This window comes from Pseudomonas sp. GW821-FHT02A11 (assembly GCF_059421985.1).
Genome location: NZ_JBWKWB010000001.1, coordinates 123,783 through 236,561 on the forward strand (window position 1 = coordinate 123,783; position 112,779 = coordinate 236,561).

General features: G+C 61.0%; 109 protein-coding genes, 2 pseudogenes and 1 riboswitch (1 of these 112 cut by a window edge). Of the genes and pseudogenes, 53 read left to right on the plus strand and 58 right to left on the minus strand.

What is annotated here, in order from left to right; translation table 11 throughout:
* Positions 1-97: 97 nt before the first annotated feature.
* From AC07V9_RS00575 to AC07V9_RS00650, 16 genes are all read right to left on the minus strand, one after another.
* Positions 98-826, minus strand: coding sequence for an adenosylcobinamide-GDP ribazoletransferase (locus AC07V9_RS00575; RefSeq protein ID WP_495013756.1), 729 nt, complete (start codon positions 824-826; stop codon positions 98-100).
* Positions 827-1,399, minus strand: coding sequence for an alpha-ribazole phosphatase family protein (gene cobC / locus AC07V9_RS00580; RefSeq protein ID WP_495013757.1), 573 nt, complete (start codon positions 1,397-1,399; stop codon positions 827-829).
* Complete coding sequence (gene cobT / locus AC07V9_RS00585; RefSeq protein ID WP_495013758.1) at positions 1,396-2,448, minus strand: nicotinate-nucleotide--dimethylbenzimidazole phosphoribosyltransferase; 1,053 nt, start codon at positions 2,446-2,448, stop codon at positions 1,396-1,398. Before cobT ends, cobC begins: the two co-directional genes overlap by 4 nt.
* Complete coding sequence (cobU, locus tag AC07V9_RS00590) at positions 2,445-2,966, minus strand: bifunctional adenosylcobinamide kinase/adenosylcobinamide-phosphate guanylyltransferase (RefSeq protein WP_495013759.1); 522 nt, start codon at positions 2,964-2,966, stop codon at positions 2,445-2,447. Before cobU ends, cobT begins: the two co-directional genes overlap by 4 nt.
* Positions 2,966-4,444: a cobyric acid synthase gene (locus tag AC07V9_RS00595; RefSeq protein WP_495013760.1), complete on the minus strand. Its 1,479-nt coding sequence runs from the start codon at positions 4,442-4,444 to the stop codon at positions 2,966-2,968. The genes cobU and AC07V9_RS00595 overlap by 1 nt, the downstream gene beginning before the upstream one ends.
* Positions 4,441-5,445 (minus strand): threonine-phosphate decarboxylase CobD, encoded by a 1,005-nt coding sequence (gene cobD, locus AC07V9_RS00600; protein ID WP_495013761.1) that lies wholly within the window; start codon positions 5,443-5,445, stop codon positions 4,441-4,443. The genes AC07V9_RS00595 and cobD overlap by 4 nt, the downstream gene beginning before the upstream one ends.
* The gene (gene cbiB, locus AC07V9_RS00605; RefSeq protein ID WP_495013762.1) at positions 5,438-6,346 is read right to left on the minus strand and encodes an adenosylcobinamide-phosphate synthase CbiB; all 909 of its coding nucleotides are present in this window, start codon (positions 6,344-6,346) and stop codon (positions 5,438-5,440) included. The genes cobD and cbiB overlap by 8 nt, the downstream gene beginning before the upstream one ends.
* Positions 6,343-6,990: a 5,6-dimethylbenzimidazole synthase gene (gene bluB / locus AC07V9_RS00610; protein ID WP_495013763.1), complete on the minus strand. Its 648-nt coding sequence runs from the start codon at positions 6,988-6,990 to the stop codon at positions 6,343-6,345. The genes cbiB and bluB overlap by 4 nt, the downstream gene beginning before the upstream one ends.
* Positions 6,991-7,180: 190 nt before the next feature.
* Entirely contained in the window at positions 7,181-8,479 is a 1,299-nt protein-coding gene (locus AC07V9_RS00615) for a cobyrinic acid a,c-diamide synthase CobB (RefSeq protein ID WP_495013764.1), read from the minus strand.
* Positions 8,480-8,488: 9 nt separating this feature from the next.
* Complete coding sequence (gene cobO, locus AC07V9_RS00620) at positions 8,489-9,100, minus strand: cob(I)yrinic acid a,c-diamide adenosyltransferase (RefSeq protein WP_495013765.1); 612 nt, start codon at positions 9,098-9,100, stop codon at positions 8,489-8,491.
* A 106-nt stretch (positions 9,101-9,206) separates the two neighbouring features.
* Positions 9,207-9,404, minus strand: a riboswitch (cobalamin riboswitch).
* Between the two features lie 236 nt (positions 9,405-9,640).
* Entirely contained in the window at positions 9,641-10,180 is a 540-nt protein-coding gene (locus AC07V9_RS00625; protein ID WP_495013766.1) for a C40 family peptidase, read from the minus strand.
* Between the two features lie 90 nt (positions 10,181-10,270).
* Positions 10,271-10,957: a C40 family peptidase gene (locus AC07V9_RS00630; protein WP_495013767.1), complete on the minus strand. Its 687-nt coding sequence runs from the start codon at positions 10,955-10,957 to the stop codon at positions 10,271-10,273.
* A 66-nt stretch (positions 10,958-11,023) separates the two neighbouring features.
* On the minus strand, positions 11,024-11,806 hold the full coding sequence (locus AC07V9_RS00635) for an NAD-dependent deacylase (protein WP_495013768.1): 783 nt from the start codon (positions 11,804-11,806) through the stop codon (positions 11,024-11,026).
* Positions 11,800-12,504, minus strand: coding sequence for a DnaA regulatory inactivator Hda (gene hda / locus AC07V9_RS00640; protein ID WP_108237280.1), 705 nt, complete (start codon positions 12,502-12,504; stop codon positions 11,800-11,802). The genes AC07V9_RS00635 and hda overlap by 7 nt, the downstream gene beginning before the upstream one ends.
* 309 nt (positions 12,505-12,813) lie before the next feature.
* The gene (locus tag AC07V9_RS00645) at positions 12,814-13,887 is read right to left on the minus strand and encodes an AI-2E family transporter (protein WP_495013769.1); all 1,074 of its coding nucleotides are present in this window, start codon (positions 13,885-13,887) and stop codon (positions 12,814-12,816) included.
* 43 nt (positions 13,888-13,930) lie between these two features.
* Positions 13,931-14,998 carry a DUF2066 domain-containing protein gene (locus AC07V9_RS00650; RefSeq protein ID WP_495013770.1) on the minus strand — a complete coding sequence of 356 codons (1,068 nt, stop codon included), beginning with the start codon at positions 14,996-14,998 and terminating at the stop codon, positions 13,931-13,933.
* Positions 14,999-15,310: 312 nt separating this feature from the next.
* Here AC07V9_RS00650 and purM point away from each other — a divergent pair, with 312 nt between their 5' ends.
* From purM to AC07V9_RS00680, 6 genes are all read left to right on the plus strand, one after another.
* Positions 15,311-16,369, plus strand: coding sequence for a phosphoribosylformylglycinamidine cyclo-ligase (gene purM / locus AC07V9_RS00655; RefSeq protein ID WP_495013771.1), 1,059 nt, complete (start codon positions 15,311-15,313; stop codon positions 16,367-16,369).
* A gap of 23 nt (positions 16,370-16,392) precedes the next feature.
* Positions 16,393-17,046: a phosphoribosylglycinamide formyltransferase gene (gene purN, locus AC07V9_RS00660; RefSeq protein WP_495014114.1), complete on the plus strand. Its 654-nt coding sequence runs from the start codon at positions 16,393-16,395 to the stop codon at positions 17,044-17,046.
* A gap of 31 nt (positions 17,047-17,077) precedes the next feature.
* Positions 17,078-17,794, plus strand: a complete 717-nt coding sequence (locus AC07V9_RS00665) for a DUF3108 domain-containing protein (RefSeq protein WP_495013772.1) — start codon at positions 17,078-17,080, stop codon at positions 17,792-17,794.
* A gap of 152 nt (positions 17,795-17,946) precedes the next feature.
* Positions 17,947-19,755: a di-heme-cytochrome C peroxidase gene (locus AC07V9_RS00670; RefSeq protein ID WP_495013773.1), complete on the plus strand. Its 1,809-nt coding sequence runs from the start codon at positions 17,947-17,949 to the stop codon at positions 19,753-19,755.
* Positions 19,752-20,927: a catalase family protein gene (locus tag AC07V9_RS00675; protein WP_495013774.1), complete on the plus strand. Its 1,176-nt coding sequence runs from the start codon at positions 19,752-19,754 to the stop codon at positions 20,925-20,927. The genes AC07V9_RS00670 and AC07V9_RS00675 overlap by 4 nt, the downstream gene beginning before the upstream one ends.
* Before the next feature lie 258 nt (positions 20,928-21,185).
* A complete protein-coding gene (locus tag AC07V9_RS00680; RefSeq protein WP_495013775.1) occupies positions 21,186-21,377 on the plus strand; it encodes a hypothetical protein in 192 nt (63 codons plus the stop codon).
* 191 nt (positions 21,378-21,568) lie between these two features.
* Here AC07V9_RS00680 and AC07V9_RS00685 read toward each other — a convergent pair whose 3' ends face one another.
* The 7 genes from AC07V9_RS00685 to AC07V9_RS00715 all read right to left on the minus strand — a co-directional run bounded on the left by AC07V9_RS00685 (position 21,569) and on the right by AC07V9_RS00715 (position 29,999).
* A complete protein-coding gene (locus tag AC07V9_RS00685; protein WP_495013776.1) occupies positions 21,569-22,111 on the minus strand; it encodes a DUF2058 domain-containing protein in 543 nt (180 codons plus the stop codon).
* A gap of 38 nt (positions 22,112-22,149) precedes the next feature.
* The gene (gene mazG, locus AC07V9_RS00690; RefSeq protein WP_495014115.1) at positions 22,150-22,983 is read right to left on the minus strand and encodes a nucleoside triphosphate pyrophosphohydrolase; all 834 of its coding nucleotides are present in this window, start codon (positions 22,981-22,983) and stop codon (positions 22,150-22,152) included.
* Between the two features lie 130 nt (positions 22,984-23,113).
* Positions 23,114-25,357, minus strand: a complete 2,244-nt coding sequence (gene relA / locus AC07V9_RS00695) for a GTP diphosphokinase (protein ID WP_495013777.1) — start codon at positions 25,355-25,357, stop codon at positions 23,114-23,116.
* A 160-nt stretch (positions 25,358-25,517) separates the two neighbouring features.
* Complete coding sequence (rlmD, locus tag AC07V9_RS00700) at positions 25,518-26,873, minus strand: 23S rRNA (uracil(1939)-C(5))-methyltransferase RlmD (RefSeq protein WP_495013778.1); 1,356 nt, start codon at positions 26,871-26,873, stop codon at positions 25,518-25,520.
* Positions 26,873-27,775, minus strand: coding sequence for a cysteine synthase CysM (cysM, locus tag AC07V9_RS00705; protein WP_495013779.1), 903 nt, complete (start codon positions 27,773-27,775; stop codon positions 26,873-26,875). The genes rlmD and cysM overlap by 1 nt, the downstream gene beginning before the upstream one ends.
* Before the next feature lie 108 nt (positions 27,776-27,883).
* On the minus strand, positions 27,884-29,266 hold the full coding sequence (locus AC07V9_RS00710; RefSeq protein WP_495013780.1) for a sensor histidine kinase: 1,383 nt from the start codon (positions 29,264-29,266) through the stop codon (positions 27,884-27,886).
* On the minus strand, positions 29,259-29,999 hold the full coding sequence (locus AC07V9_RS00715) for a response regulator transcription factor (protein ID WP_495013781.1): 741 nt from the start codon (positions 29,997-29,999) through the stop codon (positions 29,259-29,261). Before AC07V9_RS00715 ends, AC07V9_RS00710 begins: the two co-directional genes overlap by 8 nt.
* Positions 30,000-30,238: 239 nt before the next feature.
* On the opposite strand from AC07V9_RS00715, the gene AC07V9_RS00720 reads away from it, so the two are divergent.
* The 4 genes from AC07V9_RS00720 (at position 30,239) to AC07V9_RS00735 (ending at position 35,186) form a co-directional block, all read left to right on the plus strand.
* The gene (locus AC07V9_RS00720; protein ID WP_495013782.1) at positions 30,239-32,992 is read left to right on the plus strand and encodes a response regulator; all 2,754 of its coding nucleotides are present in this window, start codon (positions 30,239-30,241) and stop codon (positions 32,990-32,992) included.
* 167 nt (positions 32,993-33,159) lie between these two features.
* Positions 33,160-34,143, plus strand: a complete 984-nt coding sequence (locus AC07V9_RS00725; protein WP_495013783.1) for a 2-hydroxyacid dehydrogenase — start codon at positions 33,160-33,162, stop codon at positions 34,141-34,143.
* Positions 34,144-34,347: 204 nt separating this feature from the next.
* Positions 34,348-34,785, plus strand: a complete 438-nt coding sequence (locus AC07V9_RS00730; RefSeq protein ID WP_495013784.1) for a hypothetical protein — start codon at positions 34,348-34,350, stop codon at positions 34,783-34,785.
* Positions 34,782-35,186, plus strand: a complete 405-nt coding sequence (locus AC07V9_RS00735; protein ID WP_495013785.1) for an META domain-containing protein — start codon at positions 34,782-34,784, stop codon at positions 35,184-35,186. Before AC07V9_RS00730 ends, AC07V9_RS00735 begins: the two co-directional genes overlap by 4 nt.
* A gap of 117 nt (positions 35,187-35,303) precedes the next feature.
* On the opposite strand, the gene AC07V9_RS00740 is transcribed toward AC07V9_RS00735, so the two are convergent.
* Positions 35,304-35,771 (minus strand): TlpA family protein disulfide reductase, encoded by a 468-nt coding sequence (locus AC07V9_RS00740; RefSeq protein ID WP_495013786.1) that lies wholly within the window; start codon positions 35,769-35,771, stop codon positions 35,304-35,306.
* A 101-nt stretch (positions 35,772-35,872) separates the two neighbouring features.
* On the opposite strand from AC07V9_RS00740, the gene arsC reads away from it, so the two are divergent.
* The 17 genes from arsC to AC07V9_RS00825 all read left to right on the plus strand — a co-directional run bounded on the left by arsC (position 35,873) and on the right by AC07V9_RS00825 (position 50,964).
* Positions 35,873-36,226, plus strand: coding sequence for an arsenate reductase (glutaredoxin) (arsC, locus tag AC07V9_RS00745; RefSeq protein WP_495013787.1), 354 nt, complete (start codon positions 35,873-35,875; stop codon positions 36,224-36,226).
* A complete protein-coding gene (wrbA, locus tag AC07V9_RS00750) occupies positions 36,223-36,828 on the plus strand; it encodes an NAD(P)H:quinone oxidoreductase (RefSeq protein ID WP_495013788.1) in 606 nt (201 codons plus the stop codon). Before arsC ends, wrbA begins: the two co-directional genes overlap by 4 nt.
* The gene (locus AC07V9_RS00755; RefSeq protein WP_495013789.1) at positions 36,821-37,228 is read left to right on the plus strand and encodes a DUF2069 domain-containing protein; all 408 of its coding nucleotides are present in this window, start codon (positions 36,821-36,823) and stop codon (positions 37,226-37,228) included. The genes wrbA and AC07V9_RS00755 overlap by 8 nt, the downstream gene beginning before the upstream one ends.
* 121 nt (positions 37,229-37,349) lie before the next feature.
* Positions 37,350-38,021, plus strand: coding sequence for a DNA-3-methyladenine glycosylase I (locus AC07V9_RS00760; protein ID WP_495013790.1), 672 nt, complete (start codon positions 37,350-37,352; stop codon positions 38,019-38,021).
* A gap of 93 nt (positions 38,022-38,114) precedes the next feature.
* A complete protein-coding gene (locus AC07V9_RS00765; protein WP_495013791.1) occupies positions 38,115-38,798 on the plus strand; it encodes a GntR family transcriptional regulator in 684 nt (227 codons plus the stop codon).
* A 318-nt stretch (positions 38,799-39,116) separates the two neighbouring features.
* Positions 39,117-40,067, plus strand: coding sequence for a 4-hydroxyproline epimerase (locus tag AC07V9_RS00770; protein ID WP_495013792.1), 951 nt, complete (start codon positions 39,117-39,119; stop codon positions 40,065-40,067).
* The gene (locus tag AC07V9_RS00775; RefSeq protein ID WP_495013793.1) at positions 40,064-41,197 is read left to right on the plus strand and encodes an NAD(P)/FAD-dependent oxidoreductase; all 1,134 of its coding nucleotides are present in this window, start codon (positions 40,064-40,066) and stop codon (positions 41,195-41,197) included. The genes AC07V9_RS00770 and AC07V9_RS00775 overlap by 4 nt, the downstream gene beginning before the upstream one ends.
* Positions 41,190-41,426, plus strand: coding sequence for a (2Fe-2S)-binding protein (locus AC07V9_RS00780; RefSeq protein WP_495013794.1), 237 nt, complete (start codon positions 41,190-41,192; stop codon positions 41,424-41,426). The genes AC07V9_RS00775 and AC07V9_RS00780 overlap by 8 nt, the downstream gene beginning before the upstream one ends.
* Positions 41,423-42,682: an FAD-dependent oxidoreductase gene (locus AC07V9_RS00785; RefSeq protein ID WP_495013795.1), complete on the plus strand. Its 1,260-nt coding sequence runs from the start codon at positions 41,423-41,425 to the stop codon at positions 42,680-42,682. The genes AC07V9_RS00780 and AC07V9_RS00785 overlap by 4 nt, the downstream gene beginning before the upstream one ends.
* Positions 42,683-42,926: 244 nt before the next feature.
* Entirely contained in the window at positions 42,927-43,670 is a 744-nt protein-coding gene (locus AC07V9_RS00790) for a PAS domain-containing protein (RefSeq protein WP_495014116.1), read from the plus strand.
* A 241-nt stretch (positions 43,671-43,911) separates the two neighbouring features.
* Positions 43,912-44,730: an ABC transporter substrate-binding protein gene (locus AC07V9_RS00795; RefSeq protein WP_495013796.1), complete on the plus strand. Its 819-nt coding sequence runs from the start codon at positions 43,912-43,914 to the stop codon at positions 44,728-44,730.
* A gap of 164 nt (positions 44,731-44,894) precedes the next feature.
* On the plus strand, positions 44,895-46,664 hold the full coding sequence (gene lhpI / locus AC07V9_RS00800; protein WP_495013797.1) for a cis-3-hydroxy-L-proline dehydratase: 1,770 nt from the start codon (positions 44,895-44,897) through the stop codon (positions 46,662-46,664).
* Positions 46,657-47,322 (plus strand): amino acid ABC transporter permease, encoded by a 666-nt coding sequence (locus tag AC07V9_RS00805; RefSeq protein WP_495013798.1) that lies wholly within the window; start codon positions 46,657-46,659, stop codon positions 47,320-47,322. Before lhpI ends, AC07V9_RS00805 begins: the two co-directional genes overlap by 8 nt.
* A 10-nt stretch (positions 47,323-47,332) precedes the next feature.
* The gene (locus AC07V9_RS00810; protein WP_495013799.1) at positions 47,333-47,983 is read left to right on the plus strand and encodes an amino acid ABC transporter permease; all 651 of its coding nucleotides are present in this window, start codon (positions 47,333-47,335) and stop codon (positions 47,981-47,983) included.
* Positions 47,976-48,698 carry an amino acid ABC transporter ATP-binding protein gene (locus tag AC07V9_RS00815; RefSeq protein ID WP_495013800.1) on the plus strand — a complete coding sequence of 241 codons (723 nt, stop codon included), beginning with the start codon at positions 47,976-47,978 and terminating at the stop codon, positions 48,696-48,698. Before AC07V9_RS00810 ends, AC07V9_RS00815 begins: the two co-directional genes overlap by 8 nt.
* Positions 48,699-48,911: 213 nt before the next feature.
* On the plus strand, positions 48,912-49,949 hold the full coding sequence (locus tag AC07V9_RS00820) for a trans-3-hydroxy-L-proline dehydratase (RefSeq protein WP_495013801.1): 1,038 nt from the start codon (positions 48,912-48,914) through the stop codon (positions 49,947-49,949).
* A gap of 97 nt (positions 49,950-50,046) precedes the next feature.
* Entirely contained in the window at positions 50,047-50,964 is a 918-nt protein-coding gene (locus AC07V9_RS00825) for a dihydrodipicolinate synthase family protein (protein ID WP_495013802.1), read from the plus strand.
* A 135-nt stretch (positions 50,965-51,099) separates the two neighbouring features.
* Here AC07V9_RS00825 and ttcA read toward each other — a convergent pair whose 3' ends face one another.
* Entirely contained in the window at positions 51,100-51,924 is an 825-nt protein-coding gene (ttcA, locus tag AC07V9_RS00830; RefSeq protein ID WP_495013803.1) for a tRNA 2-thiocytidine(32) synthetase TtcA, read from the minus strand.
* A gap of 274 nt (positions 51,925-52,198) precedes the next feature.
* Here ttcA and AC07V9_RS00835 point away from each other — a divergent pair, with 274 nt between their 5' ends.
* Both AC07V9_RS00835 and AC07V9_RS00840 read left to right on the plus strand, forming a co-directional pair.
* Entirely contained in the window at positions 52,199-52,801 is a 603-nt protein-coding gene (locus AC07V9_RS00835) for a Yip1 family protein (RefSeq protein ID WP_495013804.1), read from the plus strand.
* A gap of 254 nt (positions 52,802-53,055) precedes the next feature.
* A complete protein-coding gene (locus tag AC07V9_RS00840) occupies positions 53,056-53,550 on the plus strand; it encodes a SprT family zinc-dependent metalloprotease (protein WP_495013805.1) in 495 nt (164 codons plus the stop codon).
* Positions 53,551-53,553: 3 nt separating this feature from the next.
* Here AC07V9_RS00840 and AC07V9_RS00845 read toward each other — a convergent pair whose 3' ends face one another.
* On the minus strand, positions 53,554-54,735 hold the full coding sequence (locus tag AC07V9_RS00845) for a CaiB/BaiF CoA transferase family protein (protein WP_495013806.1): 1,182 nt from the start codon (positions 54,733-54,735) through the stop codon (positions 53,554-53,556).
* Positions 54,736-55,034: 299 nt separating this feature from the next.
* A complete protein-coding gene (locus tag AC07V9_RS00850; RefSeq protein WP_495013807.1) occupies positions 55,035-56,369 on the minus strand; it encodes a dicarboxylate/amino acid:cation symporter in 1,335 nt (444 codons plus the stop codon).
* Positions 56,370-56,709: 340 nt separating this feature from the next.
* On the opposite strand from AC07V9_RS00850, the gene AC07V9_RS00855 reads away from it, so the two are divergent.
* Positions 56,710-57,708 carry an AraC family transcriptional regulator gene (locus AC07V9_RS00855; protein ID WP_495013808.1) on the plus strand — a complete coding sequence of 333 codons (999 nt, stop codon included), beginning with the start codon at positions 56,710-56,712 and terminating at the stop codon, positions 57,706-57,708.
* A 185-nt stretch (positions 57,709-57,893) separates the two neighbouring features.
* On the opposite strand, the gene AC07V9_RS00860 is transcribed toward AC07V9_RS00855, so the two are convergent.
* Genes AC07V9_RS00860 through AC07V9_RS00870 form a run of 3 tightly spaced genes read right to left on the minus strand, consistent with a single transcriptional unit; the run spans position 57,894 to position 60,221 of the window.
* The gene (locus AC07V9_RS00860) at positions 57,894-59,237 is read right to left on the minus strand and encodes an ATP-binding protein (protein ID WP_495013809.1); all 1,344 of its coding nucleotides are present in this window, start codon (positions 59,235-59,237) and stop codon (positions 57,894-57,896) included.
* Positions 59,234-59,911 (minus strand): response regulator, encoded by a 678-nt coding sequence (locus AC07V9_RS00865; protein ID WP_495013810.1) that lies wholly within the window; start codon positions 59,909-59,911, stop codon positions 59,234-59,236. The genes AC07V9_RS00860 and AC07V9_RS00865 overlap by 4 nt, the downstream gene beginning before the upstream one ends.
* A gap of 55 nt (positions 59,912-59,966) precedes the next feature.
* Positions 59,967-60,221: a hypothetical protein gene (locus tag AC07V9_RS00870; RefSeq protein ID WP_495014132.1), complete on the minus strand. Its 255-nt coding sequence runs from the start codon at positions 60,219-60,221 to the stop codon at positions 59,967-59,969.
* 186 nt (positions 60,222-60,407) lie between these two features.
* Here AC07V9_RS00870 and AC07V9_RS00875 point away from each other — a divergent pair, with 186 nt between their 5' ends.
* Positions 60,408-61,214 (plus strand): dienelactone hydrolase family protein, encoded by an 807-nt coding sequence (locus AC07V9_RS00875; RefSeq protein WP_495013811.1) that lies wholly within the window; start codon positions 60,408-60,410, stop codon positions 61,212-61,214.
* A gap of 148 nt (positions 61,215-61,362) precedes the next feature.
* Here the strand turns inward: AC07V9_RS00875 and AC07V9_RS00880 are convergent, their stop codons facing one another.
* On the minus strand, positions 61,363-62,508 hold the full coding sequence (locus tag AC07V9_RS00880) for a PQQ-dependent sugar dehydrogenase (RefSeq protein ID WP_495014117.1): 1,146 nt from the start codon (positions 62,506-62,508) through the stop codon (positions 61,363-61,365).
* A 71-nt stretch (positions 62,509-62,579) separates the two neighbouring features.
* Positions 62,580-62,918 carry a hypothetical protein gene (locus AC07V9_RS00885; RefSeq protein ID WP_495013812.1) on the minus strand — a complete coding sequence of 113 codons (339 nt, stop codon included), beginning with the start codon at positions 62,916-62,918 and terminating at the stop codon, positions 62,580-62,582.
* A gap of 226 nt (positions 62,919-63,144) precedes the next feature.
* Between AC07V9_RS00885 and AC07V9_RS00890 the strand changes: the two genes are divergently transcribed.
* The 5 genes and pseudogenes from AC07V9_RS00890 to AC07V9_RS00910 form a co-directional block, all read left to right on the plus strand.
* On the plus strand, positions 63,145-63,981 hold the full coding sequence (locus tag AC07V9_RS00890; RefSeq protein WP_495013813.1) for an AraC family ligand binding domain-containing protein: 837 nt from the start codon (positions 63,145-63,147) through the stop codon (positions 63,979-63,981).
* A gap of 50 nt (positions 63,982-64,031) precedes the next feature.
* On the plus strand, positions 64,032-64,634 hold the full coding sequence (locus AC07V9_RS00895; protein WP_495013814.1) for a LysE family translocator: 603 nt from the start codon (positions 64,032-64,034) through the stop codon (positions 64,632-64,634).
* Between the two features lie 196 nt (positions 64,635-64,830).
* Positions 64,831-65,832: a diaminopimelate epimerase gene (locus AC07V9_RS00900; protein ID WP_495013815.1), complete on the plus strand. Its 1,002-nt coding sequence runs from the start codon at positions 64,831-64,833 to the stop codon at positions 65,830-65,832.
* Positions 65,833-66,404: 572 nt separating this feature from the next.
* A pseudogene (locus tag AC07V9_RS00905) lies at positions 66,405-67,085 on the plus strand (PAS domain-containing protein); the annotation flags it as partial.
* Between the two features lie 96 nt (positions 67,086-67,181).
* Positions 67,182-67,619: pseudogene (locus AC07V9_RS00910) on the plus strand (methyl-accepting chemotaxis protein); the annotation flags it as partial.
* 272 nt (positions 67,620-67,891) lie between these two features.
* On the opposite strand, the gene AC07V9_RS00915 reads toward AC07V9_RS00910, so the two are convergent.
* From AC07V9_RS00915 to AC07V9_RS00940, 6 genes are all read right to left on the minus strand, one after another.
* Positions 67,892-68,329 (minus strand): nucleoside deaminase, encoded by a 438-nt coding sequence (locus tag AC07V9_RS00915; protein WP_495013816.1) that lies wholly within the window; start codon positions 68,327-68,329, stop codon positions 67,892-67,894.
* A 65-nt stretch (positions 68,330-68,394) separates the two neighbouring features.
* Positions 68,395-68,910, minus strand: a complete 516-nt coding sequence (locus tag AC07V9_RS00920; RefSeq protein ID WP_495013817.1) for a hypothetical protein — start codon at positions 68,908-68,910, stop codon at positions 68,395-68,397.
* A 406-nt stretch (positions 68,911-69,316) separates the two neighbouring features.
* Positions 69,317-70,330: an ABC transporter substrate-binding protein gene (locus AC07V9_RS00925; RefSeq protein WP_495013818.1), complete on the minus strand. Its 1,014-nt coding sequence runs from the start codon at positions 70,328-70,330 to the stop codon at positions 69,317-69,319.
* A gap of 83 nt (positions 70,331-70,413) precedes the next feature.
* Positions 70,414-70,923 (minus strand): sigma-70 family RNA polymerase sigma factor, encoded by a 510-nt coding sequence (locus tag AC07V9_RS00930; protein WP_495013819.1) that lies wholly within the window; start codon positions 70,921-70,923, stop codon positions 70,414-70,416.
* A 148-nt stretch (positions 70,924-71,071) separates the two neighbouring features.
* The gene (locus AC07V9_RS00935) at positions 71,072-71,920 is read right to left on the minus strand and encodes a phosphate/phosphite/phosphonate ABC transporter substrate-binding protein (protein ID WP_495013820.1); all 849 of its coding nucleotides are present in this window, start codon (positions 71,918-71,920) and stop codon (positions 71,072-71,074) included.
* Between the two features lie 15 nt (positions 71,921-71,935).
* Positions 71,936-72,877 carry a fatty acid desaturase gene (locus AC07V9_RS00940; RefSeq protein ID WP_495013821.1) on the minus strand — a complete coding sequence of 314 codons (942 nt, stop codon included), beginning with the start codon at positions 72,875-72,877 and terminating at the stop codon, positions 71,936-71,938.
* 69 nt (positions 72,878-72,946) lie between these two features.
* Here AC07V9_RS00940 and AC07V9_RS00945 point away from each other — a divergent pair, with 69 nt between their 5' ends.
* Positions 72,947-73,390, plus strand: a complete 444-nt coding sequence (locus AC07V9_RS00945) for a GNAT family N-acetyltransferase (protein ID WP_495014118.1) — start codon at positions 72,947-72,949, stop codon at positions 73,388-73,390.
* A gap of 97 nt (positions 73,391-73,487) precedes the next feature.
* Positions 73,488-74,318, plus strand: coding sequence for a class I SAM-dependent methyltransferase (locus AC07V9_RS00950; protein ID WP_495013822.1), 831 nt, complete (start codon positions 73,488-73,490; stop codon positions 74,316-74,318).
* 8 nt (positions 74,319-74,326) lie between these two features.
* Here AC07V9_RS00950 and def read toward each other — a convergent pair whose 3' ends face one another.
* The 3 genes from def to AC07V9_RS00965 form a co-directional block, all read right to left on the minus strand.
* Positions 74,327-74,866 (minus strand): peptide deformylase, encoded by a 540-nt coding sequence (def, locus tag AC07V9_RS00955; protein WP_495013823.1) that lies wholly within the window; start codon positions 74,864-74,866, stop codon positions 74,327-74,329.
* 60 nt (positions 74,867-74,926) lie between these two features.
* Positions 74,927-75,952 (minus strand): YihY/virulence factor BrkB family protein, encoded by a 1,026-nt coding sequence (locus AC07V9_RS00960; RefSeq protein ID WP_495013824.1) that lies wholly within the window; start codon positions 75,950-75,952, stop codon positions 74,927-74,929.
* 253 nt (positions 75,953-76,205) lie between these two features.
* Entirely contained in the window at positions 76,206-76,397 is a 192-nt protein-coding gene (locus AC07V9_RS00965; RefSeq protein ID WP_495013825.1) for a CsbD family protein, read from the minus strand.
* Positions 76,398-76,666: 269 nt separating this feature from the next.
* Here AC07V9_RS00965 and AC07V9_RS00970 point away from each other — a divergent pair, with 269 nt between their 5' ends.
* Positions 76,667-77,047, plus strand: coding sequence for a hypothetical protein (locus tag AC07V9_RS00970; RefSeq protein ID WP_495013826.1), 381 nt, complete (start codon positions 76,667-76,669; stop codon positions 77,045-77,047).
* Positions 77,048-77,212: 165 nt separating this feature from the next.
* Here AC07V9_RS00970 and AC07V9_RS00975 read toward each other — a convergent pair whose 3' ends face one another.
* Entirely contained in the window at positions 77,213-78,049 is an 837-nt protein-coding gene (locus tag AC07V9_RS00975; RefSeq protein ID WP_495013827.1) for a CvfB family protein, read from the minus strand.
* Positions 78,050-78,419: 370 nt separating this feature from the next.
* Here AC07V9_RS00975 and AC07V9_RS00980 point away from each other — a divergent pair, with 370 nt between their 5' ends.
* The 4 genes from AC07V9_RS00980 to AC07V9_RS00995 all read left to right on the plus strand — a co-directional run bounded on the left by AC07V9_RS00980 (position 78,420) and on the right by AC07V9_RS00995 (position 81,165).
* Complete coding sequence (locus AC07V9_RS00980) at positions 78,420-78,599, plus strand: PFL_1563 family small protein (protein WP_495013828.1); 180 nt, start codon at positions 78,420-78,422, stop codon at positions 78,597-78,599.
* A 221-nt stretch (positions 78,600-78,820) separates the two neighbouring features.
* On the plus strand, positions 78,821-79,306 hold the full coding sequence (locus AC07V9_RS00985) for a hypothetical protein (RefSeq protein ID WP_495013829.1): 486 nt from the start codon (positions 78,821-78,823) through the stop codon (positions 79,304-79,306).
* 161 nt (positions 79,307-79,467) lie between these two features.
* Positions 79,468-80,232 (plus strand): TorF family putative porin, encoded by a 765-nt coding sequence (locus AC07V9_RS00990; RefSeq protein ID WP_495013830.1) that lies wholly within the window; start codon positions 79,468-79,470, stop codon positions 80,230-80,232.
* A gap of 63 nt (positions 80,233-80,295) precedes the next feature.
* The gene (locus AC07V9_RS00995; protein WP_495013831.1) at positions 80,296-81,165 is read left to right on the plus strand and encodes a DUF6279 family lipoprotein; all 870 of its coding nucleotides are present in this window, start codon (positions 80,296-80,298) and stop codon (positions 81,163-81,165) included.
* Between the two features lie 79 nt (positions 81,166-81,244).
* Here AC07V9_RS00995 and AC07V9_RS01000 read toward each other — a convergent pair whose 3' ends face one another.
* On the minus strand, positions 81,245-81,652 hold the full coding sequence (locus tag AC07V9_RS01000) for a transcriptional regulator (protein ID WP_495013832.1): 408 nt from the start codon (positions 81,650-81,652) through the stop codon (positions 81,245-81,247).
* A gap of 175 nt (positions 81,653-81,827) precedes the next feature.
* Between AC07V9_RS01000 and AC07V9_RS01005 the strand changes: the two genes are divergently transcribed.
* A complete protein-coding gene (locus AC07V9_RS01005) occupies positions 81,828-82,103 on the plus strand; it encodes a hypothetical protein (RefSeq protein ID WP_495013833.1) in 276 nt (91 codons plus the stop codon).
* Between the two features lie 191 nt (positions 82,104-82,294).
* Here the strand turns inward: AC07V9_RS01005 and AC07V9_RS01010 are convergent, their stop codons facing one another.
* On the minus strand, positions 82,295-83,647 hold the full coding sequence (locus AC07V9_RS01010; protein WP_495013834.1) for a DEAD/DEAH box helicase: 1,353 nt from the start codon (positions 83,645-83,647) through the stop codon (positions 82,295-82,297).
* 178 nt (positions 83,648-83,825) lie between these two features.
* Here AC07V9_RS01010 and AC07V9_RS01015 point away from each other — a divergent pair, with 178 nt between their 5' ends.
* Positions 83,826-85,100 (plus strand): mechanosensitive ion channel family protein, encoded by a 1,275-nt coding sequence (locus AC07V9_RS01015; RefSeq protein WP_495013835.1) that lies wholly within the window; start codon positions 83,826-83,828, stop codon positions 85,098-85,100.
* 175 nt (positions 85,101-85,275) lie between these two features.
* Here the strand turns inward: AC07V9_RS01015 and AC07V9_RS01020 are convergent, their stop codons facing one another.
* The 5 genes from AC07V9_RS01020 to AC07V9_RS01040 all read right to left on the minus strand — a co-directional run bounded on the left by AC07V9_RS01020 (position 85,276) and on the right by AC07V9_RS01040 (position 88,404).
* The gene (locus AC07V9_RS01020; RefSeq protein WP_495013836.1) at positions 85,276-85,521 is read right to left on the minus strand and encodes a hypothetical protein; all 246 of its coding nucleotides are present in this window, start codon (positions 85,519-85,521) and stop codon (positions 85,276-85,278) included.
* A 243-nt stretch (positions 85,522-85,764) separates the two neighbouring features.
* Positions 85,765-86,001 (minus strand): hypothetical protein, encoded by a 237-nt coding sequence (locus AC07V9_RS01025; protein ID WP_495013837.1) that lies wholly within the window; start codon positions 85,999-86,001, stop codon positions 85,765-85,767.
* 387 nt (positions 86,002-86,388) lie between these two features.
* The gene (locus AC07V9_RS01030) at positions 86,389-86,625 is read right to left on the minus strand and encodes a hypothetical protein (RefSeq protein WP_495013838.1); all 237 of its coding nucleotides are present in this window, start codon (positions 86,623-86,625) and stop codon (positions 86,389-86,391) included.
* 152 nt (positions 86,626-86,777) lie between these two features.
* On the minus strand, positions 86,778-87,644 hold the full coding sequence (locus tag AC07V9_RS01035; protein WP_495013839.1) for a carboxylate/amino acid/amine transporter: 867 nt from the start codon (positions 87,642-87,644) through the stop codon (positions 86,778-86,780).
* 445 nt (positions 87,645-88,089) lie between these two features.
* Complete coding sequence (locus tag AC07V9_RS01040) at positions 88,090-88,404, minus strand: 3-phosphoglycerate kinase (protein ID WP_495013840.1); 315 nt, start codon at positions 88,402-88,404, stop codon at positions 88,090-88,092.
* Between the two features lie 49 nt (positions 88,405-88,453).
* Between AC07V9_RS01040 and AC07V9_RS01045 the strand changes: the two genes are divergently transcribed.
* The 4 genes from AC07V9_RS01045 (at position 88,454) to AC07V9_RS01060 (ending at position 92,977) form a co-directional block, all read left to right on the plus strand.
* Positions 88,454-89,398 (plus strand): LysR family transcriptional regulator, encoded by a 945-nt coding sequence (locus AC07V9_RS01045; protein ID WP_495013841.1) that lies wholly within the window; start codon positions 88,454-88,456, stop codon positions 89,396-89,398.
* A 116-nt stretch (positions 89,399-89,514) separates the two neighbouring features.
* Positions 89,515-90,294, plus strand: a complete 780-nt coding sequence (locus AC07V9_RS01050; RefSeq protein WP_495013842.1) for an alpha/beta fold hydrolase — start codon at positions 89,515-89,517, stop codon at positions 90,292-90,294.
* Between the two features lie 101 nt (positions 90,295-90,395).
* Positions 90,396-90,953, plus strand: a complete 558-nt coding sequence (locus tag AC07V9_RS01055; RefSeq protein ID WP_495013843.1) for a peptidylprolyl isomerase — start codon at positions 90,396-90,398, stop codon at positions 90,951-90,953.
* A gap of 164 nt (positions 90,954-91,117) precedes the next feature.
* Complete coding sequence (locus AC07V9_RS01060) at positions 91,118-92,977, plus strand: ABC transporter ATP-binding protein (RefSeq protein WP_495013844.1); 1,860 nt, start codon at positions 91,118-91,120, stop codon at positions 92,975-92,977.
* Positions 92,978-93,117: 140 nt separating this feature from the next.
* On the opposite strand, the gene AC07V9_RS01065 is transcribed toward AC07V9_RS01060, so the two are convergent.
* Complete coding sequence (locus AC07V9_RS01065; protein ID WP_495013845.1) at positions 93,118-94,242, minus strand: GNAT family N-acetyltransferase; 1,125 nt, start codon at positions 94,240-94,242, stop codon at positions 93,118-93,120.
* A gap of 290 nt (positions 94,243-94,532) precedes the next feature.
* On the opposite strand from AC07V9_RS01065, the gene AC07V9_RS01070 reads away from it, so the two are divergent.
* Positions 94,533-95,852, plus strand: a complete 1,320-nt coding sequence (locus AC07V9_RS01070; protein WP_495013846.1) for a putative porin — start codon at positions 94,533-94,535, stop codon at positions 95,850-95,852.
* A 301-nt stretch (positions 95,853-96,153) separates the two neighbouring features.
* Here the strand turns inward: AC07V9_RS01070 and AC07V9_RS01075 are convergent, their stop codons facing one another.
* The 4 genes from AC07V9_RS01075 to fadD2 form a co-directional block, all read right to left on the minus strand.
* Positions 96,154-97,275, minus strand: a complete 1,122-nt coding sequence (locus AC07V9_RS01075; protein WP_495013847.1) for a beta-ketoacyl-ACP synthase III — start codon at positions 97,273-97,275, stop codon at positions 96,154-96,156.
* Positions 97,276-97,618: 343 nt separating this feature from the next.
* Positions 97,619-101,530: an ATP-dependent RNA helicase HrpA gene (hrpA, locus tag AC07V9_RS01080; protein ID WP_495013848.1), complete on the minus strand. Its 3,912-nt coding sequence runs from the start codon at positions 101,528-101,530 to the stop codon at positions 97,619-97,621.
* Positions 101,531-101,885: 355 nt separating this feature from the next.
* Positions 101,886-103,583: a long-chain-fatty-acid--CoA ligase FadD1 gene (gene fadD1 / locus AC07V9_RS01085; RefSeq protein ID WP_495013849.1), complete on the minus strand. Its 1,698-nt coding sequence runs from the start codon at positions 103,581-103,583 to the stop codon at positions 101,886-101,888.
* A 435-nt stretch (positions 103,584-104,018) separates the two neighbouring features.
* Positions 104,019-105,707, minus strand: a complete 1,689-nt coding sequence (fadD2, locus tag AC07V9_RS01090; protein ID WP_495013850.1) for a long-chain-fatty-acid--CoA ligase FadD2 — start codon at positions 105,705-105,707, stop codon at positions 104,019-104,021.
* A gap of 217 nt (positions 105,708-105,924) precedes the next feature.
* Here fadD2 and AC07V9_RS01095 point away from each other — a divergent pair, with 217 nt between their 5' ends.
* Together AC07V9_RS01095 and AC07V9_RS01100 are read left to right on the plus strand one after the other, a co-directional pair.
* A complete protein-coding gene (locus AC07V9_RS01095) occupies positions 105,925-106,869 on the plus strand; it encodes an alpha/beta hydrolase (RefSeq protein ID WP_495013851.1) in 945 nt (314 codons plus the stop codon).
* 44 nt (positions 106,870-106,913) lie between these two features.
* On the plus strand, positions 106,914-107,384 hold the full coding sequence (locus AC07V9_RS01100) for a MaoC family dehydratase (RefSeq protein ID WP_495013852.1): 471 nt from the start codon (positions 106,914-106,916) through the stop codon (positions 107,382-107,384).
* Positions 107,385-107,509: 125 nt separating this feature from the next.
* Here the strand turns inward: AC07V9_RS01100 and ccoM are convergent, their stop codons facing one another.
* From ccoM to AC07V9_RS01115, 3 genes are all read right to left on the minus strand, one after another.
* On the minus strand, positions 107,510-107,626 hold the full coding sequence (gene ccoM, locus AC07V9_RS01105; protein ID WP_495013853.1) for a cytochrome c oxidase subunit CcoM: 117 nt from the start codon (positions 107,624-107,626) through the stop codon (positions 107,510-107,512).
* 129 nt (positions 107,627-107,755) lie between these two features.
* Positions 107,756-107,914 (minus strand): hypothetical protein, encoded by a 159-nt coding sequence (locus AC07V9_RS01110; RefSeq protein WP_495013854.1) that lies wholly within the window; start codon positions 107,912-107,914, stop codon positions 107,756-107,758.
* Positions 107,915-107,978: 64 nt separating this feature from the next.
* Positions 107,979-108,362, minus strand: a complete 384-nt coding sequence (locus AC07V9_RS01115; protein WP_495013855.1) for an aspartate-semialdehyde dehydrogenase — start codon at positions 108,360-108,362, stop codon at positions 107,979-107,981.
* 205 nt (positions 108,363-108,567) lie between these two features.
* Between AC07V9_RS01115 and rapA the strand changes: the two genes are divergently transcribed.
* The gene (rapA, locus tag AC07V9_RS01120; RefSeq protein ID WP_495013856.1) at positions 108,568-111,414 is read left to right on the plus strand and encodes an RNA polymerase-associated protein RapA; all 2,847 of its coding nucleotides are present in this window, start codon (positions 108,568-108,570) and stop codon (positions 111,412-111,414) included.
* A 156-nt stretch (positions 111,415-111,570) separates the two neighbouring features.
* On the opposite strand, the gene AC07V9_RS01125 is transcribed toward rapA, so the two are convergent.
* Positions 111,571-112,779, minus strand: partial view of a spinster family MFS transporter gene (locus AC07V9_RS01125; protein ID WP_495014119.1) — the 3' portion only. Its footprint extends 183 nt past the window's final position; only the last 1,209 of its 1,392 coding nucleotides appear in the window; the start codon falls outside the window, past its right edge — the gene reads right to left on this strand; it ends in the stop codon at positions 111,571-111,573.

Genomic DNA, 112,779 nt, shown 5'->3' on the forward strand with positions numbered 1-112,779 from the left:
ACTCACATAAGCTGAATGCCAGCCGCTGCGAACGGGTGTCGCCGCCAACATTCGTGAGCAAGCCCACTCCCACAGCGCCTCATCTGATGGACCCCGCTCATACCGCCAGTGCGAGCAGCACCAGCACTTCCAGCAACTCCAGCATCGCCCCGGCAGTGTCGCCCGTGCTGCCGCCCAGGCGCTTGATCATCAGACGACGCAGCCCGAAGAATCCGAGCGTCGCGATCAGCAGAGACTCCACCCCCGCCCCCCCTGAGAGCAGCACACACGCCAGCGCGGTCAGCGCCAGCACTTGCATGCCAAGGGTTCGCGGCAGATGATCGGCCAGCGCCTGCCCCAAGCCGCCCGCACGCACGTACGGCGTATTGAGGAACAAACCCAACATCGCCGCTCGGGCAATCACCGGTGCCAGTATCAGCCCGGCACTGTGATGCGCCTCGATCAACGCCAGAATCGCGGTGAACTTCAGCAGCAGCACGACCACCAGGGTGACCACGGCAATCGGGCCGCTGCGCGGGTCTTTCATGATCGTCAGGGTGCGTTCGCGATCACCGAAACCGCCAAGCCAGGCATCGGCGCTGTCGGCCAGGCCATCCAGATGCAGGCCACCGCTGAGGAGCACCCAGGCTGCGAGCAACAGGGCTGCGTGAAGGAACAGTGGCGAGCCTTCGAGGAGCACATTCAGCCCCATCAGGATCGAGCCGAACAGCACCCCCACCAAGGGATAGAACAGCAGCGAACGCCCCAGCGCCTCGGGTGCCGGCATGTCAGGCAGGCGAATCGGCAGGCTGCTGAGAAATTGCAGAGCAATCCAGAACGGCAGCATCTAGACCTCCGTCAGCGTGCCAGCCGCGTCGACATGGATCGCCAACAGGTCGCCATGGCCGACGATCACCTGCAGCAGTTGTTCACGCGGCAAGCCACGGGCCTGCGCCAGCAACAAACGCATGACGCCACCATGGCTGATCAGCAGCACTCGCTCGCCGTCATAAGCCCACTGAAGACGTCGGACAGCGCCCAGCACCCGCTCGGAAAACGCCACCACCGGCTCACCCTTTGGCGGGGTGAAGGTGTAGGGGTTTTCCCAGAAGCGCCCGAGCCCTTCAGCATCGGTTTCCATCAATTGCGACGTGCCGATGCCTTCCCAGTCACCGAAATGCAGCTCTTGCAGATCAGGCTCCAGCTGCATCGGCAGGCCCAGACGTGCCGACAATTCGTCAGCGAAACGTGCGCAGCGCTGCAACGGTGAGCTGACAATGCGATCCCACGCCCGGGGTTCGGTCACGGCATCGCGCATCTGCTGCCAGCCCAGTGCGGTCAGGGCATCGTCCAGACTGCCGCGCAAGCCGCCACCCTGCTCGGTTTCGCCGTGGCGCAGCAGGTCCAGACGCAAGGTCATGCCGGGCGATCCGCCACGGCCGCTTCAGCGAAGGTCGCCATGCCGTTGTGCAGCTGGCACGCCAGGCGCACCAGTGGCACCGCCAGCGCAGCACCACTGCCCTCGCCCAGCCGCAGGCCCAGCTCCAGTAACGGCTCTGCCTGCAAGGTTTCCAGCACGTGACGATGCCCAGGCTCAGCGCCACGATGGCCGAAGAACAGCCACTCGCGGCACGACGGATTCAGGCGCACCGCCACCAAGGCGGCCACCGTGCAGATAAAGCCGTCGACCAGCGCGGCGATGCCTTCTTGCGCGCAAGCCAGGTATGCGCCGACCAGCGCCGCCACTTCAAAACCGCCCAACGCGCGCAGGCTGCCCAGTGCATCACCGGTTTGAGCGGCGTGCAGTTGCAGCGCCTGCTCGATGACCTGCGCCTTGTGATTGATGCCCTGTGCGTCCAACCCGGTGCCAGGGCCGACCAACAACGATGCAGGGCAACTGAGCAACGAGCACGCCACGGCACTGGCCGCCGTGGTGTTGCCGATGCCCATTTCGCCAGCGATGAACAGCTCGGTACCCGCCGCCTTGGCGCGCAGCACGCTGTCGCGACCACCGGCCAGTGCGCCTTCCAGTTGCGCCTGGGTCATCGCTTCGCCCTTGGCGAAGTTGGCCGTGCCCGCGCCCAGATTCAAATGACGCACGCCTGGCAGGTTCAAGGGCGAAACGGTGCCCAGATCGACGACATCCAGCTGCGCCGACAACTGCCTGGCCAGCACGCTGATCGCCGCGCCGCCCATGATGAAGTTGTGCAGCATCTGCCCGGTGACTGCCTGCGGGTAGGCCGAGACGCCTTCGGCGACCACGCCGTGATCGCCGGCAAAAATGGCGATCCAGACGTTGTCGGTCTTGGGCTTCACACGACCCTGCAAGCCGGCCAATTGCACGGCAACGGCCTCCAGCTGGCCCAATGAGCCGGTTGGCTTGGTCAATTGCTGTTGTCGGGCCAATGCCTGTTCGCGGCTGTCTTGATCGACTTCACGTGCGGGAGTGAGCCACCAGGTGTTGCTCATAGTGCGGATCCTTTGAGGGTCATGGGCAGCCCGGCGACCGTGAACACCACGCGCTGGCATCGCTCGGCCAGCGCCTGATGCAGCCAGCCGGCTTCATCGACATAACGACGGGTCAGCTCGCCGAGGGGCACGACGCCCAGCCCGGTTTCGTTGCTGACGAAAATGATTTCACCCGGCAGCTGCGCCAGGCAATCGAGTAACGCTTCGCGCTCCTGCGCCAGTCGCTGCGGATCGTCCAGCATCAGCAGATTGGTCAGCCACAGGGTCAGGCAGTCCACCAACAGGCAACGCCCCTGCCCTGCGTTTTCTTTCAATACCCGGGCCAGTTCCAGAGGCTCTTCGATCAGGCCCCAGGTGTCCGGGCGCCGCGCTCGGTGCTGCGCCACCCGTTGGTTCATCTCCCCGTCCTGGGGCTGACTGGTGGCAATGTAAATGACGTCGAGGCCACTTTCCTCAGCCAGTTTTTCTGCCAGCCGACTCTTGCCCGAACGCGCACCGCCGAGGATCAATTGCAGCATCACACTGGCTCCAGGCCGCAGAGTTCACGAAGAAGCTTGCCGTCCAGATGCGTCTCCACCAAGTCGGCCAGCCGCTCGATGTCGCGCTCGCGCAGGGCGTGGTAGTTGACCTGCTGCACATTCTGCAACCCTGCCCAACGCAGCAGGGCGCTGCTGGAGGCCGGGTTCTCGAACAGGCCATGCAGGTAAGTGCCGAGCACCTGGCCATCGGCACTCTGGGCGCCGTCGCAACGGCCATCGCTTAATTGCACCAATGGCCGCTCCAGCGCAGGGCCTGTGGTCACGCCCGCGTGAATTTCATAACCGCTGACGTCGGCGTCTTCCAGGGTCAAACGGCCGCTGACATTGCGCAGCTGTTTTTCCTTTTCGAGCACCGTGCTCATGGCCAGCAAGCCCAAACCGGGGCTCGAACCCGCTGCGCCTTCCAGCCCCAGCGGATCATGCAGTGCCTCGCCGAGCATCTGCAGACCGCCGCAGATGCCCAGAATCTTCCCGCCATAACGCAGATGACGGGCGATGGCCGTGTCCCAACCGTTGTTGCGCAAATAGGTCAGATCGCTGCGCACGCTTTTCGAGCCCGGCAGGATGATCAGATCCGCCGGAGGAATCGGCTGGCCCGGCCCGACGAACTGCAGATTGACCTGCGGATGCAGGCGCAGCGGGTCGAAATCGGTGTGATTGCTGATGCGTGGCAGCACTGGCACCACGACGTTCAGCACCTGCTCGGCCTTGTCGATCTGGCGCTGATCGAGGCCGTCTTCGGCCTCCAGATGCAGGTCCATCACATACGGCAGCACGCCGACCACAGGCTTGCCGGTGCGCTGTTCCAGCCAGTCCAGGCCCGGTTGCAGCAGGGCGATGTCGCCACGAAAACGGTTGATGATCAAGCCCTTCACTCGCGCCTGCTCGCTGGGCGACAACAGCTCCAGCGTGCCCACCAGATGCGCGAAGACGCCCCCGCGGTTGATATCAGCCACCAGCAACACCGGGCAGTCGATGGCCTCGGCAAAGCCCATGTTGGCGATGTCGCCGGCGCGCAGGTTGATTTCCGCTGGCGAGCCCGCGCCCTCGACCATTACCACCGACCAGCTTGCGCTCAGTCGCGCATGAGACGCGAGCACGGCCTGCATGGCGATGGCTTTGTAGTCGTGATAGGCGACCGCGTTCATGGTGGTCACCGCGCGGCCATGAATGATCACCTGGGCGCCGGTGTCGCTGTTGGGCTTGAGCAGCACCGGGTTCATGTCAGTGTGGGGCTCAAGCCCGCAGGCCTGAGCCTGCACCGCTTGGGCACGACCGATTTCGCCACCGTCGGCGGTCACGGCGCTGTTGAGCGCCATGTTCTGTGGCTTGAACGGCACGGTGCGCACGCCTTGGCGGGTCAACCACCGACACAGCGCAGTCACGAGGGTGCTCTTGCCGGCGTCCGATGTGGTGCCTTGCACCATCAAGGTTTTACTGGTGTGTGGCGCGTTCATGCACGCTCCCGGGAAAATTCTTGCAACGCTTGCTCCAGACGCTGCCAGTGCGCTTCTTCACGAGGCAGCCCGAAACGCAAGCTGCTGTGGTGGTGCCCACTGTTCAAGAAGATGCGCAGGAGAATTCCCCGCTGAGCACAAAATTCATGCAGCTCAGCAGCCAGCGGCGTGATCAGCCATTGAAACAACGCGCAGCCGCCGTGCGGGGCGAAGCCGAAGCGGGTGAGCAATTCGACCAGGCGCTCCGAAGCCTGCTCAGTGCGCTCCCGCTGTCGCCGATGACCTTCGACGTCATCCAGACACGCCTGACCCAAGATGCGTGTAGGACCGCTCACCGACCAGGGTCCGATCTGTTTGGCGAGCACTTTGAGAAAACGCGACTCGGCCAGTACGAAGCCCAGTCGAACCCCTGCCAGCCCGAAGAATTTGCCAAACGAGCGCAACACGATCAGGCCGGGGCGCTGAGTTTCAGCCGCCAGGCTCAGGTGCGGGGTGTTGTCCATGAAAGCCTCATCCACCACCAGCCAACCGCCACGTTGAGCCAGGCGGGCGTGCCATTCAAGCAGGCGCTCCGGCATCAGGCTCAGGCCGGTGGGGTTGTTCGGGTTGACCACCACCAGCACGTCGAGGGCATCGATGAAGCGGTCGATTTCGTGCTCCAGCACCTCGCGCACCAAAAAGCCATTACTGCGCCAGGCTTCAGCGTGTTCGGCATAACAGGGCGACAGCACACCGACCTTGCCTGACTGACGCAACCGCGGCAGCGCCTGAATCGCCGCTTGCGAACCGGCCACCGGCAGCAGGTCCGACGCGCCGTAATACAGGCGAGCAGCGTTTTCCAGGCCGTCTTCGGTCTCCGGCAGACGCGCCCAGGCAGCCTCGGGAATCGGCGGGATCGGCCACGACCAGGGCGAGATGCCGCTGGACAGGTCGAGCCAGTCGGCCTCGTCGATGCCGTACTTTGCTACCGCGCCCCGCAGCCGCCCGCCGTGCTCAAGCATAGAATTCAGTCCCCAGACACAGAATCAGCAACCACAGCCAGACCCCGCGCTGCACCAGTTGCCAACCACGATCGATGGAAGAGGCATCGGCGGCAACGCCTTTGCCCAGGTGCGGGCGCTGATGCTGCTCGCCGTGATAAATCGCCGCGCCGCCCAGTTCGACCCCCAGCGCGCCTGCGCCAGCGGCCATCACGGGGCCCGCGTTGGGGCTGTCCCACTTCGGCGCCTGTGTGCGCCAGCAGCGCAAGGCGAGTCGGGTTTTGCCCAGCAGCGCGTAGGTCAATGCCACCAGCCGCGCAGGAATGTAGTTGAGCAAGTCGTCGATTTTCGCTGCGGCCCAGCCGAAACGCTCGAAGCGCTCGTTGCGATAACCCCACATGGCGTCCAGCGTGTTGCTCAGCCGATAGAGCACGACGCCCGGCGCGCCAAGCATGGCGAACCAGAAGATCGCCGCGAACACCGCGTCGCTGCCATTTTCCAGTACCGACTCAGTGGCCGCGCGGGCGACTTCAGTGGCATCCAGCTCAGCGGTCTGGCGGCTGACCAGATAGCCCACCCGACGCCGCGCTTCTTCCAGATCGTCGCCGCGCAAGGCCTGCGCCACGGGCTCGACATGCTCGCCGAGACTGCGCAGGCCCAGCGCGCAATACAGTGCAGCCACCTCCACCAGCCAGCCGATGTAGGGCAGCCAGCTCAAAAGCGTCACCAGCAGGGTCAGCGGCACGACCGCGATGAACCAGGCCGTGACACCATGGCTGCGCCAGCCGCGGCCGCCCGCATTGAAACGTTGCTCGATGCGCTCGACATATCGGCCGAACGCCACCAGCGGGTGGTTTCGTTTTGGCTCGCCGAGCAGCGCATCCAGCGCAACCCCAGCAACGCTCAATAACGCCACACTCATGAATTCACTCCCCATGTGTTCTCAAATAGCAGCTCTTGCAGCGGACGCGCCTGCGCCCAGCCTTCCAGCAACAGCATCGGCGCCGGATAGAATTCCTTGACCGGCCCCAGGCACAGGATCGCCAGGGGTTTCGAACCGCTTGGCATCTGCAGTAGATCGGCCAGCGCCTGCGGGTCGAACAGCGACACCCAGCCCATGCCCAACCCTTCGGCGCGGGCGGCGAGCCACATGTTCTGGATAGCGCAGGACAGCGACGCCATGTCCATTTCCGGCAAGGTGCGGCGACCGAAAATGTGCTTCTCGCGATCGTCCATCAAGGCGGCGACCAATACTTCGGCGCAATCGTTGATGCCTTCGACCTTGAGCTTCATGAAGTCATCGGAGCGCTCGCCCAGGGCTTGGGCGGTGCGAATCCGCTCTTGCTCCACCTGCGCCTGAATCCGTCCCCGCAACTGCCGGTCGCTGATGCGAATGAAGCGCCAAGGCTGCATCAGCCCGACGCTCGGGGCCTGATGCGCCGCTTCCAGCAGACGTGCCAGCAGTTGGGGCGCGACCGAGCCGCCGCTGAAATGACGCATGTCCCGGCGCTCGGCAATGGCCCGGTAAACCGCAGCGCGCTCGGCATCGCTGAAGGCGTCAGTCACGAACATACCTCGCTAGCCCGACTGAGCGCATAAGTCACTGTGGGAGCGAATTCATTCGCGAGACGTCGGTACATCCGACCCCACTCCTTCGCCTCCCCCACCGCTTCGCGAATGAATTCGCTCCCACAGGGGAAAGTGTTCCTACAGGAAACACTCTTCAGCGCAACAAAGACGGGTGTCAAAAGACCGTTCATGGCAAAAACAGCGCCGCCATCGCTTGTGGGTTGGAGGGGAAATAAAAGTGCACGTACGACGCAGTCATGCGCCCTTGGCGATACACCGCTTCGGCGCCGCGTCCACCATTGGGGCTGAGGCCGCGGGCGATCGGGGTCAGTTCGGTGCTGGTCAGCGAATGGTGGTAGGTGTGGCCACGCAAGGTGCCTTCGGGCAGTTCCACCGATTGCAGGGCCAGCGCCGCAAGGCGTTTTTGCATCACGGCTTCGCCCTCGAGCAAGCCCACCAGCTCGGCGCGCTGACCGGCGACATCGGTCAGGGCATTGAGCAGATAAAGCATGCCGCCGCACTCGGCCAGCAACGGTTTGCCTGCGCTGTGGTGCGCGCGAATCGCCTGCAGCATCGAATGGTTCTGCCCCAGCGCCACGTGATGCAACTCGGGGTAACCGCCCGGCAGGTACAGGCTGTCCGCATCGGGCAGCTGCTTGTCACGAATCGGCGAGAAAAACAGCAATTCGGCGCCCATCGCTCGCAGCAGATCAAGGCTGGCGCCATAGGTGAACGCAAAGGCTTCATCGCGCGCGATAGCGATGCGTACACCTGTCAGCAACGGCTCGGCAGGCACCCCCTCGGGAGCGTGGAAGATCACGGCAGGCGGCAACGCGGCATCGCAGGTGCTGGCCAGCGCGTCGGCGGCGGCATCCAGACGCACGTCCAGATCGTTCAGTTCGCTGGCCTGAACCAGGCCCAGGTGTCGACTCGGCAGCTCGATCCCGGTTTCTCGCGACAACGCGCCATACCAGCGCAGGCCTTCAGTCAGGCTGCCTTCAAGCAACTGCGCATGACGCACGGTGCCGACCCGGTTGGCCAGCACGCCTGCAAAGGGCAAGTCAGGTTGATAACGCGCCAGACCCAACGCCAACGCGCCAAAGGTCTGCGCCATGGCGGTGCCGTCGATCACGCCCAGCACCGGCACACCGAAACGCCGGGCCAGATCGGCGCTGGACGGGGTGCCGTCGAACAGGCCCATGACCCCTTCGATCAGGATCAGGTCCGCTTCGGCGGCGGCTTCCCACAACAGACGTCGGCTTTCGGCTTCGCCGACCATCCACATGTCCAACTGATACACCGGGTTGCCGCTGGCCCGCTCAAGAATCATTGGGTCGAGGAAATCCGGCCCGCATTTGAACACGCGCACGTTGCGCCCCTGGTTGCGATGCAGGCGCGCCAGTGCAGCAGTAACGGTGGTCTTGCCCTGACCGGAAGCGGGTGCGGCGATCAATACCGCCGGGCAGCTGCGAGCCGCTTCATTCATACATGCAGCTCACAGCTCGATGCCCTTTTGCGCCTTGATACCGGCCTGAAACGCGTGCTTGACCACACCGATCTCGGAGACGGTGTCAGACAAATCGATCAATTCCTGCTTGGCGCCACGGCCCGTGATAACCACGTGCTGCATGGGAGGACGCGCCTGCAAATCGCTGAGCACCTGCTCAAGCTCGAGGTAGCCGTGCTTGAGGGCGATGTTCAGTTCGTCGAGGATCACCAGACCGATCTCGGGGTCGCGCAGCAACGCCTGAGTCACGACCCAAGCGGCTTCGGCGGCGGCGATATCACGCTGACGATCCTGGGTTTCCCAAGTAAAGCCCTCGCCCATCACGTGATAACGCACCTGCTCCGGGAAGCGGCGGAAGAACAGCTCTTCCCCGGTGGCGTTGCGGCCCTTGATGAACTGCACCACGCCGCACTGCATGCCGTGGCCCATGGCCCGGGCGAGCATGCCGAACGCGGAGCTGCTCTTGCCTTTGCCGTTGCCGGTCAACACCAGCAGCAGGCCGCACTCGTTGGGGGCGCTGGCAATGCGTTCGTCCATCACCGCCTTTTTGCGCAGCATGCGCGCCAGGTGGCGTTCGTCACGTTCGGGGGATTCGCTCATCTGGGCTCTCCGCTTGAGGGCAGGTGTGGCAAACGGAGGACGCAGGCAAAGACTGGCAGCAGGCGCCGGACAAGGCCGAGCCTGCGCAGAGCATCGCCCTCCGTGATGCTGTTGAATGGATCAGGCCGGTCTCCGGACTCATGAAAAACCACGCGCCTTCCCATGCTCATCGAACACAGTGGCATTGTGCGGGGCCTTGGCTCATTTACCGTTGCGGAGGCAGCGCCGGGATGGATCGCAAAGCGTTCGCACCGGCTTCCCTGTTTCACCCTTTTTTGCGGGCACCTGAAACAATCGGCGAAGGTTAGAGGGTTGACTTGCGAGCGTCAATCGAAGCGACGCTTCTCTAGCGACTCATGTAGGAGCGCGCTTGCCCGCGATAGCGTTGGGTCAGCTGACACATGCGTATCAGACAGTCTGCCTTCGCGGGCAAGCGCGCTCCTACAGAGCACGTAGCATGCTGAAGATCGCCGCAGGAAGAGCAATGTCGCGTCAGGTGTTTGCTGCGCAACAGTAACGCAGCAAATCATAGGGAAATGATCAGTTACTGCGCGCCAGATTCGACGGCTGAATTACCCGCTTGGCGTTCAGCCAGGCCTTCTGCCAATACGGCTTGTCGAGGCTGTCGAGCTTGACCGTACCGCCCGTGGCAGGCGCATGAACGAAACGACCCTCGCCCACGTAGATCCCGGCATGGCTGACGTTCGAACCACCACTGGTCGCAAAGAACACCAGATCACCGGTCTGCAGCTGACTGCGGTCGATGTCCGGGCCGCGCAGAGTGATCATCTCGCGGGTCGAGCGCGGCAGCGTAATGCCCGCCGCGTCGCGGTACACGTACCCGATCAGGCCACTGCAGTCGAAGCCCGAATCCGGCGTGTTGCCACCCCAGCGATAAGGCGTGCCGACCAGCCCGATGGCACGCAACAGCACGTCATCAGCGACCGGAGAAGAAAATTGGGAGGGAGCGGAAACCACAGGCCTGGAAACGACCTTGGGTGGGGATGGCGGTGGATTGCTGGAACAAGCGGCCAGCAATACAGCCAGGGAAGCAACAGCCAGGCGAACCGTAAACGACATAAACACAACAACCTTCCTAGGATGCGGCTTACTCTGCCGGGAGCCGGATCTGCGCGCAATCAGGGTTTCCCCCGATTGCGCGATCCGTAATTAACGGTGTTGGCGCTTGATTGTAGTCGAGGTCATTGCAGTCGTCGTTTCTGGCACCTTGGAAGGTGCCATGGCCAACGCGCGCTTGGCTTCGATGAACGTACGGGCCCAGTAAGCATCGTCGAGACTGTCGACGCGCACACCACCACTGCGACGGCTACTGGAGTGGATGAACTGGTCATCGCCCAGGTAAATACCGGCATGGCTTACGCGACCACGGCCAGCGGTGCTGAAGAACAGCAGGTCGCCTGGCTTGAGGTCGTTGCGTTTGACCAGTGGGGCATCGATGTTGATCATTTCGCGCGAAGAACGCGGCAGGCTCATGCCGGCTTCTTCACGGAACAGGTAACCGATGAAACCACTGCAATCGAAACCCGAAGTGGTCGAGGTGCCGCCGAAACGGTAGCGGGTACCGATCAGAGACTTGCCACGTTCCAGAATGCTATCAGCCAGTACCGGCAACTGATAAGGCTTGTTGTCGGAGAACTGGGCCAACTCGTCTTCGGTTGCGATTTCGTCATCCAGAACGGACGAGGAATAACCGGAACGGCTGGCGGATTGTGCGGTGGCAGCGTCCTTGATTTGCGGATTCTGCGACTGCTGTTGCGACGCTGGCATCTGGGCCGCGCAGCCGAACAACAGGGTCACGAGTGCGAGAGGCACGAGGGGTGCGAAGCGATTTAGCATGGGCACGACCGTGGCTAATGTGTAAAGAAGCCGAGACTATGCCCTCTATCGTCATCATTTGCAAATTCAATCGAAACAAATGTGACTTACGATGTCCTCCATCACATCTAAGGCTCTACACCTCAGAAACGCATCCATGTGAATGGAGTGATCGGTCGACGAGGGGTTTATCTCGGCGGTAAAGCCACCCGTGACCCGCGTGCGCAGCATCGGCTCGTGAATATACGGGAAGCTGGCGGTGGTTCCAATGCTGAGCACAGCATCGAAGCCTTTTGCCATCTCCTCGTACAGCACATTCAATGCCAGCTCTGGCAACATTTCCTCAAACAAGACGACCGGCGGCCGCAGCACGCCATGGCATTGCGCGCACAACGGCGGCAGTGGGCGCTGCAGGTGCTCGCTCAATTGCGGGTCTTCGGCGCCACAGGACTGGCAGTAGAGCGGCGCGAGCTGACCGTGGATCTCGATCAGACGCTCGGGCGGGCTGCCCGCCGCACGATGGTAGCCATCGACGTTCTGCGTCAGCACCCAGCATTGCGGCTTGCAACGCTGCAATTGCGCGATCGCATAATGCGCCGCATTGGGCTGCCCGCCCAGGCAAGCGCTGCCTAATTGGGCAATGTATTTCCAGCACAGGGCAGGATCGCGGCGCAGCATCGGGCCGGACAGCGCCATCTCGATAGGCAGGCCGTCGTCGGTCTGGCCGTTATACAGGCCGCCGACGCCACGATAGGTCGGCAGCCCCGAATCCGCCGAAAGCCCGGCACCGGTGATGATCAGAATGCGCGTTGCGTGACGCAACGCCGCAGCCGTTTGCAGTACAAGGGCGGGATCGACTGCGTTTACCACCCCAGCGTCTCTTTGAGGAAGGGAATCGTCAGCTTGCGCTGGGCCTGTAACGAGGCCTGATCGAGCTGTTCGAGCAGATCGAACAAGGCGCTCATGCTGCGCTTGCCGCGAGTCAGGATGAAATGCCCGACCTCATCGGTCAGGTGCAGGCCCCGGCGCGAGGCGCGCAATTGCAGGGCGCGGAGTTTTTCTTCGTCGGAGAGCAGGCGCATCTGGAATACCAGCGCCATGGTCAGTCGGGACTTGAGGTCGGCCAGCTTGACCGGCAGTTCGCGAGGCGAACAGGAGGCCGCGATCAGCAGACGCCGGCCGCTGTCACGCAGGCGGTTGAACAGGTGGAACAGCGCCTCTTCCCACTCGGGCTTGCCGGCTACCACCTGGAGGTCGTCCAGACAGACCAGCTCGTACTGCTCCAGATGATCGAACAGTTCGACACCCTCTTCGAGCAATTCAGCCATGGGCAGATAAACCGCAGGTTCACCCAGTTGCTTGAAACGCAGGCAGGCCGCCTGCAAGAGGTGCGTGCGCCCTACCCCGTTTTTGCCCCACAGATAAATGAGGCTTTCGGTCCATCCGGCGTCGGCTTCGCACAGGCGCTCGACATAGCCGAGTGCAGCGGCATTGGCGCCTGGATAGTAATTGATGAAGGTGGCGTCATCACGCAGACGCACACTCAGGGGCAGCTGAACTGGTTTCATGCTGGCTGAACGGTTCAGTGACGAACCGCCAAGGGGCCTCTGTGTAAAGTGTGCAAAGTTTATACCCGCCAAGCGAGCCGCACAATGTGCCACACGGCCTGCAAAATCAAAGGGTTGCGTCCACCTCGGGCCAGGCCACGGAATATGGGCAATCAGCGGACATAGAAATGCTGCGTTCTGGCGGATTGATAGAGAGCCTGTGGGAGCGAATTCATTTGCGAGGGGGCCGTACAGACGACCTACCAGCAGCGCCTGTACCTTCTTTCGCGAATGAATTCGCTCCCACGGATCCGACCGCGCTGCGACTTCCTACAAATCCGGGTCTTCCATCCCGCCGTAGATATCCGAATCCTTGTACAGATCGTGCACATGGCGCACCAGCACCATGATCACTGCCGCCACCGGCAACGCCAGCAGGATGCCGGTGAAACCGAACAGCTCGCCGCCTGCCAGAATCGCGAAGATCACTGCCACCGGATGCAGGCCGATACGATCGCCCACCAGCAGCGGCGTCAGCACCATACCTTCGAGCGCCTGACCGACCATGAACACCGCGACGATGCCGAGCATCGGATACAGGTCGCCGCCGAACTGGAAGAAGCCCGCCAGAATCGCCGAGCCGATGCCGATCACGAAGCCCATGTACGGCACGATGGCCGCAAGCCCCGCAATCACGCCGATCAATAGACCCAGTTCCAGGCCCACCAGCATCAGCCCTGCCGCGTAAATCACACCCAGCGCCACCATCACCAGCAGTTGCCCGCGAATAAACGCGCCCAGCACTTCATGACACTCATCAGCCAGGGCGACGATTTTCTTCTCGCGATGACGCGGCAACAGGCTGCGCACTTTGGCCATCATCACGTCCCAGTCGCGCAGCAGGTAGAAGCAGACCACTGGAATCAGCACCAGGTTGGTCAGCCAGCCGATCAGCGCCAGGGTGGACGTGGTGGCCTGCGCCAGCACGATACCCACGATGTCGCCGGTCTGCCCCATGTGCTCGGAAATCGCCGCCTTGACCTTGTCGAATTTCCAGAAACCGTCCGCCAGCCCCAGCTTGGCCTGAGTCCATGGCAGCGCCGTGTGCTGCAGCCAGTCGAGGATCTGCGGCGCCAGTTCGTACAAGCGATACAGCTGCTTGGCGAGCATGGGCACCAGCACCAGCAACAGGCCCATGAAGATCAGGGTGAAGAACACGAACACCGTCACCACACTCAAGGTGCGCGACATTTTCAGTTTTTCCAGCCGATCCGCGAGAGGATCGCCCATGTACGCCAACAGCAACGCCACCAGAAACGGCGTGAGAATGGCGTGCAGCAACCAGACAAACAGGCACAGCAGGATCAACCCGCCCAGCCAGAACCAACGACGTGTATCAGTCATTACCGCCCCTCAATCCATTCAAACGACGTCGCTATGAACCCGCTTACCAGCGAAAGTGCAGTGTTTGTGCAGCCGCAGCCTCCGGCACGGGTGCGCCCCCCGGCGCGCCACCGGCGACCGGCACTTGGGCGGCGTTCACCGGTGCACTGGCCACTTCGCCTGCCGGGACTTCCTGCAGCTTGGCCAGCGACAGCTGCGAGCGAAGCTGATCCGGGCTGCCGCTGACGTCGAACACCACACGATCGGCGTCGGCAGACTTCAAACGGCCGCCAAACGGTTCGAGCAAACGACCCAGTTGCGCATAGCGCTCCAGCGTCATGCCCTGCACTTCCAGCGCCATGCTCGACGACGCGCCCGGCTTGACCACGAAACGCGGCGCCAGACGCTGACTCACCGCCAGCAGCACGGCGTCGGCCAGTTCAGCCGAGCTTGCGCCGCTGGCACTGCCCTGCTCCATCTTGTCGCCCAGCCACAGGTGCCATTTGCCCTGCCACTGGCCGCCATTTTCCTGTGCATGAACCGCCAGAATCCCGTCGGAGCCGTAGCGCTCGGACGCCTGCTTGAGCGGCGTGACGTCGTTGCCGTCGAGGGTCTTGGCGTTGCCGATGCTCTGCTCGCCAAGGTCCGCCAACGGCAGACGCAGCGGCAAACCGCGATGTTGCGCGGCACGACGCAGGGGGTCGGCAGAAGGTTGGCCGTCACCGACCAGATTGGCGCCATCGGTCGCGTCGTTCAGCCACCAGGCCATGATCACCGGGCGGTTCGAGCCCCACAGCGACAGGCCGGCCTGACGCAATGCGCGATCCGTGCTGGCCGGATCGAAATCCACTTGCAGCGACTCGGGCGGGCCTGCGTCGTAACCGAACTGACTGATGATTTGCTGAGGGTCCTTGCGCACGGCCGCAAGGCCCGCGCTCTGGGCGGCTTTCGCATCGCCGGTCAGGCGAATGACCAAGGTATCCAGCGCCGCCTGGGTGGCGCGGGTCTTCTCATCCGGGGTTTGTCCGCTGACCGGCTCGCGCACCTGATAAAGATTGTTCACCGTCTCGGCCAGGGCCGGGAGACTCATGAGGGACAGACAACCCACCAACAGGCAGTTTTTCAGGCGCATAAAAATTCCTGGAAACGAAAAACGCAGCGTATAGATAGCTGCAGGAAAAAATGACTGGCTCGACTCAGACCGCAATGCGACCCGAATCGCTCACGCTGCTGACGAACTTACACCTTTTATAGCGACCGACGAACGGCTATGACCTGAACACGCGGCTTATTTTTTCTTCATGATGCTTCTGCCCGTCGGCCCGAGGATGGCCGCTTGCGCCCAACCCTGATAAAATCGCGCGCCTTCGCAGACCGGCGATGCTGCGGCCACGAGCCATTCCATTCCGGTCGTTACCCCGAATCCCCCCTAAAGGCCTGGATAATGAGCAAGCAACCCTCCCTGAGCTACAAAGACGCCGGTGTAGACATCGACGCCGGTGAAGCATTGGTCGAACGCATCAAGAGCGTTGCCAAGCGCACCAAGCGCCCGGAAGTGATGGGCGGCCTGGGCGGGTTCGGCGCGCTGTGCGAAATTCCTGCGGGCTACAAACAACCGGTTCTGGTTTCCGGCACCGACGGCGTCGGCACCAAACTGCGTCTGGCGCTGAACCTGAACAAGCACGACAGCATCGGCATCGACCTGGTCGCCATGTGCGTCAACGATCTGGTGGTCTGCGGCGCTGAGCCTCTGTTCTTCCTCGACTACTACGCCACCGGCAAACTGAACGTCGACACCGCCGCTCAGGTCGTGACCGGCATCGGTGCTGGCTGCGAACTGGCGGGCTGCTCGCTGGTCGGCGGCGAAACCGCTGAAATGCCTGGCATGTACGAAGGCGAAGACTACGACCTGGCAGGTTTCTGCGTCGGCGTCGTGGAAAAGGCCGAGATCATCGACGGTTCCAAGGTCGCCACTGGCGATGCGCTGATCGCCCTGCCGTCCTCGGGCCCGCACTCCAACGGCTACTCGCTGATCCGCAAGATCATCGAAGTCTCCGGCGCCGATATCGAAACCACCCAGCTGGACGGCAAGCCACTGACCGACCTGCTGATGGCGCCGACCCGCATCTACGTCAAGCAACTGCTCAAGCTGATCAAGGAGACTGGCGCGGTCAAGGCCATGGCCCACATCACTGGCGGCGGCCTGCTGGACAACATCCCGCGCGTGCTGCCGGAAGGCGCACAGGCGGTGGTCGACGTCGCGAGCTGGACCCGTCCTGCGGTGTTCGACTGGCTGCAAGAGAAAGGCAACGTCGACGAGCACGAAATGCACCGCGTCCTGAACTGCGGCGTCGGCATGGTCATCTGCGTCGCTCAGGAACACGTCGAAGCGTCCCTGACGGTCCTGCGTGAAGCGGGCGAACAGCCTTGGGTCATCGGCCAGATCGGCGTCGCTGCCGAAGGCGCCGCACAAGTCGAGCTGAAAAACGTCAAGGCACACTGATGCCGGATGCGTTGAAGCCTGACATGCACGAACCCTGTGATGTCGTGGTGCTGCTGTCCGGCACCGGCGGTAACCTGCAAGCGATGATCGACAGCTTCCAGGACAATTCGAGCCCGGCTCGCATTCGCGCGGTGATCTCCAACCGCGCCGATGCCTTCGGGCTGCAGCGTGCCAGAAACGCGGGCATCGAAACCCGCGTTCTCGATCACACGGCCTACGAAGGGCGCGAAGCCTTCGATACGGCCCTGATCGAACTGATCGACTCCTTTGCGCCGAAGCTGGTGGTACTCGCCGGCTTCATGCGCATTCTCACTCCAGGTTTCGTGCGTCATTACCACGCACGCCTGCTGAACATACACCCGTCATTGCTTCCCCTGTATAAGGGTTTGCACACCCATCAACGGGTGCTCGAAGCCCGCGACGCCGAGCACGGCTGCAGCGTGCACTTCGTCACCGAGGAACTCGATGGGGGGCCTCTGGTCGTACAGGCTGTTATTTCGGTAGAGTTGCACGACACGCCCACGACGCTGGCGCAGAGGGTTCACACCCAGGAACACCTGATTTACCCGCTGGCAATCCGCTGGTTCGCCGAGGGTCATCTGGCCCTGAACGAGCACGGCGCTACACTGAACGGCCAGCCATTGGGGCCTCGCGGCCACGTCATTGTGGCCAGTTAATTTGGCTCTTTATTTAAAGACGGGAGATATTATGCGTCGCGCTTTGCTCTTCGCTTTCGCTCTGTTCGCAGTCCCTGCGGTCAATGCGGCAGACCTTCAACCTTTCTCCGCCAGCTACACCGCTGACTTCAAACAACTGCCTGTGGGCGGCGGCAGCGCCACGCGTAGCCTGGAGAAAGACGCCAACGGCACCTGGACCCTGAGCTTCAAGGCCTCGATGATGATCGCAAGCCTCACCGAGGTCAGCACGCTCAAGGCCGACAAGAGTGCGCTGGTGCCACAGACCTACCATTTCGAACGTGGCGGCCTGGGCAAAAGCAAGACGGTCGATCTGGTGTTCGACTGGTCCACCAAGTTCATCACCGGCACCGATCGCAACGATGCGATCAAGATTCCGCTCAACACCGGCATTCTCGACAAGTCCACCTATCAACTGGCGCTGCAGAACGACGTAGCCGCGGGCAAGAAGACCATGAGCTATCAGGTGGTCGACGGTGATGAAGTCGATACCTATGACTTCCGCGTGCTGGGCACTGAAAAAGTGGACACCAAGGTGGGTTCGGTCGATGCCATCAAGGTCGAGCGCGTGCGTGATCCGACGCAAAACAAGCGCATTACCGTGATGTGGTTCGCCAAGGATTTCGATTACCTGCTGGTTCGTCTGCAGCAGGTTGAAACCGATGGCAAGGAATACAACATCATGCTGCAGGACGGCACGGTGGCAGGTAAGTCGGTTAAAGGCAGCTGATCATCGCCGCTGTCACCTCCCCTGAAAAACCCGCTGGAGACAGCGGGTTTTTTATTGCCCGCGAGATCATCGAGACTCAAACTCACGCGTCACTTGCCATGGGATTGGCGTGATGTCATAAGGACATCAAAAAACCGACAAGGATGGTTGTCTTGCGTATTTTTCACCGTGCAATGCTGCTGTTGCTCACCATGGTCGTGCTGGTACTGGCCGTGGTGACTTACTACATCGTCAACCCCAGGCTGCCTGAATACACGCCCGTCGAGCAGGTTCAATACCCGCCTCAGTGGGACGACAGCGACCGTCAGACCTATTACTTCACCCCTCAGGGCACACAGGTCAAAGGGCTGCACTACAACTGGTTCACATCGCTTGAGATGCCGTTCTCAGAAGACCGCTTCGCGGCGCCCGAGCACCTCGCCCGGTTCGGTTTCCTGGTAGACCCCAAGCAGGTCGCCACCTCGCTGAACCCCGGCAACCTGCCCGTGGGTTTCACTCGCCACCAGAACCCGGACCACACCGTCGAATACCTGGACATCACCTGCTCGGCCTGCCACACCGGCGAACTGCATTTCAAAGGGCAGGCCTTGCGCATCGACGGCGGCAGCGCGCAGCACGTCCTGCCGTCCAGCGTGCCGACACTGCGCGGCGGCAGTTTTGGTCAGGCATTGGTCGTCAGCCTCGTGGCCACCTACTACAACCCGTGGAAATTCGAACGCTTCGCTCGCCGCGTGCTGGGTGAACGCTACGATGCCGCTCACGATCAGCTGCGTGACGAGTTCAAGCAGTCGTTGAATACCTTTGTCAGAACCGCCTGGAACGACACCCATCGCGGCCTGTACCCCACCGAAGAGGGGCCGGGGCGAACCGATGCCTTCGGTCGCATCGCCAACGCCACCTTCGGTGATGCCATCACGCCGGACAATTACCGCGTCGCCAATGCGCCTGTGGATTATCCGCAATTGTGGGACATGTGGACCTTCGACTGGGTGCAATGGAATGGCTCAGCCAAGCAGCCGATGGCGCGCAACGTGGGCGAATCCCTGGGCGTTGGCGCGACGCTGACGTTCTTCGATGCCGCAGGTCAGCCTCTGAAGGTGGCGGATCGTTACCCTTCCAGCGTGCGGGTGCGCGACCTCAACACCATTGAAAAGACTCTTCAGCGCCTCAAGCCGCCGGTCTGGCCGGAACAACTGTTCGGCCCGGTGAATAAGCCATTGGTCGCACAGGGCCGCGCGCTGTTTGCCGAACATTGCGCCGGCTGCCACGTGCCGCCCCACAGCGTGGTGGACGGCCGTACCGTCCAGTACCTGAACATGATCCCGGTGGCGGAAATCGGCACCGATCCGAACACGGCCAACAACATTGCCGACAACCATTACGACGTGAGTGCGCTGAAATGGACCCAGGCCGAGCTGGAACAGCTCACCAACGTGAAGCTCGCCAAATCGGCGCCCCCACTGGACACCCGCAGCGTCACCTCGGCCAAGGCGCTGGCGTACATCACCGCATACGTTGAAAACAACGCCTACAACGTAGCCAATGTGCCCGCTGCCGAGCGTCCAGGCATGGATGGTTTCGGCCTGCCGATCGCCGTTCAGGAACTGCGCGCGTATAAAGCCCGGCCCCTGGACGGCATCTGGGCCACGCCGCCTTTCCTGCACAACGGTTCCGTGCCGACGATCTATCAGTTGCTGTCGCCCCAGGATGAGCGCAGCACCACCTTCTATAAAGGCACCTTCAACTACGACCCGTTGCATTTGGGCTACGAAACCGGCGCCTTTAAAAACGCGTTTCTGTTCGATACGACTATTTCCGGCAACCACAACAGCGGCCACGAATTCCGCGACGGCAAGCGAGGCAACGGCGTGATCGGACGCGGCCTGCTGCCGCAGGAGCGCTGGGCCTTGGTGGAATACCTGAAAGTGCTGGGCGGCCCGTTGGAGCAAGAATTGCCATGATCACTCGACATCGCGACACACCAAACACTTTGCTCGGGCGGCTCTGGCTGCGCCTGGGTTCACTACTGGGCAAGACCCTGCTGTGGCTGATCGGGCTAGGCCTGTCGGGCTGGGCACTGTCGAGTGTCTGGTTCGCCTGGCAGCACCGCGGGCCAGTGCCGGTGGAGGAACAGATTCCGCCCGGCGAAGCGGCCATGACCCAAGGCATCATTCAGACAGCGGTGCGCATCGTCGACCAACATCGCGAACCCACGCGCTACCTGCGCGACGCCCATGCCAAGGCCCACGGCTGCGTGAAGGCGGAAGTCAGCGTGCTGAAAGACCTGGATCCGGCGTTGCGCCAAGGGGTGTTCGCCGAGCCGGGCAAAACCTGGCAGGCCGTGATGCGCCTGTCCAACGGCAACGCCTACCCGCAGTTCGACAGCATCCGGGATGCGCGTGGCATGGCACTCAAACTACTGGATGTGCCGGGCAAGCAACTGTTGGCTGACCAGCAAACCCGCGCAGAGCAGGATTTCGTGATGTTCAGCCACCCGAATTTCTTCGTCAGTAACGTGGCTGAATACGCGCAGAACATCGGAGCTCAGGCAGACGGCCAGAAGGTCCTGGCGTTCTTCCCCAGCCTGGACCCGCGAAGCTGGCAACTGCGTCATCTGTTCATTGCGCTCGCGACCCTGGCACCTGCCCCCGCCAGCCCGACGCAGACGACCTATTACTCGGTCTCGCCCTACAAATTCGGCACGGCCAACGCCAAGTTTCGGGTCGCACCGGACCCGCAAAGCTGCCCGCCGTACACCCTGCCCAAACAGAACCGCGACCTGCCCAACTTCTTGCGCACGGCCCTGAATCAGCAGCTGTCCACCGACCGCGTCCCCGCGTGCTTCGTGTTGCAGATCCAACGACAGGACCCGCAGAAGTTCATGCCGATCGAGGACACCAGCATCGAATGGAAGGAAAGCGACGCCCCGTTCGAGACCGTGGCCAACGTCAGGGTCGCGCCCCAGGATTTCGACACCCCGGCGCTCAATCTGGCCTGCGACAATCAATCCTTTAACCCGTGGTTTGGGGTCGAGGCGCATCGCCCCGTCGGCGGCATCAACCGCCTGCGCAAAGCGGTGTACGAAGCCGTCAGCGATTACCGGCATAGCCGCAACGCACTTCAAGACAAATGACAGGCTCGGGGGAACAGGCGAAAACGCCAGCTTTGTGGCGTGTTTTGTTCCCCGCGTCTTTATGAAAGATTCTTCATCCCACTCAAGCAGCTGCGACAAAACGCCGCACACCCTTCAAAATCAGCCAGTTACTCACTGTTGCCGGTTTCGTAAAAAACTCTTACCGAATTAAACGATTTACGTAGCAAGCTACCCAATTCTATAAAGGAACCACTGCGACGTCCTGCCGCACACATCAAAGAGTCAGGAGTTTTCAAGATGACGGTAACGGTTACTGAACGCGACGAGTCCCACCAATCCCACGAAAGCATCGCCGCTGGCATCCAGATGTGGGATGTTCGCCAACAAGACCAGTTGGTAGGAGTGTTTCACCAGGAGTCGGACGCCAAGCGTTACGCAGCAGAGCTCGCGGAGCTGGAAGCCAAGAAGGCAGCGAGCCACACGCAATAACGGATTTGCGAAAAAACAAAACCCGCCTAGGCGGGTTTTGTTGTTTATAGCGATATTCAGCGAACACCGATCGGCCCTGTGGGAGCGACTTCATTCGCGATACGGTGTGACAGTCACGAAGCTGCGTCGGATGTACTGGCCTCTCGCGAATGACTTCGCTCCCACAGGGTTCACCGTTTACAGGTGTCGAGTTACCACATCAGATCATCAGGGATCTTGTAGGCTGCGTACGGATCATCGGCATCCGGCTCTTCGGTCGGCTCGCTGAGCATCACGATACGCCGCGGATCACGCTCCTGAACCTTCAACGCCGCTTCACGCGGGATCACCTCGTAACCGCCACCGTGATGGACGATCGCCAGCGAGCCGTTGCTCAGCTTGCTGCGCATCAGCGAGTTGACCGACAGGCGCTTGACCTTCTTGTCGTCGACGAAGTTGTAGTAATCCTCGGTCGTCAGCTTCGGCAGGCGGGTCGCTTCGATCAGTTGCTTGACCTGCGCGGTGCGGGCCTTCTGCTCGGCCTTTTCCTGCTGTTGACGGTTCAGCTCCTGGTCGCGCCTGGCCTTTTCGGCCATGGCGTCCTGGGCGGCGCGCTGGGCCGCGTCGTCGGCGACCGCCTGGCCTTTGTGCACCAGACGCTGCTCTTTCTGCTTGCTCTTGGCGACCTGTTTGGCCTGCTTCTCGTTGACCAGGCCTGCCTTGAGCAGTTGGTCACGAAGGGAAATACCCGCCATCTGTCTTCTCTCTCTGACGCTCTAGCTAAATAGTCGACTCAACCGCAGTTGGGCGTGTTCTTTTCCTGGCGCTTGGCTTCGCCCCAGAGCGCATCCATCTCTTGAAGGCTGCAATCTTCGATGGGGCGGCCGCTGTCGCGCAAGGCCTGTTCGATGAAACGAAAGCGCCGCTCGAACTTGCCGTTGGCGGCGCGCAGTGCATTTTCCGGATCGACCTTGAGGTGGCGGGCCAGATTGACCACCACAAACAGCAGGTCGCCGATTTCCTCGTGGATGCCGTCCTTGTCGTTGTCGGCCATGGCTTGGAGGACTTCGTCAAGCTCCTCGCGCACCTTGTCGATCACCGGCAGCGCTGCGGGCCAGTCGAAACCGACCTGCGCCGCGCGCTTCTGCAACTTGGCCGCTCGCGACAAAGCGGGCAGCACAGTCGGCACGTCGTCGAGCAGGGACAACTGCTGCGGAACGTGGGCCTTCTCGGCGCGCTCCTGGGCCTTGATCTCTTCCCAGCGGTGCTTGACCTGGTCTTCACTCAGGCGCGGCGTTTCCAGCGGGGCATACAGATCGCCAGTGGGAAACACATGGGGGTGACGCCGAATCAGTTTGCGGGTGATGCCATCGACCACGCCGTCGAATTCGAAGCGCCCTTCTTCCCGCGCCAGCTGGCAGTAATACACCACCTGAAACAGCAGGTCGCCCAGCTCGCCGCGCAGGTCATCGAAATCCCCGCGCTCGATGGCGTCGGCCACTTCATAGGCCTCTTCGAGGGTGTGCGGCACGATGGTCGCGTAATTCTGCTTCACGTCCCACGGGCAGCCGTATTGCGGGTCACGCAGGCGGGCCATGAGGTTGATCAGGTCGTCGAGCTTGTACATTGAATTCCAATTCACGTCCGGAGGCGCCTGAACCGACATCATCGCGAATGAATTCGCTCCCACAGGGGCAACGAGATCTCCTGTGGGAGCGAATTCATTCGCGAAGCGTCGGCACAAACAACGCCAATCGTTAAGGCGTACGATTACGCCGCGTCTCGATGATGTTCGGTAGCTGCGAGATGCGCCCCAACAGACGGCCCAGGGCGTCGAGCCCCGGAATCTCGATGGTCAGCGACATCAGCGCGGTGTTGTCTTCCTTGTTCGAGCGGGTGTTGACCGCCAGCACGTTGATGCGCTCGTTGAGCAGCACCTGGGACACGTCACGCAGAAGACCCGAACGGTCGTAGGCGCGGATGATGATGTCCACAGGGTAGGTGAGCACCGGCACCGGGCCCCAGCTGACCTGGATGATCCGCTCAGGCTCGCGCCCGGCCAGTTGCAGCACCGATGCGCAGTCCTGGCGGTGGATGCTCACGCCACGCCCTTGGGTGATGTAGCCGACGATGGCGTCGCCCGGCAACGGCTGGCAGCAGCCGGCCATTTGTGTCATCAGGTTGCCGACGCCCTGGATCTGAATGTCGCCACGCTTGCCCGGTTTGTAACCCGAGGCCTTGCGCGGAATCAATTCCAGCTGTTCGTTGCCACGCTCCGGCTCGACCAGTTGCTGCGCCAGATTGACCAATTGCGCCAGACGCAGATCGCCCGCGCCCAAGGACGCGAACATGTCTTCGGCGGTCTTCATGTTGGCGCGTTCGGCCAGTCGGTCGAAGTCCACCTGGGGCAGCGCCAGACGCGCCAGTTCGCGCTCCAGCAGCACCTTGCCGGCTGCAACGTTCTGATCGCGGGCCTGCAGCTTGAACCAGTGAACGATTTTCGCCCGCGCCCGCGAGGTCGTGATGTACCCTAGGTTCGAGTTCAGCCAGTCGCGGCTCGGCGTGCCGTGCTTGCTGGTGATGATTTCGACCTGCTCACCGGTCTGCAGGCTGTAGTTGAGCGGCACGATGCGACCGTTGATCTTGGCGCCACGGCAGTTGTGACCGATCTCGGTGTGCACGCGGTAGGCGAAGTCCAGCGGCGTTGCGCCCTTGGGCAAGTCGATGGCGTGACCGTCCGGGGTGAACACGTAGACCCGGTCGGGCTCGATGTCGACGCGCAACTGCTCGGCCAGACCACCGATGTCGCCCAGCTCCTCGTGCCACTCCAGCACCTGACGCAGCCAGGAGATTTTCTCTTCGTAGTGGTTGGAGCTGGATTTGACGTCGGTGCCCTTGTACTTCCAGTGCGCACAGACGCCAAGCTCGGCCTCTTCGTGCATGGCGTGGGTGCGGATCTGCACTTCCAGCACCTTGCCCTCCGGACCGATCACGGCGGTGTGCAGGGAGCGGTAGCCGTTTTCCTTGGGGTTGGCGATGTAGTCGTCGAACTCTTTGGGAATGTGCCGCCACAGGGTGTGGACGATGCCGAGCGCGGTGTAGCAATCGCGCATTTCCGGGACCAGCACGCGCACCGCGCGAACGTCGTAGATCTGGCTGAATTCCAGACCCTTGCGCTGCATTTTGCGCCAGATCGAATAGATGTGTTTGGCCCGGCCGCTGATGTCGGCCTTGACGCCGGTGGCCAGCAGTTCGTTTTCCAGCTGCGACATGACGTCGGTGATGAAGCGCTCGCGATCCAGGCGACGCTCATGCAACAACTTGGCGATCTGCTTGTATTGCTCAGGCTCCAGGTAGCGGAAGGACAGGTCCTCCAGCTCCCACTTGATGTGACCGATACCCAGGCGATGCGCCAAGGGCGCGTAGATGTCGAAGACTTCCCTGGCGACGCGGTTGCGTTTCTCGTCGTCGGTGTTCTTCACCGCGCGGATGGCGCAGGTGCGTTCGGCCAGCTTGATCAGCGCCACGCGCACGTCGTCGACCATGGCAACGAGCATCTTGCGCAGGTTTTCCACCTGCGCCTGAGTGCCCAACACCAGCGACTGGCGCGGGCTGAGACTGGCGCTGATGGCCGCCATGCGCAGCACGCCGTCGATCAGCTTGGCCACGGTGGGGCCGAAACGCTGGCTGACGTCGGGCAAGGGAATCTTACCCTCACGCACCGCGCGGTAAATCACGGCGGCGATGAGTGAGTCCTGATCGAGCTTGAGGTCGGCCAGGATTTCGGCGATTTCCAGGCCCGTCTGAAAACTTGACGTGCCTTCCGCCCAGAGGTTCTTGGCGGCGTTGTCCTGTTGCTCGGCTTGCCGGGCGAATTCACAGGCTTCTTTCAACGCCTGTCGGTCCACTGCGAGATCGACGCTGACCACATGATCAAGCCATGCGTCGAGATTGATACTGCCGTCTGTGTTTATCGGCTGGTGTGCTCTCACCTGTACCATGTTGCTTACCTTCCCTACGGCGCGATGAAATGCGCCATCAGTCGCCGGCCTTCTTCAGCGCATGCTCCTTGCGGGCCTTGCAAGGGCTGGCATGCGCGGGCCAGTCGGATTAAACGAGTTTCCCTGTGAGACGTAGGCTTGCTTCCTGAAGCCCTGTGCCTCACTTACTCGCTTCAAATAACGCCATCGCCTCGACATGCGCTGTCTGCGGAAACATATCGAGGATTCCGGCACGTTTTAATCGGTAGCCCTGCCTGATCAGTTCGACCGTGTCGCGCGCCAAAGTTGCCGGGTTACACGACACATACACCAACCGTTCGGCGCCCAGCTTCCTGAGCTTGCCGACCACTTCGAACGCCCCGTCACGCGGGGGATCGAGCAGTACCGCCTGAAAACCTTCCGCTACCCATGACGCCTTGTCCAGCGGCTGCGACAGATCCGCCTGATGAAATTTCACATTGTGTAAATCGTTGCTCAACGCGTTATCGGCAGCCCGTCGAACCATGACATCGACGCCTTCCACCGCCACCACTTCGCGCGCGATCTGCGCCAGCGGTAGAGCGAAGTTACCAAGCCCGCAGAACAAGTCCAGCACTCGTTCATCCGAACGAGGGGCAAGCCACGAAAGTGCCTGGGCGATCATCGCGGTATTGACCTGTGCGTTGACCTGCACGAAGTCGCCGGGACGGTACGCAAGCTCCAGATTCCACGGTGCCAGGTGATAGCCCAGCGGTGCCGAAACGTCCGCTGGCTGTGGCTCGCCTTGGCCATGCAACCAAAGCTGCGCGTCGAATGTGTTGCAAAAGGTTTTGAGAGTGTCCAGGTCCTTGTCTGCCAGCGGCGCGGTATGGCGCAGCAACACGGCATTGGCCGAACCGCTGAACAACTCGACATGCCCCAGCGCGTGCGGCTTGCTCAAGGTGCTGAGCATGGCCGGTAACGCCGTCATGATTGGCTGCAAGGCCTGTACCAGTACCGGGCATTCATCGATGGCGACGATGTCCTGGCTCGACGCGGCGCGAAAACCGACGTCCAGCCGTTTGGCCTTGGCATCCCAACGCACCGCGATGCGCGCGCGGCGACGGTAGGCGTATTCGTCGCCGGTCAGCGGCGCGGCCCACTCTTCGGGTTCCACACCCGCCACTCGGCTCAACTGCTCGGCGAGCATGCGCTGTTTCAGGGCAAGTTGTTCGTCGCGGGGCATCTGCTGCACGCTGCAGCCGCCGCAACGGCCGAAGTGCTTGCACGGCGCCGGGCGCCGGGACGGGCTGGCCTGGAACACGCGCTCGGTGCGCGCCTCGACCACTTTGCCATGAGCGCCCAGCACCCGGGCTTCCACCTCTTCGCCGGCCAGACTGCCGGCGACAAACCAGGTGCGACCCTCGACGAAGCCGATGCCACGGCCGTCATTGGCCAACCGCTCGATGTTCAAACGCTGCTTTTTACCGGTCGGGACCTGCGCTGTCCGGGTGCCGCCACTGGGCTGGAAGCGCAGGCCTGAATCACGCTTGGCCATCAGTTGGGCGCATCGTAAACACCGGTCGACAGGTAACGGTCGCCACGGTCACAAATGATCGCGACCATCACCGCGTTTTCGACTTCCTGCGACAGGCGCAACATGCCAGCCACGGCGCCCCCCGAAGAGACGCCACAGAAGATGCCTTCTTCACGGGCCAGACGACGCATGACGTCCTCGGCCTCGGTCTGGGCCATGTCCATGATCCGGTCGACGCGGTCGGCCTGATAGATCTTCGGCAGGTATTCCTGAGGCCAGCGACGGATGCCCGGAATCGCCGAACCGTCCATCGGCTGCAGACCGACGATCTGGATATTCGGGTTCTGTTCCTTGAGGTAACGCGAGGTGCCCATGATGGTCCCGGTGGTCCCCATGGAGCTGACGAAGTGAGTGATGGTGCCGCCGGTCTGCTGCCAGATTTCCGGGCCGGTGCCGACGTAGTGCGCTTCGGGGTTGTCACCGTTGGCGAACTGGTCGAGCACTTTGCCACGACCTTCGGCCTGCATGCGCTCGGCCAGATCACGCGCGCCTTCCATGCCTTCTTCCTTGCTGACCAGGATCAGCTCGGCGCCATAAGCGGTCATCGCGGCCTTGCGCTCGGCACTGGAGTTGTCCGGCATGATCAGGATCATGCGGTAACCCTTGATCGCTGCAGCCATGGCCAGGGCGATACCGGTGTTGCCGGAGGTGGCTTCGATCAGCGTGTCGCCCTGATGGATCTGGCCGCGCAACTCGGCGCGGGTGATCATCGACAGCGCCGGACGGTCCTTCACGGAGCCGGCCGGGTTATTGCCTTCGAGCTTGAGCAGCAAGGTGTTGCTGGTGTTCCCGGCCATGCGTTGCAGACGCACCAGCGGGGTGTTGCCGACGCAATCGGCGATGGTTTGATACTGCAGGGTCATGGCGTGTTCGCGATCCAGACGTGCGGGGGTCGCCTATCATACCGGCAATCGACCCAAGCCCATATCACGCAAAGTAAGTTCCATAGGGCGAAAAGGAATAAGCGCGTTTCACGCCGCTACCGCTTTCACTTCCCGCGCAGGCAAGCGCATGAACATCCGGAGGCCGTCACGGGCGTTCTCCGCCCACATGTCGCCGCCCTGCAGCCGTAATGAATTGCGCGCGATACTCAGGCCCAGGCCAAATCCACCATCCCCTGGCCGGGCGCCGTCGAGGCGAATGAACGGGGCGAAGATTCGCTCCAGATCGCTGTCATCGACGCCGCCGCCCTGATCTTCGAGCCAGATCACCCAGTCTTCGCCATCCCGCCGCCCGCCCAGCCGCACAAGGCCATCAGCCGGGGAATGACGGATGGCGTTGCGCAGAATGTTTTCCAGCGCCTGGGCAAGGGTGTTGAGGTGCCCGCGTACCCAGCAGTCGCTGTCCAGATCGCAGATCAGCTGACGTGACGACCAGCAGCTCTCGAAACAGGCGTCGTCCACCAGCATGTCCCACAGCGCCAGCACCTGAATGTCTTCGTCCGGCAGTTTTTCCCGCTCGGCATCCAGCCATGCCAGATGCAGGGTGTCGTCGACCAGCCGACGCATGCCCTCGACCTCGCGACTCAGGCGCTCACGCAGTTCGGGCAGGCTTTGCTCACTGTCGCAGGCCACCCGCAGGCGGCTCAAGGGCGTGCGCAGTTCGTGGGACAGGTCGCGCAACAGCTGTTGCTGGGTCTGCACAGTCGATTGCAGTCGGGAAGCCATGTGATCGAAGGCACGGTTGAGCTCCCCCAGTTCGTCCTGGCGCGCGGTCATTTGTGGCGACAACCGATTGGACAGGCGATCGGCGCGCCAGGCATTGGCCTGTTCGCGCAGCTGGTTAAGCGGTCGAATTAGCACGCGATACAAGCCCACGCACAGCAGCAAGGTGAACAGCGCGGGGATCACCACGTTGGTCAGCATCTGCCACACCAGCGCGTACCGACCGGGCTTGAAGCGCTCGGGCAATTCGATGATCAGGCTGCCAATGCCGGGGTCCTTGGGGAACGGGATCTTCAACCAGGGTGCAGTCTTCTGCCGTCGGCTCATGGGCCAATCGACGCCACGCATGAAGGTCAGGCGCTGGATCTGGGCACCGTCCAGCGGCACGCTGCTCAGGGATTGCAGGTCGCTGCCAATGACGCCCACCCAGCCTTTTTCGTGGCGACGAACTTCCAGCAGCCAGTCGTCGATGCCCCGTTCATTGCCGATACCCCAGGCCTGCTCGGCTTCGGCGGCATAGCCGTTGAGCACATGACGCGCCTCGGGTGAGAGAAAAGCATTCTGGGTTTCGAGGTAGCGACCCCAATACCAGCTGAGCCAGATCATCAGCAGGCAAAAACCCACCAACAGCACGGCAAGCTTCCAGAACAGTGAGTGCCTGCCCGGCAGGCGGGAACCACGCTCACGCATCCGCGTCTGCCGCCGTCAGCACATAGCCCTTGCCCCACACGGTGCGCACCTGGCGGGCTTCGTAGCCGATGCCCTTGAGCTTGCGACGGATCTGGCTGATGTGCATGTCCAGGCTGCGGTCGTGCTGGGAATAACCCCGTTGCAGCACATGCTGATACAGGAAAGGTTTACTCAAGACATCTTCGGGATAGCGCCACAGGGTCTCCAACAAGCGATATTCGCTGCGGGTCAGTTGCGCGCTCTTGCCCGCCAGACTGACGTCACACAGGCGCTCATCGAACGCCAGTTCGTCGCCCTGCGTCAGTTCCGGCTCCTGAGGCGCGGCCATCAGCGCATTGAAACGTCGCTCCAGCTCCACACGCCGCAGTATGGCCTCTATGCGCACGCGCAATTCATCGACGCTGAACGGTTTGGGCAGGTAATCGTCGGCCCCGTTGCGAAAACCGGTGATGCGATCCGCTTCAGCACCCAGCGCGGACATCAGAATGATCGGCATCGAGTGCCGGCGACGCAGGTGAGTGAGGATGTCGAGGCCATTCATGCCCGGCAGCAGGATGTCCATCAGCACCACGTCGAACGGCTGACTCTGCGCGCGCTCAAGACCCTCGGCGCCATTCTGGCACCAGGTCACGTGAAAGCCGCAGCGGTCCAATTGCTCATGGACAAACGCCCCAAGCACGGGATCGTCCTCGATGGTGAGTATGCTGGGGCGATGAATGATTGCGGGATTCATTGGCGTCTGCGACTGATTCTCAAGGCCGCGATTATTGAGGATTGCGGGGTGGCGAGCAATGGCGACTGATCGGAGAACATTGTAGGAGCGTTCCGTGATCGCCCATTTAGACGCCAAACCCGTCGTGCAAGTGGCTACACTGCGCAAAGACCAAAGGGCTGTACTCAAAAAATCGGGGCCACCGGGGCGCAGGTTCTGCCAGGCACGGACAGGCGGCCAGGATTGCCGGAGAGAACGATGTGCTGAACAAACTGGGCATAAAAGGCCGCGTTTTGCTGCTGACACTGCTCCCGACCTGCCTGATGGCGGCGTTGTTGGGCGGTTATTTCACCTGGATGCAACTGTCGGAGTTGCAGACCCAGCTGCTCAAGCGCGGCGAAATGATCGCCAACGAACTGGCGCCGCTGTCCGCCGCCGCGCTGGCGACTGCAGACAAGCCGATGCTCGACCGCATCGCTGGCCAGGTGCTGGAACAGGCTGACGTGCGTGCCGTGTCGTTTCTCGATGCCGACCGCAACCTGCTGTCCCATGCCGGCCCGACCATGATCAATCAGGCGCCCATCGGTAACAGCACGCACATGCTGCAGCGTTCCGATAACGACGCCACACGTTACCTGATGCCGGTGTTCGGCCGTAGCCGCCATCTGACCGGCGACATCATCCCCGAAGAAGCCGACCGCCTGCTGGGCTGGGTCGAACTGGAGCTGTCTCACAGCGGCACCCTGTTGCGCGGATATCGCAGTCTGTTCGCCAGCCTGCTGCTTATCGCAGCAGGGCTTGGCCTCACGGCGATGCTGGCGCTGCGCATGAGCCGCACCATCAACGGGCCGATTTCCCAGATCAAACACGTCGTCGGGCAATTAAAAGAGGGCAATCTGGAAGCGCGACTGCCGCCGATGGGCAGCCACGAACTGGACGAACTCGGCTCGGGCATCAACCGCATGGCGGCCACCCTGCAGAACGCCCAGGAAGAGTTGCAGCACAACATCGAGCAGGCTACGGAAGACGTACGCCAGAACCTGGAAACCATCGAGATCCAGAATATCGAGCTGGATCTGGCGCGCAAGGAAGCACTGGAAGCCAGCCGGATCAAATCCGAATTCCTCGCCAACATGAGTCACGAGATCCGCACGCCGCTCAACGGCATTCTCGGTTTCACCCATTTATTGCAGAAAAGCGAGCTGACCCCGCGCCAGCACGACTACCTGGGCACCATCGAAAAATCCGCCGACAGTCTGCTGAGCATCATCAACGAGATCCTCGACTTCTCGAAGATCGAGGCCGGCAAGCTGGTGCTCGATGCGATTCCGTTCAACCTGCGTGACCTTCTACAAGACACCCTGACCATCCTCGCCCCCGCCGCCCACGCCAAGCAGCTGGAGCTGGTGAGCCTGGTCTATCGCGACACGCCACTGTCGCTGGTGGGCGATCCATTGCGGCTCAAGCAGATCCTCACCAACCTGGTGAGCAACGCCATCAAGTTCACCCGCGAAGGCACCATCGTTGCCCGGGCGATGCTTGAGGATGAGCAGGACGACACCGTGCAGTTGCGCATCAGCGTGCAGGACACTGGCATCGGGCTGTCGAGCCAGGACGTTCGCGCGTTGTTCCAGGCGTTCAGTCAGGCGGACAATTCGCTGTCGCGCCACTCCGGCGGCACCGGGCTGGGGCTGGTGATCTCCAAGCGCCTGATCGAGCAGATGGGTGGTGAAATCGGCGTCGAAAGCACCCCCGGCGAGGGCTCGGAGTTCTGGATCAGCCTGACCCTGCCGAAAACCCGCGACGACATCGAAGACCTGCCCGCCCCGCCGCTGCTGGGCCGTCGCGCCGCCGTGCTGGAGCACCACGATCTGGCACGCCAGGCCCTGGAGCATCAGTTGGAAGACTGCGGTTTGCAGCCGATGGTCTTCAACAACCTGGAAAATCTCATCAATGGCGTGACTGTGGTGCATCAGACGCCTCACGCCATCGAAATGGCCGTGCTGGGCGTCACCGCTCACGAATTGCCGCCCGAGCGTCTGCGCCAACAGATCTGGGACCTGGAAAACCTCGACTGCAAAGTGCTGGTGCTGTGCCCGACCACCGAGCAGGCGCTGTATCAGGTCTCCGTTGCCGACGCCTACACGCAATTGCAGGCCAAACCCGCCTGTACTCGCAAGCTGCGCCGCGCGCTGTCGGAGCTGATCAGCCCCAAACAGCTGCGCACCGAATTGCCCGAACCGGTCTCCAGTCGCCCGCCGCGCATCCTGTGCGTAGACGACAACCCGGCCAATCTGTTGCTGGTGCAGACGCTGCTCGAAGACATGGGCGCCAAGGTACTGGCCGTCGACAGTGGCTATGCGGCGGTGCAAGCGGTGCAGGACGAGCCCTTCGATCTGGTGCTGATGGACGTGCAGATGCCGGGGATGGACGGGCGTCAGGCCACCGAGGCGATTCGCGGCTGGGAAACCGAGCGTCAGATTACCTCGCTGCCGATCGTCGCCCTCACCGCCCACGCCATGGCCAACGAGAAACGCGCGTTGCTGCAGAGCGGCATGGACGACTACCTGACCAAGCCGATCAGCGAACGGCAACTGGCGCAGGTGGTGCTGAAATGGACGGGGCTGGCGTTGCGCAATCAGGCGCCGGAACGTCACCACGAAATCAGCCACGGCGGCGTCAACCTGCAAGTGCTCGATCACGAAGAAGGCCTGCGCCTGGCCGCCGGCAAGGCCGACCTGGCCGCTGACATGCTGGCGATGCTGCTCGCCTCGCTGGACACCGACCGCCAAGCCATCCGCGCTGCCAGGGAAGAGCAAGACACTGTCGCACTGATCGAACGGGTTCACCGCTTGCACGGCGCCACCCGCTACTGCGGCGTTCCGCAATTGCGCGCCGCCTGTCAGCGCAGCGAAACCCTGCTCAAACAGGAATCCGCCGAGGCCGACAAGGCGCTGGACGAGCTCGACAAGGCGATCACCCGGCTGGAGGCCGAGGCACGGGTGAGTGCTTGATGTGGGTCAGTCAGTGTTTGAAGGGGATGGATACCCTGTAGGAGCGCGCTTGCCCGCGAACAGCGATTGAGCCTGAAGCACGTGCATCGGATGCACCCTCCATTGGTGGGCAAGCGCGCTCCTACGATGTGACGGGTTGACCGCGAGATCGATATAAAGGAGCCACCATGCGCACCCTCCTCTACAGCAGCCAGAACTACGACCGCGACAGCTTTCTCGCCGCTCAAGCGGGAGCGGGCATCGAGCTGCACTTTCAACCCGCGCGCCTGACGCTGGACACCGTGGCCCTGGCCGATGGCTATCCGGTGGTTTGCGCCTTCATTAATGACGACTTGAGCGCGCCCGTGCTCGAACGCCTCGCAGCCGGTGGCACCCGACTGATCGCCCTGCGTTCGGCGGGTTTCAACCATGTCGACCTGCCCACCGCCAAGCGCCTGAAGCTTGCTGTGGTGCGCGTCCCGGCCTATTCCCCTCACGCGGTGGCCGAGCACGCGGTGGCGCTGATTCTTTCGCTCAATCGCCACCTGCACCGCGCCTACAACCGCACCCGCGACGGCGATTTCACCCTGCACGGCCTGACCGGTTTCGACCTGGTGGGCAAGACCGTCGGCGTGGTCGGCACAGGGCAGATCGGCGCGACCTTCGCGAAGATCATGGCCGGTTTCGGCTGCAAGCTACTGGCCTATGACCCGCACCCTAATCCGCAGGTCGAGACCCTCGGCGCACGTTATCTGCCGCTCGCTGAGCTGCTGGCCGAGGCGCAGATCATCAGCCTGCACTGCCCGCTCAACGAGCACACGCGGCATTTGGTCAACGCAGCGTCGCTTGCGCGCATGCAACGCGGGGCGATGCTGATCAACACCGGACGTGGCGCGCTGGTCGATACGCCAGCGTTGATCGATGCGTTGAAAAGCGGGCAACTGGGGTATCTGGGGCTGGATGTGTATGAGGAAGAGGCGCAGCTGTTTTTCGAGGATCGCTCGGATCTGCCACTGCAGGACGACGTGTTGGCGCGGCTGCTGACCTTTCCCAATGTGGTGATCACCGCGCACCAAGCGTTTTTGACCCGAGAGGCCCTGGGGGCGATTGCGCAGACGACGCTGGATAACATTGCGGGGTGGGCGAACGGCAGTGCGCAAAATCTGGTATGAACGCCAATGTCCTCCTGTGGGAGCGAATTCATTCGCGAGAGGGCGAACCATCCGATAGATATCTGTAGGGCATGACAGCGCATCGCGAATGAATTCGCTCCCACAGGTGATGCATTGCCGTTGCTCCAACCTTGCTCGGGCCGTCGACCGGCGCGGGCAGTTCAGTTCTAAAGTGTTAGCATGCGCGCCTATTTGGAGACCCCCATGGCCGAACACGATTTCCGTTACAGCATGCTCACCCCGCAACACACCCTGATCGAATGCCGCAGCCTGGCGGTCGGTCGCTATCAGGTGACTGGCAACGGTGGCTCGATCAAGCACGATGACGTGCTGCTCGTCACCGTCAAAGGCAGCAAAGACCTGTACATGCGCCTGAACGTCGAGAAAGTCCGCCACCTGATCAACCCGCCCGGTCAATGGGTTGCAGTGGCCAACGGACCGGCGTTCACCGAGCTGGCCATCCATCAGTGGAAGGTCGTCTGCAACGGCTGTGGCAAGGAGCAGGACATCGAGTTCATGGTCGACGGCAAGGAAGGCAAGAAAGCTCTGAAACCAGCCGCCACCGCACGTATCGCTGAGCTTGGCTGGAAAACCGTCGGCGAAAGCCACCTGTGCCCGGCCTGTGCCAGGAACGCCGCATGAAACGCCTTGGCCTGACCCTGCTCGCCGCCGCGCTGCTGAGCGGTTGCGCGACCGACACCGATGCCCTCAAGCGTGAGCACGGTTATGTGCTGGAATGGATCGGCGAGCGTCCGCTGATCGACAACAGCCACCTGACCATGACCCTGGGCAAGGATGGCCGGGCCTACGGCAACGGGGGCTGCAACCACTGGTTCGCGTCGTACACTCTCAATGGCGACGAGATCCACTTTGGCCCCGTCGGCAGCACCCGGAAGATGTGTGCCCCCGCCCTGATGGAGCAGGAGCACCGTTTCCTCGAAGCCCTGGGCAAGGTTGAGCACTGGGATGTGTCCGAGGTCGAGCAGCTACAGTTGTGGCCCGCGCAGGGTTTGCCCCTGAGGTTCTGGCTGGAAGAGGGTTGAATACTCGATTGTAGGAGCGCTTGCCTGCGATGGTGGCGAGAGCCGCCGAATAGGCCTTAGCAGATCGCAATCGCGGGCAAGCGCGCTCCTACAAATGCGTGATCAGGCACTCCTGAATCAACCCTTCCCTTTCAACTCCGCCAGCTTCTGCGCCACACCGGCCGCGGTCTGCTCGCCCATCAACTGCTCACGCACCTTGCCCTTGTCGTCGATGATGTAGGTCACCGGCAGCGCCTCGCTCTTGGGCAGGTCGTATTGCTCGGCCGGGTCCTGGGCCAATACAGTGAATTTGATCCCCAGCGCGTTGCTGGCGTTTTTCAGGTCATCGCCCTGCAGATTGTCAAAGTTGACGCCGAACACGCTGACTTTCTGCCCACTCATTTGCTCGGAGAGTTTGTTCAGCTCGGGGATTTCCGTGCGGCACGGGCCACACCATTCGGCCCAGTAGTTGACCACCAGCCAGTGTTTGTCGACCCGCTCGCTGGCGACTTTCTGACCGTTCTGGTCAGTGCCCAGATCCACGCCACAGCCACTGAGCAACACACTTCCGATGAGCACTAACGCTGCTGCCAACCGCCTTGCCATGATGCTTGTTCCTTTCGAAGAAAACCGGTGAAGGCGCTAACTTGGCCTTTACCGTTACCGCTGTAGAATAGCCGCCACCTCACGAAAGATGCGACCCGCAAATGACCGACCTGACGCTTTATCACAACCCACGCTGCTCCAAATCACGTGGTGCGCTGGAATTGCTCGAAGAGCGCGGCCTGACGCCAACCATCGTCCGCTATCTGGAAACCCCGCCCAGCGCTGCGCAACTGCGTGATCTGCTCGGCAAGCTGGGCATCGGCGCACGTGCCCTGCTGCGCACCGGCGAGGATGACTACAAAACTTTGAATCTGAATGATACGAACCTGGGTGACGACGCTCTGATCGATGCCATGGCCGCACACCCCAAGCTGATCGAACGGCCGATCCTGATCGTCGGCGACAAAGCCGTAATCGGTCGTCCACCCGAGAAGATTCTGGAGATCCTGCCGTGAGCGCACCGTACATCCTCGTGCTGTTTTACAGCCGCAACGGTTCAACCAGCGAGATGGCCCGGCAGATCGCCCGCGGCGTCGAAATGGGCGGCATGGAAGCGCGGCTGCGCACGGTGCCGGCGGTTTCCACCGAGTGCGAAGCCGTGGCGCCGAGCATCCCTGAAACCGGCGCACTGTATGCCACCCTCGACGATCTGAAGAACTGCTCGGGTCTGGCGCTGGGCAGCCCGACGCGTTTCGGCAACATGGCCGCGCCGCTGAAATACTTCCTCGATGGCACCAGCAACCTGTGGTTGACCGGCGCATTGGTCGGCAAACCGGCCAGTGTGTTCACTTCCACCGCCAGCCTGCACGGCGGCCAGGAAACCACGCTGATGTCGATGCTGCTGCCTTTGCTGCACCACGGCATGTTGGTCACCGGCCTGCCCTATAGCGAAGCGGCGCTGATCGAAACCAGCGGCGGCGGCACGCCTTATGGTGCCAGCCACCATGCCGGCGCCGACGGCAAGCGCCCGCTGGATCAACACGAAACCACGCTATGCCGCGCGTTGGGTCAGCGTCTGGCGAAAACCGCCTTGCTGCTGGAGCCCTCCCGTGGCTAGAAAGCCCAAGGTGCTGCCTGCGCTCGAATGGCTGGAACCTCGAGTCCGGTGGAGCCGGGTCGCTGCCTTGTTGTCCTATCTGGCGCTGGTCGCGCTGCTCTGCATTTATTACCTGGTCTTCGCCGACCTGCATGGGGCGCGGCCCTGGGTGATCCTGTCGATTGAACTGGTGCCGCTGCTGGTGCTCTTACCGGGCATGCTCAGCGGCAGCGCCCGGGGGCATTCGTGGACCTGTTTCGTGGTGAACCTGTATTTCATCAAAGGTGCGCTGGCGGCCTACGACCCCGGTCGCACGCTGTTCGGCGTGCTTGAAATGCTCATGAGCCTCGCCGTTTTCACCTGCGCGCTGCTGTATGTGCGCTGGCGGTATCAGTACAACCGTAAGCTCGCCGTTGTGTAGGAGCGCGCTTGCCCCGATTGCGGTGTGTCAGACACATTAACGGTGTCAGGCACACCGCCGTCGCGGGCAAGCGCGCTCCTACAGGGGTTGGGTATGGCTCAAATTTTGTTTTGGAGAGGGCATGCAAGACTACAAATGGCTCAATGAATACTGCCTCAACCGCTTTGGTTCCACCGCCGCGCTGGAAGCGCACCTGCCGGCCCCCGCAACCCCCAGACAACTCAAGGCCATCAGCGACGATCGCTATCTGTCGACCTTGGCCTTGCGGGTGTTTCGTGCGGGCTTGAAGCACAGTCTGGTGGACGCCAAATGGCCGGCCTTCGAGCAAGTGTTCTTTGGCTTCGATCCGGAAAAAGTCGTGCTGATGGGCGCCGATCATCTGGAGCGCTTGATGCAGGATGCGCGGATCATTCGTCATCTGGGCAAGCTGAAAAGCGTGCCCCGCAATGCCCAACTGATCCTCGACATCACCAAGGAGTACGGCAGCTTCGGCAACTTCATCGCCGAGTGGCCGGTGACCGATATCGTTGGCCTGTGGCGCTACCTGGCCAAGCACGGCAATCAGATGGGCGGGCTGTCGGCGCCGCGGTTTCTGCGTATGGCGGGCAAGGATACGTTCATCCCAAGCTATGACGTGGTCGCGGCGCTCAACGCGCAAAAGATCGTCGACAAAGTCCCGAGCAGCCAGCGCGATCAGGCGGCGGTGCAAGCCGCGTTCAACCAGTGGCACGAGGAAAGTGGCCGGCCAATGTGCCAGCTGTCGATGATGCTGGCGTACACGACCAACCATTGATCTTTTTTTCATCAAGAGCAGGCCGACACAGCCCGTAACAAATAGGAGGTCGTATACAATATCCGACATTCGCCCACAGCCTGAGTCCCGCGCGTGCCCTTTCTTCTTCCTGACGCCCCCAACCTCGGTGTCGCGCCGTCTGCGTCCGAGGTCATCGCCAAGTTCCTGCGCGAGTCGATCATTTCCGGCCAGTTCGCCGAAGATGAGCCGATTCGACAGGACGACATTGCTCGCGTCTTCAATGTCAGCAAGATCCCGGTGCGCGAAGCGCTGAAGCGACTTGAAGCCGAAGGTCTGGTGCAATTCCAGCGCAACAAGGGCGCGGTGGTCACGCGGATTTCCGAGCCGGAACTGGCGCAGATCTTCGAGGTGCGGGTGCTGCTGGAAGTGCAGGCCATTCGCCTCGCCGTCCCCCGTCTGACCCAGGCGCAGATCGACCGCGCCAGTGCCATCTGCGATGAGTTCGTCAGCGATGACGACATCGGGCGTTGGGCCGAGCTCAACTGGGCGTTCCACACCTGCCTGTACGAAGCGGCGCAGCGGCCGTTTCTGCTGAACATGATTCGCTCGATCCACGACAAGGTCGAACGCTACCTGCGCGTGCAGATGAGCTTCGAAGAAGGCAAGGAACGCGCCGACCGAGAGCACCGCGAGATCCTCACCGCCTGTGCCGATCGAAATGTGGAAAAGGCCGCCAAGCTGATCGAACACCACATCATCGGCGTCTGCCGCGCGCTCTACGCCCACCTGCCCAACGCCGTGCTCAGTGAAATCTGACCCTCACCCGACTGTGCCGATTTCGTCATTTGCACGGACGAAATCGGTCAAGACCCTGCCGCGCTTTAACGCCAATCTGGATGTCGGCTCATGCAGCGACGGTGCGTTTGTTCCATCCCATCATTTGCTAACCAAGGCTCTGTCTGAACGAGGAGCTAGAACTGTGGGAGCGAATTCATTCGCGAGAGGCCGGTACAGCCGACATAGATACGTCGCCTCTGCCATTTTTCGCGAATGAATTCGCTCCCACAGAACATCGCATCGCTACGCTGTCGCGGCGTTCAGAACGAGCAACTGTCAACGAATCAGGGGTGAACCATGAAACGCATCCAGATCCTCGATTCCCACACCGGCGGCGAGCCCACGCGGCTGGTGCTCGACGGGTTTCCCGACCTTGGCACGGGCAGCATGGCGCAGCGTCGTCAGTTGCTGGCCGATGAGTTCGATGACTGGCGTGCGGCGACCGTGCTGGAACCTCGGGGCAGCGATGTGCTGGTGGGCGCGCTGCTGTGCCAGCCTGTCGACCCCGAGGCCTGCGCCGGGGTGATCTTTTTCAACAACACCGGTTACCTCGGCATGTGCGGCCACGGCACCATCGGGCTGGTGGTGTCGCTGGCGCACCTGGGCAAGATCGGCCCGGGTGTGCATCGCATTGAAACTCCGGTGGGCACGGTTCAGGCGATTCTGCATGAGGATCGCTCGGTCAGCGTCAACAACGTGCCGTCCTATCGCTATCGCAAGAACTTCATCGTTGACGTGCCGGGCCTTGGCAACGTGACCGGCGATATCGCTTGGGGTGGCAACTGGTTCTTCCTGATCGCCGACCACGGCCTGAGCGTTACTGGCGACAACCTCGATGCCCTCACCGATTACACCTGGAAGGTGCGCCAGGCTCTGGAAAGCCAAGGCATTCGCGGCGAAGACGGCGGCGTGATCGATCACATCGAGCTGTTCGCCGATGACGATCAGGCCGACAGCCGCAACTTCGTGCTGTGCCCCGGCAAGGCCTATGACCGCTCACCCTGCGGCACCGGCACCAGCGCGAAACTGGCGTGCCTGGCCGCCGACGGCAAGCTCGAACCCGGCGCGCTGTGGCAGCAGGCCAGCGTGATTGGCAGCCAGTTCGAAGGCAGCTTTCAGTGGCAACACGGCGAGCGGCAAATGGGCGACCGGATCATTCCGACCATTCGCGGCCGCGCCTACATCAGCGCCGAAGCCACGCTCTTGCTGGACGACGAAGACCCGTTCGCCTGGGGCATCCGTTCTTGATTGCGGACGCAGCAGCCGATGTCATTATCATCGGCGGCGGCATCATCGGTGCGGCCTGCGCGGACGAACTGGCGAGCCACGGCCTCAGCGTTCTGGTACTCGACTGCCAGCGGCCTGCGGCAACGGCCGCGGGCATGGGCCATCTGGTGGTGCTCGACCACAGCCCCGCCGAACTGGCGCTGGGTGAGTATTCGGTGCGGCTGTGGCGCGAGTTGGCGACGCAACTGCCAGACAACTGCGCCATGCGCAACAACGGCACCCTGTGGCTGGCCTGCAACGCAGAAGAAATGGCCGAGGCCGAGCGCAAGCATGCAGCCCTGAGCGCATTCGGCCTGGGTTGTGAACTGATCAGCGGCCAGGCCCTGGCCCTCGCCGAACCTTCCCTGCGCCCCGGTCTGTTCGGCGCGCTGAAGGTCAGCGGCGACGGCATTATCTATGCGCCCAACGCCGCGCGCTGGTTGCTGCAGCGTCAGTCCGGGCGCGTGCGTCAGGAGAAAGCAGAAGTGCTGAATGTGGAGGGCAATCGCGTGCGTCTGGCCGATGGCCAATGGTTGCAGGCCGATGCGGTGCTGCTGGCCAACGGTATTTACGCGAAAGACCTGTGCCCTGAGCTGCCGTTGCAGGCCAAAAAAGGCCACCTGCTAATCACCGATCGCTATCCGACGCAGATTGCCCACACGCTGGTTGAGCTGGGCTACATCACCAACGCCCACAAGGGTGACGGGCCATCGGTGGCGTTCAACCTGCAGCAGCGTCCGACTGGGCAGTTGTTCGTCGGCTCGTCGCGCCAGTTCGACGATCACGACCCGGCCATCGACGCCAGAATGCTCGGGCGCATGCTGCGTCGGGCGATGGAATTTTTGCCAGGCCTGGGCGAGCTGAACGGCATCCGCAGCTGGACCGGCTTTCGCTCGGCCAGCCCCGACGGCCAGCCGCTGGTGGGCGAACACCCCGATCAGCCCGGTCTGTGGCTCGCGGTCGGCCACGAAGGCCTGGGCGTGACCACGGCCACCGGCACCGCGAAGCTATTGGCCGCGCAATTGCTTCGCACCCCGCCGCCTGTCGAGCTGCAAACCCATCTGGATGCGTACCTGCCACAGCGTTTTATCGGAGCCCACGCCCATGCCTGAATTGAGCATCGACGGCCAGCCGTTTCGCTGTGCCCAAGGCACCACCGTTGCCGCTGCGTTGATGGCCTGCGGCGACCGGTGCAGCCGCACCTCGGTCAGCGGTCAACGTCGCGCGCCGTTGTGCGGCATGGGCATCTGTCAGGAATGCCGGGTGAGCGTCGACGGCCTGCGCCGCCTGGCCTGCCAGACCCTTTGCCGCGACGGCATGCAGGTGGAGACCCAGCCATGACCGCCCATGTCGACCTGCTGATCATCGGCGCAGGCCCAGCCGGCATGGCGGCGGCGCTGGCAGCGGCGCCGGGTAACATCCGCATTGCGATCCTCGACGACAACCCGCTGCCCGGCGGGCAGATCTGGCGCGACGGGCCGGGGGCGAAACTCCCGGCGCAGGCCGCCGAGATGCGCGCTCAGGTCGAGCAATACGCCAATATTCAGCTGCACAGCGCCTGCAAGGTCGTCGCCCTCGCAGGCCCTAAACGGCTGTTGCTTGAGGACGCTGAACGGGGTTGGACGCTGAGCTACGACCAGTTGATCCTGTGCACCGGCGCGCGGGAATTGCTGCTGCCCTTCCCCGGCTGGACCTTGCCCGGCGTCACGGGCGCGGGCGGTTTGCAAGCACTGATCAAGGGCGGCTTGCCTGTGGCCGGCGAGCGGGTCGTGATCGCGGGCAGCGGTCCTCTCCTGCTCGCCTCGGCAGACACCGCGAAAAAACACGGCGCCCACATCGTACGCATTGCCGAGCAGGCTTCGCTGGCGTCGGTCAGCCGTTTTGCAGCGCGACTGTGGCGCTGGCCGAACAAGGCCAGGCAGGCGGTTGAGTTGGCGAGCGGCGCCTATCGAACCCGCGCTCATGTGCTCGCAGCCGTGGGCTCGGACCGGCTGCAAGCAGTGCGGATTCAGGTCGGTGAGCGCATCGAGGACATTCCCTGTGATCGCCTGGCCTGTGGCTTCAGCCTGGTACCCAATGTCGAGATCGCCTCGGCGCTGGGCTGTCGGATCGAAGCCCGAGCGGTGGTCGTCGATGAGTGGCAGGCCAGCAGTCGCGTCGATCATTTCGCTGCGGGTGAATGCACCGGTTTCGGCGGCAGTGAGCTGGCGCTGGTGGAGGGTCGAATCGCAGGATTGGTTGCAATCGGTCAACGGGATCAGGCCCGAACGCTTTGGCCTGAGCGTGAACGCTGGCAGGCGTTTGCCGATCAGCTGAACCGCGCCTTTGCCCTCAGTCCTGCGCTGAAGCATCTGGCAACGGCAGACACGCTGGTGTGTCGCTGTGAGGATGTGGCGTATGCGGACCTCGCTGCACACGCCAGTTGGAACGCCGCCAAGCTCAACACCCGCTGCGGCATGGGCGCGTGTCAGGGGCGCATTTGCGCGACGGCAGCGCAGACCTTGTTTGGCTGGGAGCCGCCGCTATTGCGTCCACCGTTCAGCCCGACGCGGATTGCGACATTGGCGTGTCTGGATGAAACAGCCGACAGCCATTGAGGTAACAAGGCGGATGAGGTGCTAAGCCGTACACCCTTTCTGTGCGAGCGAATTCATTCGCGATGGGCCGGTACATCCGATGGATCAATGTCGGATCTCAAACCGTCTCGCGAATGAATTCGCTTCCACAGCCGATCTCTGTCGGCTTTGAAATAATCGTCCCGCCAACTGCCGCTTTCTATTACGGGCTTTCATACCGCATGATCGGCCTCGTCCCTGAACGACGGTCCCCTGCCCCTTGAACATGATTGACCTGATCCCCACCTCGCCCCTGCGTAACCTCGACCAGCTGTTGAGCAGCCTGGAGCTGGTCGCGCCGTTGCTGGATGCGATTCCCGGTGTGGTGTTTTTCGTCAAGGACGCTCAGGCGCGTTACGCGATGGTCAATCAGACGCTGGTGCAACGCTGCGGCTTCAAGGACAAGCGTCAGCTGTTGGGACGCACCGCCGAGGACGTGTTCCCCGCGCGCTTCGGGCCGCTGTACATCGCCCAGGATCGTCGCGTGCTCGCCGATGGCAGGCAGTTGAGCGATCAACTGGAGCTGCACCTTTATTACGCCAATCAGCCGATCTGGTGCCTGACCCACAAGATCGCCGTGTGTGACACTCAGGGCATCATCATCGGGCTGGCAGGTATCTCGCGAGACCTGCAAATCCTGCAATCACATCCCGCCTACCAAAAGCTCGCCGAGGTCGACGCCTACATTCGCGAGCACTTCGCCCGGCCCATCACCCTGCACGAACTGACCGCCATCGCTGGACTGTCCATCGCGCAACTGGAGCGGCACTGCAAACGCATTTTCCAGCTCACGCCGCGGCAGATGATTCACAAGGCGCGGCTGGGTGAGGCGTCGCGGTTATTGCGCGAAGAGCTATCGATCACCGAGGTGGCGCTGCGGTGTGGCTACACCGATCACAGCGCGTTCAGTCGCCAGTTCCGCGCGTTGACCGGGGTGTCGCCGAGTGAATACCGCGAATCCCAGGGGTGAGCCTCATGTCACCTACATGAAAGGCGGCTCTACACGGACGTGCATCTATGAAGCACACCCAGGTTTTTTGCTCCTTTATGTAACACCGTTTTTGCCCGTTGAATGCGCAGGGTTGGCGTAACTCACTGATCGCAAACCGCCAATAACGTCGTGACAAAACAGGCACGACCCATGCATAGAAAATATCGTATACGAAATTACTTATCCGGCCGTTCTCTTACTTGCATCCATCGAGGCATCTATGAAAAAGCATGCTGTTGCAGTAGCCCTCCTCGCCGTCATGAGCTCGTCCTTTATCAACGCCGCCTTTGCCGACAAGCTCGATGACATCATCGACTCCGGCAAACTGCGCTGCGCGGTCACGCTGGACTTCCCGCCGATGGGCTCGCGCGATGACAAGAACAACCCGGTCGGATTCGACGTCGATTACTGCAATGACCTGGCGAAGGTGCTGGGGGTGACCGCCGAGGTGGTGGAAACGCCGTTCCCGGATCGTATTCCGGCGCTGGTGTCCGGGCGTGCCGACGTGATCGTGGCCTCGACCTCCGACACCCTAGAACGCGCCAAGACCGTGGCCATGACCATTCCCTATTTCGCGTTCCAGATGGTGGTGCTGACCCGCGATAACACCGGCATCACCCAGTACGAAGACCTCAAGGGCAAGAACGTCGGTAACACCAGCGGCACTTACGAAGCCATCGCCCTGGAGAAAGACCAGAAGGCCTGGGGCAGCGGGACCTTCCGCGCCTACCAGACCCAGAACGACACCATCCTGGCAGTCGCCCAAGGCCATATCGATGCGACCGTGGTGACCAACACCGTGGCGGCGGCGACCCTCAAGTCCGGCAAATACAAGGGCCTGAAGGTCGCGGGCAACGCGCCCTATGTCATCGACTACGTGTCGCTGGCAGCCAAGCGCAACGAGTACGGTCTGATCCATTACCTGAACCTGTTCGTCAACCAGCAAGTGCGCACCGGTCGCTATGACGAGCTGTGGAAGAAGTGGGTGGGCGACGAGATCAAGCCTGCGAACTTGACGGTGCCGGGGGTTTATTACTGATCGAGGCGATCTTTTTGGACCTGTGGGAGCGAATTCATTCGCGACGGGCCGGTACATCCGACACAGAAATAGTGCCCGTGCCCTTTTTCGCGAATGAATTTGCTCCCACAGGTTGATGATTCGCCGCAATACTCCGGTGACCCACCCTTGTGTAGGAACCCACGATGTCTGAAGTCTCTTTGAACGGGCGTTGCCTGGTCGCTGGCAGTGCTCAGGGCGAGTTGTTGTACGCCGATATGGCCTTGAGTTTCTGGGGCGGCGTGGAGCCGTTCACCGGCGAGGTGATCGACCGCCATCACCCCCTCAGCGGCCAGATCATTACCGGTCGCGTGCTGGCGATCCCCAGCGGACGCGGCTCGTGCACAGGCAGCAGCGTGTTGCTCGAACTCATCCTCAACGGCCACGCACCCGCGGCACTGGTTTTCGAACGGGTCGAGGACATCCTCACCCTTGGCGTTCTGATCGCCGAGCAGATGTTCGGGCATTCGATCCCGGTCATCAGCCTTGGCGAAGCGGGTTTCGCCGCATTGCGCGAGGTGAAATTCCTGCGGGTGGAAGACCACTGTGTCACCCCATTCGACAGCGCACCGCCTGCCCTTCCCGCTCAATTGCCACGCCACGCCAGCCGCGTGAGCCACGCCATCACCCTCACCGAGATGGACCAGGCCTTTCTCGACGGCGCCTATGGCAAAGCGGCTCAGGTGGCGATGGGCATCATCCTGCGCATGGCCGAGTTGCAAGGCGCCACCGAGTTGCTGGACATCACCCAGGCGCACATCGACGGCTGCATCTACACCGGCCCCGCCAGCCTGCGCTTCGCTCGGCAACTGGTGGACTGGGACGCGAAAGTCCGCGTGCCGACCACCCTCAATTCCATTTCCGTGGACAAACGCCGCTGGCGCGAACTGGGCGTGGACCCCGCGCTGGGCGAGCCCTCAAGCCAGTTGGGCGATGCCTATCTGGACATGGGTGCACGGGTCAGTTTCACCTGCGCCCCCTACCTGCTCGACAGCGCGCCGGAGCTGGGCGAGCAGATCGTCTGGGCCGAATCCAACGCGGTGGTCTACGCCAACAGCGTGATCGGCGCGCGCACCCTGAAGTACCCGGATTACCTCGACATCTGCATCGCCCTCACCGGCCGTGCGCCGACGATCGGCTGTCACCTGACGCAACAACGGCTGGCCACGCTGCGCATCGAGGTGCCCGAGGTCGGCGCGCTGGACGACAGTTTCTACCCGCTGCTGGGCTATCACGTCGGCCTGCTCTGCGGCGCCGACATTCCTGTGGTTTGCGGCCTTGAACACAAGGGCCCGACCCTCGATGACCTCAAAGCCTTTGGTGCAGCGTTCGCCACCACCTCGGCAGCACCGATGTTTCATATCGCAGGCGTCACCCCTGAGGCGACCACTGCTGAACTGGCCCTTGGCGGACATCCGCCAGCCAAGACGATCAGCATCAACGCCCTCGACCTGCTGCACAGCTGGCGTGAGCTGAACAGCGCGCAAAGCCCCGAGGTGGATGCGGTGACGCTGGGTAATCCGCACTTTTCCCTCAGCGAATGCGCAACCCTCGCCCGCCTCTGCGAGGGTCTGCGCAAGCTGGACAGCATCGCCGTGGTCATCACCTGTGGCCGCGCGACGCTGGAGCGCGCACAACAGGCGGGCCATGTCGCGACACTGGAAACCTTTGGCGTGCAGTTCGTCACCGACACCTGCTGGTGCATGCTCGGCGAGCCAGTGATTCCGCCAAAGGCGCGCAACCTGATGACCAATTCCGGCAAATACGCGCACTACGCGCCGGGCCTGGTGGGGCGTCGGGTGCATTTTGCAAGCCTTGCCGAATGCGTCGAAAGCGCTTGCACGGGCATGGCCAGCGGGCGCTTGCCGCAGTGGCTGCAGGCCGCCGAACGCGCGGAGGCCCTGGTGCATGTTTGATTACAACTTTCACTGGCGCGCCGCGTTCAAGGCCCTGCCGGACATGCTCGATGGCGCTGTCGTCACCTTCCAGACCGCTGCGCTGTCGATGATCCTCGGGGTCATCATCGCGCTGTTTCTGGTGTTCATGCGTCAGGGCAAAAACCCGGTTTTCCGGGGCTTTGCGGCCACCTGGATTTCGATTGCGCGTAACACCCCTTCGCTGTTTCAGGTGTACATCCTCTACTTCGGCCTGGGCTCGTTCGGCCTGCACGTGAGTTCTTGGGTCGCACTGCTGGCGGGGATTACCCTCAACAACGCAGGGTATCTGGCGGAAAACTTTCGCGGCGGTCTCAAGGCCGTGCCCGACACCCAATTGCGTGCCGCCCGCTCACTGGGCATGAGCGCACCTCAGGCGTACCGCCTGATCGTCATTCCGCAATTGCTGCGCATCGTCTTCTATCCGCTGACCAACCAGATGGTCTGGGCCGTGCTGATGACGTCCATGGGCGTGATCGTCGGCCTGAACAACGACCTCACCGGCGTGACTCAGGACTACAACGTCAAGACCTTCCGCACCTTCGAGTTCTTCGCGATTGCGGCGGTGCTGTATTACCTGATCGCCAAACTGATCGTGGCCGTGGCGCGGCTGCTGTCGTGGCGTCTGTTCCGGTATTAAGGAGGGGTAGATGTTCAACAGCACATTCAGCTGGGGCGACCTGCAGTTCATGCTCCAAGGGGCGTGGGTCACCCTTTTGCTGACCGTCGTCTCGATGATCATCGGCACCCTGGCCGGGGTGGTCTGCGGCATGGCTCGGGCGCTGTTGCCGCGCAGCACGATCCCGCTGGCCTGGCTGCTCGACGTGTTTCGCAGCGTGCCGTTGCTGATTCAGTTCGTGTTGTTCAACGCGCTGAAAAGCATCGCCGGGCTGAACTGGAGCGCCTTCACCGTGGCCTGCATCGTGCTCGGCCTGTACGTGACCGCGTACTGCACCGAAATCGTTCGCAGCGGCGTGCTCTCGGTGCCGCTCAACCTGCGCCGCGCCAGTCGCTCGCTGGGCCTGAGTTACTGGCAGGACCTGCGCCAGATCGTCATGCCGATGGCGACCCGCGTGGCCTTTCCGGGCTGGGTCAACCTGTTGCTCTCGGTGATGAAAGACACGGCGCTGGTGATGTGGATCGGCATCGTCGAGCTGCTGCGCGCCTCGCAAACCATCGTGACCCGCATCCAGGAACCGCTGCTGGTGCTGTGCATCGCAGGCCTCATTTACTACGTCATGAGTCTGGTGATCGCCCGTCTGGGTGCCCGACTGGAAACAAGGTGGCAGGAAAATGATTGAGATCGACAACGTACACAAATCATTCGGCGAGCTTGAAGTGATCAAGGGCGTGAGCCTGCAGGTACAGAAAGGCGAAGTGGTGTCGATCATCGGCGGGTCGGGCTCGGGCAAGTCGACGCTGCTGATGTGCATCAACGGCCTGGAGTCGATCAAGAGCGGCAGCATCCGCGTCGACGGCACCGAAGTGCACGCCAAGAGCACCGACATCAACAAGCTGCGGCAGAAGATCGGCATCGTCTTTCAGCAGTGGAACGCCTTTCCGCACCTGACCGTGCTGGAAAACGTGATGCTCGCCCCGCGTACCGTGCTGGGCAAAAGCAAGGAAGAAGCCGAGGCGCTGGCGGTCAAGCAACTGCAACACGTGGGGCTGGGCGACAAGCTCAAGGTCTTCCCCGGCAAGCTTTCCGGTGGTCAGCAGCAGCGCATGGCGATTGCCCGGGCGCTGGCGATGTCGCCCAACTACATGCTGTTCGACGAGGCCACTTCCGCCCTCGACCCGCAACTGGTGGGAGAAGTGCTGGACACCATGCGCATGCTCGCCGAAGACGGCATGACCATGATTCTGGTGAACCACGAGATCCGTTTCGCTCGCGATGTGTCGGACCGGGTGGCGTTTTTCCGTAACGGCCTGGTGCATGAGATCGGTACGCCGGATCAGGTCATCGGTAACCCGCAACGGCCCGAGACGGCGGATTTCTTGCGGTCGATCAATTGAAGGATCTGCGGCCTGTGAGGATCAGATCCGTGGAGCCTGACTGGAAGGTCCAGGCCTGTAGAGATCAAAACAGTGGGAGCGAATTCATTCGCGAGAGGCCGGTGCAGCCGACACAAAAATGTCGCCCTCTGCCAGTTTTCGCGAATGAATTCGCTCCCACAGGGACACGCTGCTCCGTCAGACAAACCGCGTTTTAAAGGAGGGCTTTAACGCATGCGCTCATCGAAAGTGATTCACGTAGTCAGCTGTCACGCCGAAGGTGAAGTCGGCGATGTGATTGTCGGCGGGGTTGCGCCGCCGCCGGGGGATACGATCTGGGAGCAGTCGCGCTGGATCGAGAAGGACAACGTGCTGCGCAATTTCATGCTCAACGAACCGCGCGGCGGGGTGTTCCGTCACGTCAACCTGTTGGTGCCGCCGAAGAACCCGAAGGCGCAGATAGGCTGGATCATCATGGAGCCCGCCGACGTGCCGCCCATGTCCGGCTCCAACTCGCTGTGCGTCGCGACAGTGCTGCTGGACAGCGGGATTTTGCCCATGACCGAGCCTGAGACCCGACTGATTCTGGAGGCGCCGGGGGGCCTGATCGAAGCCATCGCCCAATGCCGTGATGGCAAGGTACAGAGCGTCGAGGTGCACAATCACCCCTCGTTCGCCGATCAGCTGGACGTGTGGATCGAAGTGCCGGGGCTGGGTTCGATTCAGGTCGACACCGCCTATGGCGGCGACAGCTTCGCGATTGTCGACTCGACCAGGCTGGGCTTTTCGCTGACCGCCGATGAGGCGAAGGATCTGGTGGAAACCGGCCTGAAAATCACCCAGGCGGCCAATGAACAACTGGGTTTCACCCACCCGCTGAACAAGGACTGGAACCACATTTCCTTCTGCCAGATTGCCGCGCCGGTGAACTACGACGGCGGCGTGGCCAATGCCGCCAACGCCGTGGTCATTCGCCCCGGCAAGATCGACCGCTCGCCCTGCGGCACCGGCTGCTCGGCGCGCCTGGCGGTACTGCATGCCAAGGGTCAGTTGAAGGTCGGCGAGCGCTTCATCGGCCGCTCGATCATCGGATCGGAGTTCCACTGCAAGATTCAGAGCGCAACCGAAGTGGCCGGGCGGCCTGCGATCGTGCCAAGCCTTTCCGGGCGCGCGTGGATCACCGGGACTCATCAACACATGCTCGACCCGAGCGATCCATGGCCAGAGGGGTACAAGTTGACCGATACCTGGCCGGTGGGCCTCAAGCTTTAGATAAAAGCAACGCCCGGCTTCAACCAATCTTAACCGGGCGTTTTACGCCCAAACCAAAACGTATACGAAATACATTCGTGCACGAAAGGAGTCACTCATGAGCCAGTCCGTGTCCTGGAGCGGGGTTTTCCCTGCCGTTACCACCCAATTCAATGAAGACTTTTCCCTTAACCTGGAAGCCACGCACCAAGTCATTTCCAACCTGGTGCGCGATGGCGTGTCGGGTTTGGTGATTTGCGGCACCGTGGGTGAGAACACGTCGTTGAGCGTGTCGGAAAAAATCAGCTTGGTGGAAGCCGCGAAAGACGCGTCGGCGGGTCGGGTGCCGGTGATTTCCGGGATCGCCGAGTTCACCAGCGCCAACGCCAGCCTCGTGGCCAAAGACGTGCAGAAGGCCGGGGCCGACGGGATCATGCTGATGCCGGCGCTGGTGTATTCCTCGAAGCCTTTCGAGACCGCCGCGCATTTTCGCACCGTCGCGGCGGCTTGCGACCTGCCGATGATGGTGTACAACAATCCGCCCATTTATAAGAACGACGTGACGCCGGATATCCTGATTTCCCTGGCCGACTGCGACAACATCGTTTGCTTCAAGGACTCCTCGGGTAACACCAACCGCTTCATTGACGTGCGTAACGAAGTAGGCGACCGCTTCGTGCTGTTCGCCGGGCTCGATGACGTGCTGGTGGAGAGCGTGGCCGTGGGCGCCGTGGGCTGGGTGTCGGGCATGTCCAACGCCTTCCCGAAAGAGGGCGAAACCCTGTTTCGCCTGGCCAAGGCTGGGCGTTTCGCTGAGGCGATGGCGCTTTATGAGTGGTTCATGCCACTGCTGCACCTGGATGCGCGTCCGGACCTGGTGCAGTGCATCAAGCTGTGCGAAGCGATCATGCAACGCGGCAGCGCCCTCACCCGCCCACCCCGCCTGGCGCTGCCGGACAGCGATCGGGAGTACGTGGAAAAACTGATGAAGACCGCGTTGGCGAACAAGCCGGTGTTGCCGGATGTGGGGCTTTAAGACCTCACAGACCGACACCAACCAACTCTGTGGGGGCGAATTTATTCGCGATGCGGAATATCATCCGATACATCTCCATCGGCTGTACCGACCTCTCGCGAATGAATTCGCTGCCACGGGGATATGTGTTGCTGCTTATATATTCACCACATTCACGAACCGCGACGCTGCGGTTTCGTCGATTTTCAGGCTGGTGAAGTCGAACAGGTTGCGGTCCGCCAGTTGCGACGGCACCACGTTCTGCAGGCTGCGGAAGATCATTTCCGAACGGCCCGGGGTCTTGCGGTCCCATTCCTGGAGCATGTCCTTGACCACCTGACGCTGCAGGTTTTCCTGCGAGCCGCACAGGTTGCACGGGATGATCGGGAACTGCTTCATGTTCGAGTACGCCTGGATGTCCTTCTCGGCGCAGTAGGCCAGCGGACGAATCACCACGTTGCGGCCATCATCGGCGCGCAGCTTCGGCGGCATGGCCTTGATCGTGCCGTTGAAGAACATGTTCAGGAAGAAGGTTTCGACGATGTCGTCGCGGTGGTGACCCAACGCCATCTTGGTCGCGCCGATTTCATCGGCGAAGGTGTACAGCGTGCCGCGACGCAGGCGCGAACACAGCGAGCAGGTGGTCTTGCCCTCTGGAATGAGCTCCTTGACCACCGAGTAGGTGTCTTTCTCGACGATGTGGTACTCCACGCCCAGCTCTTTGAGGTACGCAGGCAGCACATGCTCAGGGAAGCCTGGCTGTTTCTGGTCCATGTTCACTGCCACGATGGAGAACTGGATCGGCGCGACCTTCTGCAGGTGCAGCAGCACGTCGAGCATGGTGTAGCTGTCCTTGCCGCCGGACAGGCAGACCATCACCTTATCGCCCTCTTCAATCATGTTGAAATCGGCCACCGCTTCGCCTGCGAGCCTGCGCAGACGCTTTTGCAGTTTGTTCTGATTGACTGAAAGGGTGCCCATGGCGCTGGTGTCCGCTCGCTGTGACTTGAGGAAAGGGGCGGTATTTTACGCATAAACGTTACGCCTGGTAATGCCTGCTCATCCCTTTGATCACCTTCTGCTATTAGCAGCGCACTTGAATGCGCCAATCACTCTAAAGCCCACGGTTTTCGGGGCTTTGAGCTTTCTATACTGCCGGTGAGGTCGCAGCCGTTTTCCTTGCAGAGAGTGTGACCTTGCCCTGGCGGCATCAGGCCTTCAGGCGCGACGGGTTTCATCATGAGGAGTAAAGAGCATGATCCATCACGTTTTAGGGCTTTTCACGCACCCCGATCAGGAATGGCAACAGATACGTGGCGAACAAGAAGAAAGCATCAGCCACATGTACCTCACCCACACGCTGATACTGGCCGCGATTCCTGCGGTGTCCGCCTACATCGGCACGACCCAGGTCGGCTGGGTCATCGGCAGCCGCGCGCCGGTCATGCTGACCAGCGAGAGCGCGATCTGGATGACCTTCATGTCTTACATTGCCATGCTCGCCGGGGTGGGCGTGATGGGCGGTTTCATTCACTGGATGGCCCGCACCTACGACGCCAGCCCAAGCCTTGCGCGCTGCGTGGCCTTTGCCACTTACACCGCAACCCCTTTGTTCATCGGCGGCCTGGCCGCGCTCTATCCGCACATGTGGCTGGGCATGATGGTGGGCCTGGCGGCGGTCTGCTACACGGTGTATCTGCTGTATGGAGGGTTGCCGGTGTTCATGAACATCCACCCGGACGAGGGCTTCATGTTCTCAAGCTCGGTGCTGGCGGTGGGTTTGGTGGTGCTGGTGGCGATCATGGCGTTTACCGTGGTGCTGTGGGGAGTCGGCGTGGGGCCTGAGTACACCAATTGACCGGGTTTGGCCCTTCTACTGCTGGAGCACGATACCTGTGGGAGCGAATTCATTCGCGAGAGGCCGGTACATTCGATGGATTTTTGTCGGATGTAAAATCGTCTCGCGAATACATTCGCTCCCACAGGTATGCGCACGCCGGCAAGCCGTGCTGCTACAGGGATTTGCGGCAAATTCACGACCATTCGGCAGCTTGAGTTTTCGGCCTGCCCACGCTTTGCGGCATACTCGCCTCCTCTGGAGACCGATGAAGCATGCTCGAGCAACTCAATTCCCGCGTCGAATCCTGTTACCAACAAGCCGAAGATTTTTTCAAACGCCGTTTCAAACGCCCTGTCGTCAGCCTCAAGCTACGCGGCCAGAAGGCCGGTGTCGCGCATTTGCACGAAAACCTGCTGCGCTTCAATCCTCAGCTGTATCGGGAAAACGCCGACGATTTCCTGCGCCAGACCGTGGCCCATGAAGTCGCGCACCTGGTGGCCCATCAACTGTTCGGCGACACCATCCAACCCCACGGCGAGGAGTGGCAGCTGATCATGCGCGGCGTGTACGAACTGCCGCCCAACCGCTGCCACACCTATGAAATCCAGCGTCGCAGCGTGACCCGCTACATCTACCGTTGCCCCTGCCCCGGGAGCGATTTCCCGTTCTCGCTGCAGCGGCACAAGCTGGTGCGCAAGGGACGCCGTTACCTGTGCCGTCGCTGCCGGGAGATTCTGGTGTTCAGTGGCGAGACGCGGGTGGAATGACCGTCACGCCACGGCACCCGCTTTGCGCAACACGCTTATTTCCTGCTCGCTGAACCCCGCCTCCCGCAACACCTGATCGCTGTGCGCGCCCACCGAGACGCCAATGTGCCTGGGCGCGGGCAAGCCTTCGGAAAACTTCACCGCACAGGCCATCTGCGGCTGCGAAGTGCCGTCGCCGCGGGGCACCTGAGTGACGACCTGACGCGCTTGCAACTGGGGGTGCTGAACGGCTTCGGAAAAACCCAACACCGGCTCTACGCACGCGTCTACCCCTGCGAAGATCGGCTCAAGTTCGTCAAAGCCGCGTCGCTCGAATTCGATCTGCAATTCCCGTTTAAGGGCCAGATGATCCACCGGCTCGGGGGATAAACCGAGTTTCGCCAGTTCTGGTCTGCCCAACGCCTTGCACAGCGTCTGCATGAACGCCGGTTCCAGGCTGCCGACGGAAAACCAGCGGCCGTCACGACTGCGGTAGTAATCATAAAAACTGCCGCCGTTGAGCATATGGCCTTCGGGCTGCGGCTCGACGCCTGCGGCCAACGCGCCTGCGCCGGCCAGGGCGTTCAGACTGAAAGCGCAGTCGGTCATGCTGATGTCGACAAACTGCCCCCCGCCCGTCTGCTGCCGCGCAATCACCGCCGCCAATAGCCCAATCACTCCGTGCAGCGAGCCTCCGGCGACGTCCGCCACTTGCACGCTCAGGGGCAACGGGCCGCTGTCCTTGCGCCCTGTGTGGCTGGCCAGCCCCGCCAGCGCCAGATAGTTGATGTCGTGTCCGGCCCGCTCGCGATAGGGCCCTGTCTGGCCATAACCGGTGATGGCGACGTAGATCAGCTTCGGATTGATCGCTTTGAGCGCCTCATAGCCCAGCCCCAGCCGTTCCATGACGCCTGGGCGGAACTGCTCCAGCACGATGTCGTAATCGGCCACCAACCGTTTGACCACCTCCACCGCTTCAGGCTGCTTGAGGTCCAGCGCCAAGCTGCGCTTGTTGCGATTGAGGTAGGCATGGCTCGCCGATACGCCCTGATCGTGAGGCGGCAGCACCCGCAGCAGGTCCAGCCGGGTCGGTGATTCGATGCGCAGCACGTCGGCGCCCATGTCGGCCAGCAGCAGCGAGGCGAAGGGACCGGGCAGAAGTGTGGAGAAATCGAGGACTTTGAGCGATGACAGCGGACCGTGCATGCGAGCTTCCCTGGGCATCAGTGATGTGGCACAGCGTAAGTCGGTGCATTCATTGGGGCAACGAGTTTACCCCTATGCAAGCAAACCCTGTGGGAGCGAATTCATTCGCGATGCGGATTATCAACCGAAACATCTCTATCGAATGTTCCGGCCCATCGCGAATGAATTCGCTCCCACAGGGGATGTGCGTCACGTGAGATCGATCATCGCCCCCGGGAACGTGCTGGTTGTACGGGCAACAAAAAACCCGCCCCGGTTTCCCGTGGACGGGCTTTTCATTTCAGCGCAAGGCTAACCGATTACGAACGGCCTACCTGCGCAGGGCCTTCGGCTACGCCCAGGTCGTCCTGTGGACGGTTTTCTTCGATGGCGCGACCACCGGAAGCCAGTTCGGCCTGCATCTGCGGCACGTCCAGCTCTTTGACCCACTTGGCCACAACCAGGGTGGCAACCGCGTTACCGACCAGGTTGGTCAGCGCGCGAGCTTCGGACATGAAGCGGTCGATACCCAAGATCAGCGCCAGACCGGCCACCGGCAGGTGACCGACGGCCGACAGGGTCGCCGCCAGCACGATGAAGCCCGAACCGGTCACGCCTGCAGCGCCCTTGGAGGACAGCAACAGAACGGCCAGCAGGGTGATCTGGTGGGTGATGTCCATGTGGGTGTCGGTCGCCTGAGCGATGAACACGGCGGCCATGGTCAGGTAGATCGAGGTGCCGTCCAGGTTGAACGAGTAACCGGTCGGGATCACCAGACCCACGACGGATTTCTTCGCGCCCAGACGCTCCATCTTGATCAGCATGCGCGGCAGAGCCGATTCAGACGAGGAAGTGCCCAGCACGATCAGCAGTTCTTCGCGGATGTACTTGATCAGTTTCAGCACGCTGAAGCCGTGAGCGCGAGCGATGGCGCCCAGCACCACCAGTACGAACAGGATACAGGTGATGTAGAAGCACAGCATCAGCTGGCCCAGTTGCACCAGGGAGCTCACGCCGTAAGCACCGATGGTGAAGGCCATGGCGCCCAGCGCACCGATCGGCGCCAGCTTCATGATCATGTTGATGATGTTGAACATGACATGGGCGAAGCGATCAATGAAGTCCAGCACCGGCTTGCCGTAGGCGCCCAGGCGATGCAGGGCGAAGCCGAAGATTACCGAGAACATCAGCACTTGCAGGATGTCGCCGTTGGCGAAAGCGCCGACGATGGTGCCCGGAATCACGTTGAGCAGGAAGTTGACGACAGTCTGATCCTTACTCGCGGTCACGTAAGAAGCGATTTTCGAAGCATCCAGAGTGGCCGGGTCGATGTGCATGCCCGCGCCAGGCTGAACCACGTTGACCACAACCAGACCGATCAGCAGCGAGATGGTCGAGACGATTTCGAAGTACAGCAGCGCGTAGCCGCCGGTCTTACCCACGGATTTCATGCTCTGCATACCAGCGATGCCGCTGACCACGGTGCAGAAGATGATAGGGGCAATGACCATTTTGATCAGTTTGATGAACGCGTCACCAAAGGGTTTGAGCTGAACAGCGGTTTCGGGATACCAGTGACCCAGTGCAATACCGATGATGATTGCAACGATCACCTGAACGTACAGGGATTTATAGAATGGCTGACGAGTCGTCATTGCAGTTTCCTCAAGAGCTTCGGCCTGAATCATGCCTGATGCACCGATGCCTAAAGTGCGAACCCTCCTGCTCGGAGGGATTTGTTGTTGTCGAGCTGCGCGCGGCAGACCTCTACACCCTCTATCGCAAGCACCGTGCCAGTATCTGAAAATTCGCTGAAAGCCCCGAACGGCATGGACTGCCTGGTTAACGTTAGCTAAAAATCGGCATCCGTGATGGCGGATTTCCGCCCATTCCCGACAAAACAACCCGCGCATTGGCGGTTATCCGCCTTGTGGCCTGCGGCATCGCTGCCTACCATCGGCCCACTTTCCGGCGTCAGCCGTCATCGAGTCCGTCATGCGCCATCGAACCATCGCCAGCCACTTCGCCCGTGCCGTGCTGTCAGGTGCCCAGCGCTACGAGCTCGATTGCCTGCCGATCCTTGAGCAGGCGGGTATTCAGCCGCAATGGCTCAACGAGCCTCGGGCGCGCATCGCACCGGAGCAGTTCGCGCGCCTGATTCAATTGGTGTGGCGGGCGCTGGACGACGAATACATGGGCTTTGGTCTGGTACCGAGCAAGCGCGGCACCTTCGCGATGATGTGCCATGCGCTGATCCACTGCCGCACGCTGGACAAAGCGTTGCAGCGCGGCTTTATGTTCTATGGGTTGTTTCCCGATGCTCCACGCTTGAGTCTGCAGCGCGAGGGAGAATGGGTAAGGTTGTGTCTGGATGACTCAACCCTGCGCGACCCGATGCATTTTCTCAGCGAGTCGTTGCTGGTGATCTGGCATCGCCTGGCCAGTTGGCTGATCGGCCAGCGCATTCGTCTGGAACAGGCCACGTTCGCCTACGCCAAGCCCGTCCATAGCGCTGAATACGACCTGCTGTTCTATTGTCCGATGCAGTTTGACGCCGGGCTGACGGCGCTGACCTTTCACAGCCGCTACCTGGACCTGCCGCTGTTGCAGGACGAGCGCACCCTCAAGCGCTTCCTCGAACGCTCCCCCGCCGATCTGCTGGCACGCCCGGACGAGGGCGACAGCCTGAGCAGCCAGCTACGACGCTTGCTCAGCCGCGACTGCCAGCGCTGGCCGGATCTGGACACCGTGGCCGAGCACCTGCACATCAGCCCGCAGACCCTGCGCCGTCATTTGCGTGAAGAGGGCACCAGTTTTCAGGGCCTCAAGGATGAGCTGCGCCGCGACATGGCGATTTACCGCCTCGGTCAGCCGGACCTGTCGTTGCAGCTGATCGCCGAAGAGCTGGGGTTTTCCGAGCCTTCGGCGTTTCATCGCGCGTTCAAGAAGTGGACAGGACTGACGCCGGGGGCGTATCGGGCGCAGGGGAATTGATGCGCAAGAGATCCCGGAGCCATTCAAGACTCTGAGTCAGACATCGCACCTGTAGGCGCTGCCGGAGCTGTGCGACTGCCGCGAAAGCGGTGTATCTGACACACCATCGATATCTGACGCAGCGCGTTCGCAGCCGTCGTAACCTCCGACTGCTCCTACAGGGGGGCGCGGTGGATCAGTGGGAACTAGATCGCAAACTGAATCCTGAACGCCGCCCCACCCAATTCCGAATCCCCCAGGGTCAGCTGCGCGCCGTAACTTTCGATAATGTCCTTGACCACCGCAAGCCCGATGCCCTGCCCCGGGTTCTGTCGGTCCAGGCGTTCACCGCGTTCCAAAATCCGCGCGCGCTGGCTCTGGGGTACGCCGGGACCGTCGTCTTCGATGCACAGCTCATCGCCCATCATCGAAGGCCGCCAGGTGACACGAACCTCGCTCAGGCACAGCCGGTAGGCGTTTTCCAACAGGTTGCCGAGCATCTCCAGCAGCGCGCCCTCCTCCATCTGCACCTGACAGTCGTCCGGCAGATCGAAAGTGACGCCCACGCGTTTGTCGCGATAGACCTTTTCCAGGGTGTTGCACAGGCTCTCGACCACCGGCTTGAGCGACACGTGATGACGCACCAGGCCGCTCTTGCGCAGGCTGGCGCGCTGCAACTGATAGCCGATCTGCTGGCTCATGCGTTCGATCTGCGACTGCAGAATCCGCGCCTGCTCAAGGTCTTCAGGACGCTTGGCGATCTTCTCGCTGACGCCTTGCAGGACGGCCAGCGGAGTCTTCAGGCTGTGGGCCAGATCACCCAGCGAGTCGCGATAGCGGCTGCGCTGTTCACGCTCGCTGCGCAGCAGGCGGTTGAGCGAGTCGGTCAGACGCAGCAGTTCGCTGGGGTGGTTCTCGCTGAGGCTTTCCCGCGAGCCGACTTCCACCTGGTCGAGTTCCTGACTCATGCCGCGCAACGAACGCAAACTCCAGGTCAGGCCGCCCCACAGCAGCACCAGCAAGACCAGCAAGGCCCCGCCGAAGCCCAGATAGAGCTTTTCGCGCAGGCCCGAGATGGTTTCCTGATACTCGCGCACCGGTTGCACGGCGACGATGCTGAATGCCGCATTGCGCCCGCCCAGCAACTTGACCTCGACGTCGTAGACGAAGAACTCCTCGCCGTCGGGCTGGCGAATCTTGGCGAATTCGGCGCCCAGCCCGTCATAGCGCGGCTGGTACTCGATGTTTTCGTCCTCGGTGGCCCGTGAACGCCACACCAGCTTGCCGGTGCGGTTGTAGATGTAGCCCAGCAGGCGGCTGTCGGGCAGGCTGAATTGCTCGCCGGGCAAGAGCGTCGGCATCAACAGCCGGTCGTCCTCGACGCGCGCGGCGGAGATCAGCGTGGTGACATCCGAGGCCAGGCGTTTTTCGATCGAGCTTTCCAGCGCCAGACTGAATGCGCTCTGCAGGGCAGGCAGCATCAGCAGCATGAAGATGACCGCTAGAGTCGCGGCGGCCAGCATCAGTCGCACGCGCAGCGATCGAATCATCGGCAGCGCTCAGTGAACAGGTAGCCCAGACCGCGCACGGTATCGATGGGCTTGAAACCGTCCGGGCCTTCCAGCTTGCGCCGCAGGCGACCGACCAGCACTTCGATCACGTTCGGATCACGCTCGTCGTCGTCCGGGTACAGCTGCTCCATCAGGCGTTCTTTGGGCACCACTTGCTGGTGGTGGCGCATAAGGTATTCGAGAATCCGATATTCGTAGGCGGTCAGCGCCAGCGGCTGTTCGTCCAGCGACGCCTGTTTGCGGTTGATGTCCAGGGTCAGCGGCCCGGCATTGATGGTCGACTGGGTAAAGCCGCTGGAGCGACGCAGCAACGCATTGAGCCGAGCCTGCAGCTCTTCGAACTGAAACGGCTTGACCACATAGTCGTCGGCACCGGCGGCGAGCCCTTCGACCTTGTCCTGCCAGTTGCCGCGAGCAGTGAGGATCAGGATCGGAAACGCCTTGTTCTGGGCGCGCAGCTGACGAATCAGGTCCAGACCGCCCATGCCCGGCAGGCCCAGATCGATGATCGCCAGATCATGATTGAACTGCCCGACCTGATACAGCGCCTCATCGGCGTTGCCCACCGCTTCGACCACATGACCGCTTTCGGTCAGACGGGTCTGCAAGTGATGACGCAACAGGGCTTCATCTTCGACAACCAGCAGTTTCATGACGCTCTCCCAAGCACAGACATACCTCTCGATTGGTGATCCTTGAACTGACGGCTTACAACCGGTGGTGCACAGGCAAGTAATTGTCGGGACCCTCGCTCAGGCTAGTCGATTGCGAGGCATAGGCAGCGCTCATCGCAGGCGCAGCCACGGACAGTTTAGCCGTGCTCGACATCATTATTCCCGAGAGTTTTTTACTGTTGCGGGCCAGGTCGACGCGCGCGACGTCGGTGTTGCCCTCAGTGGCCTGAGCGGCGGCGCTGCCCCCCAGAAAAGCCAGAGCCAGAATAAACTTGTTGATCGCCAGCATGTGCAGGTCCTCCGGCGCCAGGCGCCTTGTTGGGTACGGCACCGAGAATACGCAGCAGGCGCTGAACCCCTCCTGAACACCCTCTGAACCTGAGCTGAACACATAGGTACCGCACGGGGTCGGAACCTGTACGGCACAATCGTCTAGGCTCAACGCGAGACGAGCCCTCGATAAAAGGAGAAGAACATGCGTTATCTGATCGCCTTCGCCCTCATGTGCCTGGCTGGCCTTGCTCAAGCAGAAGTGCAAACCCGCACCATTGATTACCAAGGCCCTGACGGCACCAAATTGGTCGGCTACTACGCCTACGACGACGCCATCAAGGGGCCGCGTCCCGGCATCGTGGTGGTGCATGAATGGTGGGGCCTGAACGACTACGCCAAGCGCCGCGCCCGCGATCTGGCCGTGCTGGGCTACAGCGCCATGGCCATCGACATGTATGGCGAAGGCAAGAACACCGAGCACCCGAAAGACGCCATGGCCTTCATGCAGGCCGCCACGGCCGATGCTGCAGCCTCCGCCAAGCGCTTTGACGCCGGGGTCGAGCAGCTGAAGAAACAGCCCGAGACCAACCCGCAGAAAATCGCCGCCATCGGCTACTGCTTCGGTGGCGGCGTGGTGCTGGATGCCGCACGCCGTGGCGAACCGCTGGCGGCCGTGGTGAGCTTCCACGGCGCGCTGGCGACCAAGACCCCGGCCAAAGAAGGCGTGACCAAGACGCCAATGCTCGTTGAGCACGGCAATGGCGACACCATGGTCACCCCGCAGAACGTCGCGGACTTCAAGAAAGAAATGGACGCGGCCAAGGTCGACTACAAGTTTGTCGGCATCGACGGCGCCAAGCATGGTTTCACCAATCCGGACGCCGACAAACTGAGCCATGGCGATCATGGCGGCCCGGACATCGGCTACAACCAGACTGCCGACATGAGCTCGTGGGCGGACATGAAGGCATTTCTGAAAGAGCAGTTCGCGAAGAACTCGACGTTGTAGGGCCAACGCTGCGCACCTGTAGGAGCAACGAGAGCTGTGCGACCGTCGCGAAAGCGTATGACCTGACATACCGCTTTCGTCCGATCGCGGCCCGCACTGTCGTAATCTTCAGTAGCTCCTACAGCTCTATATCCACGCGCGCCCCCCTCTACTGCGCCAGCCCGACCTTCAGCAGCTTGCCGTCGTCGTCATCGGTGAGCACATACAGATAGCCATCCGGCCCCTGACGCACGTCGCGGATGCGCGACTTCAACTCGCTCAGCAGGCGCTCTTCGTGCACCACCTTGTCGTCCTTGAGCTCCAGCCGGATCAGCACCTGCGCCGACAGCGCGCCAATGAAGACGTTGTGGTCCCACTGTTTGAACCTGTCCGAATCGTAGAACGCCATGCCGCTGATGGCCGGTGATTTTTCCCAGACGTGGAACGGGTTTGTCACGCCTTCGACAATCTTGCCCTTGGCCTCAGAAATCGGCTGGCCATTGTAGTCGATGCCGAAGGTCGAGATCGGCCAGCCATAGTTGGCGCCGCGTTCGATGATGTTGATTTCGTCGCCGCCCATGGGGCCGTGCTCGTTGGTCCACAACGTGCCGGTCCAGGGGTTGAGCGCGGCGCCCTGCTGATTGCGATGGCCGTAGCTCCAGATTTCGGGGCGCACGTTTTTCTGGCCGACGAAGGGATTGTCCTTGGGAACCGAGCCATCAGGATAGAGACGCACGATCTTGCCTTGCAGCTTGTCCAGGTCCTGCGCAGTCGGGCGATTGTTGTTTTCACCCAGGGCGATGAACAGGTAGCCGTCACGGTCAAAGACGATGCGTGAACCGAAGTGGTTGCCCACCGACAGCTTCGGCTGTTGCTGGAAGATGCGCGTGAAGCCTTCGAGTTTGGTCAGGTCATCGGACAGCCGCCCGCGCCCTGCGGCCGTGCCACCGGTCTTGCCATCCGGGCCGACCTCGGCGTAAGTCAGGTAGACCATGCGGTCCTTGGCGAAATCCGGCGACAGCTCGACATCCAGCAAGCCGCCCTGCCCTTGCACCCAGACCTTGGGCACACCGGAAATCGGCGCCGACAGCTTGCCTTGCGGCGTGACGAGTCGCAGGCTGCCGGGGCGCTCGGTCACCAGCATGCCCTTGTTGCCCGGCAGGAACGCCACCGCCCACGGATGCTGCAAGCCCCCTACGACCTCATCCACCGTTAGCGTGCCCTCCTCACTCTTGTAGGTGGCCGCCGTGGCCTGCAATGGCAGGCTGAAAAACGCGGTGGCGCACAGACTGGCGATCAACGTCGGGCGAAGCAGGGTTTTGTGCAACATGGGCGATTCCTTTTGCTGAAGTTTGACGTGGGCTGCCGGGAAGGTGTGTCGCCCACTCAATGGCTACCACGTTGAGTGCTGCCCGAAGGCCGTGGCGAAGTTTGTCGTGTGGGGTAGCCGTTGCCGATACCGCCGTTTTCCAGGGTCGGCGGACGCGACTGCGAAGGCCCAGGATGTGGCCCGCGCATGGTCGGCGAGATTGATTCGGTGCCTTGACGGCTGTTGGGATTGGCTCGGCGGATGGCGCCGTTATCGGAACTGTTGTTGCGATCGGGGTAGCTGGCGGAGGCCAGTACGAGGGAGGGTTGCACGGTGTGATCGCTGGCCTGGGCCAGCCCGACGCTCAGCAGGCTGCTGAGGGACACCAGCGCAAGACGTCGCAGAAAGCGATTCATCATTTACCTCAGGGAATGGGTAGGAATGAGTGACGGTTCCGGTCTTTGATGACGATCAAGCGCGTAGGTTCGCGCTATGAGGGTTGATGGGCAACGTGTGGGAATATTCACTTTGTAACAAGGATAGTCAGCCACTGCCGGTCGGGTGCTGCACAAATGTTCCAGACCAGGCGTTAGGCTGCGCATTAACCTGTACACCTTTGCTGACATTTTATGAGGAACCCCGATGCCCGAACGCAACTGGATCGATCTCAAGCAGGACTCCGCGTCCGGCATCGAGTCGATGCGGGCGCACTTCGAGGGGCATGCCTATGACCCGCACTGGCATGACAGCTATCTGGTGGGCATTACCGAGCAAGGGGTGCAGCAGTTCAACTGCCGGCGTCAGCAGTACAACAGCACGCCGGGCAAGGTGTTTCTGCTGGAGCCGGGGGACATTCACGACGGCCACGCGCCGCAAGCCGGCGGTTTCACCTATCGCACGCTGTACCTGGACCCGCAGTGGCTGGATCGCGAGCTACGGGCACAGTTCGATGAGGCGCCGGACAACGCCCAACTGAGCTTCGCCGCCACCCTGGCCGACGACAGGCGCCTGGCAATCGCCACTGCGCACGCCTTTGAAGCCATGCACAGCCAGGAATTGCGCATCGTGCGCCAGACCGCGCTGGACAACCTGCTGTCGAGCCTCACCAGCCATCTGCGCTGGCGCGCGCTGATCAGCCCCGACCCGCGCCTGCCGCTGGTGGCGCAACGGGCGCGGGATTATCTGCACAGCCATTTGCATAAGGACATCGGCCTGGACCATCTGGCGAATGTCGCGGGGGTCGACCGTTTTCGCCTGACCCGCGCCTTCAAGGCTGCCTTCGGGCTGGCCCCCCACGCTTACCTTATCCAACTGCGCCTGACCCGCGCACGGCGCCTGCTGGCCCGTGGCGAGCTGCCGGTGGCTGTCGCCGCCGCACTGGGTTTTGCCGATCAGAGCCACCTGGGGCGCTGGTTCCAGCGCGCCTACCGCATGACACCCGCTGACTACCGCAGACGCTGCTCAAATCTTCCAGACTGACAGCCCGCGCGCCGCGATCATCAAGGCCTGATCAATCGCCGAGCTGTCCCATGGAAACCTTTTTGCCCTTTGTCCTCTTTGCATTCGTCGCCTCGATCACCCCTGGCCCCACCAACATTCTTGTACTGACCAACAGCTCGCGACATGGCCTGCGGCGCACCTTGCCGATCATGGTGGGGGGCTGTGCCGGCGCGGCGCTGATGGTGCTGATCGTCGGCACCGGCCTTGGCGATGTGCTGGCCCGCCATCGTCAAGTGCAGACTGTGATGGCCTGGGTCGGCATCGCCTGGTTGACCTGGCTGGCGTGGCAGATTTTCAGCGCCCCGGCTGAAGCCATCGACCCCGACAAAGCCTCGCAAGGCCCGCAACTGGGCCTGTGGGGCGCTGCCAGCCTGCAACTGGTCAACCCGAAAACCTGGATGATGGCGCTGGCCGTGGTCAGCGTGTTTGCAGGCACTGATGCCGATCGCATGCTGCGGGTGATGTGGCTGTCGCTGGTGTTTTTCCTGGTGGCGATTCCGTGCATGACCGCCTGGGCGTACCTGGGGGTCAGCGCCGCGAAGTTCTGCCGCTCGGCGCAGAGCATGAAGCGCTTCAATCAGGTGATGGCCGTGCTGTTGCTGGTGTCGGCGTGGCTGACGTTGGTGGTGTGAAATCCTGAACACAGGTGAGCCGCTGTGGGAGCGAATTCATTCGCGAGAGGCCGGTAGATTCAAAAAGTATCTGTCGCCTGAAAGATTTTTCGCGAATGAATTCGCTCCCACAGAGATTCCCACGGCTGCCTCATTCAGCGACTGACCCTGCTGCATGATTTAATGCGCGCTTTGCGACTTCGATAGCGGATCTGCCATGGCCCCCTTCTACGATGCACGCGGCAATATCTACGCCGTGATTTCCCCTGAAGCCCTGCGCGCGCTGGGTGTGAACGTGCCTGCGTCTGCTGCCGACGCGGCCCTGTCTCGACTCAGCTGGGCGCCGCACGCAGTGGCGGCGATCTGCAATTGGCCAGAGGGCCAGCGCCCGGCGGGGAGCAAGGCGCATCGCTCGGACGGTCTGCTGGTCGGGCCGTTTCAGGACGCTGCGCCGTTCGATGTGCTGATCGTCAACACCGACGCCACCCTGGCCGAGCGCAGTGGAAACGGCCTGACAATTTTCTCGCAGTCGCTCACCGATTCCGGTCGCACGCCCAGCGATGGCATTTTTACCCTGCAAGTGCATCACGACCATGATGACTCCGCCAGCCCGGCGCCGACTGCCGTGCAAGCGGCGACCATCGAAGGCGTCCCAGGCTTCTGGCTGGACATCGGCACACCGGGTTTCGGCCCCGCTGCCGTGGGCGCGAAAGGGCCGGGCGTCAGCGACAGCGTGCTGGGCGATACCCCGCTCAATCGGGTCGAACGCCTGGCGAATCTGCACCGGCAATGGCAAACCAGCGCGTTCGTGCGGGTCGGCAACCCTCATTGCGTCACGCTGGTGAGCGACGTTGCCGCGCTGCCCGGCTTCGAGCAACTGCATGAAAACCCGCTCAACGACGCGCTGACCCGTATTGCCTTCGCCGCCGGCGAATTCGGCGAAGGCGACCCCTGCCCCGCCGGTATCAACCTGCAATGGGCCGCCCGCGTGGCGCCGAACCGCATCATGGCGCGAGTGTTCGAGCGGGGCGAAGGGCCGACCGCGTCCTCGGGCACCAGCGCCAGCGCGGTCGCCTCGGCCGCCTGGCTCAGCGGCTGGGTGCAGGCGGGGCTGGTGGAGGTGGTGATGCCCGGTGGCACAGCGCCTGTGCGCCTGATCGAACAGCAAGGGCAGTTGCAGCAGGTCCAGCTGTTCGGCACTGCGCATCTTCAGCGCTGAATCATGGGTGCCCGCCTGCTGCCTTGATCCGAAGGCAGCGCGCGAGGCGTGTCTGTTCACGACAGCCCACCCAATTGAATGTTAAATTGCCACTATTCGATTGCATCCCGCCTGCTCTTGTCTATGCTGTGAACGATTGCTCAACGCCACCGATCGCAAAGGCGTGCGCGGGTTGCAGCACTCATCGACCACGGACGGCAGGCGCTCGCAATGGACGGTTGGATTGACCCCGCAAACCCGCGACCATTGATCGTTTCGATGGTTATCAGACGATCGGCATTCACCCCTCGAATGGATTGCGAACCGCTCTGGGTCGCGCCTGTAAGCCATTCATCTCAATACACTCTGCCCTGCGATGTCATACCGCCATGACTCATGTCGGGGTAATCCGGGTCGACTCACGTAGCAGCCCATCAAGGAAGACGGTCACTTCGACCGCATTTCGCAAACACTGAGGTAGGTGGCAGATGTTCAATTCACACCGCAAGGCCGTCGAAGCCGAGTTACAGGTATCCACCGCTGCGCTGTGCCAGTTAAAGGCCAAGCTGGCGGCGATTAGTCGTTCCATGGCGATGATCGAGTTCACCCCCGACGGCATCATTCTCGAGGCCAATGAAAATTTCTGCCTGACCATGGGCTATCAGCCGGGCGAGCTGACAGGCAAACACCACCGGATCTTCTGCGAAAAGTCTTTTTGCGACAGCGACGCCTACAGCACATTCTGGCGCGACCTGGCCCGCGGCGAGCCACTGTGCGGCGAGTTCATGCGCTTGGACAAGTCCGGTCGCGAGATCTGGCTGGAGGCCAGTTACATGCCGGTCTACGACAATGACGGCGTGGTGCAGAGCGTGATCAAAGTCGCTTCCGACATCACCGCACGCGCCTATAAGGATCACGAAAACCAGAGCATGATCGACGCCATCGGCCGCTCAATGGCGACGATCGAGTTCTCGCCAGACGGTCGAGTGATCACCGCCAACGAGAACTTCCTGCGCACCATGCACTACTCGCTCGACGAAGTCATGGGCCAGCACCACAGCCTGTTCTGCACCCGCGCGGAGGTCGAATCCCCGGCGTACAAGGCATTCTGGGCCTCGCTCAATCGCGGCGAGTTCCACGCTCACCGTTTCGAGCGGGTGAACAAGCACGGTCAGACCGTGTACCTGGAAGCCACCTACAACCCGCTGTTCGACGTCAAAGGTCGGCTGTACAAAGTCGTGAAATTCGCCAGCGACATCACTGAACAAGTGACCGTGCAACGCAATGCCGCCACCACGGCCCACGACACCTCGGTGCGCACTGACGCCTGCGCCCAGAAGGGTTCCAGCGTGGTGCAGCAGACCGTCGAAGTGATCGAGCAGATTTCCAGCGACCTCAACGAAGCGGCCCGCAGCATCGATGCGGTGAACAAGCAGTCCGAGATTATCGCCACCATCGTGCAGACCATCCGCAGCATCGCCGATCAGACCAACCTGCTGGCCCTCAACGCCGCCATCGAAGCCGCTCGCGCCGGGGAACACGGGCGCGGGTTTGCCGTGGTCGCGGACGAAGTGCGCGGGCTTGCCGCACGAACCAGCAAGGCGACGGTCGAGATTGTCGATGTGGTGAGGCAGAACAACGAGCTGGCAAAAAGCGCGGTGACGAGCATGCAGTCGAGCCTGAGCCGAACGGGCACGGGGGTTGAACTGGCCAACGAGGCCGGGGAAGCGATTCTGGAGATCCAGCAGGGCGCGCGGCACGTGGTGGATGCGATCAGCCAGTTCAACTCGACGTTGCGGCTGGATTGAGCCCATCCCACAGGATCACCCCGCACCTGTGGGAGCGAATTCATTCGCGAGACTTATGTACAGACGATAGAGAGGTGTCGAATGTACTGGCAAATCGCGAATGAATTCGCTCCCACAAAAATCCGCAGTCGCTGCGAAGTGCAAGGCCGAAGCCGGATCCAACTGTGGGAGCGAATTTATTCGCGAAAAATCGGACAGGTGATGCACAGGTGTCATCTGCACGTCCAATCGCGAATGAATTGGCTCCCACAAGATACGTCACTCGCCGACCGTTACTCGCCGATATCCTCATTCCACAGCTCGGGCTTGTCCTGGATGAACTGCTTCATCAACCCAACGCAGGTCGCGTTGTGCACCACGTCCACCTGCACGCCGCGTGAGCGCAGCAGGTCTTCTTCGCCCAGGAACGTCTCGTTTTCGCCGACGATCACCTTGCGGATGCCGTAAAGCAAAATTGCCCCGCTGCACATCGCGCAGGGGGACAACGTGGTGTACAGCGTTGCCTCGCGATAGACCCTGGCGGGCTGGCGGCCAGCGTTTTCGAAGGCGTCCATTTCGCCGTGCTTGATCGCGCTGCCTTCCTGAACCCGACGGTTATGGCCGCGGCCAATGATCTTGCCGTCGTGAACGATCACCGAACCGATCGGAATGCCGCCCTCGGCCAGTCCCTTTTGCGCCTCATCGATGGCCGCCTGCATGAATGGGTCCATGGTCTCTCCTTCCCGTGTCGATCAGAACGAATGCGCCGCAGCCTGCGATACAGGCCGAACGAACGTCAAGGCTTGGCTTTTTTCAGCGCGTTGTCCAGTGCCGTAGAGACATAGACCTTGAGCAGTTCACTGGAGCGAGTCTTCATGTCCAGGCCGACATCACGCTGCTTGGTGCGGAATTTGTTGGCGACATCGGGCGGCGGGTCGCCGATGTCGAGTGCGGTAAGTTCGTCCGGGGAGAAGGAGGCCGCGTAGGCTGCCGCGAGATTGCGGTCCCACTCCTGCTGGTAGTGCGGTTGAAGGTACTGCAATTCATCCTGAACGATTTCCTGCGCTTTGGTGCGCCCGACCGCCTCGACGATGGTGGTGAAGGTGACCGTGCGCGACGCCACCTGATAACCCAGCCAGCCCAGGCTTTCACCCAGATGACGATCCTGCACGAAGGCCAGCGCGCTGGGGGATACGGCAGGCGGGATTACCGGGTCCTCGGCCCGCGCAATCTGCACTTCAAGCAGCAGGCCCGTGAGCGCACCTGCTGCCACACTCAATACCGCCAACGCAGTCGATCTGCTATATCCCATGTCCTCTCCCCGGCGACTTTATATCGGTGATCAACGCACTGACTGCCCGGGTGAAGCTAGCACTTGAGCAAGGGTTTGCCAGCCATCCGGCCCCGACAGGACGTGAATCATCACGCCCCTGTCGCATTCGGTGTTCTGACCACGGAAACCGACCAAGGTTGGAAAGGATTGAGAGGGGACCGGCGTCGTGTGGAGCCTGTAGAAGTGGAATCTAATGAGGTGAAACCTGTGGCAGTGCAACCCGGGGGGAGCCGAACCTGTGGGAAATGAAACCAGGGATAGCCGAACCTGTGGGAGCGAATTTATTCGCGAGGGGCCGGTACATTCGGCCCGTTTCTATCGCTCTTACGGACGTCTCGCGAATGAATTCGCCCCCACAATAAGCTGACAACCAAAAAAAAACGGATTACAAACCTGCCGTGACTTTCTTCGCCACGTCAGCCGGCACCCACGGGCTCCAGATTTCCGGGTGATCCTTGAGGAAGGTCTTGGCCACGGCATCCGGTTCGAGGCGCTTCTCGCTCATTTCACCCAGGGTCTTGTTCAGTTGATCGATCGGCAGGTCGACCTTCTCGAAAAAGCTCACCAGATCCGGGTACTGCTTGTGGAAAGGCTCGGACACGCCGATGGCCAGGTGCGCGGCCAGAGAGCTTGAGCCAATCGGGTTGGGGTTGTTGGCGTCGGCCAGCGTCTTCCAGGCAGCCTCATTGAACGGCGGCTCTTGGAGCTTGATCAGCTTGAAGCGGCCCAGCAGCGGCGTTGGCGACCAGTAGTAGAACAACACCGGTTTGCCGCGACGAATCGATGAGGCGATTTCGGCATCCAGCGCAGCCCCGGAGCCGGTGCGGAAGTTCACAAAGCTGTCGTTGAGCTTGTACGCCTTGAGCTTCTGGGTGTTGACGATTTCCGAGGTCCAGCCGGTGGGGCTGTTGAGGAAACGGCCCTTGCTCGGGTCTTCCGGGTCTTTGAACACGTCTTTGTATTTGGGCAAGTCAGCCACCGATTTGAGGTCCGGCGCCAGCGGCTTGATGCCCTTTTCAGGGTCGCCCTTGATCACGAATTCCGGTACCCACCAACCTTCGGTGGCGCCTTTGACGATGTCGCCCAGGCCATGCACCTTGCCTTCAGCCTCGGCCTTGACCCACGCGGGGCTGCGTCCGGCCCACTCTTCGCCGATCACCTGAATGTCGTTCTTGGCCAGCGCCGCCTCAAGGCTCACGGTACTGCCGGGCAGTTTATCGGTCGGGTAGCCATAGCCTTTTTCGACGATGGTGCGCAGGATTTCGGTGATCAGGCTGCCGCTTTCCCACGTGATATCACCAAAGTGAATCGGCGCCGTTTTTTCCGCGCTGTGGGCAGTCTGCGTCAGTACCGCCAATGCCAGCAGCGAGCCGCCAAGCAGGTGTTTGATCGATGTCATGGTGGTCTCTCGTGATGACGGGTAATGGTCTCGGGGGCGCCAGGGACAGAAACGGCTCAATTGGGTTTAGCACAGCACACGCTTCATTCCAGACACGCGCGCGCGCAGCAGGTTTCAGCTTTTTGCATGTAGTCGCTGACCGAGCGCGAAGAAATGCCCAGTTGGGTGGCGATTTCCGGGTAGGTCAGGCCGACGCTGCGCGCGAGCATAAAGGTGGTCTTGACCTTGGCTGGCAGGCGATTCAGACGCCGGTCGATCCGGTCGAGGGTTTGCAGGGTCGCGGCCAGGCTTTCCGGAGAGGGCGCATGGGCATCGTCCTCAAGCATCAGGCCATCCCGGTAATCGCGCTCCAGGTCGCGACGGCGCCAGCGTTGGTAGATCAGGCGTTGAGCGATAGTGGTCAGCAGCGCGCGAGGCTCCCGAATCGCCACCACATTAGGGGATGCGAGCAGCTGCAGGAAGGTTTCGGAGGCAATGTCTTCAGCGCTTTCAGGGCCGTCCAGATGGCGACGCAAACGCTCGCACAACCAGGCGTAATGGCGCTGAAAAAGCACGCTGATGAGTTGGCGATGGGACAGATCGACGCCAGACATAAGACTTCCCTTGGCATGAATTATTGTTCTGCCCGGTGATCCGGTCGGGCCATGCTAACAAGGGTTTTTATGCATTAATAATATTTAAAAGTGATTTTTATAGATCAATTATGAATATTAAAAGGAATACTGTAGAAGCTTCCGGAGATTATGACGGTGGCGAATCGGTTCTGTCTGACACACCGCTTTCGCCACCCTCGTAACCCCCGGAGGCTCCTGCTATGTCTGCGAAACCCAGGCTTTGGGCATGACGTTGATAATCCAGCAGCACCTCATAATCCCCTTCGCTCGCTGGCAAGACCTCGGCAATCGCCAGTACCTGCACCACGTCCGGCAACTCTCTCAGCGCCTGATTCATCGCTCGCCGAATCCCCTCCGCATCCTCCCCGATGCGCGTGATGTAAGGCAGACAAGGCCCCTGCGCAGTCTGGCCAATCACTTTGACGCCGACCACCTCCTCACTGGCGTCGCGGGCCAGGTAGTCGAACGTCACGCTGTCGATGGCCGCCAGATCCCCGACGCCCGCCTTGAGCGCTGCCAGGCTATTTCGATGCCCCCCGGTCAACGACACCTGGGCGAAAAACCTCCCCTCACGCTGCAACGGCGCCAGTGCATGACGAAACAGGTTCATCCCGGAATTGGAATCTTCAGAATTAATCAGCCCGTGGCTGCCGCGAAACGCCTCGAGCTGCTGCCGAGGGTCATCGGCCCGCGCCACGATCAGGCTGCAATGATGGCCACCGACGCTGTGGGCCAGTTGATAGACCGGCCGCCCCACCACCTGCACCCGACCGCGCAGTTGCGTCATCAGCGGGTAGCCGCAGGTTTGCGTGACGAGCAATTGCGGCGAAAGCCAAAGCTGTTTGAGGTCCAGGCCTTGAGCATCCAGACGCTCTGCCGCGAGCAATGCCAATACGCGGCTGAGCCACTGCCGTTGGGCTTCACGCACCCGCTCGGGGGCCACGTACATCAGTAATTCGGCGAAACCCTGAGCCATGTGCGGATACCGGACCTAGACGTGAGGATGTTGAGGGCTGTCGATGGGGTTGAAGCTGTGACGCCTGAACAGTTCAGCATACCCCGGCAGCAGAAAACCACCGCTGCGTGCCAGCCACTGCTCGCGACGGGCGCGATACACCGTCGGAATGTGATACCAGGCCAGCCCCGGCAGATCGTGATGCACCAGGTGCAGATTCAGGTTGAGAAACAGCCAGCGCCACGGCCACGACGCTTCGTTGATGACCGTGCGCTGGTGTGAATGTTCGGCCGGACGGTGTTCGTAATACGAGCGCACCATGGAAATTGCCAACGCCGGCACGCTGACTAACAGCAGATAATGCAGGCTCGACAAGGCGCTGTAGCGCTCGATGAAAACAAACATCAGCACCAGAAATAACCCGTGGGTGAGCCACATTGCCCAGGCCTGACGGTTACCGCGCAACAGCCGCGTCGACTCATCCCGGATCAGGCTGGCCAGCGCCAGCGGCACACCGAAAACGAGACGCCCCGGCGGGGTCTTGTCGAGCCAGCGCAACAGACGCATCACCGGGCCCGTCTGCGCCCAGCTCGACTGACTCAGGTAACGGCTTTCCGGGTCGAGGCCGGGAACTGTAAGGTCCTCGTCGCGATGGTGCTGCATGTGGGTGTCGCGGTACAGCGTATACGGATACCAGACCGCGAACGGCGCGTAACCCAGCAGTTTGTTGAGCCACGGCGAGCGGGTCGGGTGGCCGTGCAGCAGCTCGTGCTGCAAGGACATCCACAGCACAATCAGCGGAATCAGCAATCCCGTGGTCGGCCACACGCCGAGCCTGGGGCTGAGCAGCAATAGCAACGGCCAGGCGCTGTACACGCCGATCAGCAGCAGCCAGGTCGGCCATTCCGTACGGCCGATGAGGCTCTCGCGCAGACGGACGATGTCCTCGCGTTGGGCATTGTCGAGATAATGAGGCATGGCCGCTCCTGCAACTGGCTGATACCGGTATGTGCATTGGCGATGAAGAATCTTGTAGATCGATTGGTTATGACGGTAGAACGAACACCCGAATCAGAGCGCGAGCCTTCTTCCATGCAGTTCCAGCATCTGCCCCCGCTTCAGCGCCCGTTGCTTGCGAAGTTCTACAAAACCCATCGCGCCGGTATGCGTGCCAGGGGCGAGGCGCAAATGTGGGTGGCGAAGGAGCGGGACATCGTCGCGGGCATGTGCCTGACGCACGTTGCTGGCGGCCATTGGTTGAGCGGCTTGTTCGTCGCACCCCATCAGCGCGGGCATGGAGTGGCGAGAGGTTTGATCGAGGCCGCGCTGAACACCCTTGAGGGCAGCGTCTGGCTGTTCTGCGACCCGGATCTTCGGGTGTTCTACCAGCGATCAGGCTTCGTCGAAGCCCTCGATCTGCCACGGGAACTGGCTGATCGCTTCGCCCGCTACCGGCAAACAAAACCGCTGCTGGCGCTGGTTCGTGCTTAGATTCTTTTGCACCTATGACCAAACAAAAAGTGCCATTCGCCGCTCAACCCTGCGTGCTAGCCTCGGCCATCACTTCTGCCGTTGAAACGGGATGCACATGAAACCAACCCTGATCGCCTGCTCTCTCGCCGCGCTTTTCGGCTCGGCGCTGGCCGCTGCCGCCACACCTGCCACGACGTCCAACATCAGCCAAGAACAGTTCGCCACAGTGCTCAAGGGCGACTGGCGCGTGCCGCAGAATGCCGCGCGGGATCAATACCGCCACCCCGAGCAAACGCTGAAATTCTTTGGCGTACGCACCGACCAGACCGTCATCGAAATCACCCCCGGCAACGGCTGGTACAGCGAGCTGCTCGCCCCGCTGCTCAAGGAAAAAGGCCATTACGTCGCCGCAATCGTCGACCCTGCGGTGAGCGATTACGCGAAAAAATCCGCCGACAGCCTCAAACAGAAATACGCCGCAGACGCCACTCATTACGGCAAGGTCGAGGTCGTGGAATACGCGCCCAAAGCGCCCGTCTTCGGCAAGCCCGCGTCCGCGGACACCGTGCTGACCTTTCGCAACGTGCACAACTGGGTCGACGCGGGCAACGAAGCCGCGACGTTCAGGGCCTTTTATGACGTGCTCAAACCGGGCGGCACCTTGGGCGTGGTGGATCACCGGGCCAAACCCGGCACCAGCGCCAAGGACAACGAAAAGAACGGCTATCTGCCCACCGATTACGTGGTGAAGCTGGCCGAGAATGCGGGGTTCAAACTGGCAGGCCAGAGCGAAGTGAACGCCAACCCCAAAGACACCAAAGACTACCCCGACGGCGTCTGGACCTTGCCGCCCGTGTTGGTCAAAGGCGAGCAGGACAAAGCGAAATACCTGGCAATTGGCGAGTCGGATCGCATGACATTGCGGTTCGTCAAACCGGGGAAATAATCCCTGCCTCAATCATCCGCATTCGGGTCCATGTCGGGGAACAGCACCTCGGTGAACCCGAAGCGGGTGAAATCCTTGACCCGCGAGGGGTACAGTCGGCCGATCAGATGGTCGCACTCGTGCTGCACCACACGTGCATGAAAACCCCGCGCTACGCGCTGCATCACTTTGCCATCGGGGTCGAAACCTTCGTAGCGAATGTGCTCGTAACGCTCGACCACGCCGCGCAAACCCGGCACTGACAGGCAACCTTCCCAGCCCTCTTCCAGGGTTGGTTCCAGGGGCGTGATCAGCGGGTTGAGCAGGATGGTCTGCGGCACGGCTTCGGCATCGGGATACCGCTCGCTGCGTTCGAACCCGAAGATCACCAGTTGCAGGTCAACGCCAATCTGCGGAGCCGCCAGACCCACGCCGCCGACGCTGCGCATGGTTTCGAACATGTCGTCGATCAAAGCGCTCAGCTCGCGCGAGCCGAACATCGACTGAGGCACAGGCGGTGCAATACGCAGCAGGCGCTCGTCGCCCATTTTCAGAATTTCGCGAATCATGGAAGAACCTTTCGAAGGGGCGGACGCGCAGATCAGAAGCGCATCCTGCCACAGGATCAATCAGGATTTGTCGGTTTTCAGAGGCGTCAGCGGTTGCAGCGACGGCTCGTAATCGTGGGCGTGCTCGTCGTCATGATCGTGGCTGTGATCACGCCCCAGACCCGAGACATGCTTTTTCTCGTAGGAAGCTTCAGGGTCCGCATCCTTGCCGCCATCACCCGGGGCTTTCTCGCCCTTGTCCTTGCCCTCTTCGGACATGTGCTCGATCACCGCATTCATCTCGGCGCCCAGCAGCAACACGGAGGCAGAAATGTAGAAATACAGCAGCAGAACGATGATCGCCCCGATGCTGCCATACATGGCGTCGTAGTTGGCGAAGGTCTTGACGTAGTAAGCGAAGCCCAGAGAGGCGAGAATCCACACCACGACGGCCAATACCGACCCCGGCGAAATGAAGCGGAATTCCTGCTCTACGTCAGGCATCACGTAATACATCATCGCCACCGAAATCATCAGCAACAGGATGATCACCGGCCAGCGCAGGATGGTCCACAGGGTAACGATGAAGTCTTCCATGCCAATTTGCGCAGCCAGCCAGCTCATCACCTGCGGCCCGGTGACCATCAGTCCCGCGGCGACCAACAGCATCCCGGCAAAGCCCACGGTGTACAGCACCGACAGCGGAATGCGCTTCCACACCGGGCGCTCTTCGACGACGTCATAGGCGGCGTTCATCGCGCTCATCATCAAACGCACGCCGGCCGAAGCACTCCACAGCGCGATGACGATACCAATCGACAGCAATCCGCCCTTGGACTGCTGCAGTTGATCGATCACGGGGTTGACCTGATCCAGCGCCATAGGCGGCAACACCAGCTCGGACTGCAGGCGCAGCCAGCTGAAGAAATCAGGCAGATGGAGGAAACCGATCAGGGCGATGAGAAACAGCAGAAACGGAAACAACGAAAACAGCATCTGGTAAGCCAGCGCCGAGGCGTAGGTCGACATCTCGTCGTCAAGAAACTCTTTGACCGTTCTGACCAACACCGTCTTTAAACGCAGCTGGCGCAAATCCGGAAATATCATGGCGTCTCCTTTCGCGACGTAGATGTATCTGAAGCGCATTTACCAATACGAGCAGGCAAACGCTTTGAAATTCCATTCGCCTTGCACAAGGGCAGGCGTTTTACAGTGAGTTAAGCACTTTTGTCATGTCCGGGAGATTTCAACGTGCTGCCGGATCACTGCCTGGCAGACACGATAACGGCCATCCCGGGATGGCCGCCAAAGTGTGTTACGTGTTCGCTTGAGGTTTTTCACACCCGAAGCGCGCAGGCCCTCAAGCCTTGTCGACGCCTTTTTTCACAGCGTCCTTGGTCTTGCCGACCGCTTGTTGAGCTTCGCCTTTGACCTCTTGCGCCTTGCCTTCTGCGCGCAGTTTGTCGTTGTCAGTGGCCTTGCCGACGCCTTGCTTCACATTGCCGACGGCTTCGTTGGTGGCGCCTTTGATTTTATCGGTAGTGCTGCTCATGGTAATTCTCCAGAGTTAAGAATCAGGTGTCATAACCTCGACATAAGGATGGACCGGAGCCCGTTCCCCAGAGTTTCAATTATTTCCCGAGCGGTTTTTCGACAGATGTAACGGCGCTTTTCATCGCAACGACCCGTTTGGCCTTTATGTTTGCGCGACAACCCCGGAGAATGCGCGGCCGATCCAGACTGCACCTATCCTGCAGTACCGGCGGATAGACACGCAGGTTCACGAAACAGGCTCAAGAGAAAGAGCGACACAGGAACGCTATGAAAATCGACAAGCAGCAGGCCATCGCGCGCCGCAACGAGCAACTGGGCGGCGCCGTGCTGGGCACCAACAACACCCACTTTGCCGCCCTGGACCACAAGCGCAACATCTGGTGGTTCGATCTTCCGGTCAGCCGCCTGGCGGTCGGGCAGTACGAGTGGCTGCACCTGCTGCTGCACACGCCGAGCACTGATGAGCTGATCCACCTGAAGGTGACCACCAAGTTCCTGCGCGAGCAAAAGGACGGCGTGGTGATTCGCAACGAAGGCAAGCGCAAGTCCACGGTCAGCCTGGAGCTGTCGGCGGACAAGGACTCCTACCTCAAGGACATGCGCCCGAACGGGGCGAATTTGAGTTTCGTTGCGTTCGTGCAGAAATAGTCGAGCGCACACCCATCGCATGGGGAGCGAATTCGTTCGGCGTGCATTGAATCAGCCGGTGCATCTGCATCGGCTGAACTGACGTTTCGCGAACGAGGTCGCGCCCGCAGACCGGGATCGCCGGAGCCTTGTGCCGTAGGCGCGGCTGGTCGGGTACTGAGGGGTTCAGACCAGCTCGATGCGGTCTGCGTGAATCACGATCTTGCCCTCTTTGTACAAACCGCCAATGGCTTTCTTGAAGTTGCCTTTACTTACGCCGAAGAGGTTGCTGATCACGGCAGGATCGCTCTTGTCGCTGACCGGCAGCACGCCATTGTTTTCACGCAACTTGGCGAGAATCTGCGCACTCAGACCCGTGGCGAGCTGTTCACCCACAGGTTGCAGGCTCAGGCTGATGTTGCCGTCCTGACGCAGCGCTTTGATGAAGCCCTTTTCCTGTTTGCCCGAACGCAGGAACTTGAACACTTCGTTCTTGTGAATCAGGCCCCAGTGCTTGTTGTTGATGATGGCCTTGAAGCCCATGGCGGTTTCTTCCACCACCAGCAGGTCCACTTCCTGGCCCACGGTGTAATTGACCGGGGCCTTGTCCAGATAGCGGTCCAGACGCGTGGTGGCAGTGATGCGGCGGGTGTGCTTGTCGAGATAGACGTGCACCACGCAGTAGTCTCCGGCCTTGAGCGGGCGCTTTTCCTCGGAGTACGGCAGCAGCAGGTCCTTGGACAGCCCCCAGTCCAGGAAGATGCCGATGCTGTTGACTTCAACCACTTTAAGACTGGCGAATTCACCGACCTGAACTTTTGGTTTTTCAGTGGTAGCAATTAATTTGTCATCGCTGTCCAGATAAACAAAGACGTTCAACCAGTCTTCATCTTCGCTGGGAACATCTTTCGGAATATAACGGTTGGGCAGTAATATTTCGCCGTCCTGCGCACCGTCAAGATACAAACCGAAGTTAGTGTGTTTCACCACTTGCAAACTGTTGTAACGCCCGATTAAAGCCATTTCCAGATACCCTCATTGCGTGCGCGGCATTCTACCCGAGTTTGCCCCCGGGTTGCGGATCACACGAAGGCCCACGGGCAAGCGACCTGTGAGGCCTTGAAAATCAAGGATTTGCCACGAGCATCGTCCTGGCATCTGGACCATTCGTCAGGTCGGGCGATCAATATCGGAGCGCATACTCAGCGACTATTCGCCTCGTCGCGCTCAAGACTTGGCAATTAAAACAGTCGGTTAGGGTGCAGATTCTGGAAATGAAAGACGTCTTCGCGATTGTTGCCACCGCGGACTTGGCAGATATAAGCCAAGCAATCGGCAGCGAAATACGATAGGATGTTCGGCCGTCCTGATTTTATGTAGGTTAATTGAAGCCATGCGCGTAAAAGCATCCCAGGCGAAAGCCAAGCCAGCTCCTGCGGTCGAAACCAGCGAATCGATCAACGATCAAATCGCAGCGTTCCTGAAGTCCGGCGGTGAAATCCAGCAGATCGCCAAAGGCGTCAGCGGCCAGACTTTCACCCAGTCCAAACAGATCTCCCTCGGCAAAAAGTAAATTTTCCCCCGCCTCTGCGGTCGACATCCAGGCGCTTTGATCACAAGGCGCCAGGTCTATCGCGTCCCCCGGTTCAGCGCCTGATTTTCAGGCCTGCGTGCAAAGCTCTGCTTTACTGTCTCGTCATGGGCTGCATTATTGATGCGTGCGCCGCGATGCCTGAAACGAATCGACAGACTCGACGATGCCTGATCACCCAACGTTTTTTGCGGAAACCCGATATGAACAAATGGATGTTTTTCGGTGCCCTGCTGTACCTTGGCCTGAGCGGCTGTGCATCACGCGGTTGCGATGTGTCGACCGTGGGCAGCGGCTGCCGGACGGATTACCTCCTCTATCAGAACGACATGCTCCAGGCGAAATGGATCATCAACGAGCGCAGCCAGGACAGCTACGAGCTGGCGAGTGCTCTGCTCAACCGCGCCGCGCGTGAGGACAAGACCGGTGAAGCCGAGTTTTACCAGGCCGTGTTGCTGCTGCGCCTGAATGCCGAAAGCTCGCAGGTCCGCAGCCTGCTGCAGGATTCAGCCGACCGTAAGTACCCGCTTGCCATTGCCCTGCTCGCGCAAATGTCGGGCTCGGTGGATCAGGAAAAAGCCCGAGCATATCGCGTTAAATACGATGAACTGGACGTCGCCAAGAGCGGATATCCGTCGTTTCCCCAAGCGATCGCGGTGGTCAATAAGCTCATTTCGCCGAACAACTGATCGCAAAGTTCACATTTTCTGCGATGAATCGACCAGCGGTCGATTCATCGCTGCATTCGCCGGTATCCTTGCGAGGCTCTAGCTCGCGGTTCCTATCGGCCCTTCAAGGTTTCGACAGGACACCTACGATCCACTCCTCTGCACCTGAAAAGGAGTGAAGCATGCCTTTTGCTTGCATTGTTTCGCGCTTCCGACATTGCGCCAGTGCTGCGCTTGTCTGTGCGCTGCTGGTAAGCCAGTGCGCCACCGCCCAAGTGATGGAGCGAGAACTGGGCGACTTCAGCCTCAAGCTCGGCACTACACCCAGTCGCACCATGGCCCAGGGCTTGGTTACGCCGACCGCGGGCGACTCGAAATTCCACGGCGGCCTGGACCTGACCCACGACAGCGGGTTCTATTTCGGCCAGTGGTCACCCAACGCCGGCCTGGCGCCAGACACGACCCTGGAAGTCGACTCCTACATGGGCTTCAAGAAGCCGTTCGACAAGACTCTGGGCTATGAACTGGGCGTCATCCGTTACAGCTACCCCAACACCAGCCAGCTCGACAGCCACGAGCTGTACGCCGGTTTTCGCATCTTCGACAGCCGCATCGGCACCGCTGTCAGCACAGACGGGGGTCGTCAGGACAGCACGCTGTTCCTTGACCTCGGCGGCCTGTCGTTGCTGAGTCAAACGTTAGGCGTGGACGTGCGCATGCAGTACGGCAATCACCAACTCGACACGCCGACAGTCATCGATGGCGGCGGCCTGGTCAGTGGCTACAACGACTGGTCGCTCAACCTTTCACGCCCCTGGCTGGGAATGGACATGAACCTGATGTACAGCGGCTCGAGCTTGAGCGGCGCCGACTGCAGCGCCTACAGCGGTCACAACGGCCAGTGCGAAAGCGCGGTTACCCTGAAAGTGGTGCGCTCGTTTTTCTGACAGGCTGAACCGGGGCGACTTGACCGGCTCTATAACTGGGAGGAGAACCCCCAAGGAGCTGTCATGCGTACCCTGTTCAAGACCTGCATTTCGCTGTGGCTAAGCCTGTTCCTCATCGCAGGTTGCAGCCAGATTGGTCTGACGTACCGCCATCTGGACCTGATCATTCCCTGGTCGCTCAATGACTACCTGGACATGAACGCCACCCAGAAAGACTGGCTGGACGAGCGTCTCAAGGAGCACCTGAGCTGGCACTGCACCACGCAGATCCCCGACTACCTGAGCTGGCTCGATCGCTTGCAGGTCATGGTCGAAACCAATCAGGTCAACGAAGAACAACTGCGCGCCCGCACTGCAGAAGCGCGGCAGGCCATCGCCACCATTTCCCGAGAGATCACCCCGTCCGCCGTCGAGCTGTTGCGCCAGCTTAACGATCAACAAGTGGCGGAAATGCAAGCGGCGTTTGCCAAGGACATGGGCAAGCATGAGGCCGATTTCGTCGACCAACCGCTGGACAAACAAATCAAGGATCGCGCTCAGCGCATGGAAAAACGCTTGAATCCCTGGATCGGCAAACTCAATGCGGTGCAGCGCGATCGCGTGATGCAGTGGTCCACGTCCCTGGGTGAGCAGAATCGCCTGTGGATCGACAACCGCGCTCACTGGCAGTCGCTGCTGGTCACGGCGGTCAAGCAACGGCAAGCAGCGGATTTCGATCAGAAGATCGCCCGATTGTTGCAGGATCGCCAGACATTCTGGACACCTGAATACCGTGCGGCGTATGACCACACCGAGCAGGCGGCGATTTCGTTGATTACGGATTTGATGGCACAAAGCTCGCCCGAGCAGCGGCAGAAGTTGCTGGAAAAGATTGCGGATGTGCGGCAGGACTTTACCAATCTGAGCTGCCTGAAAGGCGCGAAGAAGACTTAATCTTTGTAGGAGCGCGTTTGCCCGCGATGATCCTTCTGGCGCCCGACCCGCCCATCGCAGGCCAGCGCGCTCCTACAGGTTAAATGACGCCCGGCGTGGCCTGAGGCTGGGAAGAAACCCTGTCGAATGTTTCCGGATCCAGTGCATCGGTCTGTTGATCCAGCACATCGCGGATACAGGTTTCACCCGATATGCCCCTGTCGATCATCGCCAACAGGCTGGAACCACGCGGGGTGAGAATGAAATTCTCGCCATTGCCGCCTTCTTCTTCTTGCCTGGATTCAATGAATCCGCGCTTGAACAGCAGGGCCTCCAGGTCAGCCGCCTGCATCTTGAGTGTATCCAGATTTCCCGAGCTCTCGCCCTCGGCGGCCTTGGCAGCGGCATGTTCCTCAGCGTACTTGCGCGGTGCAAACGGTTTGTCGGCGCTGTTCTGTACTTCATGCAGCAAACGCTCGATCAAATCCCAGTCGTATTTGTCAGCCATGTCCCAACCTCCACAACGATGGTTACCCGTGACGTCCGGTCATCGGGCTTGGTGCTCAAGAGCTGTGACCCGGTGTATTCAGCGGCGTTCAGCCCGGTCGCCCAGCGGTCGGCGCTGAACTTTTGCAGCGGCCCTGCCCTCCATTCAGTAAGCCCGCAATGGAACAGAGGCCGTCATGAAAACCCTGATGAGCATCACCGCCGCGCTGACGCTGCTCGCGGCCACCCCGATCTGGGCCTGCACGCCCGAAGAAGCGCAAGCCAAACGCGAACAACTGGCGCAGGAAGTGCAAAAACTGACTCAGCAGAATCCGGCGAAAGCCAAGGAACTGAATCAGGAGATCAAGGACATGCAACTGGAAACCGCGGCCAAGGACGTGCCCGACAAATGCCAGTTGATCGATCAGCGTTTGAAAGAGATGGATGAGGCGGCGAAGAAAGCGCAGGGATAACTCTACAAATGCGCGTACTCCCCACGCTGGACGACCCAACGCTGCGATCACCTGTGGGAGCGAATTCATTCTGGGCGGCATTCCGACCAGACATTGGTACATCCGACACATCTCTACCGGCTGAACCATTTTTCGCGAATGAATTCGCTCCCACAGATATTTCCCGGGGAATTACGTCACAAGGCTGACCCTTACTCGGAAACCGGCGGACGGGTCACGCGCTTCTTCAGCGGCGCCAGACCGTCCTGGCTCACCAGCGACTCGGCTTTCGGACGGTTTACCGTCTTGCGCTTGGTCGGGCCTTTGGCGGCCGTTTTCTTCTTGTCGGCGGCTTTTTTGTCTTTGCCGTCGGTCTTTTTCTTCTTCACGCCCACTGCCTTGCCCGAAGCCTTGACCTTCTTCGGACCGGTGTAGGTACCCTTCACTTCCTTGATGGTGCGGCGCTCGAACTTCTGCTTCAGGTAGCGCTCGATGCTCGACATCAGGTTCCAGTCACCGTGGGTGATCAGCGAGATCGCCAGCCCTTCAGCACCTGCACGGCCGGTACGGCCAATGCGGTGAACGTAATCATCGCCGGTGCGCGGCATGTCGAAGTTGATGACCATGTCCAGGCCGTCGACGTCCAGGCCACGGGCAGCCACGTCGGTGGCGACCAGAATCTTCACGCCGCCCTGCTTCAGGCGATCGATCGCCAGCTTGCGGTCTTTCTGATCCTTCTCGCCGTGCAGCACGAAGGTCTTGTATTCCAGCGCCACCAGACGGCCATAAATGCGGTCGGCCATTGCGCGGGTGTTGGTGAAAATGATCGCTTTCTGGTAGGTCTCGTTGGCCAGCAGCCAGTGCAGGACCTGCTCTTTGTGCACGTTGTGGTCAGCGGTGATGATCTGCTGTCGGGTGCCTTCGGCCAGCTCGCTGACGCTGTTGACCTGCAGGTGCTGCGGCTCCTTGAGGACCTTGGCGATCATCTCGCGCAGGCCCGAACCGCCGGTGGTGGCGGAGAACAGCATGGTCTGCTGACGGTTGGCGCATTCGTTGGCCAGGCGCTCGACGTCTTCGGCAAAGCCCATGTCGAGCATGCGGTCGGCTTCGTCCAGGACCAGCAGTTCAACGTGCTTGAGGTCCAGGTTGCCAGCGTTCAGTTGCTCCAGCAGACGACCCGGCGTGCCGATCAGGATGTCTGGCACCTTGCGCAGCATCGCGGCCTGCACCTTGAAATCTTCGCCACCGGTGATCAGACCGGCCTTGATGAACGTGAACTGCGAGAAGCGCTCGACTTCCTTGAGGGTCTGCTGGGCCAGTTCGCGGGTCGGCAGCAGGATCAGGGCGCGAATGTCGACGCGAACCTTGGCCGGGCCGATCAGGCGATTGAGCATCGGTAATACGAAGGCGGCCGTCTTGCCGCTGCCGGTTTGCGCCGTCACCCGCAGATCGCGTCCTTCCAGCGCCAGCGGAATCGCTGCTGTTTGCACAGGCGTAGGCTCGACGAAATTGAGTTCGGCCACGGCTTTGAGCAGGCGTTCGTGCAGGGCGAATTGGGAGAACACGGGTGGTACCTCGGCGGAATGCAAAAAAACAGTCGCATAGGTTACCGGTTTAAGCCGCTTTCGCCGAGTTTCTTTAGCTCAACGGGCCTATTTTGTTACCGGATTTACCCGTTGCTGCGCTGCACATCCCATCGATGCTCTAATCGCGCCCCTTTTTTCTTCAGGAGATCATGTGCCCATGGACACCTCAACACTGGGCCATCGCGCTCAGGAACTCTGGGACCTGCTCGAACACCAGCCCATGCTGCGCACCGGCCTTGGCCTGCTCGTGCTGCTGATCGCGGCACTGGTGCTGGGCCGTCTGATGCGCTTCCTCGTTCTTTACGCCATCAAAGCCCTGGGCCGTCAGCCAGCGCTGTTTTGGCTCAACGACTTTTTGCACAACAAGGTGTTCCACCGCTTGGCGCAGGTCACGCCTTCTGTGGTGATCCAGTTCGGCCTCAACCTGGTGCCTGACCTCAGCCCCACCGCGGCCCATGTGCTGAGCAACATCGCGCTGGCCTTCACCATTCTGTTCCTGATGCTCACCGTCGGCGCCCTGCTCAACGCCATGCTGGACATCTACGCCCGCACCGAACACGCCCGCACTCGCTCAATCAAGGGCTACGTACAGCTGGCAAAAATGATTCTGTATGTGTTCGCGGCCATCATTATCGTCGCCACCCTGATCGACCGCTCGCCGCTGTTGCTGCTCTCGGGTCTGGGCGCGATGTCGGCGGTGATTCTGTTGGTGTACAAGGACACACTGCTGTCCTTCGTCGCCAGCGTTCAGCTGACCAGCAACGACATGCTGCGGGTCGGCGACTGGATCGAAATGCCCCAGGTCGGCGCCGATGGCGATGTGGTGGATATCACGCTGCACACCGTCAAAGTGCAGAACTTCGACAAGACGATTGTTTCGATTCCGACCTGGCGACTGATGTCCGAGTCCTTCAAGAACTGGCGCGGCATGCAGCAGGCTGGCGGGCGACGCATCAAGCGCAGCCTGTTCATCGACGCCAGCGGTGTGCGCTTCGTCGCCGATGCCGAGGAGCAAAAGCTGACGCAAGTGCGTCTGCTCACCGATTACATGGGCCGCAAGAAGGCCGAACTCAACGCCTGGAACGAGGCGCAAGGCAACGTCGCCGAACTCTCGGCCAACCGCCGCCGCATCACCAACCTCGGCACCTTCCGCGCCTACGCACTGGCGTACCTCAAGAGCCATCCCGACGTTCACCCGGACATGACCTGCATGGTCCGCCAGATGGAAGCCACCGCCCAGGGCGTACCACTGGAAATCTACTGCTTCACCCGCACCACCAGCTGGGCCGACTACGAGCGGATTCAGGGGGATATTTTCGATTACCTGCTGGCGGTGTTGCCGGAGTTCGGCCTGAGTTTGTATCAGCAACCGAGTGGGGCGGATATGCGGGTGGGGTTGGCGTCACGGACGATGCCTGCGACGCCGATCTAGCGGGAGACGCTTTCGTAGCAGCACGGCTTGCCGGCGGTGGCATCTTTGGAATCGCCACCGCCGGCAAGCCATGCTGCTACAGAGGCGTTCTGTACACATGCCGCCATCTCCACACGCACAAGCAAAAAGCCCGGCATCCGCCGGGCTTTTGATGTTGGGTACAGCTGCTCAGTACTCAGTAGCGCTGGTACTGCGAGCCGAACGCGCTGCGGTTGTCGGCGACGATTACGGTCTGGGCCGATTGGCTGGCCGGGGCTTTGACGCTGGCTTTATCGTCTACGTGATTGCTAATGGCGGTGGCGTGGATGTGAATCGGCTCAAGGACGATGGTCTGGTGAACGGTCGACGCTTGCGGGCTGGCGAAGGCAGAGGTGGCGGCCAGAACGGTCAGTGCGAAGCCCAGGGCGATTGATTTTTTCATGGGTGGTCTCTCCGGTAAGTAGGGATTGAATCTGTTGGGTGAGACCAATCTATGCCGATTGCCAAAGTATTAAAAAACACCGCTATTTATGCCGGACATCACGCTCGCTGATTATAGAGAACCGCTATCCGCTCAATAAAACCACTCAATACACTTTTGCGAAGACATGAGAAAGCCCAGCATTGGCCGGGCTTCAGAGTGTGCTCAGGTGGGACTGAACTTGACTCGACAGTGCGTACAAATTTACTCGTAACGCTGATAGCTGGAACCGAACTCTTTGCGGTTTTCTGCAACGATCACAGTGCTGGACGATTTGCTGTCGAAAGGTTTGACAGCATCTTTGCTCGCCACTTTGCTGTCCAGGACACTGGCGCTGGAAGCATCGACGATGGCGCGTTGATAAGTTTTTTCAGGGCTGGCAAATGCGGAACCGGCTGCCAGGATCGAAAGTGCAAAGCCGAAAGCGATGGATTTTTTCATGATCTGGATCTCCGAAGTACTTTAGGTTAAGAGCGGTGTTAGTTGGGTAATTCGTTTCGTTGGCGCTAAGTTAACCGCGAGCCCGCCCATTGAAAAACCAAGGCTGGGCATATTCGACATCAGCGTCGATGATGTTAACGACCAAGGCGTCTAGCTCAATGATTTCGGGCTTTACAGGGTCTCGACAACGCAGGGACCGGCCGGTTTGTCTTGAGATTCTCTGAGCGGCGCAGCGCAATTGCCGATCTATCCGACAACAGTTTGTTATGCAGGCAGCGACAATCCAGCCGGTTATAAAAATCAGGCACAACAAAAAGCCCGGCATCGGCCGGGCTTTATCAAGTGCGTTCAGATAAGACTGAGCTTATCCCATTAAAGGCTGCACCCTTATTGGTAACGCTGATAGCTGGAACCGAACTCTTTGCGGTTTTCAGCAACGATCACGGTGCTGGACGATTTGCTGTCGAAAGGTTTGACCGCATCTTTGCTGGCCACTTTGCTATCCAGAACAGTTGCACTGGAAGCATCGACAATGGCGCGTTGGAAAGTTTTCTCAGGGCTGGCAAATGCAGAACCGGCAGCGAGGATGGACAGTGCAAAACCGAAGGCGATGGACTTTTTCATGATTGAGATCTCCGCAGAACTTTAGGTAAGTGGGGTAAGTCGTTTCGTTGGAGCCAATTTATTGGATTGACCCCAACATGAAAAACCACCCGTACAGATACCCAACATCAAGGCCAGTGATGTGATTAAGCGGAGCGTCTAGGCCAATGTTTTCAGCGACTCATATGACCTTGCGCCAAGCCTCTGCGGCTGATCCAGACCGAAGAAACGATCACCAGACCGCCGAAAAACAGCTTGCCCAGGTCCTCGTTCTGGCCCCAGATCAGCAGGTTGATCAGCAGGCCGACCGGCACATGCAGGTTGTTCATCACCGCCAGCGTGCCGCCGTTGACCAGGCAAGCGCCCTTGTTCCACCAATACATGCCCAACGCTGTCGAGCAAAGCCCCAGAAACAGCAGCACAACCCACTGCTGCGGGGCGTCCGGCAGGTGTTGTGCGTTGCCGAACAACAGAAACGCCGGCAGCGCCACTGCCAGCGCGCCGAGGTAGAAATAGCCGAAACGCCGATAGTGCGGCAGGTCGCTCGGATGGCGTGCGACCAGATGCTTGTATAGCACCTGGCCGGCGGCGTAGGTGAAGTTGGCCACTTGCAGCAGCAAGAAGCCGCCGAGGAAGTTCGCGTCGACGTGGTCGTAACGAATGATCACCGCGCCCAGCACCGCGACGATCGCCGCCAGCAATCCCCACGGGTTGAAGCGGCGGTTGAGCGCGTCTTCGATCAGGGTCACGTGCAACGGCGTGAGGATGGTGAACAGCAGTACTTCCGGCACCGTCAGCACGCGGAAGCTCAGATAAAGGCAGACATAGGTGACGCCAAATTGCAGGGCGCCGATCAACAGCATCCCGCGCATGAACGCCGGTTCCACCTGTCGCCAGCGAGTCAGCGGGATGAACACCAGCCCGGCCAACACGACGCGGATCAGCACCGCGAGGTAGCTGTCGACATGGCCCGCCAGATAAACGCCGATCAGACTGAAGGAAAACGCCTGGATCAGTGTGACAAAGAGTAGATAGTCCATGATTGCCCCTGTTTTGAAGGCGGCGACCTTAGCGGTTTCGGAGCAGCAATGTCTATTTCAAGTGGGTATTTTCAGGCGCAATAAAAAGCCCGATGCCCCGCGCTGACAGGCCGGGTCGATCGGGCAATGCACTCAGGAGCGATTCAAGTGCCAAGGGAGAGTCGATGAACGCGAGGATGATCACTCGCCGGCATTAACTGACGATTAAGTGGAAAAGTCCCCGCCCCCCGTGCAGGCCTTCGGCATAAATGAGGCTGCGCGCGCATTAATTGCTGAGGCGTGCAATAGGTTGTGGCTCCAGCGAAGGAATGAGGGGATGAATTCGACGGAGAGGTGATCAATCGCGAAGCAATCGATAAAAAAACGTAAATAATTGATTCTAAATATCTAATTATTTGTTTTATTGGCAGGGCGGCATTAGGCTCGTCTGCCAGCCATTGAGCCTTTATTGAGGCTCGCAGCTGAGCTTGATGCGCAGCTTGACGATCTCGCGGCTGAATTTGACGGTGACGTTGGCGCTGCTCTTCGGCGCGATCTGCACGCGACGTGTACGAGGGGCCTCGGGGCCGTTGTTGAACACGGCGGTGCATTTGGCCGGGACGTCGCCGTAGTTGTTCACGGTGATGTTGCCGATGTCGTAAGCGGTGTCGTGGCTGTTGTAGTCGATTTGCACGCCATTGATGTGTTTCTCCACATCGATGGGGTAGGCGAAGGCGCTCAAGGGCAGCATCGTCAGCAGCACACAACCTAATTTTTTCATGCGGCAGTCTCCAGTAAGGGATGTCAGCTTAGGACAACAGGAGCGAAAGATGAAAGCGCCCCGCGTGACCCTTGATCAATGGCGCACTTTGCAGGCCGTGGTCGATCATGGTGGCTTTGCCCAAGCGGCCGAAGCGCTGCACCGCTCGCAGTCGTCGGTCAGTTACACCGTGGCCAGGATGCAGGATCAGCTCGGCGTGCCTTTGCTGCGCATCGACGGGCGCAAGGCCGTTTTGACCGACGCCGGTGAAGTGCTGCTGCGCCGCTCGCGGCAGCTGGTCAAAAACGCCAGCCAGCTGGAAGACCTCGCCCATCACATGGAACAAGGTTGGGAGGCCGAGGTGCGTCTGGTGGTCGATGCGGCGTACCCCAACGCCCGCCTGGTGCGCGCCCTGACGGCCTTCATGCCGCAGAGTCGCGGCTGTCGCGTGCGCTTGCGTGAAGAAGTGCTGTCCGGTGTGGAAGAGGTACTGCTCGAAGGCGTGGCGGACCTGGCCATCAGTGGCTTCAATATTCCGGGTTATCTGGGCACGGAAATGAGCAGCGTCGAATTCGTCGCCGTCGCTCATCCCGATCACCTCTTGCACCAGATGCAGCGTGAGCTGACCTTTCAGGATCTCGAAAGCCAGTTGCAGGTGGTGATTCGCGACTCCGGCCGCAACCAGCCCCGCGATGTCGGCTGGCTGGGCTCCGAACAACGCTGGACAGTGGGCAGCCTGGCGACGGCGGCAAAATTCGTCAGCAGTGGCCTGGGCTTTGCGTGGCTGCCTCGGCACATGATCGAACGGGAAATCCGCGAGGGCGTGCTCAAACCGCTGCCGCTGGATAAAGGTGGCAGCCGCAACCCGACGTTCTACCTGTATGCGAGCAAGGAAAAACCACTGGGGCCTGCGACGCAGATTCTCATCGAGCTGATCCAGACCTTCGACATCGCGCCGCTGGATGCGGCGTTTGCGGCGCCGCAGCAGGATGTGACATTCGACACTGAACTGTAGGAGCGCGCTTGCCCGCGAAAGCCATTTGTCTGCAGCGGATTTGCTGACTGACACGCCGCCATCGCGGGCAAGCGCGCTCCTACTAAGCTTGCGCGACTCTGACAAGGACGTTACCCATGCCCTACTTCGAACACAACGGCTGCTCCCTGCATTACCAAAAATATGGTCGCGGCGACCCGGTGTTGCTGGTCCACGGGCTGGGCTCGAGCGGCCAGGACTGGGAATATCAGATTCCGGCGCTGGCCGCGAAGTATCGGGTCATCGCCGTCGACGTGCGAGGCCACGGGCGCTCCGACAAGCCCCATGAGCGCTACAGCATCCCCGGCTTCAGCGCCGACATCGAAGCCCTGCTCGATCACCTGCAGCCAGGCCCGGTGCATCTGGTGGGGCTGTCCATGGGCGGCATGATCGGCTTTCAGCTGGCGGTCGATCATCCGCAGCTTCTCAAAAGCCTGACCATCGTCAACAGCGCGCCAGAAGTGAAAATAAAAAACTTCAGCGATGTGCGGCAGTTCGCCAAACGCTGGCTGCTGGCGCGGATGTTCAGCATGGAGGCGATCGGCAAGGCGCTGGGCAAAAATCTGTTCCCCAAGCCCGAACAGGCCGACCTGCGGCACAAGATCGCCAAACGCTGGGCACAGAACGAAAAACGCGCCTATCTTGCCAGTTTCAGCGCGATTGTCGGGTGGGGGGTGCAGGAGGCGTTATCGCGAATTCAATGCCCGACGCTGATCATCACCGCCGACCGGGATTACACGCCCGTGGCGCTGAAACAGGCGTACACCCGGCTCATTCCCGATGCCCGCCTGATCGTCATCGAAGATTCAAGGCACGCCACACCGCTGGATCAACCTGACGCCTTCAATCGCGCCTTGCTGGACTTTCTTGGAAAGTGATCAGCTGCGTGCCTGACACCATCCACCCCTGTCCAAAACCCCGCAAACGTGTTTCCCTTGCCAGCGTTCGCAGTCGAATAACCCTTCAGGACCACTGCCCCATGCTGAAAAAAATCGCCCTCTCTGCCGCCGCCGTTCTGTTCGCTTCCAACCTGATGGCCGCGCCCGCGCCGCATGTCGTGCTGGACACCAGCTTCGGCCAGGTCGAGATCGAGTTGAACCAGGACAAGGCGCCGATCAGTACCGCCAACTTCCTCAAGTACGTGGACAGCAATTTCTACTCCAACACCATTTTCCACCGCGTGATCCCAGGCTTCATGGTCCAGGGCGGCGGTTTCACCCCGCAGATGGTGCAAAAGCCGACCAACGATCCGATCAAGAACGAAGCGGACAACGGCCTGCATAACGTACGCGGCACCCTCGCCATGGCCCGCACATCCGACGTGAACTCGGCCACCAGCCAGTTCTTCATCAACGTCGTCGACAACGCCATGCTCGACCACGGCGCCCGCGACTACGGCTATGCGGTGTTCGGCAAGGTGGTGAAGGGCATGGACGTCGTCGACCAGATCGTCAACGTGCAGACCGGCAACAAGCAAGGCATGCAGAACGTGCCGCTGGACCCGATTCTGATCAAGTCGGCCAAACGCGTGAACTAAGCTGTCTGTGGTGCGCGAAAGCCGGGCATTTGCCCGGCTTTTTCATTTCTGAAGGACCGCTCAAATGAAAAACCGTGAGCAATCACCTCTTGGTGTGGTCTGATCCGGGGACGCACCCAAATCCCCCAAAAGGAGAGCCCGCTCTACCGTGGGCGTCATAGCCAATGCTCTATCGTCGTTTCGAAAAGCTGATCGACATCTTCCGCGATGCCCCGACCGCCGCCCCGCCCAATCAGGTCGTGTCGTTCTACGTCTATTACCTCAAGCAGGTCTGGCCGAGCTTTGTGGCGCTGCTGGTCGTGGGCCTGATCGGTGCGCTGATCGAGGTGTCGCTGTTCAACTACCTGAGCCGCATCATCGATCTGGCGCAAGGTGCGCCCAATCCGAACTTCTTCAGCGACCACGCGTACGAGCTGGCCTGGATGGTGATCGTAGCGCTGGTGCTGCGACCGGTGTTCGTGCTCCTGCATGACCTGCTGGTGCACCAGACCATCGGCCCCGGCATGACCAGCCTGATCAACTGGCAGAACCACAGCTATGTCCTCAAACAGAGCGTGAATTTCTTCCAGAGCGACTTCGCCGGCCGCATCGCTCAGCGCATCGTGCAGACCGGTAACGCGTTGCGTGACTCCGCCGTGCAGGCCGTGGACGCCATGTGGCACGTGCTCATTTATTCGATCGGCGCGCTGGTGCTGTTCGCCGAGGCCGATTGGCACCTGATGATTCCGCTGATCTGCTGGATCATCGCCTTCACCCTGTCGCTCTGGTGGTTCGTGCCTCGGGTCAAGGCCCGCTCAGTGGTGTCGTCGCAAGCACGCTCCAAGCTGATGGGGCGCATCGTCGACGGCTACACCAACATCACCACGCTCAAGCTTTTTGCCCACACCAACTCCGAGCAGCAATACGCGCGCGAAGCGATCAGCGAGCAGACCGAGAAGACGCAACTGGCCGGTCGCGTGATCACCGAAATGGACACCGTGATCACCACCCTGAACGGCATCCTGATCGTCTGGACCACCGGTCTTGCGCTGTGGCTGTGGACGCAGTCGCTGATCTCGGTGGGTGCGATTGCCCTGGCCACGGGCCTGGTGATTCGTATCGTCAACATGTCCGGCTGGATCATGTGGGTGGTCAACGGCATCTTTGAAAACATCGGCATGGTGCAGGACGGTCTGCAGAGCATTTCCCAGCCGGTGGGTGTCGCGGACCGTGCCGCAGCGCCGACGCTCAACATCAGCCGTGGCGAAGTGAAATTCGAGCACCTGAACTTCCAGTACGGCCCCGGCAAAGGGGTGATCAAGTCGCTGAACCTGGACATCAAGCCGGGTGAAAAAATTGGCTTGATCGGCCCGTCCGGCGCAGGCAAATCGACCTTGGTGAACCTGCTGCTGCGCCTGTACGACGTGCAGGGCGGACGCATCACCATTGATGATCAGGACATCGCCCATGTGTCGCAGGAAAGCCTGCGTTCGCACATCGGCATGATCACCCAGGACACCTCCCTGCTGCACCGTTCGATCCGTGAAAACCTGCAATACGGCAAGCCCAATGCCACCGACGCCGAGCTGTGGGAAGCCATGCGCAAGGCCCGTGCAGACGGGTTCATTCCACAGCTGTCTGACGCCGAGGGGCGCACCGGGCTGGATGCTCATGTGGGGGAACGCGGCGTCAAGCTCTCGGGCGGTCAGCGTCAGCGCATCGCGATCACCCGCGTGCTGCTCAAGGATGCGCCGATCCTGATCATGGACGAAGCGACCTCAGCGCTGGACTCGGAAGTCGAAGCGGCCATTCAGGAAAGCCTGGAAACCCTGATGCAAGGCAAGACGGTCATCGCCATCGCCCACCGCCTGTCGACCATCGCCAAGATGGACCGATTGATCGTGCTGGAAAACGGGCAGATCGTCGAAGACGGCACTCACGCCGAGCTGCTGGCGCGCAAAGGTCTGTATGCGCGGCTATGGGCGCATCAAACCGGTGGGTTTGTCGGCGTAGAGGAGTTCCCGGTGGCGCCGCAGACGTTGTAGCAACACTGGACCTGCGGGAGCGAATTCATTCGCGAGAGGTCGGTACAGACGGTCCATATCTATCGTCTGCACCACCCATCGCGAATGAATTCGCTCCCACAGGCCCTCCGCACAATCAAAAAATTCATTGCCTGCCCGGCTCACTCCTGCCGATACGGCAATGCCCCTCGCGCTTCTTCGGCGTACGCCAGAATCCCCGCGCGCTCCTGCTCCAGAAACCCCGTCACCGCCTCACGCAAGCCTGGATGAGCGAGGTAGTGCCACGAGTGAGTGATCACCGGCTCGAACCCGCGAATCAGCTTGTGCTCGCCCTGGGCACCTGCGTCGAAACGCTTGATGCCGTGGGCAATGGCGTAGTCCATGCCCTGATAGAAACAGGTCTCGAAATGCAGCCGGTCGAACTCGGCCAGGCACCCCCAGTAGCGCCCATAGAAACTGTCGCCGCCGATCAGGCTGAACGCCATCGCCACCGGCCTTGAACCCTGTTTGGCCAGCACCACACGAATTGCCTCGGGCATGCGCTCGGCCAGAATGCTGAAGAACTCGCGGGTCAGGTACGGCGCCTGCCCGCGGACCTCATAGGTGTTGGAATAACAGGCGTAAACGAAATCCCAGTGCGCCTCACTCAGTTCATGTCCCGCTAGCCACTGGAAGTCAAACCCCTGCCCCGTCACCTGCTCGCGCTCCTTGCGCATCTGCTTGCGCTTGCGCGAGCTCAAGGCGTCGAGGAAATCCTGAAAGTCGCGATAATCGCGGTTTTGCCAGTGGTACTGACAACCGATGCGCTGCAGCCATTCGGGGTGGTTCGCCAGCAGCGCGTCGGCCACAGGGTCGGTGAAGTTGACGTGCACGCTGGAGAGCTCTTCTGCCTCGGCATAACCGGGCAGGCAGGCGATCAGCTCGCGGCCGTCCTCGGGCGTCTTCGCCAACAGGCGTGGACCGCTGACGGGACTGAACGGCACCGCCACCAGCAGCTTGGGATAGTAGGCAATGCCAGCCCTGCGACAGGCATCGGCCCAGCTGTGATCGAACACGTACTCCCCGTAGGAATGCCACTTGCGGTAACTCGGCAGCGCCGCGATCAGTTGGTCGTTTTCATAATGCAGCAGGTGCTCGGCGCGCCAACCGGAACGTGGCCCGAGGCTGCCGCTGTCTTCCAGCGCACTGAGAAAAGCGTGACGCAAAAACGGCGAATCGCCAGGTATCAGCGCGTCCCATTGCTCGGCTGGCAGATCCGACAACCTGTCCAATCGGTGTAACGACATCGACCTCTCCCCGACTCGCGGACCGCCCGCGCCAATGTTTGCGCATTATCACTGAATGAAACGTTCTGCACATGAAACTTGCGGTGACAACGCTCTAGCTCGCGGGTTCCACGAATCATATACATGTCATCGACATGACATCACCTAGCCATCCCAGTGTCATAAACGATCGTGATACTGGCGCCTGTTTTTAGAGCCCCCGGTTCTTAAAACCTGAATTTTCCGCCCGCCAAACAGGCCGGCTGTTCCCTGGATGGCTTTGTCATCCCTTCTCATTTACGGAGATTGATATGCGTCTTGCTTCCACGAAAACTGCGGCAGCCCTGTGTGGTGGTCTGCTGCTGGCCGCCAGCATTCCGGCCAGCGCCGCAGTCGACGCGAAACTGCTCGACATGCTCAAGGCAAACGGTTCGATTTCCCAGGCTCAGTACACTGAACTGCAAACTGAACTGGCCAAGGATCAGCAGGCTCAGGCACAGGCTCAGAAAGCGACCGCCGACCAGATCGCCGCTGCCCAGGCTGCCAAGTCCTCGGAGCTGTCTGCATTCGAACAGAAAGTGGCATGGGCCGCCAAGACCCAGTTCAAAGGCGACGTACGCGTGCGCCAGGAAACGGTCAAGATCGACGACCAGAACAACAGCCAGGACAAAAACCGTCAGCGTATCCGTATTCGTCTGGGCGCATACACCGACATCAACCCGCAGGTCAGCACCGGCATTCGTATCGCGACCGGTGGCGACAACAAGGCCAACTCCACCAACGTTGACCAGAACGACTACTTCACCAAGAAAGACCTGTGGCTGGATCAGGGTTACATCGACTACCACCCGACGGCCATCCAGAACCTGCACGTCATCGGCGGCAAGATGGCTCAGCCCTGGGTGAGCGAAGGCGACGTGATCTGGGATAGCGACATCAACCCCGAAGGTCTGGCAGCCACGTATAGCCTGCCGATCAACAAATCCTTCGAGCTGTTCGGTAGCGCCGGTACGTACACCCTCAAGGACAACATCAGCGGTGACGGCACTCAGTTCAAGAACGACCTGCGCTTGAACGCAGCTCAGCTGGGTACGCGTATCGGTGTGACCGACGCGATGAAACTGACCGTCGGCGGTTCGGTGTACCAGTACGAGAATTCCAACGACTGTAACCCTGCTGCTGCCAGCACCAGCACCACCTTCTGTGGCCTGAGCATCAACGGCAACAACACCAACGACTTCCGCCTGTATGAAGGCTTCGGTCAACTGGACTTCACCGGCCTGGCCGTTCCACTGGGTCTGTACGGCCAGTACGTCGTCAACAGCGCAACCGACAGCGATCAGGACACGGCATGGCTGGCCGGTATCAAGACCAAGGTCTTCGGCTTCGGTCTGGACTACAACTATCGCGATACGCAGCGTAACGCAGTGGTTGGCGCCTTCACCGATTCCGACTTTGCCAACGGCACCACGGGTTCGCGTGGCCACAAGCTGAGCGTTTCGTACGATGTCGACAAAAACTTCACCCTGGGCGCGACCTACTTCCTGACCAAGGCCGACTTCGCCTTCGCCAACGCCCCGCGTGATGAAGACGCCAACACGCTGCAGCTGGACGTGATTGCCAAGTTCTAAGAAAAGCAGCCGCGCGTTTCGAGCGGCAAGCTTCAAGCTGAAAGCGTCAGACCTTGAGTGCTCCCTCAAGGTCTGAAGTGACACTCACAGCCCGCCGTTGCCCTGTCCGATCCCCATCATCCGTTCCGACAGGTTAGTGCCGGGCTGTTTTTGTTTACGGATGAACGCTTAAGCCCCTGTGGGAGCGAATTCATTCGCGAGAGGCCCGCACAACCGACACAACCATGTCGCCTGATAGATCTTTCGCGAATGAATTCTCCCACAGTTTTTTAGATCCCGGTCTGACCCGAGAACGGCTTAATCATTTCCTGCGCAGAATCACGCTGCCAATCGAATACCCCGCCCCGAACGAGCTCAACACACCCAGCGCGCCGCTTGGCAGGTCGTCCTGGTATTTGTGAAACGCAATCACCGAACCCGCCGAACTGGTGTTGGCGTAGCTGTCGAGAATCACTGGCGCTTCCTCGACGGTAGCGTCCCGGTCCAGCAGCTTCTTGACGATCAGATGGTTCATGCTCAGGTTCGCCTGATGCAGCCAGAAACGCTTCACATCGCTGACGTTGAGGCTGTTTTCGCTCAGGTGCGTGCCCACCAGTTCCGCCACCATCGGGCAGACTTCGCGGAACACCTTGCGGCCTTCCTGCACGAACAGCTTGTCCGGCTTGCCCTCGCCTTCTTCGGCGGTGCGGTTGAGGAAGCCGAAGTTGTTGCGAATGTTGTTGGAGAAACTGGTCAGCAGCTTGGTGCTGACGATGTCGAACTGATGCGCGGACGTCGCCAGGTCAGCACGCTCGACGACCACTGCGGTCGCGGCATCACCGAAGATGAAATGGCTGTCACGGTCGCGGAAGTTCAGGTGCGCGGTGCAGATTTCCGGGCTGATCACCAGCAGGGCACGGGCCTGGCCGAGCTTGACGCTGTTGTAGGCGGTCTGGATACCGAAGGTCGCCGAGGAACAGGCGACGTTCATGTCGAAGCCAAAACCCTGCACGCCGAGCGCCGCCTGGATTTCGATGGAGATGGCCGGATACGCGCGCTGCAGGTTGGAGCAGGCGACGATCACGCCGTCGATGTCGGCAGCGGTTTTGCCCGCCCGTTGCAGAGCCTGCTCAGCTGCCGCAACGCCCATCTGGCAGAGGATCGACCACTCGTCGTTCGAGCGCTCGGGCAAGCGCGGCTTCATGCGTTGCGGGTCGAGAATGCCGTCCTTGTCCATGACGAAGCGGCTCTTGATGCCACTGGCTTTTTCGATGAAAGCGGCGTTGGATTCGGTCAGCGCCTGAACGTCACCGGCCTCGATGGCCGCGGCATTTTCGGCGTTGAACTGCGCAACGTAGGTGTTGAAAGATTGCACCAGCTCATCGTTGGAAATGCTGTTGGCCGGGGTGTAAAGCCCTGTGCCACTGATCACGACGTCGTACACGGTCGTTCCTCTCTCTTGGATGGCAGCAGACAAGACGCCTGCGCAAGCACGGTGCTGGCTGTTTCTGGAACGACAGTACCAATGCGACGTTAAAGACCCGCGTTTACGGGAGATGACTATTTGTGACGCTTTGAGGTTTTAGCCGCGAAGTTTGCCATAACGGCCGGGATTTGGCGCTATCGGGCTGCTGGAATGCACAGGGAACACGATGCTCTTCCCTGTGGGAGCGAATTCATTCGCAAGACGTGGGTACAGACGACAGACATGTATCGAATGTACGGGCCATTGGCGAATGAATTCGCTTCCACAGGTCAATGCGGTGATCACATGAAGTGCAAAAACGTTACCCCTCCACCGCCGTCCACTGCTTATTCAATCGCTTGTCGGAGATCGGCACCTTGGTGCCCAGTTGCTGGCCAAACAGCGACACGCGGTATTCCTCCAGCCACCAGCGGTACACCACCAGCTCGGCGTCGCGCTTGCCTTCCTGAGCGTGTTTGTCGGCGCGAGTCTGGTACTGCGCCCAGAGGTTGCCCAACTCGATGCTCCAGACCCGATCCTTCTGCACCTGGCTGCCGAGCTTCTCGAGGCGCAGCTCGATGGCCTTCAGATAACGCGGCAGCTCCTTGAGCCACTGCGCCGGTGTTTCACGAACAAAGCCCGGATACACCAGTTTGCCCAGCTGCGCCTTGATGTCGTTGAGCGCCACGGCCTGGGCCAGGTCGATCTTGCCCTTGAAGCGTTTCTGCAGGCCGTGCCACAGCTTGAGGATTTCCAGCGTCAGCTTGGCCAGACGCTCGGCGTGTTCGGTGAGGCCGCCACGCTTGCGCTCGGCCAGAGACAGCAGCCCCGCGCCATCGCGAGGCAAGGTGGCTTCGCCTTCCAGAATGCAGGTGTCGAGACTCGCCAGCAGAATGTCTTCGATCAGCGCGTCGACCCGACCCATGTCGCGATACAACAGCGCAAGTTCGGTCTGCCCTGGCAGTTTGCTGCGCAGGAATTTCGCAGGCTCGGCCAGTTGCTGAAGCAGCAGACGCTGCAAGGCGCGACGGTGCTGATATTCGGCTTCTGTCTGGGTCGAGAAGCGGCCTTCCTTGACGGCGCCGCCCTCTTCCACCAGCGCCGGATAGACCGTCATCGACAGCCCGGCGATCTTTTGCTGAGTCTTCTCTTCAACCTTGGCGAAACCCTTGGCCTCCACCGGCTGCTGACTTTTCGCGGTTTGTGGCACGGCCAACGCGGCCTGTCCGGCTTCGGCGAAGCGCGCAGTCAATTCATCCAGATCACGGCCTTCGCCAAGGAACTTGCCGTTGGCGTCGACCACCTCAAGGTTCATCTTCAGATGGTTTTCCAACTGCTGTGCAGCCTCGGCCCAGGCGTCGTCGGTCACCCGCGCACCGGTCATACGCAAGAGCTCGCGGCCCAATGCCTGGGGCAGCGAGCCGTCGGCGAAGACCATGCGCTGCAAGGCGGCCTTGACGAAGTCCGGCACCGGCACGAAATTCTTGCGCAGGGCTTTGGGCAGGTTGCGCACCAGGGCCACGCACTTGGTTTCCAGCAGGCCTGGCACCAGCCATTCCAGACGTTCGGCAGGCAGCGACAACAACAGCGGCGCTGGCACCCGCAGGGTGACGCCGTCGCGCGGGTGGTTAGGCTCGAAGTGGTACGTCAGCGGCAGCGTCAGATCGCCCAGACGCAGGGTATCGGGGTACTGATTGGCCGTGACCTCGCTGGCTTCACGGGCGAGCACATCTTCCTCACGCATGATCAACAGCTGCGGGTTCTTCTGGCTCTCCATCCGATACCAGGCATCGAAGGTCGCGGTCTGGTGAATCTCGGCGGGCAGGCGCTCGTCATAGAAACGGAACAGGGTTTCCTCGTCCGCCAGAATGTCGCGACGGCGGGCCTTGGCCTCCAGTTCGTCGAGCTGTTCAAGCAGCTTGGTGTTGGCACTCAGGCACTTGGCGCGGGACTGAATCTCGCCGCGCACCAGACCTTCACGAATGAAGAATTCGCGCGACACCACCGGATCGATCGGCCCGAAATGCACCGGGCGACGCCCGACCACGATCAGGCCGAACAGGGTGATCTGCTCGAAGGCCACCACCTGGCCGCGCTTCTTCTCCCAATGGGGTTCGAAGTGGTTCTTCTTGATCAGGTGGCCTGCCAGTGGCTCGATCCAGTCCGGTTCGATCTTGGCCACCATGCGCGCGTACAGCTTGGTGGTCTCGACCAGCTCGGCAGCCATGATCCATTGCGGGCGTTTGCGGCCCAGGCCCGATGAAGGATGCACCCAGAAACGCCGCTGACGGGCGCCGAGGTAGTCGCCTTCTTCGGTCTTCTGGCCGATCTGGCTAAGCAAACCGGAGAGCACCGCCTTGTGAAATTTCGGGTAGTCGGCCGGGTCCTTGTTGACGTTCAACTGCAGGTCGCGACAGATCAGGCTGAGCTGGCGGTGGGAGTCACGCCACTCGCGCAGGCGCAGGTAATTGAGGAAGTTACGCCGACACCAGTTGCGCAGCGGGCTGGCCGTCAGGGCCTGGCGTTGCTCCTCGAAACCACGCCACAGATTGACCAGCCCGGCGAAGTCCGAGTCCTGATCCTTCCATTGTGCGTGGGCCTGATCGGCCGCCTGTTGACGCTCGGGCGGACGCTCGCGCGGGTCCTGAATCGACATGGCGCTGGCGACGATCAGCACTTCCTGCAGGCTGCCCTGCTTGGCCGCTTCGAGCAGCATGCGGCCCATGCGCGGGTCCACCGGCAGGCGCGCCAATTGGCGACCGAGCGGGGTCAGCTGGTTCTCGCGGTTGACCGCCGAGAGCTCCTGCAACAGGTTGAAACCGTCGCTGATGGCCTTGCCGTCCGGCGGCTCGATGAACGGGAAATCGGTGATCTGACCCAGACGCAGGTGCAGCATCTGCAGGATAACTGCCGCAAGGTTCGTACGAAGAATCTCGGGATCAGTGAATTCCGGACGCGAAAGAAAATCTTCTTCGCTGTAAAGACGCACGCACAGCCCCGGCTCAACCCGGCCGCAGCGGCCCTTACGCTGATTGGCACTGGCCTGGGAAATGGCCTCGATGGGCAGGCGCTGGACCTTGGCGCGGTAGCTGTAGCGACTGATCCGCGCCGTCCCGGTGTCGATCACGTAGCGGATGCCCGGCACGGTCAGCGAGGTTTCCGCAACGTTGGTGGCCAGCACCACGCGACGGCCCGGATGCGACTGGAAAATCCGCTGTTGCTCGGCTGGCGACAAACGCGCGTAGAGCGGCAGGATTTCGGTATGTTTGAGCTGAGCCTTGCGCAGCATCTCGGCGGCGTCGCGAATCTCGCGCTCACCCGGCAGGAACACCAACACGTCGCCCGGCGACTTGCGTTCGCTGCGCTCGAATGCCGCCAACTCATCGAGAGTCGCGAGAATGGCCTGATCGACGGTCAGGTCTTCCTCGACGCTGTTGCCCTCCTCGTCCTGCTCGGCGGTCATTGGCCGATACCAGGTGTCTACCGGGAACGTCCGCCCTGAGACTTCGATGATCGGCGCCTTGTCGAAATGCTCCGAAAAACGCTCGAGGTCGATGGTCGCCGAGGTGATGATCACCTTTAGATCCGGCCGACGTGGCAGCAGGGTTTTCAGGTAACCCAGCAGAAAATCGATGTTCAGGCTGCGTTCGTGGGCTTCGTCGACGATGATCGTGTCGTAGCGTTCCAGGAAGCGGTCGTGCTGGGTTTCGGCCAGCAGAATACCGTCAGTCATCAGCTTGATCAGGGTGTTCTGATCGCTCTGATCCTCGAAGCGCACTTGATAGCCGACCAACCCGCCCAACGGCGTGCCGATTTCTTCGGCGACCCGGCTGGCCACGCTGCGCGCCGCGATCCGGCGAGGCTGGGTGTGGCCGATCAGGCCATGCTGACCACGCCCGATTTCCAGACAGATCTTTGGCAACTGCGTGGTTTTACCCGAGCCGGTTTCGCCCGCGATGATCAGCACCTGATGCTTGAGCAGCGCATCCTTGATCTCGTCACGCTTGGCGGCAATCGGCAGGTTTTCGTCGTAACGGATGGTCGGCACGCTCTGCTTGCGACCCGTGACCAGCGCACACGACGCCTGTACACGCTCCGCCCACTGCGCCAACTTGCCTTCGTCGGGCTTCTTGCGCAGTTCGTGCAACTGGCGACGCAGGCGATGACGATCACTGATCATCGCGTGGTCGAGGTTCTTGAGCAGTTGGTCGATGGAGGGCGATTCGTCGGTCATCAGGGCGCGAAGTCTTTTCTATTCTGAATTCAGGGCGCGGATTGTCGCAGATTTGCTCGCGGACGACACATCGTAGGAGCGCGCTTGCCCGCGATGGCGGCGTGCTTGATACACATTTGCCGACAGACACACCGCGTCGCGGGCAAGCGCGCTCCTACAAGATAGTGAACACCCATCAATATTTGGCGCGGCAAGAACCCTGTAGGAGTGAGCTTGCTCGCGATGGCGTCCAAACATTCAAAGTCTGCGATACAGACATACCGCCATCGCGAGCAAGCTCACTCCTAACAGGACCGTGTTGGGCGGTAAGACGACAAACCCCGCACTCAGCGGGGTTTGTCGGTAGCGCGGCGAATCAGGCCGGTTTTTTCAGCGCCAGCTTCTTCAACTCTTCATCACGCAGTTCGCGACGCAGAATCTTGCCGACGTTGGTGGTCGGTAGCGCGTCGCGGAATTCCACGCTGCGCGGCACCTTGTACGCTGTAACATTGGCGCGCATGTGTTCCATGACCTGATCCTTGCTCAGGGTCGCGCCCGGTCTGACCACCACGAAAATCTTGATCGCCTCGCCCGATTTCTCGTCCGGCACGCCGATAGCCGCGCATTGCAGCACACCCGGCAGGGTCGCCAGCACGTCTTCCAGCTCGTTGGGGTAGACGTTGAAACCGGACACCAGAATCATGTCCTTCTTGCGGTCGACGATGCGCATGTAGCCATCCGGCTGGATGATCGCGATGTCGCCGGTCTTCAGCCAGCCTTCGGCGTCGAGCATTTCGTCGGTCGCGTCCTGACGCTGCCAGTAGCCTTTCATCACTTGCGGGCCCTTGACGCACAGCTCGCCCACTTCACCCAGCGGCAGCTCTTCGCCAGCGTCGTTGATGGTCTTGCACAGGGTCGACGGCACCGGAATGCCGATGGTGCCCATCTGGATCTTCTGGATCGGGTTGACGGTGGCCACCGGGCTGGTTTCGGTCATGCCATAACCTTCGCAGATCGAGCAGCCGGTCACTTCCTTCCAGCGCTCGGCGGCAGCCTGTTGCAGCGCCATGCCGCCAGACAGGGTGACTTTCAAAGCGGAGAAATCCAGGTTGCGGAAATCGGCGTTATTGCACAGCGCCACGAACAGCGTGTTCAGGCCAACGAAGCCGCTGAACTTCCATTTGGAGAGTTCCTTGACCATCGCCGACAAGTCACGCGGATTGCTGATCAGGATGTTGTGGTTGCCGATCAGCATCATCGACATGCAGTGAAAGGTGAACGCATAGATGTGGTACAGCGGCAGCGGGGTGATGAGGATTTCCGTGCCTTCGTTAAGGTTCGAACCCATCAGCGCCTTGCATTGCAGCATGTTGGCGATCAGGTTGCGGTGGGTCAGCATCGCGCCCTTGGCCACGCCCGTGGTGCCGCCGGTGTATTGCAGCACAGCCACGTCGCTGGCTTTGGGGGAGGCATCGTTGACCGCTTTGCCATGCCCCTGAGCCAGCACGTCGTTGAACTTGACGGCCTTAGGCAGATGAAACGGCGGAACCATTTTCTTCACGTATTTGATGACGCTGTTGACCAGCAGGCGCTTGAGCGGCGGCAGCAGGTCGGCGACTTCGGTGACGATAACGTGCTTGACGCCGGTCTTGGGCACGACCTTTTCGGCCAGGTGCGCCATGTTCGCCAGGCATACCAGCGCCTTGGCACCGGAGTCGTTGAATTGGTGTTCCATTTCCCGCGCGGTGTACAGCGGGTTGGTGTTGACCACGATCAGGCCTGCGCGAATCGCACCGAAAACGGCGATCGGGTATTGCAGCACGTTAGGCAGTTGCACGGCGATGCGATCGCCCGGCTGCAGGTCTGTGTGGTGTTGCAGATACGCCGCGAACGCACCGGACAGCGTGTACATCTCACCATAAGTGAGTGTCTTGCCAAGGTTGCTAAACGCAGGTTTGTTGGCGAAACGCTCGCAGGACTGTTTCAATACCGCCTGAACGTTTGGATACTCGTCCGGATCGATATCGGCAGCAATGCCAGACGGATATTTATCCTTCCAGAAGTTTTCGATCATGGAAGCCGACTCCTCAGCGACAGCGTTTCTACACACCGCTCAATGCGATGATTTCTTGTGTTTGGAATGTTTGTAGCAACCGCTTTCTGCTTATCGACAGAACAAAAAGCGGGCCGAGCGTAGCAGCTTTGCCAAAGGCCGACCAGAGGCAAAAGCAGGCCCTGCAGTCATAAATATGACTCTTGACTATTAGCTAGTCACGTTTAGAGCAATGAACCTAAATGTCGGAAAAAGCTTGGTTTTACGTGCCCTGACTGGCTTAGTCCTCCACCTGTGGGAGCGAATTCATTCGCGAGGCGTCGGCATGACCGACCGATATATTGCGCCTGCACCTTGGTCTCGCGAATGAATTCGCTCCCACAGATTGAGCGGCGTCACTCTTTCACCGCAAAAAAACGGCGTGTTTCTCAACACGCCGTTTCAGTTTATGGCCCCTCAGGCAATGTCGCGCAGCTCTCGCCGCAGGATCTTGCCTACCGGGGTCATCGGCAACGACTCACGCAGCACAATGTGCTTGGGAATCTTGTAGCCGGTGAAGTTTTCCTTGCAGTAGGCCTTGAGTTCCTCGGTGGTCAGGCTCGAATCCCTCAGCACCACGAACAGCTTCACCGCCTCCCCTGAACGCTCGTCCGGCACGCCGATCACCGCGCAGTTGACGACCTTCGGATGGCGAGACACCACGTCTTCGATCTCATTGGGGTAAACGTTGAAGCCCGACACAATGATCAGATCTTTCTTACGGTCGACAATGCGGATGAACCCGTCCGGATCGATCACGGCGATGTCGCCGGTCTTGAGCCAGCCTTCACTGTCGATGACTTCGGCGGTGGCGTCCGGTTTGTGCCAGTAGCCGAGCATGATCTGCGGGCCCTTGAGGCACAGCTCGCCGCGCTCGCCGAGGGGCATTTCAACACCTTCGTCATTGATGACCTTGGCCGTGGTGCCCGGCACTGGCATGCCTACTGTGCCCAGTTTCGAGTGGTTGCCGTACGGGTTGGCAGTGGCCACTGGCGAGGTTTCGGTCAGGCCGTAGCCTTCGACGATCGGGCAGCCGGTAAGGCTCACCCAGCGTTCAGCGGTGGCCTTGACCAGCGCTGTGCCGCCGGAGTTGGTCAGACGCAGGCTGGAAAAATCCAGGCGCTTGAAATCCGGGTGATCCATCAGCGCCACGAACAGTGTGTTGAGGCCAAGCATCGCCGAGAACTTCCATTTCTTCAGCTCTTTGATGAAGCCGCCGATGTCGCGAGGGTTGGTGATCAGCACGTTGTGGTTGCCGCTGACCATCATGCACATGCAGTTACAGGTGAAGGCGTAGATGTGATACATCGGCAGCGGCGCGATCATGATCTCGCTGCCCTGCTTGAAGATCGGCAGGCCGTCGGGGCCGTGCTGCAGCATGCAGGCATAGACCTGCTGCATGTTGGCGACCAGATTGCCGTGGGTCAGCATCGCGCCCTTGGGCGAGCCAGTGGTGCCGCCGGTGTATTGCAGGACGGCGATGTCGTCCAGGTCCAGCGGCACCCGCTGCAGATGATCGCCCTGCCCCAGCTTGAGCACGCTCTTGAACGAGACCGCCTGCGGCAGGTGGTACTCGGGCACCATCTTCTTGACCTTGTCGACCACCGTGTTGATCAGCCAGCCCTTGGCGGCGGACTGCATGTCGCCCATCTTCACTTCGATCAGGTACTGAATGTCGGTGTCGGGCAGCACTTCCTGCACGTTCTTGCCGAACACGTTCAGGTACACCAACGCGCGGGCGCCGGAGTCCTTGAACTGATGACGCATCTCGCGGGCGGTGTACAGCGGGTTGGTGTTGACCACGATCAGCCCGGCGCGCATGGCACCGAAGACCGCAATGGGGTACTGAATGAGATTGGGCATCTGCACGGCAATGCGATCACCCGGTTTGAGCTCGGTCTGTTGCTGCAGATAACCGGCAAACGCCGCCGACTGCCGCTCAAGCTCGGCGTAGGTGAGCGTCACACCCATGTTGCTGTAGGCGGGACGGTCCGCGTACTTCTTGCAATTGCGCTCGAAGACTTCGACCACCGACTTGTAAGCGTGCAGGTCTACCTCGCAGAGCACGCCTGCCGGGCGCTTGTCGTTCCAGAAATCAGGTTGCATGTTGTTTTTATCCTCTTACCTGAGCGTGCGGTTACCAAGCGGGTGCTTGCCGGACGTTAGCAGCTGGCACTAAGAAGGCAAATAGCGCTGCTGGCGTCATCAATGACGTGAATCTTGCGGGTGATCTGACCGTCATCCCACAACGGCTATACACTTCTGAAACGCAGCCACTAAAGCGTTTTTTCAAGACAATTTTATACAAGGCCAGGGAAACGCCATGAAACATGATGCCTTTTGGCTGGACACATCCGATCACAATTGCTTGTTCGTCAACGCCTGGTTGCCCGACGAGGCCGCCAAGGCGGTGGTGATGCTGTCCCATGGCATGGCCGAACACAGCGGCCGCTACGACCGATTGGGCACGGCGCTGGCTGATGCGAGCTTTGCCCTGTATGCACCTGATCAACGGGGCCATGGTCGCACCGCCGAGCACGGAGTACTGGGGCACTACGCCGCTCAGGATGGCTGGAACAAGGTGGTGGGCGACCTGGCGAGCCTCAATGCCTCCATTGCCCAGCGACATCCGGGCGTGCCGATTTTCTTGCTGGGTCACAGCATGGGCAGTTACATCGCCCAGGCATACCTGATGCACCACAGCGCCAGCCTGCAGGGCGCGGTCTTGAGCGGGTCGAACTTTCAGCCGGTGTCGCTTTACCGCACCGCCGCCGTGGTGGCGCGCATGGAGCGCTGGCGGCAGGGCCCCACCGGACGCAGTGGGTTGATCGAGTTTCTGTCGTTTGGCTCGTTCAACAATAAATTCAAGCCGGTGCGTACGTCATTTGACTGGCTGAGCCGCGACCCGGCCGAGGTCGACAAATACGTGAACGACCCGCTGTGCGGCTTTCGCTGCACCAACCAGTTCTGGCTGGATATGCTCGGCGGCTTGCAACAGATCAGCAAACCCTCGAACCTTGCGCAGATCGACAAAAGCCTGCCGCTGCTGATCATGGGCGGCGAATGTGATCCGGTGAGCGAAGGCAAGCGTCTCAAGGATCTGGCCGACGCCCTGACCGGCACCGGACATCATGCCGTCACCTTGCAGATCTACCCGCAAGCGCGGCACGAACTGCTCAACGAAACCAACCGCGAGCAGGTCACCCATGATCTACTCGCCTGGCTCGACAGCGCGCTGACCGAGCCGCGGCCGCGTCGCAGTGAGTGACGCGCGGTTTTTCACTTTTTATTTTCACGTCACAGGACCGCAACATGACTCAAGTCACCAACACACCGTATGAAGCCCTCGAAGTCGGCCAGACCGCCAGCTACAGCAAGACCGTCGAAGAGCGGCATATTCAGCTGTTCGCCGAGATGTCCGGCGATCGCAACCCGGTGCACCTGGATGCTGAGTTCGCGGCCAAGACCATGTTCAAGGATCGCATCGCCCACGGGATGTTCAGCGGCGCACTGATCAGTGCGGCGGTCGCGTGCGAGCTGCCTGGGCCGGGCACGATTTACTTGGGACAGAAGATGAGCTTTCAAAAGCCGGTGAAGATTGGCGATACGTTGACGGTGCGTCTGGAGATTCTGGAGAAGCTGCCGAAGTTTCGGGTACGCATTGCCACGAACGTGTTCAACCAGAACGATGAGTTGGTGGTTGAAGGTGAGGCGGAGATTCTGGCGCCGCGTAAGGAGCAGACGGTGAGCCTGGCGCAGTTGCCGGTCATTACTGTGGGTTGATGGTTTTTTACGCCACGCGGGCGATTCTCTGTGGGAGGCTCTCGGAATAGCCTTTCCGGCCCCCCCAAAAAAAACGGGCAACCGAAGTTGCCCAAAATGCCTTGCGTGCTCTTTTTATTGGAGACTCAATCCTTGCCGCGCGTGTGCGAGTCCCTCCAGATAAACAACGACAGGCCTGCAAAAAAGCTCAGCATCAACATCACCGTGCAGACACCCGCTATCACCGCATGATCGAGAAACATGAACGCCCCCTCCCGCTGTGACCCTGTTCGATAGGACACAGATTACGCAGAGGGGGTTTGGGAGGTGTTGATCCAAATCAATGCCGCGACGCGACAAACAACCGGATCAAAAAAGACAGGAAAGGAGGTCTAGCGCTTTTTCGGTTTGTGCTTCGATTTCTTCCTGGCCTTGCCCAACGGCATGGCCTGCTCAAATGCCTGACGCACTTCATTCAGACGCTTGTCGTTGAGGTCATGCACACGCTTGGCGCGCTCGACACTCAGGTCTACCAGTTTTTCATCGCTCATGGCGTGCTGCTCTCGAATGGCCAATGGCGACAATAATGCGCAATCGCGCAGGCGCTGACCAGACTCAGACCTTCAGATCGACCCACAAGCCCTGACGCGGCTCGTCGTCGATGATTGGCACCACCGGCACAGTGTTGTCGGCATTCAGGTAATCGCCTGGGATGGCAGGGCCGCTATGGGCCAGCTGCGGCGAGACGTCTTCAGCGTCCTCGTCCAGATCGGGATGGCGATCGGCAGTGCGGCGGTCCCGGCGTCGTCGTTGCTGTCGGCGTTGTTCTTCGCGCAGCATTAACTGCGCCTGCTCAGGGTCGCGCTCGCCCATATTGATGGTGCTTTCATTGGAGCTTGGCTGCACGGGCGTCACTGGCGGGATGTCCGGCGTGGCTTTGACCGGGTCCTGCTGCGCCGTCACGGGGGCCGCACTCAAGGGAATCAGCGGTGGCAGCATGGTAATGGTCTCCTGTTATCAAGCTGTCGGCTGCCGTTTCGTCGACTTGAGCCGTTCGGTGGGCAAGTTTCGACTATGTTTTTCGCAACAAGTGCCCGGTGAGGGCCACCGACCCAATAAATACGGGGCTTTTTGTATTGTGGCTTTGGACTGGCGACTTGTTCCGTTACCATAGTCGGCTTTTTCAAGGCGGGAGTCAGGCAGCATGGCGCAGCAGTATCAACCGGGGCAACGCTGGATTAGCGACAGCGAAGCCGAGCTGGGTTTGGGCACCGTTCTGGCACAGGACGGCCGCTTGTTGACCGTGCTCTATCCGGCCACTGGCGACACCCGCCAGTATGCTTTGCGCAATGCGCCGCTGACGCGGGTGCGCTTCTCGCCGGGTGACACCATCACCCACTTCGAGAACTGGAAAATGACCGTTCGCGAGGTCGAGGACGCTGATGGCCTGCTGGTCTACCACGGCCTCAACGCGCAGAACCAGCCGGTGACCCTGCCGGAAACCCAGCTCTCGAACTTCATTCAATTCCGTCTGGCCAGCGATCGTCTGTTCGCCGGGCAGATCGACCCGCTGGCCTGGTTTTCCCTGCGCTATCACACGCTGGAACACACCAGCCGCCAACTGCAATCGTCGCTGTGGGGCCTGGGCGGCGTTCGCGCGCAGCCTATCGCGCATCAGCTGCACATCGCCCGTGAAGTCGCCGACCGTATCGCGCCGCGGGTTCTGCTGGCCGACGAAGTGGGTCTGGGCAAGACCATCGAAGCCGGTCTGGTGATCCATCGCCAGTTGCTGTCGGGCCGCGCCAACCGCGTGCTGATCCTGGTCCCGGAAAACCTGCAGCACCAGTGGCTGGTGGAAATGCGCCGCCGCTTCAACCTGCAGGTCGCGCTATTCGACGCCGAGCGCTTCATCGAGAGCGATGCCAGCAACCCGTTCGAAGACACGCAACTGGCGCTGGTTTCGCTGGAGTGGCTGGTGGACGACGAGAAGGCTCAGGACGCGTTGTTCGCAGCCGGCTGGGATCTGCTGGTGGTCGACGAAGCGCACCACCTGGTCTGGCACGAAGACAAGGCCAGCCGCGAATACTCGCTGGTCGAGCAACTGGCTGAAGTCATTCCCGGCGTGCTGCTGCTCACCGCGACCCCGGAACAACTGGGTCAGGACAGCCACTTCGCCCGGCTGCGCCTGCTCGACCCGAACCGTTTCCACGACCTGAAAGCCTTCCGCGCCGAGAGCGAAAACTATCGCCCGGTGGCCGAAGCCGTTCAGGAACTTCTTGATCAAGGCCGCCTGTCGCCTGAAGCCCACGAAACCATTCACGGCTTCCTCGGCGCTGAAGGCGAAGCCCTGCTGGGCGCCGTGGCCGATGGCGACAGCGAAGCCAGCGCGCGTTTGATTCGCGAGCTGCTGGACCGTCACGGCACCGGCCGCGTGCTGTTCCGCAATACCCGCGCCGCCGTGCAAGGCTTCCCGGAGCGCAAACTTCACCCGTACCCGCTGCCGTGCCCGGCCGAATACCTCGAACTGCCGATGGGCGAACACGCCGACCTATACCCGGAAGTCAGCTTCCAGGCCCAGGGCGAAACCAGCGAAGAAGAACGCTGGTGGCGTTTCGACCCGCGCGTCGACTGGCTGATCGACACCTTGAAGATGCTCAAGCGCGTCAAGGTGCTGGTGATCTGCGCTCACGCCGAAACCGCGATGGACCTGGAAGACGCCCTGCGCGTGCGTTCCGGCATTCCGGCCACCGTGTTCCATGAGGGCATGAACATCCTGGAACGCGACCGCGCCGCGGCTTACTTCGCCGACGAAGAGTTTGGCGCGCAGGTGCTGATCTGCTCGGAAATCGGCAGTGAAGGCCGCAACTTCCAGTTCTCGCACCATCTGGTGCTGTTCGACCTGCCAGCGCACCCGGACCTGCTGGAGCAGCGTATCGGCCGTCTGGACCGCATCGGGCAGAAGCACATCATCGAGCTGCACGTGCCGTATCTGGAAACCAGCCCGCAAGAGCGCCTGTTCCAGTGGTACCACCAGGCGCTGAACGCCTTCCTCAATACCTGCCCGACCGGCAACGCCCTGCAACACCAGTTCGGCCCGCGTCTGCTGCCGCAACTCGAAGGCGGCGACGAAGACGACTGGCAAGCGCTGGTCACCGAAGCGCGCGCTGAGCGTGAGCGTCTGGAAACCGAGCTGCACACTGGTCGCGACCGACTGCTGGAACTCAACTCAGGCGGCGCGGGCGAAGGCGAAGCGCTGGTCGAGGCGATCCTTGAGCAGGACGATCAGTTCACCCTGCCGATCTACATGGAAACCCTGTTCGACGCATTCGGCATCGACAGCGAAGACCATTCGGAAAACGCGCTGATCCTCAAGCCGAGCGAGAAGATGCTCGACGCCAGCTTCCCGCTGGGCGACGACGAAGGCGTGACCATCACCTACGACCGCAACCAGGCGTTGTCCCGCGAGGACATGCAGTTCATTACCTGGGAGCACCCGATGGTGCAAGGCGGCATGGACCTCGTACTGTCCGGGTCCATGGGCAATACCGCTGTCGCGCTGATCAAGAACAAGGCGCTCAAACCGGGCACCGTGCTGCTTGAGCTGCTTTACGTCAGCGAAGTGGTCGCCCCGCGCTCGCTGCAGCTGGGTCGCTACCTGCCGCCGGCCGCTCTGCGCTGCCTGCTGGACGGTAACGGCAACGATCTGTCGGGCCGTGTGTCCTTCACTACCTTGAACGATCAACTGGAAAGCGTGCCGCGTGCCAGCGCCAACAAATTCATCCAGGCCCAGCGTGACGTGCTCAACCCGCAGATCAATGCCGGTGAAGCCAAGGTCGCACCGAAACACGCCGAGCGCGTGGCCGAAGCCCAGCGTCGCCTGGCTGCTGATACCGATGAAGAACTGGCGCGCCTGACGGCGTTGCAAGCGGTCAACCCGACCGTGCGCGACAGCGAACTGACCGCCCTGCGCGAATTGCGCGAGCAAGGGCTGGCGATGCTGGACAAGGCAGCGCTGCGCCTTGAAGCGATTCGGGTGTTGGTCGCGGGTTAAACCACCTCGCCGCAAAGGATGCGGCGAACACAAACCTTTGTAGGAGCGCGCTTGCCCGCGATATCGGTATGTCTGTCACCCACTCTGTTGGATGTGCCGACGCCATCGCGGGCAAGCGCGCTCCTACAGGGGTTCGCAAACAGTTTCGTACCAGGGTTACACCACCGACGGCTTCGCTCCCTGCCCCACCGGCTCATCGGCCACCATCCCTTCGCGCATCCGCTGTGCATCGCGGCTGAAGCATTTCGACGCAATCACCAGAAATACCAGCGTGAAAAACAACGCACCGGGAATCAGGTACATCATCGCGTCATGCAGCCCCACCGCCTTGAACGCCTCGGTCATCTGCTCGACCTGCGCCACCGCCATCGCCGTGTGGGCGAAGTGATCGGACAGCAGCCCTGCCACCACCGGCCCCAGTCCTCCACCCAGCAGATACAGCCCGGCAAAGAACAGCGCCATGGCCGTGGCCCGCAGTCGCGGCTGCACGACGTCCTGAATGGCGGTGTAAACGCAGGTGTAGAAGTTGTAGGAAAACAGCCAGCCCAGGCTGAACACGCCGACGAACACGCCGATTTCGATACGCCCGGCATGCAGCGCGTAACCGGTGCACAGGCAGGCGATGGTCATGCTCAACGCCGCGAACATCAAACGGCCATTGGCCCAGCGCTGATGCAGTTTGTCCGCCACCCAACCGCCCGCCGTCAGGCCGATCAGCCCGGTCACGCCGACGATCAGCCCGGTGGCCATGGCCGCCTCCTGCAGCGGCAGCAGGAAATAACGCTGCAGCATTGGCACCATGAACGAGTTGCAGGCATAGGTGGCGAAGTTGAAAGCCAGGCCCGCCAGCACCAGCCAGCGAAACGTCGGGATGGCCAGCACGCGGCGGATTGGCCGGTCGATCTTTTCCTCGGACACCGCCACGCTTTCCGCTGCCCCTCGGGCCGGCTCGCGAATCATGAACATGAATAACGCTAGAATCAGCCCCGGCACGGCGGCGATGAAGAACGGCGCGCGCCAGCTGTCGAACGCCTTGACCATTGCACCGATGGTGAAGAACGCCAGCAGCAGCCCCAGCGGTAATCCGAGCATGAAAATCCCCATGGCCCGCGAGCGCTTATGGGCAGGGAACAAGTCGCCGATCAGCGAGTTGGCGGCGGGTGCGTAACTCGCCTCGCCAATCCCCACACCCATGCGCACCAGTAGAAATGTCCAGAAACTGCCAACCAGACCATTCACGGCGGTCAGCCCGCTCCACACCGCCAGGCCCCAACCCATCAGCTTGCGACGCGAGCCATTGTCGGCCATGCGTCCCAGCGGCAGGCCGGCGATGGCATAGACCAAGGTGAATGCGGTGCCGATGAT

What these genes read in the sequence shown, in the direction of transcription:
- AC07V9_RS00735 (WP_495013785.1), top strand. Translation starts at nt 34,782, where the DNA reads ATGAAACGCCTTGGCCTGACCCTGCTCGCCGCCGCGCTGCTGAGCGGT.
- cobT (WP_495013758.1), bottom strand. Translation starts at nt 2,448, where the DNA reads ATGAGCAACACCTGGTGGCTCACTCCCGCACGTGAAGTCGATCAAGAC.
- cobO (WP_495013765.1), bottom strand. Translation starts at nt 9,100, where the DNA reads ATGAGCGAATCCCCCGAACGTGACGAACGCCACCTGGCGCGCATGCTG.
- AC07V9_RS00950 (WP_495013822.1), top strand. Translation starts at nt 73,488, where the DNA reads ATGAAACCAACCCTGATCGCCTGCTCTCTCGCCGCGCTTTTCGGCTCG.
- AC07V9_RS00780 (WP_495013794.1), top strand. Translation starts at nt 41,190, where the DNA reads ATGCCTGAATTGAGCATCGACGGCCAGCCGTTTCGCTGTGCCCAAGGC.
- AC07V9_RS01005 (WP_495013833.1), top strand. Translation starts at nt 81,828, where the DNA reads ATGAAAACCCTGATGAGCATCACCGCCGCGCTGACGCTGCTCGCGGCC.
- purM (WP_495013771.1), top strand. Translation starts at nt 15,311, where the DNA reads ATGAGCAAGCAACCCTCCCTGAGCTACAAAGACGCCGGTGTAGACATC.
- AC07V9_RS00680 (WP_495013775.1), top strand. Translation starts at nt 21,186, where the DNA reads ATGACGGTAACGGTTACTGAACGCGACGAGTCCCACCAATCCCACGAA.
- AC07V9_RS00925 (WP_495013818.1), bottom strand. Translation starts at nt 70,330, where the DNA reads ATGACATCGATCAAACACCTGCTTGGCGGCTCGCTGCTGGCATTGGCG.
- AC07V9_RS00685 (WP_495013776.1), bottom strand. Translation starts at nt 22,111, where the DNA reads ATGGCGGGTATTTCCCTTCGTGACCAACTGCTCAAGGCAGGCCTGGTC.
- AC07V9_RS01060 (WP_495013844.1), top strand. Translation starts at nt 91,118, where the DNA reads ATGCTCTATCGTCGTTTCGAAAAGCTGATCGACATCTTCCGCGATGCC.
- cysM (WP_495013779.1), bottom strand. Translation starts at nt 27,775, where the DNA reads ATGACCCTGCAGTATCAAACCATCGCCGATTGCGTCGGCAACACCCCG.
- AC07V9_RS00805 (WP_495013798.1), top strand. Translation starts at nt 46,657, where the DNA reads ATGTTTGATTACAACTTTCACTGGCGCGCCGCGTTCAAGGCCCTGCCG.
- AC07V9_RS01045 (WP_495013841.1), top strand. Translation starts at nt 88,454, where the DNA reads ATGAAAGCGCCCCGCGTGACCCTTGATCAATGGCGCACTTTGCAGGCC.
- AC07V9_RS01050 (WP_495013842.1), top strand. Translation starts at nt 89,515, where the DNA reads ATGCCCTACTTCGAACACAACGGCTGCTCCCTGCATTACCAAAAATAT.
- AC07V9_RS00825 (WP_495013802.1), top strand. Translation starts at nt 50,047, where the DNA reads ATGAGCCAGTCCGTGTCCTGGAGCGGGGTTTTCCCTGCCGTTACCACC.
- AC07V9_RS00810 (WP_495013799.1), top strand. Translation starts at nt 47,333, where the DNA reads ATGTTCAACAGCACATTCAGCTGGGGCGACCTGCAGTTCATGCTCCAA.
- AC07V9_RS01035 (WP_495013839.1), bottom strand. Translation starts at nt 87,644, where the DNA reads ATGGACTATCTACTCTTTGTCACACTGATCCAGGCGTTTTCCTTCAGT.
- hda (WP_108237280.1), bottom strand. Translation starts at nt 12,504, where the DNA reads ATGAAACCAGTTCAGCTGCCCCTGAGTGTGCGTCTGCGTGATGACGCC.
- AC07V9_RS00970 (WP_495013826.1), top strand. Translation starts at nt 76,667, where the DNA reads ATGAAAATCGACAAGCAGCAGGCCATCGCGCGCCGCAACGAGCAACTG.
- AC07V9_RS01040 (WP_495013840.1), bottom strand. Translation starts at nt 88,404, where the DNA reads ATGAAAAAATTAGGTTGTGTGCTGCTGACGATGCTGCCCTTGAGCGCC.
- AC07V9_RS01100 (WP_495013852.1), top strand. Translation starts at nt 106,914, where the DNA reads ATGACTCAAGTCACCAACACACCGTATGAAGCCCTCGAAGTCGGCCAG.
- AC07V9_RS00615 (WP_495013764.1), bottom strand. Translation starts at nt 8,479, where the DNA reads ATGAATGAAGCGGCTCGCAGCTGCCCGGCGGTATTGATCGCCGCACCC.
- AC07V9_RS00795 (WP_495013796.1), top strand. Translation starts at nt 43,912, where the DNA reads ATGAAAAAGCATGCTGTTGCAGTAGCCCTCCTCGCCGTCATGAGCTCG.
- AC07V9_RS00630 (WP_495013767.1), bottom strand. Translation starts at nt 10,957, where the DNA reads ATGCTAAATCGCTTCGCACCCCTCGTGCCTCTCGCACTCGTGACCCTG.
- cobC (WP_495013757.1), bottom strand. Translation starts at nt 1,399, where the DNA reads ATGACCTTGCGTCTGGACCTGCTGCGCCACGGCGAAACCGAGCAGGGT.
- mazG (WP_495014115.1), bottom strand. Translation starts at nt 22,983, where the DNA reads ATGTACAAGCTCGACGACCTGATCAACCTCATGGCCCGCCTGCGTGAC.
- AC07V9_RS00730 (WP_495013784.1), top strand. Translation starts at nt 34,348, where the DNA reads ATGGCCGAACACGATTTCCGTTACAGCATGCTCACCCCGCAACACACC.
- AC07V9_RS00715 (WP_495013781.1), bottom strand. Translation starts at nt 29,999, where the DNA reads ATGAATCCCGCAATCATTCATCGCCCCAGCATACTCACCATCGAGGAC.
- AC07V9_RS00920 (WP_495013817.1), bottom strand. Translation starts at nt 68,910, where the DNA reads ATGGGATATAGCAGATCGACTGCGTTGGCGGTATTGAGTGTGGCAGCA.
- fadD2 (WP_495013850.1), bottom strand. Translation starts at nt 105,707, where the DNA reads ATGCAACCTGATTTCTGGAACGACAAGCGCCCGGCAGGCGTGCTCTGC.
- AC07V9_RS01000 (WP_495013832.1), bottom strand. Translation starts at nt 81,652, where the DNA reads ATGGCTGACAAATACGACTGGGATTTGATCGAGCGTTTGCTGCATGAA.
- AC07V9_RS00875 (WP_495013811.1), top strand. Translation starts at nt 60,408, where the DNA reads ATGCGTTATCTGATCGCCTTCGCCCTCATGTGCCTGGCTGGCCTTGCT.
- AC07V9_RS00990 (WP_495013830.1), top strand. Translation starts at nt 79,468, where the DNA reads ATGCCTTTTGCTTGCATTGTTTCGCGCTTCCGACATTGCGCCAGTGCT.
- AC07V9_RS00960 (WP_495013824.1), bottom strand. Translation starts at nt 75,952, where the DNA reads ATGATATTTCCGGATTTGCGCCAGCTGCGTTTAAAGACGGTGTTGGTC.
- AC07V9_RS01055 (WP_495013843.1), top strand. Translation starts at nt 90,396, where the DNA reads ATGCTGAAAAAAATCGCCCTCTCTGCCGCCGCCGTTCTGTTCGCTTCC.
- AC07V9_RS00740 (WP_495013786.1), bottom strand. Translation starts at nt 35,771, where the DNA reads ATGGCAAGGCGGTTGGCAGCAGCGTTAGTGCTCATCGGAAGTGTGTTG.
- AC07V9_RS00835 (WP_495013804.1), top strand. Translation starts at nt 52,199, where the DNA reads ATGATCCATCACGTTTTAGGGCTTTTCACGCACCCCGATCAGGAATGG.
- AC07V9_RS00885 (WP_495013812.1), bottom strand. Translation starts at nt 62,918, where the DNA reads ATGAATCGCTTTCTGCGACGTCTTGCGCTGGTGTCCCTCAGCAGCCTG.
- AC07V9_RS00935 (WP_495013820.1), bottom strand. Translation starts at nt 71,920, where the DNA reads ATGGCTCAGGGTTTCGCCGAATTACTGATGTACGTGGCCCCCGAGCGG.
- AC07V9_RS00785 (WP_495013795.1), top strand. Translation starts at nt 41,423, where the DNA reads ATGACCGCCCATGTCGACCTGCTGATCATCGGCGCAGGCCCAGCCGGC.
- AC07V9_RS01025 (WP_495013837.1), bottom strand. Translation starts at nt 86,001, where the DNA reads ATGAAAAAATCCATCGCTTTCGGCTTTGCACTTTCGATCCTGGCAGCC.
- AC07V9_RS00930 (WP_495013819.1), bottom strand. Translation starts at nt 70,923, where the DNA reads ATGTCTGGCGTCGATCTGTCCCATCGCCAACTCATCAGCGTGCTTTTT.
- AC07V9_RS00710 (WP_495013780.1), bottom strand. Translation starts at nt 29,266, where the DNA reads ATGCGTGAGCGTGGTTCCCGCCTGCCGGGCAGGCACTCACTGTTCTGG.
- AC07V9_RS01070 (WP_495013846.1), top strand. Translation starts at nt 94,533, where the DNA reads ATGCGTCTTGCTTCCACGAAAACTGCGGCAGCCCTGTGTGGTGGTCTG.
- AC07V9_RS01095 (WP_495013851.1), top strand. Translation starts at nt 105,925, where the DNA reads ATGAAACATGATGCCTTTTGGCTGGACACATCCGATCACAATTGCTTG.
- AC07V9_RS01115 (WP_495013855.1), bottom strand. Translation starts at nt 108,362, where the DNA reads ATGCTGCCACCGCTGATTCCCTTGAGTGCGGCCCCCGTGACGGCGCAG.
- AC07V9_RS00985 (WP_495013829.1), top strand. Translation starts at nt 78,821, where the DNA reads ATGAACAAATGGATGTTTTTCGGTGCCCTGCTGTACCTTGGCCTGAGC.
- def (WP_495013823.1), bottom strand. Translation starts at nt 74,866, where the DNA reads ATGATTCGCGAAATTCTGAAAATGGGCGACGAGCGCCTGCTGCGTATT.
- AC07V9_RS00975 (WP_495013827.1), bottom strand. Translation starts at nt 78,049, where the DNA reads ATGGCTTTAATCGGGCGTTACAACAGTTTGCAAGTGGTGAAACACACT.
- AC07V9_RS00650 (WP_495013770.1), bottom strand. Translation starts at nt 14,998, where the DNA reads ATGCGCCTGAAAAACTGCCTGTTGGTGGGTTGTCTGTCCCTCATGAGT.
- AC07V9_RS00895 (WP_495013814.1), top strand. Translation starts at nt 64,032, where the DNA reads ATGGAAACCTTTTTGCCCTTTGTCCTCTTTGCATTCGTCGCCTCGATC.
- AC07V9_RS01020 (WP_495013836.1), bottom strand. Translation starts at nt 85,521, where the DNA reads ATGAAAAAATCAATCGCCCTGGGCTTCGCACTGACCGTTCTGGCCGCC.
- AC07V9_RS01015 (WP_495013835.1), top strand. Translation starts at nt 83,826, where the DNA reads ATGGACACCTCAACACTGGGCCATCGCGCTCAGGAACTCTGGGACCTG.
- AC07V9_RS00855 (WP_495013808.1), top strand. Translation starts at nt 56,710, where the DNA reads ATGCGCCATCGAACCATCGCCAGCCACTTCGCCCGTGCCGTGCTGTCA.
- lhpI (WP_495013797.1), top strand. Translation starts at nt 44,895, where the DNA reads ATGTCTGAAGTCTCTTTGAACGGGCGTTGCCTGGTCGCTGGCAGTGCT.
- ttcA (WP_495013803.1), bottom strand. Translation starts at nt 51,924, where the DNA reads ATGGGCACCCTTTCAGTCAATCAGAACAAACTGCAAAAGCGTCTGCGC.
- cbiB (WP_495013762.1), bottom strand. Translation starts at nt 6,346, where the DNA reads ATGAGTGTGGCGTTATTGAGCGTTGCTGGGGTTGCGCTGGATGCGCTG.
- relA (WP_495013777.1), bottom strand. Translation starts at nt 25,357, where the DNA reads ATGGTACAGGTGAGAGCACACCAGCCGATAAACACAGACGGCAGTATC.
- arsC (WP_495013787.1), top strand. Translation starts at nt 35,873, where the DNA reads ATGACCGACCTGACGCTTTATCACAACCCACGCTGCTCCAAATCACGT.
- ccoM (WP_495013853.1), bottom strand. Translation starts at nt 107,626, where the DNA reads ATGTTTCTCGATCATGCGGTGATAGCGGGTGTCTGCACGGTGATGTTG.
- AC07V9_RS00840 (WP_495013805.1), top strand. Translation starts at nt 53,056, where the DNA reads ATGCTCGAGCAACTCAATTCCCGCGTCGAATCCTGTTACCAACAAGCC.
- AC07V9_RS00900 (WP_495013815.1), top strand. Translation starts at nt 64,831, where the DNA reads ATGGCCCCCTTCTACGATGCACGCGGCAATATCTACGCCGTGATTTCC.
- cobU (WP_495013759.1), bottom strand. Translation starts at nt 2,966, where the DNA reads ATGCTGCAATTGATCCTCGGCGGTGCGCGTTCGGGCAAGAGTCGGCTG.
- AC07V9_RS00870 (WP_495014132.1), bottom strand. Translation starts at nt 60,221, where the DNA reads ATGCTGGCGATCAACAAGTTTATTCTGGCTCTGGCTTTTCTGGGGGGC.
- AC07V9_RS01030 (WP_495013838.1), bottom strand. Translation starts at nt 86,625, where the DNA reads ATGAAAAAGTCCATCGCCTTCGGTTTTGCACTGTCCATCCTCGCTGCC.
- cobD (WP_495013761.1), bottom strand. Translation starts at nt 5,445, where the DNA reads ATGCTTGAGCACGGCGGGCGGCTGCGGGGCGCGGTAGCAAAGTACGGC.
- hrpA (WP_495013848.1), bottom strand. Translation starts at nt 101,530, where the DNA reads ATGACCGACGAATCGCCCTCCATCGACCAACTGCTCAAGAACCTCGAC.
- AC07V9_RS00860 (WP_495013809.1), bottom strand. Translation starts at nt 59,237, where the DNA reads ATGATTCGATCGCTGCGCGTGCGACTGATGCTGGCCGCCGCGACTCTA.
- fadD1 (WP_495013849.1), bottom strand. Translation starts at nt 103,583, where the DNA reads ATGATCGAAAACTTCTGGAAGGATAAATATCCGTCTGGCATTGCTGCC.
- AC07V9_RS00595 (WP_495013760.1), bottom strand. Translation starts at nt 4,444, where the DNA reads ATGAACGCGCCACACACCAGTAAAACCTTGATGGTGCAAGGCACCACA.
- AC07V9_RS00665 (WP_495013772.1), top strand. Translation starts at nt 17,078, where the DNA reads ATGCGTCGCGCTTTGCTCTTCGCTTTCGCTCTGTTCGCAGTCCCTGCG.
- AC07V9_RS00980 (WP_495013828.1), top strand. Translation starts at nt 78,420, where the DNA reads ATGCGCGTAAAAGCATCCCAGGCGAAAGCCAAGCCAGCTCCTGCGGTC.
- AC07V9_RS00815 (WP_495013800.1), top strand. Translation starts at nt 47,976, where the DNA reads ATGATTGAGATCGACAACGTACACAAATCATTCGGCGAGCTTGAAGTG.
- AC07V9_RS00790 (WP_495014116.1), top strand. Translation starts at nt 42,927, where the DNA reads ATGATTGACCTGATCCCCACCTCGCCCCTGCGTAACCTCGACCAGCTG.
- AC07V9_RS00625 (WP_495013766.1), bottom strand. Translation starts at nt 10,180, where the DNA reads ATGTCGTTTACGGTTCGCCTGGCTGTTGCTTCCCTGGCTGTATTGCTG.
- AC07V9_RS00675 (WP_495013774.1), top strand. Translation starts at nt 19,752, where the DNA reads ATGATCACTCGACATCGCGACACACCAAACACTTTGCTCGGGCGGCTC.
- AC07V9_RS00965 (WP_495013825.1), bottom strand. Translation starts at nt 76,397, where the DNA reads ATGAGCAGCACTACCGATAAAATCAAAGGCGCCACCAACGAAGCCGTC.
- AC07V9_RS00915 (WP_495013816.1), bottom strand. Translation starts at nt 68,329, where the DNA reads ATGGACCCATTCATGCAGGCGGCCATCGATGAGGCGCAAAAGGGACTG.
- purN (WP_495014114.1), top strand. Translation starts at nt 16,393, where the DNA reads ATGCACGAACCCTGTGATGTCGTGGTGCTGCTGTCCGGCACCGGCGGT.
- AC07V9_RS00820 (WP_495013801.1), top strand. Translation starts at nt 48,912, where the DNA reads ATGCGCTCATCGAAAGTGATTCACGTAGTCAGCTGTCACGCCGAAGGT.
- AC07V9_RS00945 (WP_495014118.1), top strand. Translation starts at nt 72,947, where the DNA reads ATGACGGTAGAACGAACACCCGAATCAGAGCGCGAGCCTTCTTCCATG.
- AC07V9_RS01110 (WP_495013854.1), bottom strand. Translation starts at nt 107,914, where the DNA reads ATGAGCGATGAAAAACTGGTAGACCTGAGTGTCGAGCGCGCCAAGCGT.
- rlmD (WP_495013778.1), bottom strand. Translation starts at nt 26,873, where the DNA reads ATGGCCAAGCGTGATTCAGGCCTGCGCTTCCAGCCCAGTGGCGGCACC.
- AC07V9_RS00995 (WP_495013831.1), top strand. Translation starts at nt 80,296, where the DNA reads ATGCGTACCCTGTTCAAGACCTGCATTTCGCTGTGGCTAAGCCTGTTC.
- AC07V9_RS00725 (WP_495013783.1), top strand. Translation starts at nt 33,160, where the DNA reads ATGCGCACCCTCCTCTACAGCAGCCAGAACTACGACCGCGACAGCTTT.
- rapA (WP_495013856.1), top strand. Translation starts at nt 108,568, where the DNA reads ATGGCGCAGCAGTATCAACCGGGGCAACGCTGGATTAGCGACAGCGAA.
- AC07V9_RS00940 (WP_495013821.1), bottom strand. Translation starts at nt 72,877, where the DNA reads ATGCCTCATTATCTCGACAATGCCCAACGCGAGGACATCGTCCGTCTG.
- AC07V9_RS00645 (WP_495013769.1), bottom strand. Translation starts at nt 13,887, where the DNA reads ATGACTGATACACGTCGTTGGTTCTGGCTGGGCGGGTTGATCCTGCTG.
- AC07V9_RS00865 (WP_495013810.1), bottom strand. Translation starts at nt 59,911, where the DNA reads ATGAAACTGCTGGTTGTCGAAGATGAAGCCCTGTTGCGTCATCACTTG.
- AC07V9_RS00845 (WP_495013806.1), bottom strand. Translation starts at nt 54,735, where the DNA reads ATGCACGGTCCGCTGTCATCGCTCAAAGTCCTCGATTTCTCCACACTT.
- AC07V9_RS00770 (WP_495013792.1), top strand. Translation starts at nt 39,117, where the DNA reads ATGAAACGCATCCAGATCCTCGATTCCCACACCGGCGGCGAGCCCACG.
- AC07V9_RS00850 (WP_495013807.1), bottom strand. Translation starts at nt 56,369, where the DNA reads ATGACGACTCGTCAGCCATTCTATAAATCCCTGTACGTTCAGGTGATC.
- AC07V9_RS00890 (WP_495013813.1), top strand. Translation starts at nt 63,145, where the DNA reads ATGCCCGAACGCAACTGGATCGATCTCAAGCAGGACTCCGCGTCCGGC.
- AC07V9_RS00575 (WP_495013756.1), bottom strand. Translation starts at nt 826, where the DNA reads ATGCTGCCGTTCTGGATTGCTCTGCAATTTCTCAGCAGCCTGCCGATT.
- AC07V9_RS01065 (WP_495013845.1), bottom strand. Translation starts at nt 94,242, where the DNA reads ATGTCGTTACACCGATTGGACAGGTTGTCGGATCTGCCAGCCGAGCAA.
- AC07V9_RS00760 (WP_495013790.1), top strand. Translation starts at nt 37,350, where the DNA reads ATGCAAGACTACAAATGGCTCAATGAATACTGCCTCAACCGCTTTGGT.